The sequence below is a fragment of the Chromobacterium sp. FG22 genome (genome assembly GCF_057809415.1).
The window spans coordinates 1-109253 of sequence record NZ_JBMDJX010000009.1; the positions used below are offsets into that span (position 1 = coordinate 1).

The window sequence follows — 109253 nt, forward strand, 5'->3', positions numbered from 1 at the left end:
CGCCAGACGCCCCATTGCAAAGCCCAGCTCACACGAGCTGGGCTTTATGCATTGCGCTGACCGCCAGACGGCGTGATCGAACTCTCCTTCCTGTCTTCCCCATTCTTTAGCTTTCTCCTTGATTATTAAGCCATTGTTCTTTTTGTGGCTGTATTTTCACTTATTTTTACTGAAATTTCGGCTAATTACTCAGCAGAACCTATTGGTTATGAATAGAATTCCAGCATCAAGATCGGGAATCGAGGCGGGAATTTTGAGAAATTTCAGGCGGGATGGTGTGCATTTATTTGTATTGGCCTGGGCTCTCTGCGCCTTGTTGGTGACGGTGCTGTGGGGGATGGGGGAGCTGCAGCGTTTGAGGGACGAGTTCGAATCAGTGGCGCAGCGGGCGCATGCAATGGTGGCGCGCAAGCTGGACCAAAATGAGTCGGTGCTGTCTTCCGTGGATGCGCTGATGGCGGCAAGCCGGCCATTTGAGGCATCTGAGCTGTCCACCTTTGCGCGCGAGCTATTGCCCCATTATCCGCAGCTTCATTCCTTTATCTTTTTTCAAAGCGTGCCCTTGGCGGAGAGGCCGCTCTTCTTGCGCCAGATGAGCGGCAAGTTTGGCGCGACCTTTTACATTCGCGATTTCGACGTGGCGGGCAATCGGGCATGGCGGCCGGCCGCCGTGCGTCCGCAGTCATTGGTGATTTCCATGCTGGAGCCGGATCGGCCGGAAGCCGGTCCGATGTTTGGCTACGATATTTTGGGCGATGCTTATTTCCGGCCGGCCTTGAGCAGGGCCTTGGAGACTGGGCAGCGAGTGGCCAGCGGCGCGTTCGAGTTGCACGAGGGCGGTGGACGCGCTTATTTCTTGTTCCAGCCCTTGTTCGAAGATAGGGAGAAGGCGCCGGGCAAATTGGTGGGCGTGGTGGGGCTGGTGGTGTTTTGCGATCGCCTATTGCAGGCGCCGGCTCTGGAGCGCTTGTTGCCTGGATTGGACTTGACCCTGTACCAGGACGGCGTCCTTGCGCCGGGCGCGCCCTTGTTTCAGCGCCTGCATACTTCGTCCGAGCGTGATTGGTGGCCGGTGTTGCGTAGGCTGGAGGCTCGGCTTCCGCTGTCCAGCGTGGCCCAGCCTTTTGTGCTGGGCGTGGCTCGGGATGTCAGAGTGACGGACTTGGCGTTGTTGCCTTGGCTGTGGCAGCAGTCTTTGTTGCTCGCTTTCTTCGTGTTCGCCGGCCTGGTTCACTTGCAAAGAATGGCTTTGCGGCATGAGCGTCAGCAATCGGACGAGGCGATCTTCCTGCAGAGCGAACGGGCGTCCGTCACGCTGAGCGCGATTCATGACGGGGTGATCATTCTGCGCCAGGACCATGCGATCGAGCTGGCAAACCCGATGGCCTTGGAGTTGATGGGCATGGCGGCGGAGGAGGTGGTTGGCCGCGTCTGCCACGAGGTGTTCCACTTGCAGGCCGAGCTGGCCGCGGAGCTGGCGGAGGATCCGATCCGAGAGTGTTTCCGGACCGCGCAGCCGGTGGTATTGGCTGAGAGGATGCAGCTGACGTCGGCGCGAGGTCAGATTCGTTCGGTGGAGGGTGGGGTATCGCCGTTGTTCTCGCGGGAAGGGGGGCTGATCGGCGTGGTGTGCGCCTTGCGCGACCTGGGGCCTTTGCGGCAACGCACGGTGGCGGCGTTGGAGGCCAGCGAGAGCAAAGTCAAAGAGCATTTGGAGAAATTGTCCCATGTGGCCCGGTTGCATACGATGGGCGAAATGGCGTCCGGCATCGCGCATGAGCTGAATCAGCCTCTGACGGCGATCGCTAATTATTGCCAGGCCAGCATTCAGTTGCTGGAGGGGGTTGAGGAGGCGCCGGCCCAGGTGAACGCGGCGCTGCGTCTGGCGGTGGCGCAGGCAGAGAGGGCGGGGGAGATCATCAAGCGCTTGCGCGCCTTGGTCAGCAAGCGCGCGATCGAGACGCGGCTGATCGATTTGAACCAGGTGGTGGGCAATTGCATGTTCCTGGCCGAGTACGATCTGAAGGAGCGCGGCATCGAGGTGGTTCAGCTGTTGTCGGGTTATCCGGTGGCGGTGCTGGCCGACAGCATTCAGCTGGAGCAGGTGGTGCTGAATCTGCTGTCAAACGCGATGGACGCCTTGCGCGACGAGCCGATGATGAAGCGTCATGTGATCGTGCATACCCGGCGAGAAGGCAAGAAAGCGATTCTGGAGGTGCGGGACACCGGTCGCGGCATTACGCCGAGTTCATTGGAGGTGCTGTTCCATCCATTCTTTTCAACCAAGCCAAACGGAATGGGGCTGGGTTTGTCCATCTGCCAGACGATTGTGGAGCAGTACGGCGGCCTGATCTCGGCGGAAAACATCCCGGCCAGCGGCGCTTGCTTCCGGATCGAGTTGCCATTGTCGCGCCAAGGCGAGCCGGAGCGTGCTCCGGTGCCCTCGCCTGACGGCTGCGGCGCCGGTGTTTGACGGTGCTAGCTCTTGGGGGCCGGAGCCGGCGACGCGGTCTGCGTGCGATGCGAGCGTTCTTCGCGCGGGGTGATGCCGAAATGGTTGCGGTAGGTGCTGGAGAAATGGGGGCCGCTGGAGAAGCCGCAGGCCAGGCCGATCTGGACGATGGATTTGCTGGTTTGCTGCAATAGCTGGCGCGCTCGGCTCAGGCGCAACTCCAGGTAGTATTTGGACGGCACCGTGCTCAGGTATTGCTTGAACAGCCGTTCCAGCTGGCGTCGGGAGACGCCGACATAGTAGGCGATGTCGTCGGTGCTCAGCGGCTCTTCGATATTGGCCTCCATCAGACTGACCGCTTCCGTCAACTTGGGCTGGCTGCCGCCGATGCGGGTGGCCAGGGGGATGCGTTGGCGTTCATTGCCGGGACGGATGCGTTCCATGCTGAACAGTTCCGACAGCTGAGCGACAAATTCGTGGCCGTGCTGATTGCCAACCTGGGTCAGCATGAAATCAAAGGTGGCCGCTCCGCCTGCGCAGCTGAGGCGTTTGCCGTCGATTTCAAATAGATTGGACGAGGTGATGATGTCCGGAAACTCTTCGGTGAAACGGCTGATCTCGCGCCAGTGTATCGTTGCGCGCAGGCCGTTGAAGTGTCCGGTGCGGGCCAGCCAATAGCTGCCGCAGCCGATGCCGCCCAGTTGGATTTTATCCGGACCGCAGGCGGTGAGCCCCTTGCTCAGGACGTCCAGGCTGAAGTCGGGATTGATGTCGTCGGCCAGGATCAGCAGGCAATCCAGCTTGGGGGCGCCGTCCAGCGGCAGATCCACCGCCAGCCGCGTGCCGTTGGAAAGCGGCACCGCTTGTCCGTCCAGGGAAAGCAGCAGGGTTTCGTAGAGTTTTTTCTCCGCCAGCCAATTGGCGTGCAGCAGAACCTCGGAGGCGATGGCGTAATCCGCCATCGAGGCATGGGGCAAGAGCAGGAAGCCGTAGCGCAGAGGCTTGGCGGGGTGGGACGGATGCTGACCCATTGGTTTTCGCGGCGAAGGGTGGAGATTACAAAAACACACCATGCCGGGCATGAGGCCGGCATGGTGTGCGACATTTTCCTATTGTACGATTTATTTCAGGCTGCCGGAGAGGAATTGTACCAATCGCTCGCTTTGCGGGCGGATCAGCACTTCCTTGGGGTGGCCTTGCTCCTCTATCCGGCCCTGGTGCAGGAAGATGACGTGGTTGGACACTTCGCGGGCGAAGCCCATTTCGTGGGTGACCACCACCATGGTGCGGCCTTCGCCGGCCAGGTCTTTCATCACGCGCAGCACTTCGCCGACCAGTTCCGGGTCCAGCGCCGAGGTGGGTTCGTCGAACAGCATCACTTCCGGTTCCATCGCCAGTGCGCGGGCGATGGCGACCCGCTGCTGCTGTCCGCCGGACATATGGGCCGGATACTTGTCTTCGACGCCGCGCAGGCCGACCTTGTCCAGATATTTGCGGGCGCGGGCGCAGGCTTCATCCCGGCTGAGTCCCAGCACGTGAATGGGCGCTTCGACGATGTTTTCCAGCACCGTCATGTGCGCCCATAGATTGAAGTGCTGGAACACCATGGCCAGCTTGGTGCGGATGCGCGCCAGCTGATTGGCGTCGGCGGCCTTGAGCGCGCCGGTCTTGCGATCGGATACCAGCTTGAGTTCTTCGCCGGCGGCGAGAATGCGGCCGCTATTGGGCTGCTCCAGCATGTTGATGCAGCGTAGAAAGGTGCTTTTGCCTGAGCCGGAGGAGCCGATAATGCTGATGACGTCGCCGGCGTGAGCGGTCAGCGACACGCCCTTCAGCACTTCGTGCGAGCCGTAGCTCTTATGCAGATCGCTGACTTGCAGCTTCAGATTCTTATCGGTGGGGGTGTGCATGATGGTGTTCCTGTATCGCTATCCGCATTAGTGCTTGCGTGGCGCCAAATAGGCCAGCCAGCGTTTTTCCGCCTGCTTCATCAACCAGACCAGCAGGAAGGTGAGCGCAAGGTAAATGGCGCCTGCGGTGAGGAAGGGCTCGAAAGCCATGTAACTGTCCGCGTAGATGCGGCGAGCCACGCCGGTAATGTCCGCCAGAGTGACCAGGCCGGCGATGGCGGTGCTTTGCAGCATCATGATGACTTCATTGCTGTAGGCGGGCAAAGCGCGGCGCAGCGCCGAGGGCAGCACAATGCGGCGCATCATCAGCCATTTGCTCATGCCCATGGCCTGGGCGGCTTCGATCTCGCCCCAGTGGGTGTTGCGGATCTGGCCGGCGATGATTTCGGTGGTGTAGGCCGCCGTGTTCAGGGTGAAGGCGAGGATGGCGCAGAAATAGGCTTCCTGCAGGTAGTGCCAGGCCCAGCTGTCGCGGATCCAGCCAAACTGGGCCAGACCGTAATAAATGATGAACAGCTGGACCAAGAGCGGCGTGCCGCGGAAGACATAGCCGTAAACGCGGACCGCACCGGAGGCCAGCCGGTTTTTGGAGACTTGCATCAGCGCCATCGGGACGGCCATCGCCATGCCCAGAATAAGGGAGATGAACAGCAGTTCCAGCGTCATCACCAAGCCGTCGCGGCTGCTCATGACGGCGTTACCGTCTCCGCCGCCGAAGAAGGCGGGCAGTTTGTCCAGAATCAGTTGGAAGTCGATCACAGTCCGCTCTCCTTGACGCCCAGCGAATAGCGTTTTTCCAGTTTGCCCAACAGCAGATTGGACACCCCGGTGATCGCCAGGAACAGCAGGCCCACGATCAGATAGACGGTGAAGGGTTCCTGGGTGGTGGATTTGGCCGCGTCGGCGCGATACATCACGTCGTTCAGGCCGATGACCGAAACCAGGGCGGTGGATTTGACCAGCACCAGCCAGTTATTGGAGAAACTGGGCAGGGCGAAGCGAATCATCTGTGGAACGGTGATGCGGAAGAACACGCGCAGCGGCGTCATGCCGTAGGCCATGCCAGCCTCCATCTGTCCTTTGGGCACCGCCATCATCGCGCCGCGGAAGGTTTCCGTCATATAAGCGCCGAAGATGAAGCCCAGGGTCAGCACGCCGGCGACGAAGGGATCGATATTGGGACTTTCCCAGCCCATGCGGCCGCAGAGGTCGTTGATCATCATCTGGACGCCGAAGAACAGCAGAAACATCCAGACCAAATCGGGCACGCCCCGGACCACGGTGGAATAGAGCTCCGCCAGCCAGACCAGCGGTTTGGAGTGAGCGGATTTGAACAGCGCGCCAATCAGGCCCAGCACGATGGATACGAGCAGTGCTGAGCCGGCCAGCTGCAATGTGAGCACTGCTCCTTGCAATATGCTGGGAAGGTAACCTTGCAAAAACATGGTGTTACTGCCTCATTCATCAGCCTTGCGCGCAAGGCCGGTCCTTGCTCGGCCGCTGGGGGAACGGCCGAACAAAAAAGTCCCGGCGAGGCGCGCGGTGCGGGCGGCAGCAAGCCGCCCAGCGCCTGGGGCGCTTGGCCGGGACGGATGCGATTACGAGGGGTTTAGCCGCCGTAGACGTCGAAGCTGAAGTACTTGTCTTGGACTTTCTTGTAGCTGCCGTCCTTGCGCACCTGATCAATCGCCTTGTTCAGGCGTTCGGCCAGCGCCTTATTGCCTTTCTTGACGGCGATGCCCGCGCCCAGGCCGAAGTATTTGACGTCGGCGTAGTTCGGGCCGACAAAGGCGTAGCCTTTGCCGTTGGCGGTTTTCAGGAACTCTTGATCGCCGACGGCGCCATCGACGAAGACGGCGTCAACACGGCCGGACTTCAGGTCCAGGAAGGACTCGGGCGACTTGGCGTACGGCACGATGGTGGCGCCGGATTTGCCCCAGTAGTCCTTGGCGAACTTTTCCTGAGTGGAGGCGCGCAGCACGCCGATCTTTTTGCCCTTGAAGCTGTTCTGGTCAACGGCGGTGCCGGATTTGGCGACGATGCGGCTGGCGATGTTGTAGTACTTGCGGCTGAAGTCGACGGCTTTCTTGCGCTCCTCGGTGATTTGCATCGAGGACAGGATGGCGTCGAACTTGTTGGCGTTGAGGGCGGGAATCAGGCCGTCCCAGTCTTGCGGAACGATTTGACAGCTGACTTTCATGGCGGCGCAAAGGGCATTGGCCATGTCGATGTCGAAGCCTTGCGGCTTGCCATCGGCGCCTTGTTTGGAGAACGGCGGGTAGTTGAGGTCAACCCCAAAACGCAGAGTCTCTGCTTGGACGGAAAAACCGGACAGCAGAGCTGCCGCTGCGGAGGCGATCAGGACTTTTTTCATGGCGTGGATTTCTACTTCTCTATCGGGTGTTCGCGTCGTTGCGACGAACGCAAACCCAAGCTTGTAAACCCGGCGCTTGGAACGAGGCTGCTCACGGTGTCTCGCCCAAGCCGGAACCATTGTAGTTTTTTCTACTTTTGCCAGTAGTTGGCCGCAGCTTGCAACGGTTATCCGCCGTGCGCAAGATGGGGCCATTGTCTGGCAATCGGTGTGAGCAAGTGTTCGTATTTTAACCGATATTCTTGCTTCATGTGAAATGTATGAAAAATCAATGACTTATATTTCTTTTTTGGACTTGTGTACAATGTGGGGCTGGGAGAGAAACTTGTAAGCCGCCGTCGCATTGCTATAAGGCTAAAAGTGGCGTTCGCCACGATTTATCCCTGCGGCATTCGATGGGGGCGAACAGGCTTTTCCATGAAAATGTACGTCCACGTCGCATTAAGGAAATCCCGGCATGAAGGGGGTATCTACAATGCCTCGACACACTCCGTGCACACAACAAGAGAAGCAACATGTCGCTTACCAATAAGACCGAACTCGCGAGCCTGATCGCCGATATTCAGGCTGTAGCAGAGACCAAGCTTTCCGAAAAGGAGAAACACCAGCTCGAACCCTTCTTCCCGATCTACTTCGAGGAAGCCGAGCATGCCGATCTTAGACAGTTTTCGTCGCTGGATTTGTTCGGCGCCGCGTCGGCGCATTACGCGTTCGGCGCCAAGCGCGCGGCCGGTCAGCACAAGGCACGCATTTACAACCCGGATTTCGAGCGCGACGGTTGGCAAAGCACCCATACCGTGATTGAAGTGGTCAACGACGATATGCCGTTCCTGATCGACTCCATCACCATGCTGCTGTCGCGCCATAGCCTGAACCTGCACCTGCTGGTGCACCCGGTGCTGTCGGTGGGCCGCGACAAGAACGGTGCGATCCAGGCGGTCAAGCGCACCGAGGACCGCAGCCTGCCGCTGGAGTCCTTTATCCACGTGCAGATTGACCGAGTCACCGATCCGGCGGTGCTGAAGCAGCTGGAAGCGGATTTGAACCGCGTGATCGTAGACATCCGTCTGGTGGTGAGCGACGAACCCAAGATGCGCGAAGTGTTGGCCGACATCAGCAAGGACCTGTCCCTGGTCAAGGGCAAACGCGCGGCGGAAGCCAAGGAGGCGGTGGACTTCCTGGCCTGGATGTCCAAGCGCAACTTCCTGTTCATGGGTTATTGCGATTACGACCTGGTGCGCCGCAACGGCAAGGACAGCCTGAAGATCGTCAAAACCTCCGGTCTGGGCATCTTGAAGGACCAGGGCGACAAGGAATACTCCGCCAGCTTCGAACAGCTGCCGCAGGAGCTGCGTGAACTGGCTCATCTGCCGCAACTGATCATTCTGAACAAATCGCAGACCCGCTCCATCATTCACCGCCCGGCCTACATCGATTTTGTCGGCATCAAGCGTTTCAACGACAAGGGCGAAGTGATAGGCGAGCGCCGCTTCCTGGGCCTGTACACCGCCAGCGCCTACCAGGACTCCCCCAAGGACGTGCCCATCCTGCGCCAGAAAGTGGCGACCGTGGTCAGCAACTGCGACTACGTGGACGACAGCTATAAATCCAAGACCTTGAGCTTTGTGCTGGAGGCCTATCCGCGCGACGAGCTGTTCGAAATCCCGGCCGAGGTGTTGGGACCGATCTCCGAGGGCATCGTCAGCCTGCAGGAACGCCCGCGCGTGCGCCTGTTCGTGCGCAAAGACCGCTACCACCGCTACGTCAGCTGCCTGGTCTACGTGCCGCGCGACAGCTTCAACACCGAAGTGCGCCTGAAGATAGAGAAGGTGTTGATGAACGCCTTCAACGGCACCAGCGCCGAGTTCAGCGTGCAGATCAGCGACGGCTCGCTGGCACGCGTGCATTACATCATCCGCACCAACGCCGCCAAATTGCCGGAATTCCACGAGGCCGACATCGAGGCCGAAATCGCCCGCCTGGTGCGCGGCTGGGTGGAAGAGCTGCATCAACTGCTGGTGGAAACCCACGGCGAAGAACTGGGCAACGCGCTGTTCAACCGTTACAAGGGCGCTTTCCCGGTGGCTTACCGCGAAGAGTTCGCGGTGCGCAACGCGGTGCTGGACATCCAGCATATCGAATCGGTCAACGCCGACTCCCCGCTGGCGATGAAGTTGTACCGGCCCTTCCATCGCGGCGCCTCGGCTTTCAATCTGAAGCTGTTCCGCGAAGGCGAGGCGTTGGGCCTGTCCGCCAGCCTGCCGATTTTGGAAAACATGGGCGTCAAGGTCCGCGACGAGCATCCGTACTGCGTGCAGCGCGCGGACGGCCGTCAGGTGTGGATCAGCGACTTCGGCCTGGACGTGGGCTCCGCGGAAGAGCAGATCGCCAGCGAAGAAGTGCAGCAGGACTTCCAGGAGCTGCTGACCCAGGTGTTCGCCAAACGTTGCGAGAACGACGGCTTCAACCGCCTGGCGCTGGTGGCCGGGTTGGACTGGCGTGAAATTTCGCTGGTGCGCGCCTTGGCCAAGTACCTGCGCCAGGGCGGCCTGACCTTCAGCCAGGCTTACATCGAGCAGTGCGTGGCCAATTACCCGGCCATCACCCGCTTGCTGGTTGAACTGTTCGCCGTGCGTCTGGACCCGGCGCATGCCGACGACGCGCGCGCCGACGCCTTGCTGGCCAAGCTGCGCGAGCAGCTGGACGGCGTGGCCAATCTGGACGAAGACCGCATTCTGAACGGTTTCCTGTCGGTGATCCTGGCCACCCGCCGCACCAACTTCTGGCAGAAGGGCGCCGACGGCGAGTTCAAGTCCTATATCTCGTTCAAGCTGGAATCCAATCTGCTTCCCTTCCTGCCGCAGCCGCGCCCGATGTTCGAAATCTGGGTGTACAGCCCGCGCGTGGAGGGCGTGCATCTGCGCGGCTCTAAAGTGGCGCGCGGCGGCTTGCGCTGGTCCGATCGCATGGAAGATTTCCGCACCGAAGTGCTGGGCCTGGTGAAGGCGCAGATGGTGAAGAACTCGGTGATCGTGCCCATGGGCTCCAAAGGCGGCTTCGTCGGCAAGCAACTGCCGGCGCCTAGCGACCGCGAGGCGTTCCTGGCGGAAGGCGTCGCCTGCTACAAGATCTTCATCTCCGCGCTGCTGGACGTCACCGACAATCTGGTGAACGGCCAGATCGTGCCGCCGGCGGATGTGCGCCGCCTGGATCCGGACGATCCGTACCTGGTGGTGGCGGCCGATAAGGGCACGGCCACTTTCTCCGACATCGCCAACGGCATTTCCGCCGATTACGGCTTCTGGCTGGGCGACGCCTTCGCCTCCGGCGGTTCCGCGGGTTACGACCACAAGGGCATGGGCATTACCGCCCGCGGCGCTTGGGAATCGGTCAAGCGCCATTTCCGCCACCTGGGCGTCAACACCCAGGAGCAGGATTTCAGCGTGATCGGCATCGGCGATATGGCCGGCGACGTGTTCGGCAACGGCATGCTGCTGTCCGAGCACATCTGCCTGAAAGCGGCGTTCAATCACCTGCACATCTTCCTGGATCCGACGCCGGACGCAGCCAAGAGCTACGCCGAGCGCGCGCGTCTGTTCAAACTGCCGCGTTCCAGCTGGACCGATTACAAGCGCGAGCTGATCTCCAAGGGCGGCGGCATCTTCGAACGCTCGGCCAAGTCCATCCCGCTGTCGCCGGAAGTGAAGGCCTGGCTGGAAACCGACAAGGACAGCATGGCGCCGAACGAGCTGATCCACGAGATCCTCAAGGCCAAGATCGACCTGCTGTACAACGGCGGCATCGGCACCTACGTCAAGGCGTCCAGCCAAAGCCACGCCGACGCGCGCGACCGCGCCAACGATCCGGTGCGCGTCGACGGCCGCGATTTGCAAGCCCGGGTGGTGGCCGAAGGCGGCAACCTGACGTGCACTCAGCTGGGACGCGTCGAGTTCGCGCTGAACGGCGGCCGCATTGCCACCGACGCCATCGACAACTCCGCCGGCGTGGACTGCTCCGACCACGAGGTCAACATCAAGATTCTGCTGGGCGGTGTAATGCAGGCCGGTGACATGACCTTGAAGCAGCGCAATCAACTGCTGGCGGAAATGACCGACGAGGTGGCGCAGCTGGTGTTACGCAACAATATCCAGCAGACCCAGATCCTGGCGATCAAACGCCAGGAGGCCGCTGCGATGCTGACCACCCATGCGCGCATGATCGCGCACATGGAGAAAACCGGCGAACTGAACCGCGAAATCGAGTACCTGCCGTCCGAAACCCAGATCAATGAGCGCCGTCTGGCGCGTCAGGGTCTGACCGTGCCGGAAATCGCGGTGCTGCTGTCCTACAGCAAGATTTCGCTGGATCAGGCGATTCTGGCGACCGATGTGCCGGACGACGCGGACTTCCTGTCCATCCTGACCCATTACTTCCCGAAACCGCTGCAGCAGCGCTTTGGCGCGCAGATGCAGCAGCATCAGCTGAAGCGGGAGATCATCGCCAACCAGTTGGCCAACCAGATCATCAACCGCATGGGCACCACCTTCGTGTTCCGCATGCAGGAAGAGTCTCCGTTCTCCGCCGGCGACATCGCCCGCGCCTGGTGGATTGCCAGCCGCGTGTTCGACGCCGAGCGCCTGTGGAGCGAGATCGAAGCGCTGGACAACAAGGTGTCGGCGGATCATCAGGTGGAAATGATGGTGCTGGTGCGCACGCTGGTGGAGCGCGTGACGCGTTGGGTGCTGCGCAACAAGCGTCCGTTCTCCTCGGTGAACGCCGTGATCGAGCAGTACGCCGCCAAGGTGAAGGCGCTGTTGGCGCAACTGCCTCAGCTGATCGCTTCCGGCAGCTACCCGGCAGTGGAGGCGCTGGAAGCGCGCCTGAGCCAGCCGGGCATGCCGCAGCCGCTGGCGCAGGTGCTGGCGCGTCTGGAGTTCGCCGTGCCGTTGATGGACATCATCGAAATCAGCGAAGGCAGCACATTGCCGCTGGAGCAGCTGGCCAAGAATTACTACCAGTTGGGCCACGCGATGCAGCTGGATTGGCTGCGCGACGCGATCACCAGCCTGCCGCGCGACAACCGCTGGCAGTCGCTGGCGCGCTCCGCGCTGCGCGACGATCTGTACCGCGTGCATCGCAATCTGGCGGGGCAGGCCTTGCAGGACGCCGCCGGCGCGGAAGCGTTTGCGCAGCAGTGGATGGAGAAGCGCCATCACGAAGTGGAGGTGTGCGCGCAGATGTTCGCCGAGCTGCAGTCGTTCAGCGTGTTGGATCTGGCCATGCTGTCGGCCGGCATGCGCGAACTGAGCAACCACCTGCTGGCCTGATCGCCCGCTAGGGATCGCGTCAATTGAAAACCGGCTCCTAGGAGCCGGTTTTTTTTGCGTCCGGAGGGCCTGCTTGGGACGCGGGGCAGGGCAAATTTGGAATCTGTTTACGATGGGCCGCGCGTCGGCAGGATGGAGGACGAAGGGCGCTGCAACCGTCTTCGAAAGGCTTGGATGGTTTGAGCGGGTTCCGCTTGCCTGCTTTGAACGGGCGCTTAGAACAAATCGATCTCGCCAAAGCGTTGAGCATTGTCCAGTTGGCCGCCGGCGACCAGCTCTTCGTAACCGCATACCAGGTTGCGGCCATGCGTTTTGGCGTAATACAGCGCTCGGTCCGCCTGTTCCACCAGCTGGCCCGGCAAGAGCTGCGGCAGGATGCGGGTGAAGCCCAGGCTGACGGTCAGGCGGCCCACCTGGGGAAACGAGTATTGTTCGACGCGCTGGCGGAAGCGCTCCAGCGCCACCGCGGCTTCGTTTGGAGGCAAGCCCTGGAAGATGATGGCGAACTCCTCGCCGCCGTAGCGGAACAAGCTGTCGTCTTCGCGAAACGACTGTTGCATCAGCTGGGCCAGCAAGAGCAGCACCTCGTCGCCCACCATGTGGCCGAACTGGTCGTTGACCTGCTTGAAATGGTCGACGTCCAGCAACGCCAAGGTGCAGGCGTGGTTTTCGCCGGGGGATTGCAATTGCGCCGCCATCAGGTTGAACAGGCGCAAATCGAATTTACGGCGATTGTTCAGCGCGGTGAGCATGTCGCGGTCCGCCTCGAACAGCAGGCGCAGGAAGTTTTCGTGAATCCTGGCCATGGCTTTCAGCATGGCCTTGTTGACCTTTTGCTCCGCCGTCACGTGGATGACCAGCAGGGACACGATGCTGCCCATGCAACGCAAGGGCAGGCATAGGCCGTGGGGAATGCGGAAAATGCCCTCGTCTCTGTCCAGCGAGTTGAGCAGGTCGTAAAGGAAGATGGGCGGTGGCAGCCAACTGTCGTTGGCGGTTTCCGTAATCTGGGTCTTGCCGTCCACGGAGGAGGCGCTCAGGCGCCGGCGGGTGTAGGGCACGCCGTTGACCCAGCGACAGGCGAACAACTCCACCTTGTCCACCCGCATCACCTCGACCAAGGTGGAGGCCAGGCTGCTTTCCAGCATGTCCTGTTCGCGCTGGGAGGTGAGTTCGACCAGATTGTCGAGAATCCGCTTGCTGTCGTCCTCTTGAGGGGCTTGCGTCATGCCTGGACATCCTTTGCCGGCGATTGAGGGCGGTGGTCGCGTGCGCGGCGCAAGCCGGCCGTGCGTGGACGGCTGCGCTACGGTGTGAGTATAGGCAATCGCGCGGCGGCCGGCCTCAGTTGCGTCCGGTGCTGCCGAAGCCGCCGTCGCCGCGTTCCGAGCTGTCGAAGTCGTCGACGATATTGAAGCCCACCTGGACGATGGGCACGATGATCATCTGCGCGATGCGTTCCAGCGGCGTCAGCCGGAACGGCTCGTGTCCGCGGTTCCAGACCGATACGAACAACTGCCCTTGGTAGTCGGAGTCGATCAGGCCCACCAGATTGCCCAGCACGATGCCGTGCTTGTGACCCAGGCCGGAGCGCGGCAGCAGCATGGCGGCCAGGTTGGGGTTGGCGATATGGATGGCCATGCCGGTGGGGATCAACTGGGTTTCGCCCGGAGCGATGGTGATGTCTTGCTCGATGGCGGCGCGCAGGTCGAGCCCGGCGGAGCCCGGCGTCGCGTAGTTGGGCAGATTCTGCTTCAGACGCGGATCCAAGATCTTGACGTCGATGACGGGTTTTTTCATGAGAGTCCTTTCTTGTCGGCTGCGCGGGGCAGCCGCGGTGTTGATGGCTTATTGCTTGTGCGGCAACAGCTGGGCCAGATGTTCGACAATGGCCTTGGCCACGTCCGGCTTGGGCATGCCGGGCAAGGGGTGGGGGCCGTTCTGGTCCAGCAGCACCACCTGATTGTCGTCGGCGCCCATGGCTTGCTGCGCCAGGTTGGCCACCAGCAGCGGCAGCTTTTTGCGCAGGCGTTTGGCTTCGGCGAACTCCAGCAGGTTCTGACTTTCCGCCGCGAAGCCGACGCAGAACGGAGCGGCGGGCAAGGAGGCGACGGCGGCGAGAATGTCCGGGTTTTCCTCCAGTTCCAGGCTGGGCGGCGCCGCGCCTTTCTTGATCTTGTGGACGGACGGGTTCTTGACCCGGTAATCGGCCACCGCCGCGACGGAAATGAAAATATCGCTGCGTCCCACCTCGGTCATCACCGCGTCGTGCATTTGCCGGGCGCTGGCCGCGTCGATGCGGCGCATGCCCAGCGGGGCCTCCATGCCGGTGGGGCCGGAGATCAGCGTGACTTCGGCGCCGGCGTCGCGGCAGGCGCGCGCCAGCGCGTAGCCCATCTTGCCCGAGCTGATATTGGTGATGCCGCGCACGGCGTCTATGGCCTCGTAACTGGGGCCGGCGGTGAGCAGCACCTTCTTGCCGGCCAGCACTTTGGCCCGGAAAAACCCTTCCAGCAGCTCTGCGATCTCCTCCGGCTCCAGCATGCGGCCCTCGCCGGTTTCGCCGCAGGCCTGGGCGCCGTTGGCCGGTCCGAAGACGGCGACGCCGTCGGCGCGCAGCTGCGCCACATTGCGCTGGTTGGGCGGATTGTCCCACATCTGCCGGTTCATCGCCGGCGCCACGATCAGCGGACAGGCGCGGGCGGCGGCCAGCGTGGACAGCAGATCGTCGCAGGCGCCGTGGGCCAGCTTGAACAGCGTGTTGGCGGTGGCCGGCGCGATCAGGAAAACATCGGCGCGGCGCGACAGGTCGATATGGGCCATTGCGTTGCTGGGGCGCTCGTCCCACAGATCGGTGTACACCGCATGGCCGGACAAGGCCTGGAAGGTGGCGGGAGTCACGAAGCGCGTGGCCGCTTCCGTCATCACCACTTCCACGCTGTGGCCGGCTTTGACGAGAAGGCGGGTCAACTCCGCCGCCTTGTAGGCGGCGACGCCGCCGGTAATGCCTAGCAGAATTTTCTTGCTTGTCATGGACTTGTCGCAACAGGCGGTAAATGTCCAATTTTAGCGGATTTCCACGGACTGGGCGCGCTGGCGGGCATATTGCTTCGATGATATGGTGAGCCATGCCTCATCGCGTTTGGTCTGACCTTGAAAACAGTGCTATAGCCAGAGGAGGAGCGTGCAGATGTCTATCGCCCATTGGCCGGAGGCCGAGCGTCCCCGTGAAAAGCTGTTGGCCCAGGGAGCGGCGGCGTTGTCGGACTCCGAGTTGCTCGCCATCTTTCTGCGCACCGGCATGCAAGGCTTGAGCGCGGTGGAGATGGCCAGGCAGTTGATGTTGGACTTCGGTTCGCTGTCCGGCTTGCTCAACGCCAGTTTTGAAGAGTTCCGGGCGCGCAGGGGCCTGGGCGCCGCCAAATACGCGCAGCTGATGGCCTGCAAGGAGTTGGCGCAGCGGGCCTTGGCGGAGAATATGAGTCTGACGGACGCCTTGCGCGATCCGGGGCAGGTGCGCGATTTTCTGAGACTGGCGATTGCGGGCAAGGATGTGGAAGTGTTCGTCGCCGTGTTTTTGACCGTGCAGAATCGAGTGATAGCGGTAGAAGAGTTGTTTCGAGGCACCCTGACCGAAACCCGGGTCTATCCGCGCGAACTGGTGCGGCGGGCCCTGGCCAACAACGCGGCGGGGGTGATCATTGCCCATAACCATCCATCCGGCGTGTGCGAACCATCCGCCGCCGATCATTCTCTAACCAATACATTAAAAGCTGCGCTGCAGTTGGTCGATATAAGGTTGCTGGATCACTTCGTCGTGACCGGCGCGCGGGCGGAATCCTTTGCCGAGCGAGGCTGGTTGTAGGCGTTGAGCCGTTGCGGGGAGCGCTCGCGACGCTTGGAACCGGCGCCGCCTTTGCTGTCTTGTTGGACCTTGTCTCTCACCGCATCATTAGGAGGTCGCCATGAACATCCTGCGTCTGCTGAATGAGTCCGACTATATTCAGGTTAACAATCAGTTCGTGAAGCCGGATTTCCATACGGCTTCCGAAGAGTTTTCCGATGACGACGATGTGGTGCTGGAGGCCAATCTGGATGGTCAGGAGTTGGTGTTGACCGTGGCGGATCTGGAGGAGGCGACGCCGTTGGCCGATGGCGGTTTCTGGTTGGAGGGCGTTGGCTATCTACGCTTTTTGTCGCAGCAAAATCTGCATTGAACCCCTTCTAGGCTTTACGCTCGCAGGCCCGGCGATGTCCGGGCCTGCTGCATTGTGGGGCCTTCCCGCAGTTCCGCTTGATTTGGCTCAAATAGCGACCCGGGCTAAAGCTGTTACAGTGCTGTGTTTATTTGATAGTCATATTCAGGTGGCCGCATGGAACAGATCAAAGTAGGCATGATAGGCGCGGGTGAAACCGGAACGCCGCTGTTGCGGCAGCTGTTGGACGCGCCCTTCGTCGGGATGGTGGGGGTGGCGGACTTGAATCTGGATTCGCCGGGCATTTTGCTGGCTCAGCAGCGCGGCATTTCCGTCACCGATAATTTTATCGAGCTGGCCGAGCAGGGCAGCAGCATCGACATCATCATCGATGTGACCGGCTCGCGCAAAGTGCGTGAGGACTTGCGGCGTTACATGCAGTTTTCCGGCAATACCCATACCGTGATCGTCCATGAACGCGTCGCCCTGCTGATGCTGTCCTTGGGCGCGGGCAAGCTGGTGACGACCCGGCATGACGATTCGCTGGCGTATTGATGGAGAAATCCAGGATTTGACTGGCGGGCAGCTGGTCGAATTTTGAGGACGCTGGGGGGCTTTCGCCCCCCTTTTTTTATGATCTACGTTTCTTCCCTTCCGTTCGATCGGGCAGCCGTTTCATGCTGAGGTGCTATATTTTGATGGCGGCGTCGACGCCGCGCATATTCAGAAGTCCCGGGCAAAGCATCTGGGGCGGCGGTCGTTTCCATTCGACGGGGGTATTCATGCAGACGTCTTTTCTGGCGAGGCGCGCCTTGCTGCTCTGCCTCAGCTTCAGCCTGTTCTCCAGTCCTGCCTTGGCCACCTTGGGGCAGCCCTTGCCGGCGGGCCGCGCGGCCGCTGCTCCGCAAGCGCTGGCTTTGAAGGCCGCGCCGCCCGCGGTCTATTCCGTGGCGCAGAGCCGGGACGAGGCCGGCCGCCTCATCCGCGAGTTTGTCCGGCAGACGGACGGCGTTGTGTTCGCGGTGGCATGGCAGGGCGCGTCGCTGCCGGATATGAGGCAGCTGCTTGGCGATTACTTTCCCACTTATGTTTCCTCGCAGCAGTCCAATCGGGCCGGTCTGAATCGCTTGGAAGGCCGAGGGCCTGGGCTGACGGTGATCTCCGCCGGGCGCGCGCGCGCTTTCTTCGGCCTGGCCTATGTGCCCGCGCTGGTGCCGGCGGGCCTCGACATCGATCAACTCAAATAATCAGGGCGGGGACGAGATGAAACAGGCTATCTTTGGGCTGGTGTTGAGCTGCGCCTTATTGTTGACGGCGTGCGGAGGAGGGGGCGGCGGGGTCGGCAGCGTCGCGCCGCCGGACAATGGTGGATCGACGGCCAATTCGGTGACGCTGACGGTAGACAGCGGGCCGGTGGCTAATGTTTATCAGATCAATATGCCCTATGTGTCGGTGACGGTGTGCGCGCCGGGCGGCAGCCAATGCCAGACGATCAGCCGGGTGCTGGTGGATACCGGCTCCAGCGGTTTGCGCCTGTTGGCCAGCGCCGTGAGCGGATCGACGCTGGGCAGCCTGCCCGGCGTGACGTCGAATAGCCGGCAACTGGCGGAGTGCATGCAGTTCGCCAGCGGCTTCACCTGGGGCAGCGTCCGCTACGCCGATGTCAAAATGGCCGGCAAGACGGCGTCCTCCCTGCCCATCCAGATTATCAGCGACCCGGCCTACGGCTTCATCCCGGGCGCGTGCAGCGGGACGGGGAGTAATTTGGGCAGCGTGTCGGTCCTGGGGGCCAACGGCATTCTGGGCGTCGGCCTGCGGCAGCAGGATTGCGGCAGCAACTGCGTCAACTTTAGCAATAACGGCTTTTACTACACCTGCCCCACCGCCTTGACCTGCCAGCAGGCGCCGGCGGCCGCGGCCTTGCAGGTGTCCAACCCCGTGGCGGCCTTCGCCGGCGACAATAACGGGGTGATGCTGCAATTGCCGGCGGTGGCGATCAGCGGCGCGCCCAGCGCCACCGGAACGCTGTACTTCGGTGTGGGCACGCAGAGCAACAACGCTTTGGGTTCGGCCAAGGCTTTTCCCACTACGCTGGACGGCAATGGCGTGGACGCGATCACGACCAGCTATAAATCGCTCAACTACAGCAGCTTTCTGGATAGTGGTTCCAATGGGCTGTTTTTCGCCGATGCCACGATCGCCACCTGCGTGGTGGGCAGCAGCACCTGGTTCTGCCCCGGCGGCACCGTGAATCTCAACGCCACCTTGAGCGGCGGCGGTAACAGCAGCGCGGTGGGCTTCAATCTGGGCAATGCTGGAACACTGTTGTCGCAAGGTTACTCCGCTCTGCCTGCGGTGGGCGGGCCGGCCAGCGGCTTTCTTAGCAGCTACTTTGACTGGGGCTTGCCCTTCTTTTACGGCCGCAAGGTGTATATCGGCCTGGAAGGGAAGGGCAATCCGTTAGGCAGCGGGCCGATGTTCCTGTTTTGAGAAGGCTTTGCGGGGTTCTTGCAACGCAATATAAAGCGTCCTATATCTGGATAGTCATCTCGATGACTTCTCCTTTGTTGAAATTAGCAATCTGTACGCCCGGCGAGCGCCGGGCTTTTTTTTATTCGCGCCGGCGGGGCCTCCGAGTCTCCGGCTAGAATAGCCGCTTCATGCTTTCTCGAGTTTGCTTATGTCCCGTTTGCTCGCAGTCGATCTGGCGAAATCCTATCGTTTATTGAATCATGGCCCCACGGTGCTGGTGTCCAGCGCGGCCGGGGAGCGCAGCAATGTGATGGCGGCGGCCTGGGCGATGCCGCTGGATTTCGATCCGCCCAAGGTGGCGGTGGTCATCGACAAGGCGACCCATACCCGGGAGTTGATCGAGGCTTCGGGCGAGTTTGTGCTCAATCTGCCTTGCCGTGCCCAGGCCGCCGCGGTGTTGCGGGCCGGCGGCGCCGACGGCAGGCAGGTGGACAAGTTCGCGCATAGCGGCCTGAGCCGGATCCCGGCGCAAGAGGTGGCCGCGCCGCGCGTGGACGGCTGCATCGCCTATCTGGAGTGCAAGGTGATCAGCGAGCCGCTGAACCAGCAGCGCTATGATCTTTTCATCGGGGAAGTGGTGGCGGCGGAGGCTGACGCGGAGGTGTTCGCCGACGGCCATTGGCTTTTCGACGACGAGGCCAAGCGCAGCTTGCACTATATTGCCGGCGGCGCTTTTTTCGCGACCGGGGAGGCTTTTGAAGTGGGAAAGTGAGGCGAGGGCGATAAAAAAGCGGCCGTGACGGCCGCTTGGTCTTATGCGCGCGTTGCGCTCAGCGCCATTCCACCAGCGCGTAATTCTTCTTGCCGCGCTTGAGCAGGGTGTAGCGGCCAAACAGGCGTTCGGCGTCGCCGAAGCGCTGCTCCAGGCTGTCGGCCTTGTCGCCGTTGACGCTGACCGCGCCGCTCTGGATGAAGGTGCGCGCCTCGCTCTTGGATTTGGCCAGGCCGCCGGCGGCCAGCGCGTCGATCAGGCTGTCGGCGTCGCGTTCCAGCTGGATGCTGGGCAGGCCGTCTTGCGCCAGTTGGGCGAAGTCGTCGGCGGTGAGGCTGCTCAGATCGTTGTTGAACAGGCTTTGGGTGATGCGCTGCGCCGCCTCCAGGGCGGCCGCGCCGTGCACCATGGTTGTCATCTGCTCGCCCAGGATGCGCTGGGCTTCCGGCTTGCCGTCGCGCGCCTGGTCGGCGGCCTCGAGCGCGGCGATTTCTTCCAGCGACAGGAAGGTGAAGTAGCGCAGGAATTTGTACACGTCGGCGTCGGCGGTGCCCAGCCAGAACTGGTAGAAGGCGTAAGGTGAGGTCTTCTTGGCGTCCAGCCAGATGGCGCCGGATTCGGTCTTGCCGAACTTGGTGCCGTCGGACTTGGTCACCAGGGGCACGGTCAAGCCGAAGACCTGTTGCTGTTGCAGGCGGCGGGTGAGGTCGATGCCGGCGGTGATGTTGCCCCACTGGTCGGAGCCGCCGATCTGCAGCTTGCAGCCGAAGCGACGGTTCAGCTCGGAGAAGTCATAGCCTTGCAACAGGCTGTAGGAGAACTCGGTGAAGGAAATGCCCTGGTCTTCGCGGTTGAGGCGCTGCTGCACCGATTCCTTCTTGATCATCGCGTTGACCGAGAAATGCTTGCCGATGTCGCGCAGGAAATCCAGCGTGTTCATTTGGCCGAACCAGTCGTAGTTATTGGCCATCAGCGCCGCGTTGTCGCCTTCGAAGCTGAGGAAGGGTTCGACTTGGCCGCGGATCTTCTCCACCCAGCTCTGGATCACGTCCGGGGTGTTCAGCTTGCGCTCGGCGGCCTTGAAGCTGGGATCGCCTATCATGCCGGTGGCGCCGCCCACCAGCGCCACCGGGCGATGGCCGGCCTGTTGGAAGCGACGCAACATCAGCACCGGCACCAGGTGGCCCAGGTGCAGGCTGTCGGCGGTGGGATCGAAGCCGCAATAAAGGGTTACCTGCTCCTTGCTCAGAAGTTCTTCCAGCGCAACGGCGTCCGTGGTTTGCGCAATCAGGCCGCGGGCCTGCAGATCCTGAATCAGGGGGGCATGGTTCATTTATCGGGTCTCCAACAACAGGGTGATGCGCGGCAATGGCGGAATGAACGCGCCGCCGCAAAAAGTTAGGCCGCCCGTTGGCGGGCGGCGTAGCCGGACTCGCCAGGCGAGCCCAATCAAGGATATTAACCGAAAACCGGTGGTTTTTGCCCCCTTTTTGTCGGTAGAATCCGGACAAAACCCCATTTGGCTTAGGGTTTGTCCCGCCGGCACGGTATCATCATGTTGCAATGCATTAATTCGGGTGCGCCTGAGCGGGCGAGTTTTGGATTCAAGGAGTGAAAGCGCAATGACGCAAATGGTAAAAGTGTGGGATGTTCCCACTCGCTTGTTTCACTGGACGCTGGTGATTCTGTTCGGCTGCATGTGGTATAGCGGCGAGCAGGGCGGCGATTGGCTGCAATACCATATCTGGTTCGGCTCCTGTCTTGCCAGCCTGTTGCTGTTTCGTTTGATCTGGGGCGTGATCGGCAGCCAGACCGCGCGTTTCAGCAATTTCATCAAGGGGCCGCGCAGCATTGTCCGCTATCTGCGCGGCGAGCTGAGCGAGAACGAGCAGCCGGGTCACAATCCGCTGGGCGGCTTGATGGTGCTGGCGATGTTGCTGGCCTTGCTGGCCCAGGTGAGCACCGGCCTGTTCGCCGCCGACGTCGACAGCTATCTGTACGACGGCCCATTGGCCAAGCTGCTGAGCGGCGACATGGCCGAAGCCGCGACCTCGTTTCACAAGAGCTTTTTCAATGTGATTCTGGGCCTGGTCGGTCTGCACTTGCTGGCCATCATCGCTTACCGGGTGTTCAAGAAGAACAATCTGGTCAAGGCGATGATCACCGGCAACAAGGCCATCGCCGGCGATGTGCCGCGTTTGGCGTTCGCGCCCGCCATCATCGCGCTGGTGGCCCTGCTGGTGTCCAGCGGCGGCGTCTATGTGCTGTTGACGCGTTTGTAAGCGGCGGACCGCGGCGTCAGCGGGGCGAAAAGGGCGGGCATCCGCCCTTTTTTCATGGGCGTCGCTTATTTCTCCGGGCCGCGGAAAGCGTCGTGACAGGCTTTGCAGCTTTGCGCCACCGCGCCGTAGCTTTTCTTGATGGCGGCGAGCTCGCCGCCGCGGGCGCTCTGTCCCAGATCGGCGACCGATTTCAGGAACACGTCCTTGTCGGCCTGAAACTTGGCGGGCTGGCTCCAGATTTCCGGTTTGGCGCGGCTCTTGCCGCTGATGCTGTTGGCGGGGAAGTGATTGAAGGGCTCGGCGGCGATCTGTTGCAAGGCGTCGGCCTGACGGATGAAGGCGTCCTTCCGGTACGGATCCCGGCCGCGCACCACCGCGCCCATGGGCTCGAAGGCCAGCAATATTTTCTTGAAGGACTTGGTGCGGGTTTCGGCCGGCGTGTCGGCCAGCGCCAGCGGCGCCGCGACGGCGCTCAACAGCAATACGGTCAGCAGTTTTTTCATTCCGGGGTCTTCGGGGGTGGGGTCTGGCTGGGGGCGGGTAAGCAAACAGCCCGCTGGCGGGCGGGCTGCTGGGGTCGCGACGCGACGGGGCTCAGTCCTTGCGGAAGGCGTCGTGACAGGCCTTACAGGTTTTCTGGGTGGCGCCGAACTGCACCTTGATCGCGCCCAGATCGCCGGCGGCGGCCACTTGCTTCAGTTTGGCGGTGGCGGCTTTGTGGTTGTCGATGGCTTTTTGCCATTCGGCGGGCTTGCTCCAGATTTCCGGCTTGGCGTCGGTCTTGCCGGCGGTGCTGCCGGCCGGGAAGTGCTGCCACGGTTTTTGGGACAGGGCTTCCAGTTCGCCGGCGAGTTTGGCGAACTCGTCTTTGTTGTAAGGGGTTTCACCCTTCACCATCTTGCCCATGCCGCCTACAACCGGCTTGTATTGCTTGAAAACATCCTGGCGCTGCGCGATGGGATCGGCGGCGAAAGCCTGCCCGGCGAATACGGCGGCCACCACGGCCATCATCAGTGTTTTCATGTTATTTCCTTATATGAGCGATGAGGGATAAGCCATAAGCCTATCATGGACATTCTGGAGCACAAAGCTACCACGACCGACGGCCATGATAAACCGATGAATGATTAATCCTTGTGAATTCGATATGTTATACAGTAACATTGCGTCCTGATTAAACAAGCGGGTGTCCTGCATGGACCATCAAGCCTATCTGGCCGCGGCGGAGCGGCATTGCGAACGGCGCGGCAGCAAACTGACCGCATTGCGCCGTCAGGTGCTGGAGCTGGTGCTGCGTTACAGCGGGGTGGTCAAGGCTTACCAGGTTCTGGCGGACTTGCAGCAAGAGCGCGGCGCCGCCGCGCCGCCCACCGTCTACCGCGCGCTGGATTTCCTGGTGGAGCACGGTCTGCTGCACAAGGTGGACGCCTTGAACGGCTTCATCGTCTGCGATCATTTCGAATGCCAACACGAAGGGCTGATCCTGGTCTGCGGCGATTGCGGCCAGGTGCAGGAGATCGACGCCGCGCCGGCCTTGAGCGCGCTGCGCCAGGCCGCGCAAGCGGTGGCTTTTTCCCTGTGTCCGCAAAACCTGGTGCTGACCGGCCGTTGCCAGTCTTGCAGCGCCTGAATCCAAGAATTCCCTGATCCATGAAAAAAACCATAGTCAATTTGTTCACCGGCTTTCTCGGGGTGGGCAAGACCACGGCGTTGCGCCATTTGATCGATCGTCGTCCCGCGCATGAAAAGTGGGCGATCATCGTCAACGAGTTCGGCGAGGTCGGCATCGACGGCGCGGCGCTGAGCCAGGACGAGCTGGCGGTGGCGGAAATCGCCGGCGGCTGCCTGTGCTGCGTGGCCGGACCGCAGATGACCGCCACGGTGGCGACCTTGCTGCGCCGCGAACGCCCGGACCGTCTGCTGATCGAGGCCAGCGGCCTGGCGCACGCGGCCGGCGTCATCGACGAGCTGCGCGCCAAGCCCTTGGGCGAGGCGCTGGAGGTGGGCGCGGTGCTCACCCTGGTGGACCCGCGCCAGTTCATTCAGCCGGACTATCATCGCCAGCCGCTGTACCGCGACCAGATTTCCATCGCCGACGTGCTGGTGGCCAACAAGATAGACACCGCCGACGTGCCGACGATGGAGGCTTTCCGTCGGCAGGCGGCGGCCTTGTTCCCGCCCAAGTCCTTGGTGGGCGAGGTGCGCAACGGCGAGCTGGATCCGGCCTGGCTGGACGCCGCCGCCGCGCCCAAGCCGCGTTACCGGCCGGCGGTGCCGGACGACGCCGCTGCGCAATGGCGTTCCATGGGCTGGACTTTCGAGCCGGAGCAGGCTTTCGACGGCGAGCGGCTGACCCGTTTCTTCGATGAGCTGCCCGCCTTGGTGCCGGGCCTGGTGCGCGCCAAGGGCGTGTTCAAAGTGCTGGACAGCTGGGTGTGGCTGAACTGGGCGGCCGGACAGTGGGGCGCGGCTCAGGTGTCCTGGAGACGCGATAGCCGCTTCGAACTGATCGCCGAGGATTTCGACGCCGCCGCGATCGAGAACACCTTGCGGAGGTGCTTCGAATGACGCCCAAACATCAACACACACACGCGCACCGGCATCTGACGCCGGACAATTTCAAGGCGCCGTTCAGCCTGCTGGCGCTGTCGGCCTGGCAGCGGCTGGGCCTGGCCGGCGCCGCGTTGGCGGTGCTCTGGCTCTTGGTGATCTGGGCTTTGCGGGAGGCGGCATGAGCGTCAGCCTGCAGAACCTGACGGTTTCCTATCAGCGCCATCCGGCGGTGCACCATGTCAGCGGTTGTTTCGCCGCCGGCGACGCCACCGCCATCTTCGGCCCCAACGGCGCTGGCAAGAGCACCTTGCTCAAGGCCATGATAGGCGCGTTGAAGCCGGACTCAGGCTCGGTGCAGCTGGGCGGCTTCCGGCGGCGGGACATCGCCTATCTGCCGCAGCAATCGGAGATCGACCGCTCCTTGCCGGTCAGCGTGCTGGATCTGGTGTGCACCGGGCTGTGGCACGACACCGGCGTGTTCGGCGGTGTCAGCCGCCGCGGCCGCGACCAGGCCTTGCTGGCCTTGGAGCAGGTGGGGCTGGCCGACTTCGCGCTGAGGCCGATCTCGGCGCTGTCCAGCGGCCAGTTCCAGCGCGTGCTGTTCGCCCGCATCCTGGTGCAGGACGCGCGGCTGATCCTGTTGGACGAACCGTTCAACGCGGTGGACGCCAAGACCACTTACGATCTGTTGGAGCTGGTGCGCCATTGGCGCGAGGAAGGCCGTACCGTGGTGGCGGTATTGCATGATTATGAGCAGGTGCGCGCGTATTTCCCGCACACCTTGTTATTGGCGCGCGAAGTGGTGGCCTGGGGCGATACCGCCGAGGTGCTGTGCGACGCTAATCTGAAACGCGCGGTGGACACCGCCGCGCATTGGCAATCTCAGGCCGCGGTCTGCGAAGTGGATGGAGCGCAAGCCTGATGCTGCACTTATACGATTTACTGGTGGCGCCGTTCGCCGAATTCGCCTTCATGCGCCGGGCGCTGGTGGGCTGCCTGGCCCTGGCCTTGGGCAGCGGCCCCATCGGCCTGTTCCTGGTGATGCGGCGCATGAGCCTGATGGGCGACGCAATGAGCCACGCGGTGCTGCCCGGCGCCGCGGTGGGTTTTATGATGGCCGGTCTCAGCCTGCCGGCGATGAGCTTGGGCGGTTTCTTCGCCGGCGTGCTGGTGGCCTTGCTGGCCGGCCTGGCCACGCGTTTCACCAGCATCAAGGAAGACGCCAGCTTCGCCGCCTTCTACCTGCTGTCTTTGTCCATCGGCGTCTTGCTGGTGTCGCGCGGCGGCAGCAATGTGGACTTGATGCACATCCTGTTCGGCTCGGTGCTGGCGGTGGACGACGCGGCGCTGTACCTGGTGGCCGGCGTCGCTTCCTTCACCCTGTTGGCGCTGGCTTTGATCTACCGCCCCTTGCTGCTGGAAAGCCTGGATCCGGTCTATCTGCGCGCCGTGGGCGCGCGCGGCGGCCTGTGGCACATGCTGTTCCTGATGCTGGTGGTGCTGAACCTGGTGGCCGGTTTCCAGGCGCTGGGCACCCTGATGGCGGTGGGCCTGATGATGTTGCCGGCGATCACCGCCCGCTTGTGGACCGAGCGCATCGAGGCCCTGCTCGGGCTGTCGGTGGCCATCGCCTTCCTGGCCGGCCTGGGCGGCCTCTTGCTGTCCTATCACTTCGAACTGCCTTCCGGGCCGGCCATCATTCTGCTGGCGGGCCTGGTCTATCTGCTGTCGCTGCTGTTGGCGCCGGTGGGCGGGGCTTTGCCGCGCTACATCCGCGCCCGGCATCTGGAATCCTGAACCCTTGATAAGGAAGTCGCCGATGAAGAAATCAATCATGGCCCTGCTGTTGCTGGGCCTGCCCTTGTCCGCCTGGGCCAAGCTGCCGGTGGTCGCCAGCTTCAGCATCGTCGCCGATATGACGCGCGAGATCGGCGGCGATCGCGTCGAAGTCTCCTCGCTGGTGGGGCCGGATCAGGATGCCCACGTGTTCCAGCCGTCGCCGGCCGACGTCAAGAAAGTGGCCGCCGCCAAGCTGCTGGTCACCAATGGCCTGGGCATGGAAGGCTGGATGGTGCGGCTGAGCAAGGCCGCTCATTTCAAGGGCGTGCAAGTGGAGGCGGGCAAGGGCATCAAGACCCGCGAAGCGGACGACGAGGATCACCACGGGCACGACCACGGCCATGCCGGGCATGACCACGGGGCTGTCGATCCGCACGCCTGGCACGACCCCAAGCGCGTGCTGACCTATATCCGCAATATCGAGGCCGGCCTGAGCCAGGCGGACCCGGCCGGCAAGCCGGAGTACGCGCGCCGCGCCGCCGACTACGCGGCCAAGGTGAAGGAGATGGACGCCTGGGCGGCCAAGGCCTTCGCCGCCGTGCCCGCGGCCAAGCGCAAGATGCTGACCTCGCACGACGCCTTCGCTTATCTGGGCGAGCGTTACCAGCTGCAAGTGCTGGCCATCCAGGGCGTCAGCACCGAGTCCGAGGCGTCGGCCAAGGCGGTGGCGCGGCTGGTGCGCCAAGTGCGGCAGGAAAAAGTGGCGGCGGTATTCATGGAGAACATGACCGACAAGCGTCTGTTGGAGCAGCTGGCGCGCGAGGCCAAGGTGGCGATAGGCGGCAAGTTGTACGCCGACGCGCTGTCCGGCCCGTCCGGTCCGGCGCCCAGCTATTTGGCGATGTTCCGTTACAATGTGGACACCATTTTGAAATCGTTCAAATAAGCGTCCGCAGCAACTGCCAGGCGCCGATGCCCGCAACGACCAGTCCCGCCGTCAGGCGGACTGGTCGTTGTTGCATCCAGCGGCGCAAGCTGTCGGCGAAAGCGCCCATCAGCAGGAGATTGGGCAAGGTGCCGAGCCCGAAGGCGAGCATGGCCAGCGCGCCGCCGGACGCGCTGCCGGTGGCCAGCGCCGACAGCGAGGCGCTGTAAACCAGGCCACAGGGCAGCCAGCCCCAGACCATGCCGGCCAGCAGCGCGGCTTGCGGCGAGCGGACCGGCAGCAGGGGGCCCAGCAGCGGCTGCAAGCGCCGCCAGATCGGCGCGCCCAGCCGTTCGATCAGATTGACCGCGCCGGACAGGCCGGCCAGGTACAGGCCCATGGCCACCAGCATCAGGTTGGCCAACAGCGCCAGCGCCAGTTGCAGGCCGCGGATGTCCAGCAGGGCGAGGCCGGTGGCGGCCAGGCCGCCCAGCAGCGCGCCTATCAGCGCGTAGCTGCCGACGCGTCCCAGATTGTAGGCCAGCATGATGCGCCAGCGGCTGGTTTCGGGGGGCAGATTCAGCGTCAGCGCGGCGACGATGCCGCCGCACATGCCCATGCAGTGGCCGCCGCCCAGCAAGCCCGCCAGAAACAATATCCACCCGCTCGTTTCAATCATGCCGCAACCTGTCTCAGAAAGCTCTATGGTAACAGAGTGGCGGCTCGCGCTTGCGCGCGCGGCGGTCATATTTGCTTTTGGCATTTATTGCCTTTATCAAAATTTTACTTGGCATCTCCTTAAAGAAAGTTATAAAAAAAATGATGGTCTAGCTGGCCGACTACTGGTCAAAAGGTCAGTTTGCAATGAGAATGCTGCTTTGGCTTCGGACCTATGCGCAATGGGTCCCCCGCTGAGGATCCAGGCGCTCGACCTGGTCAAAACATATGCATTAGCGATGTAATCCATGGGGATAGAGTGAGGAAAATATGGCCAAGTATCTGACACTTGAGCGGCTGGGCCAGTCAGCGATCGTGACTCTCAAAAACGCGCCGGCGAATTTGCTGACTACGGAGAGCCTGAATGAGCTGGCTACGACGATGCGGTCGCTGGATGCGGATCCGGCTGTGCGTTCGGTGGTGTTGACCGGGGCGGGCGACGCGTTTTTTTCCGCCGGCGCCGATTTGAAGCAATTCGCGTCCGGCGACGCGGCCGAGGCGGACAAGGTGTTCGACGCCTTCGCCGGCGCTTTGCGCAGTTTGCAGCAGTACCGCGGCGTCACGGTGGCCGCGATCAACGGCTACGCCCTGGGCGGCGGTCTGGAATTGGCGTTGGGCTGTGATTACATGGTGGCCGAGCGCGGCGCCAAGCTTGGGCTGCCGGAAGCCAAGGTGGGCATCATCCCGGCGGCGGGCGGCACCAAGACGCTGGCGGACAAGGTGGGCGTTTCCTGGGCCAAGCGCATTATTCTGGGCGGCGAAGTGGTGACGGCGGAGAAGGCCCTGACCATCGGGCTGATCGAGGAAGTGGTGGACCAGGGCTTCGCCAAGATCGTGGCGATCAGCCTGGCCAACAAAGTGGCGAACCAAGCGCCGGGCGCGGTGGCCGCCGCGCGTCGGCTGATCGAGGAGAGCGGCAATCTGACGCTGGCTCAGCATCTGGAGCGCGAGCGCGCCGCGGTGCGCCAGCTGATGGGCAGCGCGGAGCAGATCGAGGGCGTCAGCGCCTTCATCGCCAAGCGCAGCCCCAGCTGGGTCGAGTCCGGCGATGATTGAACGGTCCGCGTCCCATACAAAACCGCCTGCCGCCGTTTCGGCCGCAGGCGGTTTGTTTTGATGCCCGCATCTGTTCCGCCGGGCCGGGCGGGTCAGCGCAGTTGGCGCAACAGGAAGGCGTATTCCATGGCCGCGATATCGGCTTCCTGCTGATGGTTGGCGGCGGCGCCGTGCCCGCCCTCGGTGCGCTCGAAATACTGCACCGGGGCGCCCATCGCCTGCATGGCCGCGAACATTTTGCGGGCGTGGCCGGGATGAACCCTGTCGTCCAGCGTCGAGGTCATGAACAGGGTGGCCGGGTAACGCGCGTCCGCTTTCAGGTTCTGATAGGGCGAGTAACGGCGGATATAAGCCCAGTCTTCCGGTAAATCGGGGTTGCCGTACTCGTCCATCCAGCTGGCGCCGGCCAATAAGCGGTTGAAGCGGCGCATATCCAGCAGCGGCACCTGGCAGACCACGGCGTTGAACAGCTCCGGACGCTGGGTCAGCATCACCCCCATCAACAGGCCGCCGTTGCTGCCGCCCTTGATGCCCAGATGACGGGCGTCGGCCACGCCGCGTTTGGCCAGGTCTTCCGCGATGGCGGCGAAGTCGTCGTAGGCGTTCTGGCGCAGCTGTTTGCGCGCCGCCTCGTGCCAGGCCGGACCGTACTCGCCGCCGCCGCGGATATTGGCCAGCGCGTAGACGCCGCCGCGTTCCAGCCAGGCCTTGCCCAGCGCGCCGTTGTAGCGCGGGGTCAGCGACACTTCGAAGCCGCCGTAACCGTACAAGAGCGTGGGGTTGGAGCCGTCCAGCTTGATGTCTTTGCGGCTGACCAGGAAATAGGGCACGCGGGTGCCGTCGCGAGAGGCGGCGAACCACTGTTGGATGCGGTAGGGGCCGGCGTCGAAAAAGCCGGGCTGCTGTTTCAGCGTCCGGCGCTCGTCGCTGCCGGTCTCGGCCAGGGCCAGCGTCGGCGGCGTCAGAAAATCGGTGAAGCTGTAGAAGTAGCGGTTGTCGCGGTCGGGATCGACCGCGCGCACGCTGATGCTGCCGAAGCTGGGCGTGGCCACCGGGCGCGACCGCCATTGGCCGTCCACGACCTTCCATTCCATTAAGCGGCTGCCGACATTGTCCAGCATGGTCAGCAGCAAGCTGTCGCGAGTGGACGTCTGCTCCGCCAGCGAGACGGCGGCGCTGGGCTCGAATAGAGGGCTGAAGCCGCGTTCGCCGGCCAGGTAGGCGTCGGCCTTGATGGCTAGCAAGGAGCCGCCGCGCCAGGTCTTGCCGCCGGCGGTCCAGTCCTGTTTGGGTGTCAACAGCAGCCAGTCGCCGAAGAAATCGACGCCGACATGGTCGGGCTTGTCCAGCTTGCGCCATTTTCCATCCACCAGCAGCCGCGCCTCGGTGCTGAAGAAAGTGGGCGCGCGCGTGATCAGGTCGTAGCGGCGGCCTTGGGCGTCTATCCTGGCCGCGTGCACGGCGACGTCGGCCTGCTGGCCTTCGAACACGGTTTGCGCTTCGGCCAGCGGCTGGCCGCGGCGCCAGGTCTTGACGACGCGGGGATAGCCGGAGTCGGTCAGCGACCCGGGGCCGAAGTCGCTCATCACATAAAGGGTGTCGCGGTCCTGCCAGCTGACTTCGTTCTTGGCTTCGGGCAGTTGGAAGCCGTCCTTGACGAAGGCCTTGGCGGCCGGGTCGAATTCACGCACCACCGCGGCGTCGCCGCCGCCGCGGCTTAAGCGCAGCAGGCAGCGTTCCTGATCGGGGCGCAGGCAGTCGGCCCCTTGCCACACCCAGTTTTCCCCCTCGTCCTTGGCCAAGCGGTCCAGGTCCAGCACGGTTTCCCATTGCGGCGCGGTCTTGCGGTATTCGTCCAGCGTCGCGCGTCGCCACAGTCCGCGCGGGTGGTCTTTGTCGCGCCAGAAGTTGTAGTAGAGCCCGCCTATCTTCTCCACGGAGGGGATGCGGTCGTTGGAGTCCAGGATAGTCAGCAGTTCGCGGCGCAGCGCGGGGTAGTCGGTTTGCCGGCCGAGGTCCTGGCGCGTGTTTTCGTTTTGGCGGCCGACCCAGGCCAGCGCTTCCTTGCCTTGAATCTCCTCCAGCCATAGATAGGGGTCTTGCGCGGCGTTCGCCGCGGCGCAGAGCGCGAGCAGGGCGAAGGACAGTGGGGTGCCTAAGGTTTTCATCCGGACGGGTTTCCCTTAATTCAGCCAATGGCTGTAGACAGTGGATTTGTTTTGATGTGTCCGAATACTGTAACGTCCGAGAATTTGTTTGTCATCAAGCGCCGCGCGAGCGGAGAAGACGAACGGCGGCCATGTCCAGACGTGGCCGCCGTTGGCGGGGAGGGCGAGGGGCGGGGCCTTGGCAGCCGTTCACGGTAGGCTGCGCGGCCTAGGGCGCGACTCGGGGCGTGCCGCATTCGGAATGCTCATGCGTCCCATGAGCAAGGCCGCTTTTTCAGCGCTGGCTTTCAGCAGGTCGCGCCCCTGCGCGCGGCTTTGAACAGGCGCTTAGCAGCCGTCCAGCCCGCACATCGGCGGCAGCTCGGCCGAGCCTGAGAGGGGGGCGGCGCCGAGTTGCGCCAGGTGCTGGCTGAACATGTCCGGCTTGCCCAGATAGGAGCCCAGATCCAGGGCTTGGAAGCGGCCGTCCACTTCCAGCGCCGCGGACGGGAAGCCGCGCAAGCCCAGGCGGGTCATCAGCCGGCGGCTGTGGTCTATATGCTCGACGCTGCGCGCCAGACCGCCGGCGTAGGCGTCGGCGAAGCGGTCGGCGGACACGCCCAATTCGGCCGCTAGCCGGGCGAGCACCGCGACGTCGGCGATCTCAAGCCCGTGCAGGTAATGAGCGGCTTGCACGCGGGCCAGCATGGTCTGCGGCGCAATGCCCAGTTCCGGCGCGGCCAGGACTGCGGCGATGGGCGGCGTCGAGTCCAAACGCGCCTCGCTGCGCAGCAAGCCGTCGAAGTAGGCGTCGCCGAAGGGCTGGCCGCTGAGGGCGGCGATGCGGTGATCGTGCGGCATCACGTAGCCGCGCCACTCCAGGTTCACGCGGCGGTTGTGCGGCGCGCTGAGCATGCCGCCGCCGTGCAGCGCCAGTTCGACTTCCGGCCGCGCCGCGGCCGCCAGCAGCAGCGGCGAAGCGCCGTAGCACCAGCCGCACAGCGGATCGTAAAAGTAGTGCAGCCGGATCGTGGAGGCGCTTACCATTTCATCTCGCCCTTATTGACCTTGGCGCCGATCTCCAGCGACATGTCTTCGCCCGCTTGCGGGAAGGCTTGCTTCATCGCCTGGATCAACTGGGCGCTATTGGCCGATTTGGCCAGATTCAGTTCGAACTGCTGCAAGTACCGGCGGGTGAAGCGCACGGCGCTCAGATCGGTTTTGTCGCCCGCCTGCATGTGGCCGGGGACTACGATTTCCGGTTGCAGCGCTTCCATTTCATCCAGCTGCTTGATCCAGGCCTGGCGTTCGGCCGGACTCTGGGTGTCCGCGGTCCAGACGTGCATGCTGGGCGCGGTGACGCCGACATTGCCGACAATCGCGCGCAGGGACGGAATCCACACATAGCCGCGGTGCGCCAGCACGCCGCGCGCGCCCTTGATTTCCAGCGCCTTGCCTTCCAGTTCCAGACGTTCGCCTTTCAGCGCTTCGGGCAGCAGCGGCGCGCTGGGCGCGTTGACGCCCATTTGCGGGCTCCAGTAAGCGAGCTTGCCCTGGATATTGGCCTTGATCTTGGCCAGGGTCGGGCCGTTGCTGAGCACTTGGGCCTGCGGGAAGATCTTCTTCAGTTCGGCGGCGCCGAAGTAGTAGTCGGGATCGGCCTGGCTGATATAGATGGTTTTCAGTTGCTTGCCGCTGTCCAGCACCTTGGCGGCGATGCGGTGGGCGTCGGCTCGGGTGAAGCCGGTGTCGATCAGGATGGCGTCTTTCTCGCCGCTGACCAGGACCGAGCTGACATTGAAGCTATTGCCGTCGGCGTTGTAGATGGACAGTTTCAGCGGCGCGGCGACGGCGGCCGTTGCCGCCAGGGTCAGGGCGCCGGCGATCAGGGTTTGGCGGAACATCGATTCATTCTCCATATGGCCCGGCTTCTATCGCCGGCGGTGAGTAGGCTGGATTTCGACGCTCACTATAAAACGCGCGCTTAATGGGAATAAACCATCTAAATCGCAATAAATTGTTGCTTGTTTCGATCTAATTGGTCGGAGCCTCAGGGGCTTTCCATCGTCTACTCAGGCGCTGGGCCACGACGGGGGAGGGGATGGACGCTTGTTCAGACCGGCTCCAGGGATCGCGAGCAAGGGCGAGAGCTTGGGCGGCGTCTTAGACAGTTGCAGCCAAGACGGACTGAATGGGCTATGTTTCAGCCATAAAAGCGCGGAGGCCGGAATGTCGGATGGGCGCTGTAGGCGATGGCCCTGTTCTTGCTTGATGTTTGATGCGCCGCGGCATGCAATTTTTGTCGACTTGGGGCGCTATTTTGGGAGATTGTATCCATTCGAATCGCGAAAGCGAGCGAATGTTGTAATGCGAATTCTTTGATGGGCGTCTTTTCGAAAGCGAACATATTTTGCGCCAAAGCATGATCAAAATCTGAAAAACGACCTGCTGGCCCAGGGTTTTCCTTTATCCGGAGAAATTCAAAATTTCTTTGGCCGGTTTCGTCTTGTTTTTTTAAAAAATGCATAAAAAACAATGTATTATATTGTTTTTAAATGGGCTTGATTTGGTGCCGTTTTAACCAATCTTTAAGATTGACAGTCGCTGGAATCCGCCTACATAATCCGTTCGCCTGTCTGACAGAATCCAAATAATCAAGGCTCGTCCGGGCACTCAAGAACAGGCAGCAGCCAATAAGAGGGGAAACCCCGCAAGCTGCCGGTCGTCAATACAAAGGAGATCTCCCAACGTGGACATTTTTCTGCAACAAATCCTGAACGGTCTCGTTCTGGGTAGCATTTATGCGTTGATCGCATTGGGCTACACCATGGTGTACGGGATCATGGGGCTCATCAACTTCGCCCACGGCGAAGTGGTGATGTTCGGCGCCATGGTCACCATCTCCGTCGTCAACGCCTTGTCCGGTTCCGGCCTGCCCGGTCCCGCCCTGGTGCTGATTGGATTGCTGGTGGCGATTGCGGCCTGCATGCTGCTGGGCTTCACCGTAGAGCGCATCGCTTACCGTCCGCTGCGCGGCAAGCAAAGACTGGCGCCGCTGATCACCGCGATCGGCCTGTCCATCGTGCTGCAGCAGGTGGCCATCCTGATCTGGGGCCGCAACTACATTCCCTTCCCGCAAATCCTGGACCACGACGTGGTGTCCTTCTTCGGCGCCAGCATCACCAAGCTGCAGATCACCATCATCGTGCTGTGTCTGGTGATCATGGCAGGCCTGCTGCTGATGGTGGAGCGCACCAAGCTAGGCCGCGCGATGCGCGCCACCAGTCAGAACCCGGCGGTGGCCGGCCTGATGGGCGTCAACGTCAACACCATCATTTCCGCTACCTTCGTCATCGGCTCCAGCCTGGGCGCGGTGGCCGGCGTGATGGTGGCCACCAACTACGAGCAAGCTCATTACTATATGGGCTTCATGATTGGTCTGAAGGCCTTCACCGCCGCGGTGCTGGGCGGCATCGGCAATCTGGGCGGCGCGGTGGCCGGCGGCTTGCTGCTGGGCATCATCGAAAGCCTGGGCGCCGGCTATATCGGCACGCTGACCGGCGGCTTCCTCGGCTCCAACTATCAGGACATCATCGCCTTCATGGTGTTGATCATGGTGCTGATTTTCCGTCCGTCCGGCCTGCTGGGCGAAAAGATGGCCGACCGTGCCTGATCCTGGAGACGACATATCATGACCATGGCACTCAATATCAACAAGATGGACACCGGCAAGAAAGTCGGCCTGTTCGTGCTGTCCGCGGTGGCGATGGCGGTACTGCCTTTCCTGGTGGGCGGCCTGCTGGGCAACTCCTGGGTCCGCATCGTCGACTTCGCCTTGCTCTACGTGATGCTGGCGTTGGGCCTCAACATCGTGGTGGGCTTCGCCGGCTTGCTGGACTTGGGCTTCATCGCCTTCTACGCAGTGGGCGCCTACACCTTCGCCTTGCTGGGCTCGCCGCATTTCGGCCTGCATCTGCCGTTCTACATCACCATCCCCTTGGGCGCGGTGCTGGCGGCTTTCTGCGGCATCTTGCTGGGCACGCCGGTATTGCGGCTCAAGGGCGACTATCTGGCCATCGTGACGCTGGGCTTCGGGGAGATCGTGCGCATCTTCATGAACAACCTGAACACCCCGGTCAACATCACCAACGGTCCGCAGGGCATCAACCTGATCGATCCGATCAAGGTGGGCGGCGTATCGCTGGGCGAGACGATGGAGCTGTTCGGTCTGAGCTTCCACAGCGTTTATCTCTACTACTATCTGTTCCTGGCCCTGACCGTGGGCGTGGTGATCATGGCCTGGCGCTTGCAGCATTCGCGCATCGGCCGCGCCTGGGTGGCTCTGCGCGAAGACGACATCGCCGCCGCGGCGATGGGCATCAACATCCGCAACATCAAGTTGCTGGCCTTCGCCTTGGGCGCCTTGTCCGGCGGCGTGGCCGGCGGCCTGTTCGCGTCCTTCCAGGGCTTCGTGTCGCCGGAATCGTTCAGCTTGCTGGAATCCATCATGATTCTGGCGATGATCGTGCTGGGCGGCATGGGTCACATCCCGGGCGTGATTCTCGGCGCCGTGGTGCTGACCATCGCGCCGGAGATCCTGCGCGAAGTGATAGGCCCGCTGCAGATGAAAACCTTCGGCAAAATGCTGATCGATCCGGAGAACGCCCGCATGCTGTTGTTCGGCTTGGCGATGGTGGTGATGATGCTGGTGCGGCCGGAGGGCATGTGGCCGTCCAAGCGCCGTAAAGCCGAGTTCCGTGACGATAGAGAAGCCGCAGGGCAGAAAGGCTGAGCCATGGCTGAAGTTTTGCTGAAGATAGAAGGCATCCATAAACGCTTTGGCGGCCTGCACGCGCTCAACAACGTGGCGCTGACCATCAACAAGGGCGAGATTTACGGCCTGATCGGCCCCAACGGCGCGGGCAAGACCACGCTGTTCAACGTGTTGACCGGCTTGTACGTGCCGGACGAAGGCGCGTTCGAGTTCGACGGCCACAATCTGTTCCAACAGAAGCCGCACGTGGTGGTGGCCGCCGGCATCGCCCGCACCTTTCAGAACATCCGTCTGTTCGCCGAAATGACGGCCTTGGAAAACGTGATGGTGGGGCGTCACATTCGCTCCAAGGCCGGCGCCTTGGGCGCGGTGCTGCGCGACAGACGCACCATGGCTGAAGAAAAGGCGATCACCGACAAGGCCTGGGAACTGCTGGAATACGTGGGCATCGCCGATGTGGCGCATGAGCGCGCCCGCAACCTGTCCTACGGCCATCAGCGCCGGCTGGAAATCGCGCGCGCGCTGGCCACCGAGCCCAAGCTGCTGGCGCTGGACGAGCCGGCCGCCGGCATGAACCCGCGCGAGACCGAGGAACTGAAGACCCTGATGTCCAAAATCCGCGCCGGAGGCGTGACCGTGCTGCTGATCGAGCACGACGTCAAACTGATGATGGGTTTGTGCGACCGCATTGCGGTGCTGGACTACGGCAAGAAGATTGCCGAAGGCGTTCCCGAAGAGGTGCGCAAGAACCCGAAAGTGATTGAGGCCTACCTGGGAGCGGCACACGCATGAGCATTTTGGAAGTCAAAGACCTGCAAGTGGCCTATGGCGGCATTCAGGCGGTCAAGGGCGTCGATTTTCACATCGAGCAGGGCGAGTTGGTGACCCTGATCGGCGCCAACGGCGCCGGCAAGACCACCACGCTGAAAACCCTGGTGGGCATGGTGAAAAAATCCGGCGGCAGCATTCACTATGACGGCAAGGACATCTCCACCATCGCGCCGCACAACTTCGTGCGCCACGGCCTGGCCATGGTGCCGGAGGGCCGCGGGGTGTTCGCCAAGCTGACGGTGGAAGAGAACCTGTTGATGGGCGCTTATTATCGCGACGACAAGGCCGCGATCCTGAGCGAAGCCGAGCGGGTGTACGAGTTGTTCCCGCGCCTGAAGGAGCGGCAGAAGCAACTGGCCGGCACCTTGTCCGGCGGCGAACAGCAGATGGTGGCCATGGGCCGCGCCATGCTGTCCAAGCCCAAGCTGCTGTTGCTGGACGAACCGTCCATGGGCCTGGCGCCCATCATCGTGGAGAAGATCTTCGAGATCATCCAGATGGTGGCCAAGGAAGGCGTGACCATGCTGCTGGTGGAGCAGAACGCCAAGCTGGCGCTGGAGGTGTCGCAGCGCGGCTATGTGATGGAAAGCGGCCGCATCACCATGAGCGGCCAGGCCAAGGATCTGCTCAACGACGAGCGCGTGCGCAACGCCTATCTGGGCGAGTGAGTTCGCCGCGCGTCGCCAAACCCCGGACTTGTCCGGGGTTTTTTGTTTTCAGAGCGCGGCGTCGATGGCGGCTTGCAACATGGCCTGCACGCCCGGATGCTGCAGCCGGCGGCGGTTGGCGATGGCGTAATAATGCTCCCAGACCCCGTCGACCTCGCCCAGCGCCTGCGGCGCGTTCGCGTCGCCGGCGCTGGGCGCCGTGCTGGGAAACAGGCCGAAGCCTTGGCGGCCGAAGGCGTCCAGCAAGGCGCCGTCGTCGAACTCCGCGACGATGTCCGGCTTGATCCGGCGCTCCTCGAACCACTGGTCCAACTGGCTGCGCAGCACATGATGGCGGCTGGGCAAGAGCATGGGCGCCTGGTTCAGGCTGGCGGGGAAGCCTTCGGCGTAGCGCCGCCACAGTTCGGCCGCGCCGGCTATCATCACCGGGCAGCGCATCAGCAGCCAGGATTGAAAAGGCTGCGATCCGCCGGCCGCCATCGGCCGATCCGCCAGCACCACGTCCAGCCGGTGGCGGGTCAGGTCGGCCAGCAACTCGTCGAAATCGCCTTCGCCGCATTGCAGCCTGACCTTGGCGTCCAGCCGCAGCGCCGGTTCCAGCAGCTTGAGCGCGATGGCCTTGGGCAGCACGTCCGAGATGCCCGCCGCCAGGCGGATGGTCTTGTCCAACTGCGCGTCTTCCAGCGTTTCCTGCAATTCCTCGCCCAGCATGAAGATCTGATCGGCGTAGCGCAGCGTCACATGGCCGGCCTCGGTCAGAACCAGCTGGCGTCCCTGTTGTCGGAACAAGGTTCGCTCCAGGCTCTGTTCCAGCCGCGAAATCTGGCCGCTGACGGTTTGAGCGCTGACGCCCAATTGTTCCGCCGCGCGGGTGACGCCGCCGGCGTGGGCGACCGCCCAGAAGTAATGCAGATGCTTGAAGTTGATCCGTTCGGACATAATGGTTCGAAAAAACTTGATGTATTTTCTGATTATATTTGATTTTTTCCGAGGGACGCAGCGTCTAGAATGCACTGTGTCGGGCGTTCCTCGGAATGTCGTCGAATTCAACGCAAGGGCCAACACCATGAAACGAGTCATCCTATTAATCGCCACCAACATCGCCGTGATGGTGGTGCTGAGCATTGTGGCCAGCTTGTTGGGGCTGAACCGCTTCATGACGGGCAACAGCCTGAACCTGGGCACGCTGCTGGGCTTCGCCGCGGTGATGGGTTTCGGCGGCGCCTTCATCTCGCTGATGCTGTCCAAGACCATGGCCAAGTGGAGCACCGGCGCGCGCGTGATCGAAACCCCGAGCAACGACACCGAACGCTGGCTGGTGCACACCGTGCAGAAGCTGGCCAGCCGCGCCAACCTGCCGATGCCGGAAGTGGCGGTGTACGAGGGCGAGCCCAACGCCTTCGCCACCGGCCCGAGCAAATCCAACTCGCTGGTGGCGGTGTCCACCGGTCTGCTGGCCTCGATGACGGAAGAAGAAGTGGAAGCGGTGCTGGCGCACGAAGTCGCCCACATCCAGAACGGCGACATGGTGACGCTGACGCTGATCCAGGGCGTGGTCAACACCTTCGTGTTCTTCCTGGCGCGCGTGGTCGGCTATCTGGTGGACAACTTTTTGCGCCGCAACGACGAAGAATCCAGCGGCCCGGGCATTGGCTATATGGTCACTGTGATCGTCTGTGAGATCGTGTTCGGCATCCTGGCCTCCGCCATCGTGATGTATTTCTCGCGTCAGCGCGAATTCCGCGCCGACGCCGGCGCGGCCACTCTGCTGGGCGGCGCGCGTCCCATGGTCAACGCCTTGCGCCGTCTCGGCGGCGTCGCCGCCGGCGACCTGCCGCAGAATATGGCGGCCTCCGGCATCTCCGGCGGGCGCGGCGGCCTGATGGCGCTGTTCTCCAGCCATCCCAGCATTGAGGAGCGCATCGGCGCGCTGGAACACGGTCGTTAAGCTTTGATCCGCCTCCGCGGCAGCGGAGGCGGCTGATGTGAATTCAGGCCCCGGGGCGGCTCGCTCGGCCCGGGGCCTTTCTATTGCCTAAAGGAATGCTTATGGAATGGTTGAGCGCCGGCTTCGCCGGCTACCCCTTGTGGGTGTGGTTGATGTTCATGGCGATTGTGCTGGCTCTGCTGGCTTTCGATCTGGGCGTGCTGCACAAAGAGGAAAAGGAGATCGGGGTCAAGGAAAGCCTGATGCTGTCGGCTTTCTACATCGGCGTCGGCCTGGCCTTCGGCGGCTGGATCTGGTGGTATCAGGGCGCGGACGCCGGCATGCAGTACCTGACCGGCTATGTGGTGGAGAAGTCGCTGTCCATGGACAACGTCTTCGTGATGTCGCTGATCTTCTCCAGCCTGGCGGTGCCGCGCTTGTACCAGCACCGGGTGCTGTTCTGGGGCATTCTCGGCGTGATCGTGATGCGGGCCTTGATGATAGGCCTGGGTGCGGCGCTGGTGGCGCAGTTCCAGTGGGTGCTGGTTTTGTTCGGCCTGTTCCTGATCGCCACCGGGATCAAGATGCTGTTTTCCGACGACGAGCACGCGCCCATCCAGGAAAACCGCATGTACCAATGGCTGCGCGGCCACCTGCGGCTGACGCCGGACTTGCACGGCAAACAGTTTCTGGTGCGCGGCGAGGCGCATGGCTTGGCTCGCGGCTGGTGGGCGACGCCGCTGCTGTTGGCGCTGATCATGGTGGAGAGCGCCGACCTGGTGTTCGCGGTGGACAGCATCCCGGCCATCTTCGCCATCACCCAGGACCCGTTCCTGGTCTACACCTCCAACATCTTCGCGATCCTGGGCCTGCGCGCGCTGTACTTCGCGTTGGCGGCGATGGTGCATCGCTTCCATTATCTGAAGTACGCCTTGTCGCTGGTATTGGTGATGATAGGCGTCAAAGTGGGTCTGGTGTTCTTCAACGACGTGGGCTGGGTGACGTTCAAGATCCCCACTGCCTGGTCCTTGGCGGCGACGCTGGGTCTGTTGCTGGCGGGCGTGCTGTATTCGCTGCACAAGACGCGCGATCAGAACCCCAACGATTGAGGCGGACGCATAGTTCGCGCCGGAGCAGGGCTCCGGCGGGCAAGGGAAACCGGCCATGCGCGATGCGCGTGGCCGGTTTTTTGTAAACCTTCTGTAAACCTCTCTCATTTGGCCACGATTTCTCCCTCAGCCCGGCGGGCGGGCGCGGTATCCTTAGAGCCGCTAACCAAACCTCGCAGAGAAGCTGAGCCTAGGCGCGCCGACGCAGGCAGTACAAGTCGTACGGCCAGGAGGCGCAAGGCAGGATCAGGGCTTGGGTTAGCGGGTCTTATAATAAAGCCGCAATGGAGGTGAGCTGTTATGACTGTCGAAGTGCCAAGATTGCTGGTGGTGGATGACGACCCCGACCTGCGCGACCTGCTGCGCGACTACCTGGGCAAGCAGGGTTTCGCCGTCGACGCCGTCGGCGACGGCCAGGCCATGCATCAGGCGATTGCCGCGCAGAACTACAATATGTTGATTCTGGACCTGATGTTGCCGGGCGAGGATGGCCTGACCCTGTGCCGCAATCTGCGCGAGCGCTCCTGCATGCCCATCCTGATGCTGACCGCGCGCGGCGACGAGCTGGACCGCATCATCGGCCTGGAAATGGGGGCCGACGATTATCTGACCAAGCCGTTCAGCCCGCGCGAGCTGCTGGCGCGGATCAAGAGCATTCTGCGCCGGGTGTCGGATCAGCCGGCGAACGCGGCCAGCGTGCGCCGGCTGCGTTTCGCCGGCTGGACGCTGGACCTGAACGCCCAGCATCTGCTGGACGAGGCCGGAGTGGTCACTCCGCTGTCCGGCGGCGAATTCAAACTGCTGCAGGCCTTGGCGGAAAACGCCAACGCGGTGATGTCGCGGGATCAACTGATGGAGGCGATGAACGGCAAGGAGGCCGGACCGTTCGACCGCACCGTCGACGTGATGATAGGGCGGGTGCGCCGCCGGCTGGGCGAGGACGCGCGCGAACCCGTGCTGCTCAAGACCATACGCAGCGGCGGCTATATGCTGGCCTGCGAGGTGGAAGCCTTGCGATGAGGTGGTTGCCGCGCACATTGTATGGCCAGATTTCGCTGACGCTGGTGGGGGGCTTGCTGCTGGCCAACGCCTTGGGCATTTATTTCATTCTCAGCGACCGCGACCGCTTGAGCAATTCCTTGCGCGTGCAATACACCGCGCAGCACATCGCCGACATCGTCAATCTGTTGGACGAGTGTCCAAGCAAATATCGGGAACAGGTGATTTCCGCCCTGAACCAGCCCACGCTGCTGGTGCGCATGGACCGGTTCTGGGAGCAGCCAGAAAATACGCTGAGCCGGCATGGCCGCTCGTTTCAGCAATTGATCAAGCGCGATCTGATCAAGCCTTATCAGCTGCAGGTGTTGTCCAAGCAGCAGGACTCGTCGGCAGGCGGCCGCGCGGCCTTGATCGATAGGGTGGGCGGGTTGGGGATGAAAAATTTCACGCCCACGCGGGACGCCGGCCTTGCCGGCTCCATCGTCGGCGAAGAACTGACCGCTCTGGGTCCGCTGGCCGAATTCAAGACCCATCTGGCCACGGTGCAGGCCAGGCTGAGCGACGGCACGGTATTGACCTTCAACGCCTCGCGGCCCATTTCGCTGGCCGATCAGCCCATCCGCATCCTGGCCTGGCTGCTGCTGGTGGCCTTGACCGCCGCTATTCTGGGCGCCTGGGCGGTGCGGCAGCTGATCCGGCCGCTGGGCCTGTTCGCGCAGGCGGCCCGAGGCCTGGCCAGCAATCTTAATCAGGCGCCCTTGCCGGAAACCGGCTCCGAAGAAGTGGCGGAAGCCGCCCGAACCTTCAACCGGATGCAGACCGAGCTGCAGCGCCTGCTGAAAACCCGCAATCAGATGCTGGCCGGCGTGTCGCACGATCTGCGTTTACCCATCACCCGCATCCGTCTGCGCCTGGAAGGGCTGGCCGAGTCGTCGGAAAAGCAGGCGATAGAGCGCGACCTGCTGGAAATGGACCAATTGATCAACGACTCGCTGACCTATCTGCGCGGCGGCTGCGGCAGCGAGCAGGTGGTGAAGCTGAATCTCAACGCTTTGCTGGAAAGCGTGGTGGAGGATATGGAGGCTTTCGGCGCCGACATCCAACTGCACAGCGAAGCGGTGGCGCCGGTCGCCGGCAAGGTCGGCGCCTTGCGCCGTTGCCTGGGCAATCTGCTGGAGAACGCGCGCCGTTACGGCGGCGCGGGGATCGAGGTCAGCCTGCGGCAGCGGGGAGACTGGGTGGAAGTGCGGATTCAGGACCAGGGGCCGGGCATCGCCGAGGCGGAGCTGGAACGGGTGATGGAGCCTTATGTCCGCTTGGAGGACTCCAGGGCGCGCCATACCGGGGGCAGCGGCCTGGGCCTGGCCATCGCGCGGGCGATTGCGCGCGACCATGGCGGCGATCTCAAACTGAACAACCGGCCTCAGGGCGGTTTGTGCGTGAAACTGAGTTTGCCGGCCGGACATTGAACGCATTGATCTTGTGGCGAGCCGCACTAGCGCGGCTTTTTTCTTGTCTTATCGCCGGGGTGTGATGAGAGAGGGGGCGGGTGAGCGGTTTTGTATCTGCCGAATTCTCAAAATTTACGATGTGTTCACACTCTATTTACATTAAAGCCGTATTGTAAATGGACATTTACAAAGTGATTGATTACAATCAGTGTCAGAATTCACTGATACAGATTCTTTTTCGCTTCTTTGAATTCGAGTCAAGTCTATCCAATCTTCAGCCCGCCGCGTGCGGGCATTTTTTTGCTCAAATGCTTGTAGTTAATGAATTTTAACAAGTTGAGAGTGAAACTTCGCCTGAGTGTTCCAGTCTGATTGCCTGAAGTCTGATGTTGTTTTTTTGACACTACTGTTGTTTAATGACCACAAGTTTGCATGGCTAGTTGCAAATGTGAAACACAGCAACTAGTATTCGCTCACTTCCTAAGTAAACAAGAAGGATAGCCACATCATGAAAAAAAGTCTGATCGCTCTGATGGTTGCCACTCTGCCGGCAGCCGCTTTCGCCGACGTAACCGTGTTCGGTACCATCAAAGGCGGCGTTGAATACGTCGACAGCAGCAAGGGCACCAAGCAAACCAATATCGACGACCTGGGTTCCCGTATTGGTTTCAAAGGCAATGAAGATCTGGGCAATGGCCTGAAAGCCATCTGGCAAGTTGAAACCGGCTTCGGCATCGACGGCCAGAGCCGCACCGGCGAAAGCAGCGGTTCCTTCGCCAGCCGCGAATCCTTCGTGGGTCTGTCCTCCAACTTCGGTACCTTCCGTCTGGGTCACCTGGCCAACTACGGCGAGTCCGACATGGCTCAAGTTAACCCGTGGGAAAGCAGCAGCAACGCGCTGCAACTGAATGCCTTCACCCGCGGCGACGGCTATGTTAAGAACGCCGTGCGTTTCGACACCCCGGAATTCGCCGGCTTCAAGGCTGCCTTCCTGTACGGTACCAAGGAAGACAAGCGCGGTTTCGATAGCAACGCTAACGCTGTTCAGAACAACGATCGCGAAACCTACAACCTGGGCCTGTCCTACGAGAACAGCGGCTTCTTCGGCAAGTACCAGTACATCCACGAAAGCCCGGTTACCGTTGCTCAGAGCGGTGGCAGCAAGGCCAACAACAAGCACCGCATCGAAGCCGGCTACAACGCCAACAACATCTTCGTGGCGCTGGGCTATCGCAATGACAAGGGCGACGCCACCGTGACGCCGGAGTACTTCTTGGCTGACTTGGGCACCGCTACTGACGGTCGCAAGTACGAATCGCAAGAATACGCGCTGACCGCCGGCTACCAAATCGGCGCCTTCATGCCCAAGTTCACCTACGCTCAGTCCAAAGACGCGAAGATTGACGGCGTGAAGAAAGATAACAGCGGCTACAAGCAGTACCTGCTGGGCGTTGACTACAGCCTGTCCAAGCGCACCACCGTGGGCGCTCAGTACGGCGAAATCAAGGCTGACAGCGCTTACCTGAAGAGCAATGGTCAGTCCACCGACAAGATCAAGGCCTTCGGTCTGAACGTCGTACACAAGTTCTAAGCGTTACGGGCTAGACGTAAAGCTGCGAACAGTTTGGAATGCCGCCCCTGGCAACAGGGGCGGCATTTTTCATGTCCGGCGCTCGGCAAGCGGCTCGCCGTGGGCGGCGACGAGGTCGGCGACGAAGGCCTGCAGCGTCGGATTGGGATGGCCGCGTTTGCGGGTGACCAGTTGGAATTCGGCCAGATAGCGCCAGCGCGCCGGGTCCAGCGCTCGCAGCAAGTCCCGCTCCGCCAGCGGCGTGGCATAGTGTTCCGGCAAAAAGCCCAGATGATGGCCGGACAGAATCAGGGCGGCGATCGCCTCCATATTGTCGGCGCGGGCGCTGATGCGCCAATCCGCCACCGGCAGCCCGGTATCCGGCAGCGGATAGCTGCGCCAGGCCCAGTCATGGGCGGCCAGCTCGGCGGGGCCAAGCGCGCCGGCCTGCGGGAACAGCGGATGGTCGCGGCCGCAGTAGGCCAGCTGCCGTTCGACGAATAGCGGCCGGTACTCCAGTTGGGGCGCACGATGCCAGCAATAGCCGATGCCCAGATGAATCCCGCCCGACAGCAGCGCCTCCTCCAGGCCGCCCGGCGGCAACATAGACAGAATCAACTCCACTGCTTGCGGCCGCGCGCGAAAGCGCCGGATCGCCGCCGACAGCCGCGTATTGGCGCCCAGGGCGGTATGGCCGATCACGCCGATGCGCAATTGCCCGACCAACTGCCGGTCCAGTTGGCGGGCTTCCCGACAGAATAATTCCATCGATTCGGACAGCTGCCGGCTGGCGGCCAGCAGGCGCTCGCCCTTGGCGGTCAGCGCGAAGCCGCCGCGGCCGCGCTCGCACAGCCTATAGCCCAGCCGGGTTTCCAGCGCCGCCAGTTGATTGCTGATGGTGGACTGGCTGATGTTCAGCGTGCCCTGCGCGGCGGAGACGCCGCCAGCCTCGACCACGGCCTGAAACACGCGGATCAGCCGCAAATCCATATTGCTTAAGGTATTGAGCATGGGCCTCCGCGCCGGCGGCGCAATGAGTGGGCACCCGCTGATTAATACATTCATTTTTATCCATGTAAACCGTGGCGTTTGGTGATGTTAGCCGGAGAGGCGGCCGCATAGACTGCGTGATCCCATCCATCAAGACGCAGGAGGTCTTATGTCCGCCCCTTTGCTCAACCAGCCGCTGAGCGGCAATGCGATGCCGCGTTTCGGCGGCGTCGCCAGCATGATGCGCCTGCCTCTGCGCGACAGCGCCGCCGGCCTGGACGCCGCCTTCATCGGCCTGCCGCTGGATATCGGCACCTCAAACCGCAGCGGCACCCGCTTTGGCCCGCGTGAAATCCGCAGCCAGTCGGCGCTGCTGCGCCCCTACAACCTGGGCAGCGGCGCCGCGCCGTTCGAACGGCTGCAAGTGGCGGACCTCGGCGATGTCGCCACCAATCCCTATAACCTGGCGGACAGCGTGGCGCGGATCGAGGCCGCCTACGATCTGGCGTTGCGGCACCCGGTACGTTTGCTGGGCATGGGCGGAGACCACACCGTCACCTTGCCGGCGCTGCGCGCGCTGGCGCGCAAGCATGGCCCGCTGGGCTTGGTGCACGTGGACGCTCATGCCGACGTCAACGACGAGATGTTCGGCGAGAAGATCGCGCACGGCACCACCTTCCGCCGCGCCTGGGAGGAGGGGCTGCTGGCCGAGGGGCGGGTGGTCCAGATTGGTCTGCGCGGCAGCGGCTACGGGGCGGCGGATTTCGACTGGTCGCGCCAGCGCGGTTTTCGGGTGGAGACGGCGGAGCAATGCTGGCATCGCTCGCTGGCGCCGTTGATGGCCGAGGTGCGCGCGCAGCTGGGAGCGGCGCCGGCGTATCTGAGTTTCGATATCGACGGCATCGACCCGGCGTTCGCGCCCGGCACCGGCACGCCGGAAGTGGGCGGCCTGAGTTCGGCGCAGGCCTTGGAAATCGTGCGCGGCTGCCGGGGCCTGGATCTGGTGGGCGGCGATCTGGTCGAGGTGTCGCCGCCGTATGACGCCAGCGGCAACACCGCTTTGCTGGGCGCCAATCTGCTGTTCGAAATGCTGTGCGTTTTGCCCGCGCCGGCGCGCTAAGCCGCGCTGATTCCATGCCCGCGAGCGCCGGAGAATGCGCCGCGGTCCCGAGAACAAGAGGAGAACGAGATGAGTCTGGATCTATTGACGGTGGCCGCCTATATCGGCGCCATGTTGTGGCTGGGTTGGCTGGGCATGCGGCGGGCCAGCGACCGGGAGCAGTACCTGGTGGCGGGGCGCAATCTGGGGCCGATGATGTATATGGGCACCATGGCGGCGACAGTGCTGGGCGGCGCCTCCACCGTGGGCACGGTCCGGCTGGGCTATGTTTACGGCATTTCCGGCTTTTGGTTGTGCGCGGCGCTGGGCAGCGGCATCGTGGTGCTCAATCTGTTTCTGGCCAAGCCGTTGCTGCGCTTGCGGGTTTTCACGGTCACCCAGGTGCTGGAGCGCCGCTATCATCCGCTGGCGCGCAAGGCCAGCGCGCTGGTGATGTTGTCGTACGCGCTGATGATCTGCGTGACTTCGGTGTTGGCGATAGGCACGGTGATGCAGGTGCTGTTCGAGCTGCCGTTCTGGCTGGCCGTCGTCATCGGCGGCGGCGTTGTGGTGATTTACTCGGCGATTGGCGGCATGTGGTCGCTGACCTTGACCGACATCGTGCAATTCGTCATCAAGACGGTTGGCCTGATGCTGGTGCTGCTGCCCATCTGTCTGTGGCGGGCGGGCGGTTGGGAGCAACTGGCCGTCCGGCTGCCGGCGTCCGCGTTCAGCTTCGAGGGCCTGGGCTGGGGCACGGTGCTGACGTATTTCCTGATCTATTTTTTCGGCATCCTCATCGGTCAGGACGTATGGCAGCGGGTGTTCACCGCGCGCGACGACAAGGTGGCGCGCTATGCCGGCAGCGCCGCCGGCCTGTATTGCCTGTTGTACGGTTTGGTCTGCGCGCTGATAGGCATGGCGGCCGGAGCTGGAGAACCCTAACAACGCTTTCGCCGCCGTCGTCAAAGGGGTGTTGCCGGACGGCGTGCGCGGCTTGGTGATCGCGGCGGCGCTGGCGGCGATGATGTCCACCGCCAGCGCCGCCTTGCTGGCCGCATCGACCACCTTGACGGAGGACTTGTTGCCGGGAGGGCGCGCCGGTTTACGCCGCAACCGGGTGGCCACCTTGCTGGCCGGGGCCTTGGTCCTGCTGCTGGCGATGCGGGTGAATGACGTGATCCAGGCGCTGACCCTGGCCTACAACCTGCTGGTGGGCAGCATGCTGGTGCCGTTGTTGGCGGCGATCTGCTGGCCGCGGGCGACGACCGCCGGCGCGGTGAGCGCCATGATGGGCGGTTTGGGCGCGGCGGTGTTCTTCATGCTGCGGGACGGTCTGGACGCCAATACGCCGATTTATTTCAGCTTGCTGACCAGCGCCGGCCTGATGCTGGCGTTCAGCCTGGCGGACGGACGTGCGCGGCCGCGCCCGGCGCGGGAGTAGCCGCCCGTCGTCGGCCGTTCAGGCCAGCAGCTTGGCCACCGCGCCGATGGCTTTGGCGGTCAGCTTGATGGTGTCGCCCACGCGTTGCAGCTGCCGCCCGGCGTGATCGGCCGCCTCGGTCGCCGCTTGCAGCGCGGCGATCGCGTTGCGGAAGTCGTCGGTGTCGGCGTTCAGATCCCGCGCGATCAGCGCCAGGGTCTGGTTGGCCAATTCATCCTGTTGCGCCAGCAAGGCGCGGCTGTCCGCGCCCAGGCTGGCGACGGCCAGATTGTTGATGCGGGATGCCAGGCCGCTGACAAGCTCGGTGACTCGGTGGCTGTCCATATGCTGCCTCCTTTATTTGGCGGGCAGGTCGCGATAAAAATTGCGCAGCCGCCTGGCTTCGGCGGCGAAGTCGCGCAGCGCTTGCAGCTTGGACTGGGGCGCGTCCAGGCTTTGCAGCAACTGGCGGTTGGTGTCGGGAAAACCCTGAATCGCCTTGTCGCTGGCTTGCAGCGCGGCCTCGATCTGCTCGAATTCGCGTAGCCGGTCGGAGATGGCGAGGTCGAATTGGTAGCGCTCCCAGCTGCCGTAGGGCGGTCGGCTGAAATTGGCGTGACGCAGCAGGCTGTCCCTGAGCACGCTCAGATAGCCGGGCAGCGCGCTCAAGACGCGGTGGCTGCTGACGGCCAGCCGGTCCAGTCCGGGCTGGGCGGTGGCCATGGTGTCGCGCAGCGCGTTCTTGCGTTGCGCGGTGGTGAGCTGGCGGCCCAGCGCATCGGCCGCGGTGGCCAGAATCTTGGCGGCGGCCTCGTCGCCGCCGCGCAGTTTGAGATCCTGAACGCTGTCGGCCAAGTCCTGGGCGGCGGCGTCGACCCGGGCCTCGGCCTCCCGGTCTCCAGCCAGGCTGCGCAGAGTTCGGGCGTATTTTTCCAGCGCGTCCAACGTCGCCTGCAACTGCGCCAGAGCGGGGGCAAGATCGTAGCTGGCGCCGTTGCCGGCTTGCGGGCGGAAGGTGTCCGCGCGCAGCGGCGCGTTGGGCGCGGTGAGCACCGCGTTGAGCCGCGCATTCTGCTGGATGCGCGCAAAGGTGCCGGCGGAGCTTTGCGTGACGCTGCGGGCGGCGTTGTCGAAATCGGCGAATGGCGTGTCCGGGGCGTTGGCGCAGGCGGCCAGCAGCAGCGGCAGCAAAGGCAGCAGGCGGAAGAAAGGGCTGGCGGACATGGCGCTGCTCCATCGGCAGGCGGGCGCTGACGCGACCGCGCGGTTTGCGGGATGAAACGTGCGCGGACGCTATGGCGGGCGCATGTCGTGGTATAGACGATCCGTTGTTGCAGCGAGCCTGTACCAATGATATGGCAATGAAAAGGGCGCTCCGGTACTCCCTTTGGTTTGGCCGTTTTCATCGTTCTATCGAGGTCGGCTAGGGTGGTTCCTTCACGCGTGAGCGCATCTAAGCGGGTTTCGAGCTTTATCATTAGCGCCGTGGTGGCGAATGACGAGCATATCGACATCTGAGCGCAGGCTTGGCAACAAGCTGCACAGGCCAGTCGATTGCCGGCGGCCCGCCAGAACTTCGGCGATGCTGAGTTCGGTCGCCCGGTGCGTTGCGGAAATGTCACCGGCAGCTATGCCGCAACTGGCTTGGCCGGAGGCGGTTTTGGGCGACGGAGGCGCGACTTGATAGCGGGTAAAATATTGGTCTTACTGGTAATGCCAGTTAGACCAGTGTAGTTTGCCGTTTATGACTAATCATGTTTTTGATCGCCTGGCCGCCATGTTCACTTCTTCCAAACTGGGCGATGTCGCCGCCCGCAATATTCTTGATGCCATCAAGCGCGGCGTCTGGTTGCCTGGAGAGATGCTGCCGTCGCAGCGCGATCTGGCAGAGCAGTTTGGCATAAGCCGCCCGCCGCTGCGCGAGGCGATTTCGGTGCTTGAGGCCTTGGGCTTTGTCCGCTCCCATCCCGGCAAGGGGGTGTTTGTGCTTAGCACCGATCCCCAGGGTGAGCCGTTGGCGCAGCCGACGGTGCGTCCGGAGGACGTGTTTCAACTGCGCTTGGCGCTGGAGCCATTCGTGGTGGGCTTGGTCGCGCAGTCGATAACTTCCGAAGAACTGATGCAGTTGCGGCTAACGCTGCTGGATATGCGTGAGGCGCTGGCTGCGGGCGAAATGGCTGCGGTGGTGGAGGCGGATATTTTGTTCCACCGGCAGTTGGTGGGATTTAGCCGCAACCCAGTGTTCAAGCAGTCGATGGAGCAGGCCAGCGAGGCCATTGGTCACGCCCGCGCCATCATGCTGGCGCGACCGCAGGAGTTACAGGCGGCGTTGATTGAGAAAGAGGCCATTTTGCGGGCCATCAAGGCGCATAACAGCGCGGCGGCCAGCGCCGCCATGCAACAGCACATCATTCATGCTTGCGAACGCTTGGGGATTCCGGTTCGTGGCACGTCTGTCGTCTGGTCACAACAAGGGGAGGGTGGTACCTAAGCCAGTTGGATGTTGGAAGCCGTTTCCGGAAGGCCGCCGCGTCAACCGTCTTGGCCTGGATGACTTGTCTGGGCGGCTTCTCGCCATACCTCCTCATTAGGAGAAAGGGAAGCCATGCTGCGTTTGACTAAGAAGTCGTTGTTTGTACGAGTCATGATCGGACTTGTCCTCGGCATCTGCGCCGGCTTGTTGTGGCCGGAACAGGCTCTACAGTTGAAACCGTTGGGAGATGGTTTTATCAAGCTGATCAAGATGCTGATCGTGCCGATTGTATTCTGTGTGGTGGTGAGCGGTATTACCGGTGCCGGTGACTTGAAAAAAGTGGGCCGGGTGGGTTTGAAGGCCATTGTGTATTTTGAGCTGGTCACGACTCTGGCTCTGGCTTTGGGCTTGCTGTTGGCCCTGCATAGCAGCATCGGTCTGGGGATGAACGTGGATGTCGGCTCCTTGGATACCCAAGCGATGGCCGCCTACACCGATAGAGCCCAGGCTTTGCAGCATGGCAGCACCTGGTCGTTTTTCATGAACTTGATTCCCGGCACGGTGTTTGGCGCGTTGGCCTCGGGCGATATCTTGCAGGTGTTGGTGTTTGCCTTATTGTTTGGTTGCGCCTTGAATCTAGTGCGCGATTCCGCTGGCGGAGTGATTCGGCTGGTGCATGAGGCGGGCCATGTGTTTTTCAAGCTGATCGGTCTGGTGGTGCAATTGGCGCCGCTGGGAGTGTTCGGCTCCATTGCCTTTACCACCGCCAGTTACGGGGTATCGTCCTTGCAGCAGTTGGGTGGTCTGGTGCTGATGTTTTATCTCACTTGCGCTTTGTTTGTTCTGGTGGTGCTGGGGACTATTTTGCAATTGGCGGGTCTTAACATCGTAGCATTTTTACGCTATCTGAAAGACGAGTTATCGATCGTGGTGGGGACGGCCTCGTCCGACGCGGTGTTGCCGCAAGTCATGCAAAAGCTTGAACATCTGGGCATCGGCAATGCCACCGTGGGCCTGGTGATTCCCACCGGTTATTCGTTCAATCTCGATGGTTTTTCCATTTATCTTACCCTGGCGGCGGTGTTTATCGCCCATGCCACCAATACGCCGCTGTCCAATTACGATTTGTTGACCATTCTCGCGGTGTCGTTGGTGACCTCCAAGGGCGCGCATGGAATTCCTGGCTCTGCCTTGGTGATTCTGTCGGCGACTCTGTCGGCAATACCCGCCATTCCGGTGATCGGGCTGGTGTTGGTGTTGTCGGTGGACTGGTTCATGGGCATTGCTCGGGCGTTGACCAATTTAATCGGCAATTGCGTGGCCGCGGTGGTGGTGGCGCGCTGGGAGCGGGATATGGACTTGGAGCGGGCGCGCAATGTGCTGAGACGCAAGCAGGGTTATGAATATGTGGCGGAGCCGGCTGTCAGCGTCGGTTCCTTGGTGGATCGTTGAAGCAGGTTTTAGCGGTGGTGGCTTTAGCGCGTCTCCATTTTGGCGGGGCGCCATAGGCGTTGCGGATAGTTCGAACGGGGCAGCAATATCTGGGAGCCTTCCCCGGTTGATGTGCTGGAGAAGTCATAAAAAATGCCTGATCATGAATTTGATCAGGCATTTTTTTAGTTTGACGTTCAGCGCACGTCAGCGTTGTTTAGCCGCATTAAAAGGTTACTCACACACCGGCCTCGTGCGCCTGCACGTCGGCGTGGTAGCTGGAGCGCACCATCGCGCCCACGGCGGCGTGAACGAAGCCCATTTCATAGGCTTTGGTCTCGAACATCTTGAACACATCCGGATGCACGTAGCGCAGCACCGGCAGATGGCCGTCGGACGGTTGCAGATACTGGCCTATGGTCAGCATGTCCACATTGTGGGCGCGCAGATCGCGCATCACTTCCAGGATCTCTTCGTCAGTCTCGCCCAGGCCCACCATCAGGCCGGACTTGGTGCGGACGTCGGGGTTCTTGGCCTTGTAGTCCTTCAGCAATTGCAGCGAGTGCGCGTAATCCGAACCCGGACGCGCCTGCTTGTACAGCCGCGGCACGGTTTCCAGATTGTGGTTCATCACGTCCGGCGGGGTCTGGCTCAGGATGTCGACGGCCACGTCCAGGCGGCCGCGGAAGTCCGGCACCAGGGTTTCGATCTGGGTGTTGGGCGACATTTCACGCACCGAGTTGATGCAGTCGGCGAAGTGCTGGGCGCCGCCGTCGCGCAGATCGTCGCGGTCCACCGAGGTCACCACCACGTACTTCAGCTTCATCGCGGCCACGCTCTCCGCCAGGTGGCGAGGTTCGTCCGGATCCAGCGGATTGGGGCGGCCGTGGCCCACGTCGCAGAACGGGCAGCGACGGGTGCAGATATCGCCCATGATCATGAAGGTGGCGGTGCCTTTGCTGAAACATTCGCCGATGTTCGGGCAGGTGGCTTCCTCGCACACCGTGTGCAGCTTTTGTTCGCGCAGAATCTGCTTGATCTCGTGGAAGCGCTGGCCGTTGGGCAGCTTGGCGCGGATCCATTCCGGTTTTTTCAGTTTTTCGTCCAGCGGGACGATCTTGATGGGGATGCGGGCGGTTTTGGCCGCGCCCTTGTGTTTGACCCCAGCCTGGTTTTCCGGCTTCATGTCAGTTCCTTGGTGCTGTTCAGGAGGCGCTCCAGATGCGGCAGCAGCGTATCGGCGGCGGCGGCAAGGCTCAGCTCCACTCCCAGTTGTTTCAGGTCGGTCACCTTGAGGTTGGCGTAACCGCAAGGATTGATGGAATCGAAAGGCGCCAGGTCCATGTCCACATTGAAGCTGAGGCCATGGTAGACCGCGTGGTTCTTGATGCGCAGGCCCAGCGAGGCGATCTTGGCGCCGGCCACGTAAACGCCGGGCGCGTCCACATCGCCGTTGCCGTGTATGCCCAGTTCCGCCAGCGTGTCTATCACCGCCTGTTCGATGCGGCGCACCAGCTCGCGCACGCCTATGCCCATGCGCTTGAAATCCACCAGCAGATAAACCACCAACTGGCCCGGCCCGTGATAGGTGATCTGGCCGCCGCGGTCGGTTTTCACCACCGGAATGGCGGTGGCGTGCAGCAGGTGCTCCGGCTTGCCGGCCAGGCCCTGGGTATAGACGGGCGGATGTTCGACCACCCACAGTTCATCGGGGGTGTCGGCGTTGCGGGCGTCGGTGAACGCCTGCATGGCGCGCCAGGTTGGTTCGTAATCCACCCGGCCCAGATGTTTGACGATGCGCGACACGGCAATCTCCAGGCGCTTAAAGCACCATTTTCACCATCGGATGGCCGGTCAGCGACAGATAGATGTTGTCCAGCTGTTGACGCGAGGTGGCGGTGACGGTGACGGTCAGCGCGTAAAAGCGGCCGTTGGCGCTTTCGCGCAGCGTCACGTCGTGATCGGCCAGGTCGGGCGCGTTGACGCGGACGACCTCGGTGATGGTGAGGACGAAATCCTCGTGACGCTCGCCCATCACCTTGATGGGGAAGCGACAGGGGAATTCCATGAGTTCCTGTTTTTCAGACATATGCAATCAAATCCGCTAAGAACGTGTTTACGATTGCGCGAGCAAGAGCGAGACAAGGCGAAAACAGTTGAGAAAGCGGAGTGTACACACGGTACATGAGCATTTCGAAGCGGTTTTCAACGCGGTATCGCCGGCGCGCAGCAGATCGTAAACAGGTTCTAAAGACGCCGAACCCGAAACGGGCAAAGGCGCAGCAGCCAGTTGTACTGCAAACCGGGCCGCCCGCGCCAATACATTTTACGGTCGTCTTTATTACTAAAACGTCACATCATAATACAGCCGCGGCGTCCGGGCGATGCCCGGCGCAGCGATTAACGGCGGACGCCGTTTATTTCCAGCCCAGCATCAGCTTGATGCTGTCCCACAGCCGGCTGAAGAAGCCGCCTTCTTCCACCGCCTTCAAGGCCACCACCGGGCGCTCGAACAGCGGCTTGCCGTCCAGCGACACCACCAGCTTGCCCACCACCTGGCCGGCTTTCACCGGGGCGATCAAGGGTTGCATGGTGGTCAGATCGGCCTTGAGCTTGGCGGCCTGGCCCTTGGCCACGGTGGCGTAGACGTCGCTGGCGAAGCCGACGGACACGGTTTTGGCCGCGCCCTTGTAGATGGGCAGCTCGGACACCGGCTTGGCGCCGCTATACAGTTTGGGCGTATCGTAAAACTGCAAGCCGTAGTTGAGCAGCTTGGAGCTTTCCACCGCGCGCGCCTCCGGGCTGGCGGTGCCCACCACCACCGAAATCACGCGACGGCCGTCGCGGTGGCTGGTGGTGATCATATTGTAGCCGGCGCTGTCGGTGTAGCCGGTCTTCATGCCGTCGACGTTGGGGTCGCGGTAGAGCAGCAGGTTGCGGTTGGGCTGCTTGATGTTGTTGTAGGTGAAGGACTTGATCGAGTAGATCGGGTAGAACTCCGGGAAGTCGCGGATCAGCGCGCCGGCCAGGATGCCCAGATCGTGCACGGTGGTGTAGTGCTCGGGATTGGGCAGGCCGGTGGCGTTGCGGAACTGGGTGTTCTTCATGCCCAGTTTCTGCGCCTGCTGGGTCATCACCTGGGCGAAGACTTCCTCGCTGCCGGCGATGGCTTCAGCCAGCGTCACGCAGGCGTCGTTGCCGGATTGCACGATCATGCCCTTGATCAGGTCGTCGACCTTGGCCGGCACCTTGGGATCCAGGAACATGCGCGAGCCTTCGGTTTTCCAGCCTTTTTGCGACACCGTCAGCGTCTGTTCCAGAGTCAGCCGTTTTTCCTTCAGCGCCTTGAAGGTGAGGTAGGCGGTCATCAGTTTGGTCAGCGAGGCCGGCTCCACGCGGGAGTCCGGGTCGCGCTCGGCCAGCACTTGTCCGCTGTTGAAGTCGGTCAGGTAATAAGCCTTGCCGGCGATTTCGGGCGCGGGCGGCAGAAAGGCGGCGGAGGCGAAAGAGACGGACGGCAGCGCGATCGCCGCTGCCGTGAGAATGCTGGTGAATGTTTTCATTGTTCCTATGGGCAACGCTGGGGGTTGAGGTCCAAATAGTAGCCGTTGATTATACACGCGGATTGCCGTCCGGTTGCCGCGAAGTGGGGATTTTCTGCGGGCGGGGCGGACGGAGCCGTTGCGATACCGCAATGCAACAATCCAATATTATCAAGGCTTCCCGTCTGCTTGGAGTTCCTGCTACTCTGGCAGTTCAAGCAAAATAATGATCGGGACAAAGGCTTTGCCATGCAAGAGAAGCAAGACTATCTGGAACGCATCCTGACGTCGCGGGTTTACGACGTCGCCATCGAAACGCCGCTGGAGCTGGCGCCCAATCTGTCGCGCCGCTATCGCAACACGATTCTGCTCAAGCGCGAGGATCTGCAGCCGGTGTTCTCCTTCAAGCTGCGCGGCGCTTACAACAAGATGGCCAAGCTCAGCGCGGAACAGCGCGCGCGCGGCGTGATCACCGCCAGCGCCGGCAACCACGCGCAGGGCGTGGCCTTGTCCGCCAGCCGGCTGGGCTGCGCGGCCACCATCGTGATGCCGGTGACCACGCCGCAGATCAAGATAGACGCGGTCAAGCAATACGGCGGCCAGGTGGTGCTGCATGGCGATTCCTTCAACGAAGCCTTCCACCACGCGACTGAATTGGCCGCTCAAAACGGCATGACTTATATTCCGCCGTTCGATGACCCGGACGTGATCGCCGGCCAGGGCACCATAGGCATGGAGATTCTGCGCCAGCACCCGGACGGCTTGAACGCCGTCTTCGTCGCCATCGGCGGCGGCGGCCTGGCCGCCGGCATCTCCAGCTTCATCAAGCGGCTAAAGCCGGAGATTAAGGTGATAGGCGTGCAGCCGGTGGATTCCGACGCCATGCGCCAATCCATCGCCAAGGGCGAGCGCGTGGAGTTGAAGGACGTGGGCCTGTTCGCCGACGGGGTGGCGGTCAAGCTGGTGGGGGAGGAGACTTTCCGCATTTGCCGCGAGCTGCTGGACGAGATCATCCTGGTGGACACCGACGCCATCTGCGCGGCGATCAAGGACATCTTCGAAGACACCCGCTCCATCGTGGAGCCGGCGGGCGCCTTGGCGGTGGCCGGCGCCAAGGCTTACGTGGAGCGCGAAGGCTGCGTGGACCAGACCCTGGTGGCGATCTCCTGCGGCGCCAATATGAATTTCGACCGCCTGCGCCATGTGTCCGAGCGTTCCGAACTGGGCGAGCGGCGCGAGGCCGTGATCGCGGTGACCATTCCGGAAAAGCCGGGCAGCTTCAAGCGCTTCTGTACCGTGATAGGCGGCCGCAACATCACCGAATTCAATTACCGCTTCGCCGATCCCGGCACCGCGCATGTCTTCGTCGGCGTGCAGATCAGCGGCAAACAGGACCTGGAGAACATACTCTCCAGCCTGAACGCGCATGAGCTGGACAGCATCGATCTGACCGACAACGAATTGGCCAAGTTGCATATCCGTCATCTGGTGGGCGGTCACGCGCCGCAGCTCAAGGACGAGCGAGTGCTGCGCTTCGAGTTTCCGGACCGTCCGGGCGCGCTGATGCGTTTCCTGGAGGCGATGAGCGTGGACTGGAACATCAGCCTGTTCCATTATCGCAATCACGGCGCCGATTACGGCCGCGTGCTGGTGGGCATACAGGTGCCGGCCAGCGACGACGCGGAGTTCCAGCGCTTCCTCGACAATCTGGGCTATCCCTATGTCGAGGAAACCCAGAACCCGGCCTACAAGCTGTTCCTGGGCAAGACCATACGTTGAACCGGGCCGGCGGGCTGCTCGTGGTCGGCAGCCTGACGCCGCGCTCCTTCTTTGAAGCGAATCATGATCAAGGCAGTTCTATTCGATCTGGACGGCACCTTGGCCGACACCGCGCGCGATCTGGGCGCCGCGCTCAACCGTTTGCTGGCCGAGGAAGGCCTGCCGCCGCAGCCCTATGCGGCGGTGCGGCCCATCGCCAGTCACGGCGCGCGCGGGCTGGTCAGCCTGGGTTTCGGCATCGACCGCGAGCATCCGCGTTTCGAGGAGTACCGCCTGCGTTTCCTGGATCACTACGAGCACAGCTTCGCCGACGAGACCGTCCTGTTCGACGGCGTCAACGGCCTGATCCAGGGCTTGATGGACAAGGGCTTGCTGTGGGGCATCATCACCAATAAGCCGATGCGCTTCACCGACCGTCTGGTGCCTTCGCTGCCTTTCATCGCGGCGCCGGCGGTGACGGTCAGCGGCGACACCGTGGGCGTGCCCAAACCGGATCCGCGGCCGATGCGCTTCGCCGCCGAACGGATCGGCATCGCGCCCGAGCATTGCCTGTACGTGGGCGACGCCGAGCGCGACATCGCCGCCGGCCGCAGCGTGGGCATGAAGACGGTGTTGGCCAATTGGGGTTACATCGCCGACAGCGACCGGCCGGCGGAATGGGGCGCCGACATCGCCATCGATCATCCGCTGCAATTGCTGGATCACGTTTAAGCGGCAATGGAAATGAAAAAAGCCACGGTTCTCCGTGGCTTTTTTGGTTTCAGCCTGATTGGTTCTCAGGCGCGCAGGTTCTGCGCAATCGCATAGATGGGCGACAAGGCCGCCTCGCCCAGGCGCAGGCTGCGCTGGCCGCTCCAGCCGAAGTCGTCGTCCGGCAGATTAGCGTTGTCCTTGAACGGCATCTCCAGCGTGAAGGCGAGACAGCCGAAGTGTTCGCACACCCAGTTGGTGGCGATGGTCATATTGGCCTTGCCCGGGGCGTTGCGCGGGTAGCCGTGTTCGGTCTGGTAGTCCGGGCTGGCCAGCAGCAGGTGGTGGCGGAACTGATCGGCCAGGGTTTCCAGGCGCTCGTTCCACGACGGCACGCCTTCGGTGCCGGCCAGGAACACATAGGGAATGTTCTCGTCGCCGTGGATGTCCAGGAACAGGTCCACGCCGGTTTCCTGCATCTTGTTGCGCACCGCCAGCACTTCCGGGCTGGTCTCCGCGCTGGGGGCCGCCCATTCGCGGTTCAGGTTGGCGCCGGCGGCGTTGGTGCGCAGATTGCCCAGCACCGAGCCGTCCGGGTTCATATTGGGCACCACGTAGAAAGTGGCGCGGTCCAGCAGCGCGCGGCTGGTGGGGTCCTGCGGGTCCAGCAGGCGGTTGAGCAGGCCTTCGATGAACCATTCGGCCATGGTTTCGCCCGGATGCTGACGGGCGATGATCCAGATCTTGAGATCCGATTCCACCTCGTGGCCTATGGTCAGCAGATTGATGTCGCGCTGCTGCACGGTAAAGCCCAGGTCGCTGACCTGGCACAGGCCGGAGCCCTGCGCCTGACCGATCAGGTTCAGATGCTGATCGTAGGAATAGGGTTCGAAATAGGCGTAATAGATGCTGCCGGACAAGGGCACGTGATCTATCGTCATCACGCCGTTTTCATAATGAGTGGGCACGCGGAACCAGTTGATGCGGTCGTAGGAGGCCACCGCCTGGTAGTCGACCCAGCCGTCCGGATAGGCGCTTTCGCCGGCGTTCAGGAAATTGAAGGTGCAGTGCTGATAAGCGGCGCCTTGCACGCGGAAGTAGAACCACTGGGCGAAATCGGCCGCATTGTCGCGGCGGATGCGCAGTTGGATGTCTTCGTAGTTGTCGGCGGAGACGATCTCGATGCTGCCGGCGTCAAAATTGCTGCTGATTTTCATGCGCTGAACCTATTGGTTTCCTGAAACGTGCTTAAGGCGGAGATTGTAAACCTGTCGCCGCTCACATGCCATCCTCAGGCGCAAGGCAAAGAAAAACCCCGTCGGCTGGACGGGGTTGTGCTTTAGCCTGAAACTGGACTTAAGCGGTGGGTGCGCGCTTGCTGGCGGTCTTCACCGCGTCGGCGGTGGCGCTGGTGGCGGCCTTGACGCTGCTGTCGGTGAACTCCACCACTTGCTGGGCGGCTTTGCTGAAGGTGTTGACCGCGGCGGCGGCGGCGGCTACCGAGCTTTTCACCGCGTTCAGCGCGGCGTCGGAGCCGGCCGGAGCGTTTTTGGCTGCGGACTCGATCGCGCCGATCAGCGACTTGTTGAAGCTGCCCAGGTTTTCTTCGGCCAGCTTGGTCAGTTCGCTTTGAGCGGAGGAAACGATGTCGTACAGATTGCGGGAATTGGCCAGAGCGGTGTCGATGTTCTGGGTGGCCAGCTTGTTCAGGTGGCTAACCGCTTCTTGCGGGTCGGTCACGCCGCTCAGTTGCTTGGCGATTTTGACGTTTTCTTCCAGCGACTGCTTGGAGATCTCCAGGTTCAGCTTGACCAGGCGCTCGGCGCTATCCAGAGTGATTTGCGAAAAGCGGAAAATGGTTTCCAGACCGTTCAGGGACAGCTTGTTCAGTTGCTCATTGCTGATGGACATAATGTATTCCTCCGCTGTGGGGTGAGACCTTAAAAGGAGATAGTCTGAATCAAAAATTTTGCACTGCACAATGACGAGTAAATGTATCATGCATTGCAGCAAAATTGGGAGCACTGACTGAAGATTTACTCTAGCGTGTTGTATTTATGATAAATTGCCGGCACACGGCACACCGTACCAAAATAAACCGGGAGCGTTACATGAGTGTTGAAAAGCGGGTCATCAAAAAGTACCCGAACCGCCGGCTGTACGATACCGCCACCAGTTCCTACATCACCTTGGGGGATGTGAAGCAATTGGTGCTTGATAATGTGGATATTCAAGTCGTCGACGCCAAGAGCCAAGAGGACATCACCCGCAGTGTGCTGTTGCAGATCATCCTGGAGGAGGAGAACGGCGGCATGCCGATGTTCAGCTACGAGGTGCTGACCCAGTTCATCCGCTCCTACGGCCAGGCCATGCAGGGCATGATGGGGCCCTTCCTGGAGAACAATCTGCAACTGTTCGCCCAGCTGCAGCAGAAAATGCAGGAACAAACCCGCGCGATTTACGGCGACAACACCATGTTGAACGCCAATCTGTGGGGCGAGTTCATGAAATTTCAGGGGCCGGCGGTGCAGAACATGATGGCCAACTACATGGAACAGAGCACCAGCATGTTTCTGGACATGCAGAACCGGATGCAGGAACAGACCAAGCAACTGTTCGGCGGTTTCGCCTTCCCGGCTTACAAGCAGGGCGAGGACGACAAGGACCCGTCCTAAAGAGCGCGTGTACGATCTCGCGAGCCAGCGAGACAAGGCGTTTTCAACGCCGTATCGTGCGCAGCGCAGCAGATCATAAACAGACTCTAAGGCGTAGGCGACCGGCTGGAACGGCCGCCTGTCCGTTTCCATCCGCCGCTTGCCCCCGGAGGGCTTGCCATGCCGATTCCCGCATGTTGGATGCCGGGCGCCGTTAGCGGCGCCCGCTACTCTTGCACGGCGTCCGCCGTGTTTCGATTTTCCCCATTTCCCATTGACGACTCTAGCCGGCCAGGCCGGCAAGGCGCCGCGCCATGTCCGCCGAAGCGCTGAGCGCCTGCCTGCGCGCGGCGCAGCGCAGCCATCTGGACGGCGACTGGGCCGAGGCGGAGCGGGCTTATCGCGCCTGCCTGCGCGATTGGCCCGCGTGCGCCGCGGCCAAATCCTTTCTGGCTTTCCTCTTGCTGCAGACGCAGCGCCCGGCCGAGGCCGAAGTCTGGCTGAGCGAGGCGATCGCCGCGGAGGCGGGCCATGCGGACTGGCATTTCAGCCTGGGCATGGCGCAGGCGCGGCAGGGCCGTTCGGGCGACGCGCGGCGGGCTTTCGCCGCGGCCGCGGCGCTGGACGGCGGCCAGCCCATGTATTGGACCAATCTGGCCGCCGCCTGCGAGCAGGACGGCGATTTCGCCGCCGCGGAACAGGCGTGCCGGCAAGCGCTGAGCGCGGACGCCGGCTGCGCCGACGCGCACTTCCTGCTGGCCGGCCTGTGTTTGCGACAGGAGCGCCATGCCGAGGCGCGGCGCCACAATGCGTTGGGCATCGTGGCCCAGCCGGCCGCGCATGGGCCGATCGCGCGCATCGAGGCGCATTGCGAGCTGGATCAGCGCGACGCGGCCCTGGCCTTGTTGCATGACTGGCTGGCGCAAGCGCCGGACGATCCGGTGGCCTTGCATCTGTTGGCCGCCTGCGGCGGCGCGGAGCCGCCGCCGCAGTGCAGCCCGGAATTCATCCGGCGGACTTTCGACGCCAACGCCGAGGCGTTTGACGCCACCCTGACCAACCTGCATTACCAGGGGCCGCAGTGGCTGGCGCAATGTCTGGAACGATTGGCGCCGCCGCCGGCCGCTCTGGACGCGCTGGATCTGGGCTGCGGCACCGGCCTGGCCGGCGGGGTCTTGCGGCCGTATGCGCGCCGCTTGCAGGGGGTGGATCTCAGCGGCGAAATGCTGGCGCGCGCCGCGGACAAGGGCGTGTACGACGTCTTGACCCAGGGCGACATCATCGAATTCCTGGCGACGGCTCCATTGCCGGTCGATCTGATCTGCTGCCTGGACACCCTCAGCTATTTTGGCGATCTGGAGCCGGCCCTGAACTGGATGACGCGCGCGCTCAAACCGGGCGGCTTGCTGCTGTTCAGCATAGAGCGCGCGCCGCGGGCTTTGCCGGGCGGCCACCGGCTGCAGCCCTGCGGGCGCTATCTGCACGATCCGGACTGGGTGGAGGGGCTGCTGGCGGCGTGCGGGTTGGCGTTGCGGGAGCGCCGGGACATGATGTTGCGGGAGGAGGCGGGGTGTCCGGTGCCCGGCGCTTTCTATTGCGCCGAGCGCATGCCTTAGCCAAGGCCTCTGCGGGCGCCGGCGCTCAGTGCTTGCTTTGCATCAGCTTGTCGGTCCAGGCCATCACCAGCGCGGACAGCAGGAAGGTGCAATGGATCACCACCTGCCACATCACGCCCTGTTCGGTGAGCGGATTGCCGGGGCTGCCCAGATTGGACGCGCTGATGAAGGTTTTCAGCAGATGGATGGAGGAGATGCTGATCAGCGCCAGCGACAGCTTGGTCTTCAGCACGCCGGCGTTGACATGGGACAGCCATTCCGGCCGGTCCTCGTGGCTGTTCAGACTGTCGATCTTGGAGACGAAGGTTTCGTAGCCGCCCACCACCACCATGATCAGCAGATTGGCGATCATCACCACGTCGATCAGGCCCAGCACGATCAGCATGATCTGGGTTTCCGTCATGCTGGAGGCGTCGGCGACCAAGTGGATCAGTTCGAGCAGAAACTTATAGACGTACACCCCCTGGGCGACGATGAGGCCAAGATAGAGCGGAGCCTGCAGCCAGCGGCTGGCGAAAATCAGGGACTCCATGCGTGAAACGAGAGTTTTCATATCGGTATCGTGTGAGGGGTTGACGGCTCAGAAGCTGTTCAAAGTCTGCGGCGCGGCGGCGGGATTTTAGACCAGGGCGTTGAAACCGGCTTCGAAATGCTCATGCATCACTGCCACATTCCGCTTTACAGCCGTTGTCGCCTTGTCTCGCCCCAGCTCGAGAGACTTTGAACCGGCTCTCAGGCCTATATGGAGGCGTCGGATTTTACTATCAAGTGAGGTCTGAAAGGAGAGCGTCGCTCGGCGGCGTCCGCATCCGGCCCTGCGCCGGCGGGGTGAAAACGAATCGGCGAGCCCGCGGCGCAAACCCCTCCGAACGCTGCGCATCGCCTGTCAAATCGTTGTATACTCTCGCGTTTTTCTTCAGCAAGGCCATCATCATGGCAGACAAGATTCCAAGCATCGGCTTCGTGTCGCTGGGCTGTCCTAATGATGGTATTTATACATCAGCTGCGCTTGAAATAAAAAAGCCCTGGCAGGGGGGGCCAGGGCTTTGTGTTATGCGGCTTTGCGGGGTCTGCTTGGGCGTAGACCTGGCGGCGTTGTGTGTACTTTCAGGTGCCCCTCCCCTTTCAGAAAGTTCTTGTAGCTAGCGATGGATACGTTCCACGCTTCACGGGCGACTTGCTCGCCGGACTCAATAATGTTGTTGTGTTCGTCTACGATGGCTAGCCGGGCTGTCCTGCCGTCCGGGGTGGTGATGGTGAGTCCTTCAAAAATCACGGCACTCAGTTCACAGTGCTCAAGGGTGCCGAGTTCGATTTGTCCGATACACATTTTATTCTCCAGCGTTTTCATGTGGCATTGCCCCGGTTCAGATCGGCGGCGCAGTCATGGGTCAGGGGTTAACGCCATCAAGGCGGAGGTGTGTGCAGTATATTCCCGATATTGGGTATACGAGCACGCAACCATCAAGGCTGCGAAGGGTGTTCATATTGCGGCGGGCGGCTAGTTGAGTGATTTGCCGCTGGCTGATGCCGCCGACGACTGCGCATGTTACTGCGCTGGTAGTGCCTAGAACGCCGCTGCTGTTTATTTGGCGGGCGCTGTTTAGTTGCGTTGTAATGGAGGCAATTCCCGCGCCGGGTTGATTTCGTATGTCGAGGAGCAGTTCCTCTAACTGGAAACTTTCGGCCTTAAGGGCTTGGATTTGCTTGGTGACTTGCAGGGCGGTTTGGTCAAGCTGCTGTTGTAAATCAAACGTCAATTCCATTGCTTTTGCTCCTGATTCGCCGGCAGCGGCTCCGCCGCTTCGGCGGGTGTTTTGGTGCGAAGATCAGCGCCGCAGCAGTGGCGGCGCTGGCAAGCATTAAGAGGATTGGCATGTTGCTTCAAGAGTTTTTCTGATTTGGTCCAGATGGGCCGGACTGCTCTCGATGATTACAGCGTCGAGAGGGTCGTTGAATTCCCACCATTCTTCTAAAACTTTAATGATGCGGCCATCGCCCAAGTCTATGGCGTCGTAGTCGTATTTAAGGTCTTGTTGGCGAGCCTTATCAAGCGCATTGTCGAGTTGACTAAGGGTTTGGGCGATGTGTTTTCGCGCGTCTGCTTGGGCGTCTATAAATTGCTTGTAGGCAATCTTGACGTCCGTTTTGAGGTCCGCAATTCGGATGATGTTGGCGGTGAGTTGTGCGGCGGTCGTCATGCGGTAAGCCCCCCGTGAATGGCAGCGATCTGGCCAAAGATGTTGCTCCAAGCTTTCTGCAGGCGGCGGCGTGGCATAGTGCCGAATATGTCGCTGCCAATGGCTTCGGCGTATGTCATGCCAGCGCTGGCCATCATTGCGTAATCAGTTCCTAGCATTTGGTCGCGGTTTGGGGGTAGCGTGACAATGCCGGCGAAGCGGTGACGCTGCTCGTGGAATGTTTCTGATTCGGCCAGCCGCTTGCCGTCTCGCTCTACCGGCCCAAAATGTTCATTCTCCCAAACTATGATTGGTGCGGTTGTGGTGCTGAGTATTGCTTTCAGGCCGGTCAAGGTTTCTTTCATGTCCTTGCCGCCCACTAAAATTGTGTGGATGAAAACCTGCCGTCCTTCATCTTCCAGTGCTTCGATTGCGCCGGTTTCTGCCATATAGCTGTTAATCGGAATAAATGATGACGCGCCGTTATCAATGACTACCGGGCCGGGGTGTTCGAGTATCCAGTCAATCATGGTGTCAAAGCGCCGGGGGTTAATCTGGTTGTCGTTCTCCATGATTTCGAGGTCGCGCACGTAGAGCGCGGAGTATTGACTTAAAGAGTTGTTAACCGGGTCCGTGTTGATGCACATCACCTGCGCGCCTGTCATCGCTTGTAGCGCCTGGGCTTGGTGCGAGGCTGTGGTGGACTTGCCGCAGCCGCCTTTGCCTTGAACAACAATGTGGACGGTGCGGTCAATGTGGTTCTGCATTTGGTTTTCCTTACCATTTGATTTCTGAGTTTTGGTACTTCCGGTAATCGAAGCCTTCGCTTTTTGAGCTTGGGGCTTCTCCTCGATGCTGCGGGGGCGGCGAGGCCGGCGGCTTGGGGTGTTGCGCTGGGTGTCTGGCATGGCCTTCCTTTTCTTTCTGTTGGGCCTGTTTGATCCGGTGCAGGGTTACGCGGAACTCGTTAGCCGACATATGGATGCCGGCAGCGGCTAGGGTGGCGCGGATGCTGGCGTAAGACGCGCCGCGTCTCTTGGCCTCCTCTATGGCTGGGAGGGCGGCGCGAAATTTGGCGATCTTGCTTTCAGCGCCCAGCTGCTCCAGCGCCTCGCTGGGCGTCTGTTTGCTCATGTTTTGCTAATGCCTTGCTAACGCGGTGTTAGCGCTTTGCTAATGCTGCGCTAATGAAGGGTGCGAACGGGTGTCAGGTTTAGCGCGGGCGGATGATGCGGCGGGCTGGGCAGCTGGGCGTGGCGTCCCAGCCGTTGGCGGTGTCTGCGCGGCGCTGGAGGCGTTCCGCGCGGTTTTCCTGACGGCGGCGTGTCTCGCGCGCTTTGGCCGTATGGTTGGGGTCTTGCTCCGGCTTGGCGTGGAAATAAAGCGCGCTGGAGCGGGCTTCTATCATTTGCGCCGCGATAAAGCGAATGGAGACGGCTGTCATTGTTTTGTCCTTTATTGTTGTGAGAGTGCGGCTTGCTTTGCCTGGCCAGCCAGACCATTGCGCAGCTGTGCGGCTTTGCCGGCCTGCCAGCCATCAGAGCGGGCGGAGTAATCACCCTTAAGCATTGCTCGCTCTCCCTGCCGGTTGCGTGGGGTGAAGTCGCCAAGGTCTGGGTAGTGTTTTGCCATGTAGGCGGCGATGGCGGTTTTTGCCTGGGTGGTAGTGGCGAGGTCGGCAACCAGCTGCCGCACCGCGGCAACCCATCCTTCACAAAAAAGGTCCGCACGGCGTGTTTTTGATGCGCGGATCAGGCGCTTGCACTTGGTTGTGATGAATTCAGAGCGGGCTTTTCGTAGCTGCCGCGCCAGCACGCTGAAAGCGTAGGCGGCTACCTCAGGCGCGGAGCCTGGGCCAATGAATCTCCACCGCCCGCCGCTTGAGTTGGTGCTTAGCAGGTGGTCGCAGTTGAAGGCTTTGGCGGTCAGGTGCGCAAGCGATGCCTCCCAGCGGATGGGGGTTTTCTTTGTCCCTGCGGGCGTGTTGGCTTCGCTCACTTCCGCTATCAGAATGTCGCTGTCTGTGATGTCGTGTTTGCGCATAAGCGCTTGGGCCTGGCGCAGTGCGGTGGCGGCTTCGTGTTCGTTGCTGCTCGCGCTGAGCGCAAGGCATTTTTTGATCTTGGCCAGAATGGCGGCGTTGTCGCTCATGCCGTTTGCTCCTCGCTGCGGGCCTGGGCTACGGCTTGGGTCTTCACCGCCTTGGCCAGGCTCTTGTACAAGTCCGGGTGGGTTGTCTTGAGGTAGTCCGCAATCTGGACATCCTCGCCGCGCAGCGTGGTCAAGTCGATTTGCTCGATGTAGACCAGACGGAGCAATTCGCGGGTCGGCTTGGGCATGTCGCGGCCGCTTTCGTAGCGGGAGCCGCCGGATTGCGTGACGCCGATACGGGACCAGAACGCCTGTTGATTCAGGCCGGAGGATTTACGGATTTCGCGCGGGTTTTGGATTTTGCTGAACATGACGTGTCCTTGCTGGGTTGTTGATGGTGCTGGAGTTGCTGGCCGTCCACGCATGCCGCCGGCTGGCGGCATGAATAGAGGGCCGGTGGTTAGCTCTTTGCGTTTTCAATGCCGTTAATGGCGTTCTCAATGTCGCTCAGGGCGTCGTCCATATTGCTGATGGCTTCGTCCATCTTTTGGCCGTTGTCCCCGTCTTGGAGGCTGGATGGCAGGTTCTCGAATGCCTCTTGTTCTTCTCCGTTAGTGGACTCAATGATTTCCCTGGCTTCCTCAAGGAGTTGCTGGGCTTTTTCCAGTTGCTTGCGGCGTGCGTCGTTCATGTCGGGTTTCCTTGCTTAGTGAATGTGCGGATTTCTTGGATGCAGAATCTGTCCATGACTAATCCTTTGCTAATGCGTGGTTAATGCCGCGCTAATGCGCAGCTAATGAATTGCTAATGCTGCGGGTCCAAAAAAAGGCCTCACGGCCTGGGGTTCGGTGCATCCCTTTGCTCTCTCGTGTGAAAGCGCAAAGGGATGCCGGCGGAGCTGGTCAGAGGAGAGCGCGCGTTGGTTGAACGTGCGTTGCGCCGCCGGCGTGGGTGCGCGCCACTGGCGCGCTGTTGGATGTCCCGGCCGGAATGGGTCGGTGCATATTCGCGGGTTGTTAAAGATCGATTACTAAAAAACTTGTATCGAACTCTAGCAAGTAGAAAATTACAAGTCAACAGGTAATTGAATTGCAAGCCCGCTTGTTGCTTTTTTGTTGCCTGTGGTGGTTGGCTTGTAGGACTAGTTAGAATTTTTCCTCTTTGCTATGACTAAGGGAGGGGAGGTGTGGAAATGAGGCTGACGCCAGATGTGGAACAGTTGATGGGAAGCTTGTCGTCAATCGGTCTTGGACATCTCGCGGCGTTGCAACAGTCATTGATAAAGCTGAACGATGAGGACGACATCCGAGCGTTTCTGCTTGCGTTGCAGCACGCATTGCCGGGCGCGCCGCCGCTGATTCTTGCTCGGATCGACGCAGAGGCAGAGGCGCGGGATGCGGTGATAGAGATAAACCTAGGTTGGGACGAGCGGTGGTTGAGGATGTACAAAGAACACGCTTTCCACCGGGTGGACCCTGTTATTCAGGCTGTTCCGGGCGCGGCTGTGATCTGGTCGCGGCTGATTCTGGGCGGGGTGAGGCCGTCCCCTGGCCTACGACGATTTCAGAATGCATGCAGGGAGCACGGCATGACGCATGGTCTGTCTTATGTTTCGTTGGTTCGCGGTGGCCACAAGATCGTGATTTCGCTGGTAGGGCGTGAGCTTGAGGACTCGGTAAGTGTCCGTCAGCTGTTGGGTAGGCTGCTGCCGTCCATTGCGGATGCGGCGGCTAGAGCGCTGGCTCCAAGTGTCTCGCTAGCTAAATTATCGCAGCGAGAACGAGATATATTCCGATTAGTAATCGCGGAGGGGATGACATATCACGAGGCTGGTGATGCGTTGTCTCTAAGCTACAGCACTGTAAAGCACCACATGCAGAGGGTGTTGAAACGTAGTGGATACAATACTTACGCGCAATTGGCCTGGCGGTGGCGAGAGCAATTTATTTAGATGGATTTTTGAGCTGGGCTGCTTGTAAATAATTTTTGGAGTTTAGCTAGCTGGCTAATGTTAACGATAATGCAATAGGGGTATAGTTTGCCTGGTTGTTGTGTCACTAGGCGTCGGGTAATGCATAATAAAACTAATGGAAACAGCACTTTCGAAACTAATCGTGATGCAGCCGTGGTGCAAATCCGGCTGACTGAGGAGGGCGAATTAAAAATAGACGAGTGGGGCGATGCGGAGGCGGCTTGGCGTTTCCTGCGGCAGTCTGATTTCTGGGTGCAGTTTGTGAGCAAGTAGTCTGCGGCGGCCATCATGGCCGCTTTTTTGTTGCCTGACATTCCATGATAAGGCCGATGAGTTGTGCTATCTCCGCGATGCCTTTGTCTGCAATCTGTTGAGCAAGTTCTTCTATGTTGTCCGCTTGGGCGTAAGCTCCAGAGCTAACGTGTCCTGCCTTTGGGTCGCCTTTGCCGGTACTGAGCCAGCTAGGATTGACGCTCAGAGCTTTGGCGATAGGGATTAGCAGGGTAGTGGAGTTGCTGCGGCCGCACTCAAGGGAGCCGATTGTAGATGTGCCCACGCCAGCCCGACGGGCTAGTGCCTTCTGTGACAGCTTCGCTTGTTGGCGTGCGTGTCGGATTCTGTCGCCTACGGTTTTCATGTGCCCCATTTTCTGGGAACACTCTGTTACTAGGGCGATTGATTTTTGTTACTAGTGCGATTGGTTTGGTCAAATAAAAATAAGCGGCTTAGCCGCTTATTTTTTATCTAGCTTGTCCGCTAGGTTGCTGACTAGATGTCTAAGAAACTCGGCGATTGCTTCCGGGCTTTCTGCGGCGAGGTGGCGGGCCATCTCTTCAGGGTTTTTGAAGCTTAGCGAGCGTGCGGGGGATGTGCTTGGCGGCTCCGGAGGGGTGGCTACTTTTGTGACGGTTACTTTGGGTTGTTGTGGTGTGCCGTAGTCAAGCTCTAAAGGGGTTGTTTCAAGTAGCTCCGCTAGAACTGCAAGTTTGTCCTGCCGTGGACGTGCCGTGGCCAGGGTGTAGCGCCGGGCCATTTCGTATGTGATGCCTAAGTGATCCGCAATGTCTTGAACGCTTTTCCCCGTCTGTTCCATCTTTTTTCTGATGTTTTGGGCGAGCGGAGAATCCGCATCATTGCTAACAGGGGTTGGGTTTGTGGGCGGGGTGGCCGGCTCGGGGCTGCCTTTGCCTGTGCTTAGCCAGATCGGGTCAAGCCCCGTGGCCTCGGCAATAAAAATGGTGAGGCTAGAGCTTCTGGCTGGTTTTGCTGAATTGCAGAGGTATTGAATGGCTTGAGGGCGTACTTCTTTCCCCATCAAGTCAGTGACTTTTCGGGCGAGTTTCGTCTGTCCGCCGGCTATTTCAACTGCATGCCGAATGCGTTCTGGGAATGAGTTCATTTGAATGATTTTACAAAAAACTTGTTTTTTGCGTTTGCAAGGATACTTGTAATCTTGTAACCTTCGAAATACTTGTGAACTTGTAATGGTGATGCCCATGTCTCGGGAAGCTCTCATCGAAGCGGTTAAGAAGGCTGGCACTCAAACGGCGTTGGCGGAGGCCATTGGCAAGCGCCAAGCTCACGTCCACTACTGGCTGACAAAGGCTGTTGGCGAGGTTCCGCCAGCTGAATTTGTTTTGAAGATTGAAGCGGCTACAGGGGTTTCCCGTCACCGTCTTCGCCCTGATTTGTATGGCCCATGCCCTGCTTAGGGTGTGGGCATTATGGTTTTCCCTCTCGGCGGCCACTGACCGGGCCGGCGAGCTTTGCCGGCTGATTCCGGCTTTTTTATTCCGTGTGTGGCTGTGACCAGCAGCCGCAGTAACTATAGCGACCCGAAAATTGAAAATCATGCAACGTGTGCCACACAAGACGCCCATTCGCATTTTGCGTGATGCGTTCACGACGTATCGCCAGCGTTCGGATAAGTCGTGGGAAGCGGTGGCCGCAGAGTTTATTGAGCGATTCGATGCGATGGGCCTGGCTCATGTGCTGCCGTTTGAGTTTCAGCGGCCTGGAGCGGGGAAAGACACGGCTCGGGTGATGCGGACAAATGGGCAGCGCCTCAATCGTTGGCTGGAAGTGGAAACCAAGGCAACAAGCCAGCTGCCCGTTGAGCTCATGCAAGTGGCTTTGCAGGCGCTGCCGGCGGATTTGCGGCTGTTGGCGATGACGGAAATTGCGCGTCCGGTTGGTTTGGATGTGGCGCTGGCCAAAACGCAGGAGGCAAGCGCCTCCCACGTTGAGCTATTGACGTCGCTTATCAAAGAAACGGGGGAGGGCTTGACGGCATTTTCGATGACGGTTGAGCGGCCGACGCTGGAGCGCCTGGAGTCTGCGCTCATCGAGTTGAGGGAGTCGGAAGCAGCGCATCAAGAGGCTATTGCCGCAGTGCTGGGCTGCATTGCCGAGGAAACCGAAAAATGTCGGCCCGCGAGTTTCAAAAGCGCCGGTTGATGCAGCAGCGCGCCCGCTTCCGGCACGCGCCGTCCCGTCTCAAGGAAGACGAGCGCCGGCGGATGTTGGATGACGCCCTGGCGTTGCTGGATGGCCTGGCGCGGGATCGGGCCGAGGAGGCGCGGCGACGTGGCGGATAGCGGGCTGGTTGAATGGGTGCTGGAGAGCGGCGACCCGGACAAGGACGCCGCGTATCTGAACGCCCTACGCGGCAGCCACGGCGGCACAGCGCACCGGCTGCGCGAGATTAGACGCCTGGCGCTGGTTCATGGCGATGGCTACCGGATGAATGTTGAACGCGCGCTGAGTGGGGATGTGCCCCAGTTGGCGGCGGAGATGAGGAACGGCGGGCGCAATGAGGCGCTGGCGATGCTGAACAAGTGACAAGCGATAGAAGGTGAATGTATGCATATTTTGCTATCCGAGGATGAGCAAGGGGCTCTTGCATCTTGCAGTTTGGAGGCTTTCCGGCTGTATGTGCTGGGGCTGCGGCCGGTGGTGGATATCCGCACCGGCCTGGTGGGTCGAGGTTTTCCGGTTAGCCGCGCGCAACTGGCTATCAATATCCAGTTTGCGCCGCCGCGTGGGAGCCAGCGCGCGCCCTGGAAGCCATCCCTCAAACAACTGGATACATTGGTGGACGAGTTGACCCGCGAGGGTTTGGCTAAGCGGGTTTCTACTGTGCATGAAGTCAAAAAGATGGTTTTGAAATTGCCCATGGTCTTATTGCGTCCGCAGGAGGAGGGGGGTATGAGCGGGAATAATGAGCCGGACATGATTGGGAGTCCAAGCAGCAAGCCCCCGCAAGGGTTTGGCGGTGTTGCTAGGTCTGATGAATTGAATGCATCGGCCACGCCTGAGGCGGACATATCAGAGATATCTGTAGATATAGATATACCCCGCGCGTGCGCTCGCGTGAGCGAGCTTGCGGCGGTTGCCAGTAAGTTGGGGGTATCCGGGGCTATTTCCGACTGGGCGGCAGCAGGAGTGACCCCGGCCATCTTGAAGCTGGCTGTGTTGCGTGCTAGGGAGCATATCCAGCCTCCTCGGCGGATTCCCGTCAATTACTTGGCGCGTGTGCTCGAAACGGCGCTGGAAGGGCAGGAAAGGCCCGTCCGTCCGACTGCGAAGCCAAAGGCCAGTACCGGCAAGCCGGCCAGGTCGGGGAATCGCTGGGTGAAGGTGGCTCCGGACTGTGCGTTTGATGGGCTGCCGCCAGTGTCCGGCAATGTGCCGCCAGAGGCGACTGGGGGCGGGGATGACTGGATTGAGTGAGTTTGTGGAGTATTTTCCGCGCGCTGCCGCGCGGCGTGGCCTGGCTGTTGTTTCTGAGCATTGTGACGCTCATGGGCCGTTTGAGGCGCTGGTGCCCGCTGGTCGCCGCCCGGTTTGCCCGCGGTGCACCGAGGAAAAAGAGCGTCTTCAGGAGGTTGAGCGACGGCGGGCGAGCCTGCTCCGACAGGCGGGCGTCCCTGGCCGGTTCTCGGTGGCGACGTTCAGCCAGTTGGAAAGGGTCTGCGACGAACAGGCCGCCGTCATCACAAATTTCCGGCGGTGGGTGGCCGGTGTTGGCCGCGGGGAGGTCCGCTCAAACGCGGTGTTGCTGGGCAGAACGGGGACGGGCAAAACGCATATGTCCTGCGCGGCGGTGCTGGCGCTGATCCGGGGTTGCGGCATCCGGGCGCGCTATGTGACGTCTGAGCAGATCAAGCGGGAGGTGTGCGAAAGCTGGGGCGGCGGCGAATCGGAATCGCGGGTTCTGGAGCGCTACGGGGCTTACCCCGTGCTGGTGCTGGACGAGGTGGACATTCTGGACGAGAAGGGGCCGGGGCTGCGGGTGCTGAACTCGGTGATTGACAAGCGTAGCGGGGAGCAGCGGCCGACGGTGTTTATCTCGAATCAGGATCAAGCGTCGTTGCACGAGTTGTTGGGGCGGCGGGCGGTAAGCCGGATGTTTGAAAGCGCGTTGATCATGCATTGCCCATGGGATGACTACCGCGCCCGCAAGGCGTGATAAAATCGCAGCACAAATAAAGCCCGGCAAGACCGGGCTAGGGATTCCCTCGGTCAATAGGGGAATTGTTATGTCGTTTGAAGTTGTGAATGTTGTGCGCTGGGCTATCGAGTTTTTGCAGTCTGGTGGCGTGGGTGCCGTGCAATATGGCGGCGGTGCTGCTGGGTGGCGGGATGGTTGCCGCGCTTCTGGTCGTATTGAAGCGCTGCGGGTGAATGATGCCTTGGTGGCGTTACCGCCTGCTCAGCTGCTGGCAATGTTGGCCAAGGTCCACGCGGACGACATCCGCCAGGGGCCGCCGGTGTGGAAGGACTTGTGTTCGTTCGTAAGGGTGAGTTGTCCGGAAGCGTTCGAGCGGTTCGGGCCTGAGGCTGGAGCCTGGTTGGTGCGCAAGTGGATGCGGCGCGATGACGGCAGCTGGCGCGAGTTTGCGCGGTTGTTCGGCGGATCGCCGCCCACTGCGAGAAAGTTCTTTGAAGTGCTGGTTGCGCCCGTGCTGGATGGCTGGTTCATTGCAGCCAAGGGCGAATTGGAAGTGGTGATTGAGCAAGTATTTGCTGGAGAGCTTCCAATTGCCGCTTGACAGGCCGCTGAATTTTTCAAATAATCCGTCCTGTCACCAGCCATAGGTGCGTCCAAAGCCCGAGTTGACCGCTCGGGCTTTTTGCATTCTTGGCGGTTGTACTGTTGGTTTTCTTTCTGTGTTTAGCGCCCTGGCGATTCGCCGGGGCGTTGCTTTTTGTGAGGTGGAATATGGCGGTATCGGCTCCGACGCCTTGCCGGGCGAGGGGGTGCGCGGCGCTGGTGCGCGATGGCTCGGGCTATTGCGAGCGACACCGGAAAGAGCGACACAAAGAAGTGGATGGCCGGCGAGAGTCGGCGAGTAAGCGAGGCTATGGCTATCGCTGGCAGCAGTACCGGTTGAAATACCTTCGGGCGAATCCGTTGTGTGTTGTGTGCCGAAAGTTGGGCTATGTCGTTGAGGCCTCGGTGGTAGACCACATCACGCCGCACTGCGGGGACCATCGTTTGTTCTGGAAGCCTGACAATCATCAGGCTTTATGCGCTCCGTGCCATTCGCGGAAGACGGCGAGTGAGGACGGAGGGTTTGGCAACCGCCGCGCGGGTTGATTCGGCGAGGCCGGGCCGGCGAGTGGCCGGGGGCGAGATGGCCCCCGGCCAGGGGTGGGGGTGGGTTGAAAGTCTGGCGGCATTCGGTCCTGACCGCGTGCCTAGCCGCGCATTTTTATGGCCTCCTGTTTTTGGAGAGGGGGGGGTTAAGAATAGAGAGCCTCTGAAGCGTTTTAGAACGCTTCGGGGGCTTTTTTCATGGGCCGAGGCCCTGGAGGGGCGCAATGAGCGATACAAGGCCGCCGTTTACGGTGGTTCAGGGGGGCGCGGGGGGCGGCGGCAAATTGCCGGTTGGTAAGCAAGATTTGAAAAGCCCGCCGCCGCCGCCGGGTGCGCAGCTGACGCCGCGCGAGCGGAAGGTGTGGGATTACATCTGTTCGAATCTGCGAGAGGCGGGCTTGGAGCATCTGACGGCGGGGCTTGCGGTAAGCGTGATCTCCAAAACCTATGTGCGCTGGCTGGACGCGGAAATCAAGCTGTCCGAAGTCGAGCAGAAAAACGGGACGTACTTTGTCACATCGCCGAACGGCCACCAGCAGCCGCATGCGGCTTTCTATGTAGCGAAGCAGCTTAAGGGGGATTTGCTTAAATGGCTGCCGGAGTCATGTCTAACGATTCCATCCGTGGCGGCGGTCAAGGCGAAGATGGGGGACAAAGCGCCGCAAGACGATCTGTTCGACGAAATGCTAAACCACGGAAGAAGCCACCCGTCAGCCGGTTACGGCTGATACCGCCGGAGGAGGAATGGCACGAGTGGGACCGGGTGTATGGGGTGCCAGTCCTACGGGGTGAAATAGTGGTTGGCCAGCTGACTATGCTGGCAGTCGAGCGACATTATCGGGATTTGCAGCAGGCCGCGAAACGCGGTCTTTTTTTTAGCCCGGCGCATGCCTGGCACTGCGTCGATTTTGTACAAAATCGTTTCGTTCACATCAAGGGGCCGTTGGCCGGCAAGCCCTTGTTGCTGGATGGCTGGCAGTTGTTTTGGACTGCGGTACTTATCGGCTGGCGGCGTGAGGCGGACGGGCTGCGGCGCTTTCGCACCGGGTACGAAGAAGTCGCGCGGAAGAATGGTAAGTCAACGTGGATGTCTCCCATTGCTGCATACCTCTGGATGATGGACGGCGAGGGCGGCGCGGAGGTGTACACGATTGCGACGACGCGCGAACAGGCGATGTCGGTTTTCAAGCCTGCATTCGACAACGTGAAGCGTTGGCGCAAGCGCTCGCCAGGCCTGGCCCGGTCGATCCGGGTGTTTGACGGCGCGAATCAAGAAAAGATGATGTTAGGCGAATCGGTCTGCAAGCCCTTGCCGGCCAATGCCGAGAGTCTGGACGGCTTGAACCCGTATGCCTGCTTTGTCGATGAGCTGCACGCGCATAAAACCCGTGAAGTGTGGGACGTGATGGTGTCGGCCCTGGGGGCGCGCGCGCAGCCGCTTATCAACGCGATTACTACGGCGGGTTTCATTCTGACCGGTATTTGCGTGGAGATTCGGACGTACCTAGTCAAAGTTCTACGCGGCGACGTGGCGGATGACTCGTTTTTCGGGGTTGTTTACACGATAGACGAAGGAGACGACCCGTTTGATTCCGCTGTATGGATCAAGGCCAATCCCTCCTTAGGCTCCGCCAAGCGGCATGAATACATGCATTCAAACGCCAGCATGGCCAAGGTCTTGCCCAGCGCCCGCGCCAACTTCTTGACCAAGGATCTGAATGTCTTTGTTGGCGATGCGCTCAGCTGGTTTGACATGGAGGTATGGCGCAAGGGCGGCAAGAAGTTTGACCCGGAAATGCTCAAGGGTCGGCGCTGTTTTGGCGGGCTGGACCTGGCGTCCACGCGCGACATAACCGCGTTCGTGTTGCTGTTCCCGCCGGAGGATGGGGACGAGGACGGCGATTGGTATGTGCTGGCCTGGTGCTGGGTGCCACAAGCCAAGGTGGACGCGGCGGAGCAGGACGGCGGCAGCGATTACAAGGCCTGGGCGAAGCGTGGCTTTCTGACCGTGACGCCAGGGGATGTCACGGATTACGACCCGGTGATGGAAGTCATTGAGCAGGCGGCGCTTGATTACGACTTGCAAGAAGTGGCGTTCGACGGCTGGAACGCGCAGCAGGTTTCTAACAAGTTGCTGGAGAAGGAAATACCGATGGTCAAAATCCCGCAAACCTTTGGCGGTTTGTCCCCTGGCGCAAAGCAGCTTGAGCGCTTGGTGTATAGCCGGTGTTTGCGGCATGGAGGCAATCCGGTTTTGCAGTGGTGCGCCGGCAATGTGACGTTGCTGTTGGATAGCAATGAAAACTGTAAGCCGGACAAAAAGCGCTCACAAGGTCGCATTGATCCGATTGTGGCCTTAACGATGGCGGCAAGCCGGGCGGTGGCGCATATCGAGGATGAGGCCTCTGTCTACGAAGAAGGGGGATTGAGAACGCTATGAGCCTGAGTTTCAAAAGCATGTGGCCGTTCGGAAGAAAGAGCGCCGTTGCGGATGCTAACGCCGCCTTGGTGGCGGAGTTCTTGAAGGGGTGCGTATCTAAAACTGGCGCGGTGGTTACGCCGTCCACGGTGATGCGGGTTAGCACTTGCTTTGCATGTGTCCGCAACATCAGCGAGGACATGGCAAAGCTGCCCTTGCACTTGTACAAGCGCTTGCCGCGCGGGAAAGAGCGCGCAGTAAAGCATCCGCTGTATCCCTTGCTTCGGTCCACGCCCAACAGCTGGCAAACCTCGTTTGAGTTTGTCCAGATGCTGACCGCGCATATGTTGCTGCGCGGCAATGGCTACGCCCGAATCGTGCGCGGCTATGGCGGCAGGGTGCTGGAGCTGTTGCCCTTGCAAACTGGCCGAATGCGGGTGAAGCAGCTGGAAAACTTCGAACTGAGCTATGGCTATGCCGATAGCCGCGGTCGGGTGGTCCAGTTGGACCCGCCGGACGTGTTGCACTTGCGAGGCCTGACGCTGGACGGGGTTGTGGGGGTGACGCCGATAGAGTACGCCCGTGAAGCCTTCGGCCTGGCCCTGGCGGCTGAGGAACACGGCTCCCGCATGTTCGGCGGCAGGGTGACGGGGCCGGGTGTGTTGAAGCATCCGGGCAAGTTGTCGGACCCGGCGTTTAAGCGGCTGCAAGAGTCCTGGCGTGAAAACGGCGGGCTGGAGAATGCCGACGCCCCCGTCATTCTGGAGGAGGGGCTAGCGTGGGAATCCCTGGGTCTGAAGCTGAGCGACTTGCAGTTTCTTGAGACGCGCAAGTATCAGGGGGAGGAGGTGGCCAGGCTCTACCGCATGCCGCCGCACAAGGTCGGCATCATGGACAAGGCCACGTTCTCCAATATCGAAAACCAGTCCCAAGAATATGTGACGGATACCTTGCTCCCTTGGGCGTTGCGCTGGGAGCAGGCGCTTGCGCGCGACGTGCTGACGGAGCAAGAGCGCCAGGACTTCTATGCATCCTTCCTGTTTAACAACCTGCTGCGCGGCGACACCAAGACGCGGGGCGAGTTTTACCGGAGCCTGCATGGCGTGGGGGCGCTGTCGGCAAACGACATTTTGGAGATGGAGGACATGGACACGTATGAGGGCGGAGATATGCGTTTTGTGCCGCTGAATATGGTGCCGGTCGATATGGCGCGTGAAGCGGCAATCAGGAAAGGGGGAGGTAGTGGCGCTGGATCATAAAAGCTTCAGCCTTGAAATCAAAGCCGTCAACGATGACGGCTTTTTTTCTGGCTATGCAAGCGTGTTCGGGGTGGTGGACAACCACGGCGACATTGTCGCCAAGGGTGCGTTTTCCGCTTCGCTGGCGGCGTGGGCGGCAAAGAAGCGGCTGCCCTCGCTGCTGTGGCATCACAAGCTTGATGAGCCTATCGGCGTTTGGACGGTGATGCGCGAGGACGATGTGGGCTTGTACGTAGAGGGGCGGCTGTCTCAAAAAGTCCAGCGTGGGGCGGAGGTGTACGAGCTGATGAAAATCGACGCGGTGTCCGGCCTGTCCATCGGCTATGTGACGCGAGAGGACAGCTACGACCGGGTAACGGACGTGCGAACCCTGAAGCAAGTGGATCTGTGGGAAGTCTCCCCCGTCACCATGCCGGCGAACGATCAGGCCCGGCTGACGGGTATCAAGAGCCGCGACAACGCGGAAACCAAAAACGCCATTCAGGCGCTCATTAACAGTATGCGGAGTTAACAATATGGAAGTGAAAGAACTGGTTCAAAACCTGGGCGGCGCGTTTGAAGAATTCAAAAAGACCAATGACGAGCGCCTGAAGCGTGTTGAGAAGGGGCTGACGACTGGCGACCTTGAGGCCAAGCTGGCTAATGTGGACAAGGCAATCACCGAGCTGGAGAACGTCAAGCGTTCCATAGACGACTTGAGCAAGAAGGCTGCGCGCGGCGGCTTGGGCGGCAATGGCGAGCTGAGCGGCGATCAAGTCGAGCACAAGCAGGCCTTTGGCCGCTTCATGCGCAAGGGTGTTGACGATGGCCTGGCCGAGCTGGAGGCCAAGGCCTTGAGCCTGGGGTCTGACCCGGACGGCGGTTATGCGGTGCCGGAAGAACTGGACCGCAACATCATTCAGTTGGAACGCCGCGACGTGCCGATGCGCGACATTTGCAATGTCATCCCGGTTGGCAATGAGGAGTACAAGCGCCTCATCAATACCGGCAAGTCAAGGGGCGGCTGGGTTGGTGAGACGGACCCGCGCACGGCCACCGGCACGCCGCAACTGGCTCAGGTAGCTCCGTTCTTTGGCGAGTTGTACGCCAATCCTGAAGCCACGCAAAAAATGCTGGATGACGTGTTTTTTGATGCTGAGGCCTGGCTGGCGGGTGAGGTGGCTATTGATTTTTCCGAACAGGAAAACGCCGCCTTTACGGGTGGCGATGGCGTGAAAAAAGCCAAGGGTTTTCTGGCCTATGGTGCCAGCGATGAGACGGACGACAAACGTAAGCTGGGGACGCTGCAATACGTGAGTTCCGGCGCAGCGGCGGCGCTGACGGCGGACGCCCTGCTTGATCTGATTTACAGCCTCAAGCGCGGCTATCGCCGCAACGGCACGTTTGTTCTGAACGGCCTGACGCTGCCGGCGATTCGTAAGCTGAAGGACAGTGAGGGCAACTATCTGTGGAAGCCGGGCCTCGATGCGGGCGAGGTGTCCACGCTGCTGAACAAGCCCATTTCCGAAAACGACGATATGCCCTTGGTGGTTGCGGATGCGCTGGCTATCGCCTTCGGCGATTTCAAGCGCGGCTACACCATCGCCGACGTTCGCGGCGTTCGCGTCTTGCGCGATCCGTTCAGCAATAAGCCCTATGTCGGCTTCTACACCACCAAGCGCGTGGGCGGCGGCGTGATGGACTCCAACGCCATCAAGCTGATGAAGATCGGCGCGGCAAAGAAGTAAGCGAAAGGGGCGTCATGGATGAAGTCTTGATAACGCCCCCGCCGCCGCTGTTTGATGATCTGGCCTTGATTCGTCAGCAATGCAAGATCGACGACGACTTAACCGAGGAGGACGCGCTTTTGCGCGTCTACCTGGGCGCGGCGACGGCGTTGGCCGAGTTGGAAATAGGGCGGCCGATTCTGCCGCAAGTGTGGGAACGCACGGTCTACGGCGCGGACGGCGTGGTCAAACTGCGGCCGGACGTGATCGGCGTTGAAAGCGTGGTGGCGTTGGGGCGGCGTGGCGAAGAAATGCCGATTGCTGAGGACTGGTGGTTAGAGCGCGGGCGGCGCGTGATCTGCGCCAGGCCGGCCGGCGCGGCAGCGGTGCGCGTGCGCTATCGCTGCGGCGCGTGGCGCACGCCGGAGCAAGTCCCGCAAGGCGTGCAAAACTGGCTGCTGTTGAGGGTGGCGACCGCCTACGCAAACCGCGAGGCGGTGCTTACGCAAGGGCGGGAACAGCTGGCCGCACTGCCGCGCGGCTTTGTTGATGGCTTGCTGGACCCGTACCGTTCCGGAGAGCGGCTATGACGACCGTCCCCCGTTCCGGGCAGTTGGATAAGCGGGTGACGTTTCGGCGCTGCATAGATGCCGCAGCCGGGGCGTTTGGCATTGAGCGCAGTCATGCGGACGAGCTGCGGACCTGGGCACGCAAACAAAACACCTCCCCGTCTGTTTACTCCAGTTCGGTGCAGACGGGGGACGCGCTCACTCACGAATTCACCATTCGTCGCCGCAGGAGTTTGCGGATAGGAGACGGCTGGGAGGTGGTCCATGGTATGACGGTTTATCGGGTAAAGCGGGTGCTTGAGTTGGCGGGGGGCGATTACATGCTGTACCAGTGCGAGGAGTTGGGCCATGGCAAATGACGGCTTCTATTTGCATATAGAAGGCTTTGACCAGTTTGACCGCATCGACTTTGACAAGGGCAAGGTTCGGGCTGGCATGAGGCGGGTGGGCAAGCTGGTGACGAGCAAAGCGCAGATGAATGTCGCGTTGGCGCGTGGACAAGGAGCCTATCCACGCAATCGGACTGGCCGCCTGGTGCATGCAATTCAATACCGCGTCAGCCGCTCCGGCTTCATGACTAAAGTCATGCCCAATATGCCCTCTGGCAGTTCCGAGTATTACCCCGCATTTCTGCATTACGGTGTCCGCCGTGCCGCGAAGCGGGGCAAGGGGCATAAAAAGCAAGCCGCGTCCGGCCCCTGGCGCATTGCGCCGCGAGCAAACTATATCGTCGATGCGCTGGAGGATAGCGCCCCCAAGATCAAGCAAATTCTGGCGGCGGCTTTGCAAAGATCATTGCGGCCAAAGTAAGATTATCCGTTTTCAATATAACGTAAGGGGTGTTGGGTGAAGTCGCTAGTGAAGTGGTTTGTAATTCTGTCTGTGGTTCCTGTGCTGTTGTTCCTCGTCTTTGGGGATAAAACTGCTAAGCCAATACCGATGGGTCAGGCAAGCGCCCCGGCGCAGGCCGTTCCTCCCTCTGAGGCCCCGGCCATTTCCAAGGCGTCTATGGAGGAAGTCGATAAGCTGACCTTGGCGTATCTGAATGGCAAGGTCTTCCCTTCTGGTGCGGTGGTGTGCAAATCCGAAGTGTTGAATGGGTATGTCTTTATCGGTTGTAAAAACCGACAGCTGGGCGGCGAGTCGGCGGTTCGTCTGTGGGTGTTGAAAGAGGGCGAGTACCTGGCCGTTAATGGCTCTGCGCGCCAGGATTTGGAGCGCTTGCCGTCAGCGGGCCACTTGAAGGAGATGCCCTTGCCGTTGCCTGCATCAATCAATATTGAGGAGGCCATCAAGGCCACAGCATAAATTAGGCTGTTGTTAATCAAACCCCGCTTCGGCGGGGTTTTTTTATGGGTGCTGGAAATGGATATCAACGCGGTTGTTGCGCATCTGCGGGAGCACTGCCCTTTGTTTGCTCGCCGTGTTGGGGCGGGGCTTGATCTTGATGCGGTGTTGGAGGGGCTGGAGCTTCCCGTCCCGTCCGCGTCGGCCATCTTTGCCGGTGATGACGCCGAGCCTAACCGGTTGCAAACCGGGGTGATGCAGGACGTGGTGGACGAGCTTCACATCCTCGCCATCGTTGCGAATGTTGACGAGCCGGGGCAGGCAGCGGCCGCGACGGTTAGCCAGGTGCGCGCCGAGCTTTTGCGCGCGCTGGCGGGGTGGTGTCCGGGGGAGCGTTACGAGCCGCTGGAATATCGAGGTTCCGACGTGGTGAAGGTGGACCGGGCTCGCGCCTACTACCTGTTTCGTTTTGTGACGGTCTGGCAACTGGGTGGCCCGGTGCTATCCGCTGGGGAGGAGGCGAGGCCTGAGCCGGAGACGTGGCCGGAGGTGGAGTTGCCCCGCCTGGTTGAATTTGGGGGCATGAGTGGTGGCGTCGATTTCATCAATCCGGGCAATGGGCCGGATGGTCGAATTGAGCATGAATTCAGGGTGGAGTTTCCGCCCGAAGGGAGGGAGTGAAATGTTTGTAAAACCCGTAGAAGGGCGCGAGATAGCGGACCCGGAACGCGGCGATTTGTTGTCGCTGGAGGGGCGCGACGTGCCGGAAAACCAATATTGGCTGCGGCGTGAAGCGGAGGGCGTGATAGAGCGCGCGGCTCCGCCCGAGGCCAAGCCTAAAGGAAAAGGCTAATGATTTCGTTTAATCAGATACCGCAAAACCAGCGGGTGCCGCTGTTCTTCGCGGAAATGGACAATAGCGCGGCCAATCTGTTCAGCCAAAATCAGCGCAATCTGTTGATTGGTCACAAGTTGTCGGCCGGCGGCGCGCTGCTGGGTGTGGCCGCGATGGTGAATAGCGTGGCGCAGGCCTGGGAGATGTACGGTCGCGGTTCGATGTTGGCGGCCATGGTTGAGGCGACGCTGGCTAATGATCCCTCCGCCGAGGTGTGGGCGGTGCCAGTGGAGGAGCCGGCCGGCGCGGCGGCAACGGCGACTGTCACGCTATCGGGCGTTGCGCAAGCCGCCGGAGTGATTTGCCTGTATGTGGCTGGGCAGCGGGTGCAGGCGGTCGCCGGTATGAACGATAGCGCGGCAGTTGTAGCCGGGGCGCTGGTGGCGGCGATAAACGCCGCGCCGGGTCTGCCGGTGACGGCGGAGGTTTCGGGCGCGGCGGTCAAGCTGGCTTGCCGTTGGAAAGGGGTTGGCGGCAACGATATCCCGCTGAGCCTGAACTATAGGGGAACGCTGGGCGGCGAGGCTTTGCCGCCGGGCGTGGCGGTGGAGTTGGCGGCGTTTGCCGGCGGTGCCGGCCTGCCGTCCCTGGTGGGGGCTGTACTGGCGATGGGGGATGAAGAATACGACTTTATCGCCAGCGGCTTCAGCGATACCGGCGCGCTTGATCTGCTCAAGATCGAGATGGCGGACAACGGCGGGCGCTGGAGCTATTCGCGACAGCTGTACGGCCATGTCTATGCGGCGCTGCGCGGCACTGTGTCGATGTTGCAAGTCTTTGGCAAGAGTCGGAACGATCAGCATGCGACGGTGGCCGGCTTTGAAGTGGATGTGCAGGCCCCGGCCTGGAGCTACGCCGCCGCCTACGCCGCGCGCAATGGCGCATTTTTGAAGCTGGACCCGGCGCGGCCGACGCAAACGGGCGAATTGGTCGGCATTCTGCCGGCACGGCCTGGCCGTCGCTTTGTGGCGTCTGAGCGCAATGTGTTGCTTCAATACGGCATAGCCACCAGCTCAACCGGGCCGGATGGAACGGTACGGGTGGAGCGCGCGGTAACGACGTTTCAAAAGAACGCCTATGGACAGCCGGACGTGTCCTACCTGGACAGTGAAACGCTGTTTACCAGCGCTTACGTGTTGCGGCGGCTGCGGCAGTTGGTGACGAGCAAGTACGGGCGTCACAAGCTGGCGCGCGATGGCACGCGTTTTGGAGCCGGCCAGGCCATCGTTACGCCCAATATGATCCGGGCGGAACTGGTGGCCGAGTACATCAAGATGGAGGCCTTGGGCGTTGTCGAAAATACGGACGCCTTCGTCGAGGCCTTGATTGTGGAAATCAACGCGTTGAACCCTAACCGGTTGGACGTGTTATTCCCGCCGGATTACGTCAACCAATTGCGCGTATTCGCGGTGTTAAATCAGTTCCAATTGCAGTATTAAACCAGCGCCCGGCAACGGGCGTTCGGCATTTTAGGGGGTGTTTATGGCGGGGCGCAGAGTCGGCGGAACCAGCTTTGTAAAAGTGGATGGGGTTCAGTTGTCCGTGACGGGCGGTCATGAGGTGCCGCTGACGGATAAGGAGCGCGAGGGCGTGGCAACGTCCGCGGGCAATTATTACACCGAAAAGGACGGATTGCCTTACGTCAATGTCGAGGCGGTTTTGCCGCCGGGCTTCCCGATAAAAAAAATCGTAGAGGGTGACTCCATGACGATTACGTCGGAGTTGGCTAATGGCATGACTTATGTGTTGTCTGGCGCTTGGCTGAAAAACCGGGCGGCGTACAACGCGGAGGATGGTAAGGTGAAATTTGAATTTGAAGGAGCGAATGGAAAATGGCTTTGAACAAAGTGTTGCATAAATCAATTCAGGCGCATGGCGATGAAATCGCTAATTTGGAATATAGGGAGCCTGCATCCGAGGATGCGATTGATATCGGTGAAATGCCGTATGTTGTTTTGGCCAATGGCCGCGTCAAGCCGTTGCCGGATGTGGCGGCGCAATACCTGGTCAAGATGGCGGGCATACCGATGTCGTCGGTTAAGCAACTGGACTTGCGGGACTTTAACGATTTGGTATGGGAGGTGGTTAATTTTTTCTGGCAGCCCGTTGCGCCCATGTCGAGCAACTGATAGATCTGGCGTATTCCGTTGCTAAGTATTGGCAAGCGCAGCCTGACGAAATGTTGCGCTGTCCTTTGCCTCGTTTGCTGATGCACTACCAGCAGGCTAGGCGGTTGATAGAGGAGTCGGCTCGTGAGTGATGGTTTTCAATTAAAGGCGGTTATTACGGGGGTGGATAAGCTCTCGCCAACATTGAAGGGGATTCAAGGGGCCGCTGCTCGCTTGCGAAAGAGTCTGAAATCATCTGGACAAGGGATGACGATACTGGAGGGGGCCGCGATTGCGGCCCCGGTCCTTTTGGCCACCCGCTCGGCAATCGAGTTTGAGTCCGCGATGGCGGATGTTCGAAAGGTGGTGGATTTTGAGGCTCCACAGCAGTTTCAAAGGATGTCTGACCAGATTGAAAAAATGTCAGAGCGTTTGCCGATGGCGGCTAAGGATATTGCGGCGATTGTGGCGGCGGGTGGGCAAAGCGGTATTGAGAAATCGGCATTAACCCAATTTGCCGAGGATGCGGTCAAGATGGGGGTCGCGTTTGACCTGACTGCCACCGAGTCCGGTGAAATGATGGCCAAGTGGCGCACCGCCTTCAAGATGGGGCAGCAAGATGTGGTCGGCCTGGCCGATAAGATCAACTATTTGGGGAATACCGGCCCGGCCAGCGCTAAAAAGATTAGCGATGTGGTGACGAAGATTGGGCCACTGGGCGAGGTGGCCGGCGTGGCCTCTGCGGAAATCGCAGCCCTGGGCGCGACAATGGTCGGAACTGGCGTTGAGCAGGATGTCGCTGCGACGGGCATTAAAAACTTCATGCTGGCCCTGACCTCGGGAAAGAGTGCGACTGCCGCGCAAAAGAAAATGTTCAAGGCGCTGCGTCTGGACGCAAAGCAGTTTGCGGTGGATATGCAAACTGACGCCAAGGGCGCGATTACGCGGGTGTTGACGGCTATCGGGAAGGTGGATAAATCCAAGCAGTCCGCCGTGTTGGCTGAATTGTTCGGCAAAGAGTCCATTTCGGCTATTGCGCCATTGCTGACAAACTTGGATTTGCTCAAAACCAATTTCGAGCGGGTGGCGGATAGTCAGCAATATGCGGGCAGTATGGAAAAGGAGTATGCGTCAAGGGCGGCGACAACGGCCAATAATTTGCAGCTGATGCAAAATAAGGTCGTGGGCATTGCTATTGCTATTGGTGCGATGCTGTTGCCGCCATTGAATTCCTTGCTAGATGTGATTGGGCCGGTTGTGTCTGGTTTCGCTGATTTTGCCAAGACGCACCCCGCAGTGATTAAAACGGTGTTGGTCGCGGCAGGGGCTTATGTCACGTATCGTATTGCCGTTTCGCTGGCAATTGGGGCAACCAATCAATTTATTGCGGTGTTTCGCAATAACCCTCTTGGCTTGGCCATAACGGCAATTGCCATGGTGGCGGCTAATTGGGATAGGGTGGCCGCTGCGGCAGGCAATGCGGCGGCTAAAAATAGGCTCGCTATCGCATCGGCGGATCAGGCGGCGGCAGAGGGAGACCCCAACTCAATTCGCAAAAGCATAGAGGAGGTTGAAGATCGTAGGGCGTCACTAGAGAAAGAGCGGCGTCAATTCCAGATCAAGAATGCGGGAAATGTTGGTGTGGACATGGAGGGCGCGTTGCGTAAGTTTGATGAAAAGATCGACGATGCGAGCAAGACCTTGGTCAAACTCCGCAAGAGCAAAAAGAACGCCGAAATTATTCAAGCCGAGGAGGCGCTAGATTGGGAGCCTAGAGTAGGTGGGCGAGCTGGTTTGACGCAACCGGTTAAGCCGGAGGCGGAAGTAAATGTCACGGTCAACAATGCCTTGCCGGGTACGCGGGTCGATGTTCAGAGCGCTGAAAATGCGAAATTGAACGTCAAGCAAAACGCCGGGGTGCGCAGCCTGGCGGCGGCCAAGGGGTAATCATGTCTGAGCTTGAAAAAATGCATGTCGCCAGCTTCCGGGGCGTTCCGTTTCTGTGGCGAGAAACGGGCGGGAAGACTGGGCGAAGAATGGCGGAGTTCGAATACCCGCAGCGGGATAAGCCGTATATCGAAGACCTGGGCCGGATCATCCGGCCCTTTTCTTTTGATGCGCTGTTGGTGGGTGAGGACTGGCAGGCGCAGTTAAACAAGCTGCTGGACGCGTTGGAGCAGCCGGGCGCGGGTGAGCTGGTACATCCCTTGTTCGGCGTGGTCAACGTGTATCCCCGTCCGTCTGAGTGGCATTACTCGATTGACCGGCAGCGTTCTGTAACGGTGGGGCTTGAGTTTATCGAAGCCGGGGAGTTGGCCTTCCCTGTGGCTTCGGTTAATACCGCGTCAAAGTTGATTGAGCAAGCGGACGGCTTCGCGGGACTGGTGCCCGAGCTGCCCCGGCTGGAGTTGCCGGCGCTTGACGATTTGCGCGGCCTGGCCGGGGCGGCGGGTCAAGTCGTGGATCAAGTGAGGTCCGCTTACGCGCGGGTGGACTCGTTGATTGGCGGCGTAATGCAGTCGGTAGGCGATATCACTTCTTTTGTCGATGCGGCCATTCATTCCCCCGGCACGTTCATGGACAAGCTGAGCCAGCAGTTTAGCCAGCTGCGCGCCCCCTTCATGGGTTTTGCGGAGTCAACGCGACGCGGAGGTGCACTGACAGTAGCGGCGGCGACACTGGCCAGCTCTCCGACAACGCGCCCGGCTGAGGCGGCTGTGGCGCATGTGCTGGGGCTGACGCAGGCCGCTGTTTTGTGGGACGCGGCGCATGTGCTGGCGCAAATGCCCGTTCAGCCTGGTGCTGTGGTGCCTGTCACATATCCCTCTGTGGATCAGCAGGCGGCAAGGCCGCACGAGGGGGCGGATGCTCCGGTGGTGGATGATATCGATACCTTGGGTGGCGAGTTGGGGGAGGTGTTGTGGCAGCGTGGTTTGGAGGCGTCCCCATTTGAGTATCGCGTCTTGCAGGCATTGCGCCATGCGCAGGCTCAGCATTTGGCCGCAGTGGCGCAGCAGGGGGTCAAGGTGATGCGCGTAGCGCCCGGCATGGTGACGCCTGCCTTGGTGATGGCCCATCGCTTATATGGCGATGCGGGGCGCGCTGGCGAGATTGTCGAGCGCAATAGGGTGCGCCATCCCTTGTTTATGCCGGCGCAAGAAATGAGGGTCTTGAGCAAATGAACGACAGAACGGCATTAGACCCGGCTAGCGCGGTCACGTTGACGGTGAACGGGCACGATTACGGCGGCTGGCTGGACGTGTCGATTACTGCCGGCGTGGAGCGTCAAGCACGGGAGTTCACTGTGGCCATTACTCGCGGCTACCCCGATGCGCCGCAGCAACTGCGCGCGATTGCGGAGGGCGACAGCGTGGTTGTGAGAATCGGCCCGGATAAGGTGTTGAGCGGCTATGTGTTCGTGACACCGCGCAGTCATGATGGGCAGAGCATCACGTTCGGCATAGCGGGACGCAGCCGTACCGCTGACATCGTGGACTGCGGCGCGTTGAATCAGCCAGGGCACTGGAAAGGGCAAACGGTGTTGTCCATTGTGCGCGCTTTGGTTGAGCCGTATGGCGTACCGGTCGTTAGCGAGGTGGGACCTGGGCCGGTTATTACGGATCATGCCATCGAGCCGGGAGAGACGGTGTTTAACTCGATAGACAAGCTGCTCAAGTTGTCGCGGCTGCTTTCCACCGATGACGCCGAGGGCCGTTTGGTGCTGGCGGCGCCAGGTGGCGGCGGGCGGGCTGCGGATGCGCTGGTCTTGGGACAAAACATTTTGTCCGCCAATGGGCAGTTTGATTTCTCTGGGGTGTTTAGTGAGTACGTGGTGAAAGGCCAGTCGCGCGGGAAGGATGGGCATAGCGGCGCGGCCGCCAGCGAAGTCAACGCCACCGCCAAAGACGACAGGACAGGGCGCAAAAGGGTGATGGTGATGCACGAGTCCGGCAATCTTTCGCGGCAACTGGCGCAAGAACGCGCCAACTACGAGCGTGGCAGCAGGATGGCCAAGGCGTTGGCGGTATCGGTGGAGGTGGCGGGCTGGCGGCAGAGCAATGGCCAGCTTTGGCGGCATAACCAGATTGTGCGGTTTCGCGATGAAGTGTTGGGGCTGGACCGGGACATGATGATTGGAGAAATCACCTACAAGCTGAGCAGCGGCGGCACTGTCGCGGTTCTGTCGATTGCGCCCCCGGACGCTTATATGCCGGAGCCGGCGGACCCCAAGGGGCTGAAGGGCAAGAAGCGCAAGAAGAAGGGAAGCAAGGACGAGTTCGAATATCTGCTGGATGCGGATTGGGAGAAAAAAGCATGAGCTTGAGCGGCATGATAGCGCGGGGGCGGGTGCTGCTGGCGAACTCCGCCAGCAAGTTGCAGGCGCTGCAAATCCGGCTCTTGGCCGGAGAGACGCAGGATGATGTGGAGCACTTCGAGCCGTTTGGTTTGACCGCGGTTCCGATGGCCGACGCCGAGGCCATCGCCTTGTTCCTGGGCGGGGATCGTAGTCACGGTGTGGTGATCGCGGTGGGGGATCGCCGCTATCGAGTGACGGATCTGACGCCAGGGGAGACGGCGGTTTACAACGCGCACGGTCATAAGCTGGTGCTGTATCGGGATCGGGCGGAGTTGCTTACGCCTCGTTTTGATGTGACGGCGGATAGCGGCGTTTTTATCAAAGCTCCGATTTTGGATGTGTCCGGCCAGATTCGCGCCGGAGGCGAGATAACGGACCATGCCGAAGGCAGCGGCATGAGCATGGCCGCGATGCGTGGGGCGTACAACGGCCACGACCACAACGAAAACAACCAAGCCGGTGGGCCTACCGGCAAGCCAAATCAGGGGATGCGATGACGCCGATTGCTACACGAAATCGCGAGCCGGTTCCGGCGGATAGTCCGCTTGCGCGCGCGGTGGTCATCAGCTTGTTTACCTGGCGGCGGGCGGGAGAGTCCGACGTGGTGGACGGCTTGGAGCGGATGGGATGGTGGGGAGATGCCTTCCCCTCGGTGCCTAACGACAAGATCGGCTCCCGGCTTTGGTTGTTGCAGCGCGAGAAGCTGACGCCGCAAACATTATTGCGGGCGGAGTCCTACGCCGCCGAGGCGTTGGAGTGGCTGCGCGAGGATGGCCACGCCAGCGCCGTTACCGTCAAGGCCCGGCGGGTTGGCCTGGACTGTCTAGGGCTTTTCGTGTCGGTCACGGAAGACGGCGGCGCGGACTGGACTTTTGATTTTGAAAACCTATGGGGGGTGAGTCATGCCAATGGACGCGCCTAATTTGCCGCAGCTGGTGGACGCCGCGCGGCGCGACCTGCTGGCGATGGGGCTGGATGGGTTGCGCCGGGCGGATGCCGAAGTGTATTCGCGGATGGTGGCCGGCGGGGTGCATGGCCTGTATGGATATCTTGATTGGCACGCGCGGCAGTTGTTTGCGGAGTCGTGCGACGACGAGGCGCTATTAGGCCATCACGGCCCGTTCTGGCTGGGGCAGGGGCGCACGCCGGCCGCAGCGGCGGCGGGTTGGGTGCGCGTGCGCGGTGCGCCAGACGCGCCGATTCCGGCGGAGAGTCGTTTTCAAAGCGAGTCCGGGGTGTTGCTGGTCGTGCCTGTCGGTGCGGTTTTGCCGGCGGCGGGCGTGCTGGATGTGCGGATGGTGGCGGTTGAGCCGGGCGCGGCGGGTAATTTGAAGCCAGGGGCGCGTGTTGACTCGGTACAGCCGTTGCCAAGGGTCGAGTCCTCCGCCCTAGTGGTGGGCGATGGGGTGGTGGGCGGGGCGGACATTGAGCCGATAGAGGCCTACCGCGCTCGCGTGCTGGCGGTGAAACGCCGTGATGGCGAAACCGGACGGCCGGAGGATTTCGAGGCCTGGGCCAAGGAGGTGCCGGGGGTAACGCGCGCGTGGTGCGCGCCGCGTTGGCCGGGGCCGGGGCAGGTGGCGGTGTTCTTTGTTCGCGAGGGCGATGCAGACGGGCCGTTGCCGTCCCCGTCCGAGGTGGCGGCGGTGACTACGCACTTGGAGGAAACCGGGACGGCTTACGGCGAGCCGAGCGGCGCGGCTCCGGTGGATAAGCCGGTAGCGGTACGGCTGAGCATTTCACCGGACACGCCGGAGATGCGCGTTGCGGTGTTGGCGCGGCTGGATGCACTGTTCGCGGCACGGGCCGCGCCGCTTGACCGCGAACGCCTGGCGGCGGGGTTGACGCGGGGCGTGACGTTGCGGCGCAGCTGGTTTGCCGATGCGGTGAGCGCCGCCGGGGTTGAGTTTTACACCGTGACGGAGCCGGCGGCGGACGTGGCTTGCAGGGTGGGTGAGCTGGCCAGGCGCGGGGAGGTGGTATGGAGTTGATTGCGCAATATCGCCAGCAGCTGCAAATGCTGCTGCCGCCGGGGCCGGCCTGGTCGGACGAATGGGCCAGCGCCGGCATGGCCGGCGGGTCTGCGCCCAGCCTTGCGCGGGTGCATGGCGCGGTGGACTCGCTGCCGGTGGAGGCGGACCCGCGCAGAACGGCGCAGCTGTTGCCGGAGTGGGAGCGTGAGTTCGGGTTGCCTGACGGTTGCCTGGGCCTGGGCGGCTTGCCGGAGCGGCGGGCGGCCTTGGTGGCGCGCATGTTCGCCACCGGCAGTCAGCGCCGCGCCGCGTATCTGCGCCTGGCGCAGGCGCTGGGCTACAACATCGAAATTCGCCGCCATCGTTGCCTGGTCGCGGGGTTTCAGGCCGGCAGCGAGTGCGCGCCCCCTGCTGCACGTTTTTGTTTCTCGGTGGTGTTCAAGGGGGTTCGCATCAATCAATTTGCGGCGGGCGGCTCCGTGTCAGGGGAGTCGCTGGGGCGAGTGATCGGCGGCGGCCCGTTGGAGTGCCAAATACGCAAGATGGCGCACGCGGAAAGCGTGGTGTTTTTTAGATACGAGGTTTGAGTATGAAGCGAATTGATACGCCGCATTCAGTGCCGGATTTGAACGGTCCCGGCAGGTCGGGGTTTGTGGATCTGAATGTGGTAACAGGGGTGCAGGGGACGGAGGTGTCCGCCGCGTGGCTTAACGTGCTGCAAGAAGAAATCGCCGGGGTGGTGGAGGCGGCCGGCCTGGCGCTCAATGGCGCGGATAGCGCCCAGCTGCGGCGCGCTATTCAGTTGCTGACGGTGCCGGCGGGGGCTGTTCAATATTTTGCAATGAAGGAGCCGCCGCAAGGGTGGGTGAAGTGTGATGGTGCGCAGCTGTTAAAAGCATCATATCCGGGGCTATACGCTGCTATTGGCACAACGTTTGGGGAAAGTGGCGACAAAACAAAATTCGTAGCGCCAGACCTGCGTGGTGAGTTTATTCGTTGTTGGGACAATGGGGGTGGGGTGGATAGTAGTACAGGTGTTCGGTCATTGGGTTCGTTTCAGGAAGCCACGGCAATAGCTAATTACGCACACTCCGACTCCACGATCGTGGGGGCCACAACTGGCATTCAGGCCCCGATTGCCTGGCCGGATGGTGCTGGACCAGTGCTTGCAACGGCTAACGCGGCTTATTACCTCAGCGCTGTCAGCTCGTCTAATGGAGGGGTTGGGTATTCGGGCATGTCAAAAGTGAGGCCGCGCAACGTTGCATTGCTCGCCTGCATTAAAGTTTGACGGAGAAGGTCATGGCTGAAATAGAACTAAAAACGGTTTATTGCTACAGCGCCGCAACAGGCGAGTATGTCGGCGAAACGACGGCGATGCGTTCGCCGTTGGATGAAGACGAGGTGTATCTAATCCCCGCGTGGGCGTCGGATGAAGCGCCGCCACCAGCTGGCCAGCGAGCGGCGGCGGTATTTCGCGCAGAGGACGGTAGTGTGCCAAGTCACTGCGCTAATGGTGGTCAATGGCAGGTCGTTGCCAATTGGCGTGGTGTGCCGTTGTGGTGCAAGGCGGCGGCGCAGTCCGTGACGGCTAAGCTGGGCGATACGCCGGAGAGTCTAGGCGCGACTGAGTTGGAACCGCCACCTTTTGGTATTTGGGATGGAAAGGGCTGGGTGGTGGACTCTGCCGCCTTGTTGGCCGCTCAAGTTGCTGCCGCTGATGCTGAGCAGTCCACTCGTCGCGCGCAGGCTGATGCGGCTATCGTGCCGCTGCTGGATGCCGTAGAGCTTGGAATTGCGATGGACTCTGAGGTCGAGCAACTGGCGGCATGGCGGCGCTATCGTATTGAACTCTCGCGCGTCGCTCGGCAGCCGGGCTACCCGAAGACCGTTGAATGGCCGGCAATGCCGGCGGCAATCGAAAACAAATAAGGGCCGGCAAAACCGGCCCTAATCTTTTGGGGAATCTATGTCTGAACCTGTTTCGAGTGTGGGCGCGGTCGGTGGGGCTGTGGCGTTGTGGCTGGCCTCGCTGCTGCCGTATTTCAGCGACGGCGTTGTGTTCGCGGCGTTTGCGGGCGGCGGGGTGTTTGTGGTGGGAGTGCGCGATTGCAGCGTGGTCGAACGTGTGACTTACCTTGTAGCCTCGGTTGCCGGGGGCACCTTCGGCGGACATCTGACGGCGGGCATTATCGACGTCATCGTCGATGCGCTGACGCAACGCGATTTGACCGTCCCGGATACCGTGGGCGCGCTGGCCGCTGGCGCGTGTTCTGTCAAGTTGCTGCAATTCGTGATTCGACGCGCAGAGGCTGGCGCGTTGTCCGTGCCATTGGGGGTTAAAAAATGACCGCAATCGCAGTTGTAAATGCTCTTGTCTGCGCGGCGATCTGCTGGCGGCTGCTGATGTTCCGCCGTGACGGCGCGCGTCACCGTCCCTGGGCTTGTTGGCTTGCCTACGCGCTCATTGTGGCCAGCGCCTGGGCCGGCTTTGAGGGCGTAGTGGGGCGCGCGCACGTTGGCCCTGCTGGGCTGGTAATCAACCTGTTTCTCTGCGTGGCGGTGTTCCGTTCGCGCGGCAATGTGTGCGATGTGCTGCGCCGGCCGCAGCCGTACCGCTAACCGCTTTCCATCCATTCAATCCAAGCCCCGCACTGCGGGGCTTTGTCATTTCTAGAGGGCAATAACATGAAAATTCTCGTATCTGCCGGCCACAGCAATGTTGATCCTGGCGCAGTAGCAAACGGCTTTCGTGAGGCCGATATCGCAGCCGAGTTTCGTAATCTGGTCGCGCATGAGCTTCGCCAGGCCGGCGTGGAGGTGCTGACGGACGGCGAGGGCAGCGACAACAAGCCGTTGTCCGAGGCCGTGAAGCTGGCAGGCGGTGTTGGCCTGGCGGTGGAATTCCATTGCAATGCTGCGGTAAACCCGCGAGCAGGCGGCGTGGAGTCCATCTCGCTGCCGGCGCGGCGCAGTCTGAGCCAGCGCATCAGCGCCGCTATAGCTGTCGTGCTGGACAGTAAGCTGCGGGGTGATCGCGGGTGGATAGATCAAGCCGCGACTCCGCGTCAACGGCTTGCATTCGTAAATGCCGGCGGCGTGATTGTGGAACTGTTTTTCATCAGCAATCCGGCTGAGCTTGCGGCGTATCAAGCCAAAAAAATGGATCTGGCGCGGGCGGTGGCGGCGGTGCTGAGGGAGGCCCGCTAATGCGCGCACTAGTGCTCAAGGTGCTGGCCATCCTGGCGGCGCTGGGCCTAGCGTGGTGGCTGGGCTGGGACGTGCGCGGCGATGCCGAGCAGCGCCGGCAGTCTGGCCGCGAACTGGCTGAAGCGCGCCAGGCGCTGGCCAGCTTCGCCGCCGAGGCCGCGCGCCTGGATGGCCTGGCCGGCCGCGTACAAGAGCAGGCCGACGCGCTGGCCGGCAAAACTCAAACTCGAATCGTGGAGTATCGAACGCATGAAAAACTGGTTCCCCTTCCCGCTGATTGTCGTATTGACGCTGAGCGGTTGCGCCAGCTCGCCGCCGGCGTCGCCGATGTCAACGCGGCCATCGTTGCCGCACAATCTGACCGTCCCAGCGCCGCAGATAAGCCCGCCGGCAACTGATAGCTGGGATGACCTGGCAGTGGGTTACTTGCAGTTGGCGCGGCAGTATGGGCAATGCGTGGTAGAACGAGCGGGTTTGCTGAAATCTAGATAGTATTGAGTGTTGGGTCTAGATTGTGAATTTAACATTTGGGAGAAGGTGATGGGGCAAGGGGATACTGCTTTGCATCTTGCTGCCGCTTCTGGTGACATTAACAGGATGCGACACGAGATAGATAATGACTGCGATGTGAATATTTTAAATGTGGATGGCCGGACTCCGGCTCATTTTGCTGCAATTAAATACAAAGAGCAAAGCGATGTTGATGAGAGGTTAAAAATCTTGGAGGGGCTTGGTTTTTTGCTGAAGCGCGGAGCAAATGTTGATCTTGTAGATAATTATGGAAAAACACCTAGAGATTATCTCCCCGATTGATAACTTTCTTGCGGTGAATTTTTGTTGTCAGATGGCTGTGAGGATGGTAAAGATAAACGGGCAGGCCTTGGATTGCTTGCCCGCTGTGTTTGTGGTCGTTTATGCGGCTTTTAATGGTTTGATTTTTTCGAGCATGCTGCTAATTTCCTGGCGTGCATTTTCTAAATCATAATGGGCTTGAAGGTTTAGCCAGAATTGCGGGTCAATATCAAAATAACGCCCAAGGCGTAAAGCGGTGTCTGGCGTAATGCTGCGTTCGCCATGAATGATTTTGGATATGCGCGTGGCCGGTACATCAATGGCTTTCGCTAGCGCATACGGCGTAATGCCGTTTTCATTTAAAAATTCTAACTCCAATATCTCGCCAGGGTGGGAGAGGGGGATTTGCCGTTCCATGTGATTCCTCGCAAGTTTATAGCCGGGGCGCAAGCCCCGGCCCTTCATTCGATCAATGGTAATCAACAATTTCAACGTCTATTGCGTTCCCGCCGTCAAATCTAAAACATACGCGCCATTGATCATTGATACGTATGCTGTATTGCCCGGCTCTGTCTCCTTTGAGTGCTTCCAGTCTATTGCCTGGTGGAACTCTTAGAGTTTCTACAGTGTTGGCTGCGTGTAGCATTTGCAGCTTTCGGATTGCGACGCTTTCGATGTTGACGAATCGCTTAACTCGTTTACCGGTGAAAAGTGATTCAGTGTCGGTGCATCTGAAATTAAAGATCATGCAAACATAGTAGCGCTATGCGCTATTAACGTCAAGCGTTACTATTGGGCGGTAGCATCCTTCACGTTCTATGCTGGATCAGGAAAACAACAATCTCGGACTATGGACGATCTTGAGACCTTGCTAGACGCGATCAACATTGCGCTTGACCAGCTGATGCATAGTAAGCGGCTGACGCTTGGCCAGGCCATGCGCCTGACAGCGCATTTCCGCAATGCGCAAGTGCCGGTGTCTGACCTGTTCCCGCTTGATCCGGGGCGGTTGGAGATGGCGGAGATTGCGGTGGCGTTTTTGGGGGAGGTTAACCGGCTGCTGGTGCGCTATCGCCCGTTGATGGTAGGGGAGGTGAGAATGGCTGAGGTGCCCTTGTTGCAAGCGGCTATTGAGTCCGCTTGGAAGGAGGCGCGGGCGGGGCATATCTATCTGTTTGGTTGAGGTGGGCGGGCCACCTCACAGATTGCTAGGCTTGCAAATCCTCCGCAGCTAGCCAGTTGCCGGTTTTGTGTTCAATGCGCAATGTTCGCACTTTTCCCCCTTTGGGTATCAAAACTAGGTCAATGCAACGGCGAGCCCCTTTTTCTGAGTGGTTTGGGGAGATGCCGCTCATGTAAATAATTATGCTCTGGAAGGTGCGCATTATCATTTGTCTGGCCATTTTTCTTGAGTCTTCATCAAAGTTTTTGACGCCTTCTCTTAGGTCTGCCCATTTCTCGGCGATATCTATTTGCTCGCTGCTTTGGCTTGTCTGAATTAGTGCGCCTTCTAGTTGTCTAATTTTCTTTTCAATAGCATCTAGGGCGCTTTCTAGTTCGCTTGCTTTCTTGATGAAAGTTTTAGGTGTGGCTTCAAGTGGTGACTCTATAAGCGCTAGAGTAATTTTCTCCAGTTGTAGCTTTATTTTTTCTCTGCTTGTTTTTTCGTTTTTTAGCTCTTGTCTTAATGGGGCTGTTCTGTCGCTTGTGTCAAAAAGGGTTTCTAGGTTTATTTTATCGCTACAGAATTCCATAACCGCATTTTCTATAGGGCTGGCCTTGGTTGATCCTGGGTGTGGGCATTCTTTTATTTTGATGTTTCCTGAGTTGTTGCAAAGGAGGCGGCGAAGCTCTTTGTTATAAGTGCCGTCTTTTTTGATTTTGCTAGTTTGTGCTTGCCCCGCAATTGCCGCGCCACAGTATCCGCATCGTAGTATTGCCATACCTGTTAGGATGTTTGTGATGCCGCTTGGACGGCCTTTTTTTGTGCGGTCATTAACTAGGGACTGTAGTTTTAAAAATTCAGCTTTTTCAATAAGGGCGGGGTAGTATTTCTCTAGCGTGTATGAGTTCCCGTTTAGGGAAATGACGCGGTCGCCGTATACTGCTGGATTGTGCAGTGTTCTGTAAAAATTTGCGGGGTCTGGCAAGCCTTTGTTGTTTAGCTCCATCCCTTCTTTTGAGAGTTGTTGCAATATTGGCCTAGCGCCAAGGCCTTGCCCATATAGCTTGAATGCAAGGTGGTATGCGGCTGCGCGATCTTCTCTCATTTCCCAATTTTGGCCGTTCCATTTAAGCCATTGGGGGTCTTGCCCTGTGACAATTCGGCCTCTGAATGTTCCATTTATCCATCCGTCTATTTGTCGTTGGATGGCAGCTTTGACCCGCTTAGATTTTGTGTCGCTTTCTTCGTGTGCGCGTATCATAACAAGTAGGCTATAAACTAAATCCATGGGGTTGGACTTGAGTTTTTCGCGGTTGTACTCTTTCCCGTCGCTGGCGGTTACAACGGTGATGCCGGCGTTGATGATTTGAGTCAATTGCGCTTGGGCAAGGATGGGTTCCGCCCGGCTGAGGCGGTCCAGTCCTTCAACGATCAGCACCGAGCCGTGCGGGATGTGTCCCTGGTCTATGGCGGCAAGGAATGCGCCTAGCGCGCCGCGTGAGACGTGGCGCTGATGGTATGCGCTCAAGCCTTCGTCTCGCAGCGTGAGGGAGCCGTCTAGCTCTAGCTGTCGTTCTGCTGCCCAGCGTTCAGCGTATTGGATTTGCCTGTCCGCGCTTGATCCTGCCGCCTGTTTGGGGTCGCTGAACCGTAAATAGCTGTATACTTTCGCGTTTTTCATATTCTTGAATATTACTATGAGCAAAACGCCGCGTATAGGAATGGTTTCGTTAGGGTGTCCCAAAGCCTCCAGCGACTCCGAGCAGATCCTGACCCGCCTTCGCGCCGAAGGCTACGATATTTCCGGCAGTTACGCCGGCGCCGACCTGGTGGTGGTCAACACCTGCGGCTTCATCGATTCCGCCGTGGCCGAGTCCCTGGACGCGATCGGCGAAGCCCTGAACGAGAACGGCAAGGTCATCGTCACCGGCTGTCTGGGGGCCAAGGGCGATGTGGTGCGCGACGCGCATCCGTCGGTCTTGGCCGTGACCGGCCCGCACGCCACCGACGAGGTGATGAGCGCGGTGCACGCGCATCTGCCCAAGCCTCACGATCCCTTCGTCGATCTGGTGCCGGACATCGGCGTGCGGCTGACGCCCAAGCATTACGCCTATCTGAAGATTTCCGAAGGCTGCAACCATCGCTGCACCTTCTGCATCATCCCGTCCATGCGCGGGGATCTGGAAAGCCGGCCGATTCACGATGTGCTGCGCGAAGCGGAGAACCTGGCCAAGGCCGGGGTCAAGGAAATCCTGGTGATCTCGCAGGACACCTCGGCCTACGGCGTGGACACCAAGTACAAGCTGGGCTTCCACAACGGCCGTCCGGTGAAGACCCGGATGACCGAGCTGTGCGAGGAACTGGGCCGCCACGGCATTTGGGTGCGTCTGCATTACGTCTATCCGTATCCGCATGTGGACGAGGTGATTCCGCTGATGCGCGACGGCAAGATCCTGCCCTATCTGGATATCCCGTTCCAGCACGCCAGCCAGAAGGTGCTGAAGCTGATGAAGCGTCCGGCCAATAGCGACAATGTGCTGGCGCGCATCAAGAAATGGCGCGAGATCTGTCCGGAACTGGTGATCCGCTCCACCTTCATCGTCGGTTTCCCCGGCGAGACCGAGGAAGACTTCGAAGAATTGCTGAGCTTTATCCGCGAGGCGGAACTGGACCGCGTAGGCTGTTTCACCTATTCGCCGGTGGAAGGCGCCACGGCCAACGATTTGCCGAACCCGGTGCCGGAAGCGGTGAAGGAGGCGCGCAAAGAGCGTTTCATGGCGGTGCAGGAAGAGATCAGCGCCCGTCGCCTGGAGCGCCGCGTCGGCCAGACCATGCAGGTGCTGGTGGACGAGATCGACGACGAAGGCACGGCGATTTGCCGCAGCTACGCGGACGCGCCGGAGATCGATGGCCTGGTGTTCGTCGAGGACGCCGCCGGCATGCGCGCGGGCGAGTTCTATTCGGTGAAGATCGTCGATTGCAGCGAGCACGATCTGTGGGGCGAGCGCCTGTCGTCCTGATTCGCCGACAAGAGCCGATCCACACGGCGCGTCGCTTTCGGGCGACGCGCCGTTTTCATTTCAGCTCCGGCGCAGCAGGCGCTGGCGCGCCACCCAGGCCTGGCCCAGGCTCAGGCCGCCGTCGTTGGGCGGCAGCTGCTCCGCGGTCAGCGGACGCAGGCCGGCCTGCTCCAGCAGCGGCAGCAGTTGCGCCATCAACTGGCGATTGCCGCAGCAGCCGCCGGCCAGCGCCACGATGCGGGTGCCGGTGGTGCGCGCCGCCTTGATCGCCCAGTCCGCCAGCGCGGCGGCCAGCGTGGCGTGCCACAGGCTGGCGATGGCCTGGTCGTCGTCCAGCCCGCAAAGATGGCGCGCCAGCGGCGTCAGGTCCAGCAGATTGGCGCGGGTGCGCCAGCCGCCGGCCAGCGGCTCGGCCGGTCCGGCCTGAGCCTCCAGTCTTTGCGCGGCTTCGCTTTCGAAGGTTTCCACCCCGCATTGGCGGGTCAGGCCGGCGATGGCGCCGAACCAGCGGCCCAGGCTGGTGCTGTCCTGGCAGTCGCGGCGGATGGCGAGCTGCTTCTCCAATTGCTGGGCGCCGGGCTGGGCCGCCAGCCGCGGCGGCAGCGGTCCCAGTTCCAGGGTTTGCCACAAGGCCACGGCCAGCTTCCACGGCGGCAGCCGGCTGCGTCCCACGCCGGGCAGCGGCAGCGGCGAGATGTGGCCGATGCGCTCGCAGCTGTCGCCGTCCACCAGCATCATTTCACCGCCCCAGGCGCCGTTGTTGTGGCCCAGGCCGTAGCCGTCCAGCGCCAGGCCCAGCGCCGGCTCGGTCACGCCGTGTTCGGCCAGCACCGCGCCCAAGTGGGCGTGATGGTGCTGAACCCTGATCAGCGGCACCTCCCATTGCTTGGACAGGTGTTCGGCCAACAGGCTGGAGTAGGTGCCGGTTTCCAGATCGCAGGCCACCGCCTGCGGGGCGACGCCGGTGAGGTCGAGCAGATGGTCGGCCGCCTGCTGCAGCGCCTCGCAGGTCAGCGGATGGTTGAGCGCGCCGATGTATTGCGACACGAAGGCGTCCTTGCCGCGCAGCACGGTGGCGGTGGCCTTCATATAGGCGCCCAGCGCCAGCACCGGCGGGCCGTCCAGCGCCAGCGGCACCGGGTCCGGCACGAAGCCGCGCGCGCGGCGGAACAGCAGCGGCCGCCGCCGTTCCAGCGACACCACGCTGTCGTCGCAACGGGTGACGATGGCGCGGTTGTGCAGCAGGAAGACGTCGGCGACCTGGTTCAGCCGTTCGCGCGCTTCCTGGTTGCCGGTGACGATGGGCTCGCCGGACAGATTGGCGCTGCTCATCACCCACAGCCGCGAGCAGGGCTGGCGCAGCCAGCTGGCGCCGCCCGGGCGGCCCAGCGCTTCGTGGAACAGCAGCCATTGCAGCGGGGTGTAGGGCAGCATCACGCCCAGCGCGGACAGGCCGGGGGCGATGTCCGGCAGCAGCTGGTCGGCTTCGGGCTTCTTGTTCAACAGCACGATGGGGCGTTCCGGCCGCTGCAGCCAGGCGGCTTCTTCCTCGCTGACGTGGCAGAGCGCGCGGATGGATTCCACGTTCAAGGCCATGATGGCCAGCGGCTTGCCGGGGCGATGCTTGAGTTGGCGCAGCCGCGACACCGCCGCCGGGCTGGCCGCGTCGCAGACCAGATGGAAGCCGCCCAGGCCTTTCATCGCGATGCTGCGGCCCATATTGAGGATTTGCACCGCGCCGACGATGGGGTCGCCGTTCAGGCTTTGGCCGAAGCGGTCGGTCAGTTGCAGCTTGGGGCCGCACACCGGGCAGGCGGTGGGCTCGGCGTGAAAGCGGCGGCTGTTCGGGTCCAGGTATTCCTGGCGGCAGACCGGGCACAGCGGAAAGGCCAGCATGCTGGTGTTGGCGCGGTCGTAAGGCAGCCGGTGGGTGACGGTGTAGCGCGGCCCGCAATCGGTGCAGTTGATGAAGGGAAAGCGGTAGCGGCGGTCGCCGGGGGTGAACAACTCCTCCACGCAGCGCGGACAGGTGGCCACGTCGGCCGGCAGCCGGGCGTGGGTGACCGCGCCGCTGCTTTCTTCTATTTGAAAGCGTTGTTCGGCGTCGCGCAGCGGGATGTCGCGTTCTTGCAGCGCGTCGATGTGCGCCAGCGGCGGCAGCCGGGTTCGCAGCGCTTGCCGGAAGGCGCTCAGCGCCTGCGGTTCGCCCTGCAGTTCCAGCGTCACGCCTTCGCCGCTGTTGCGGACAAAGCCGGTGAGGCCGCATTCGCTGGCCGTGCGCCAGATGAAGGGACGGAAGCCGACGCCTTGAACCCGGCCCTGAACCGATAGGTGGATGCGTTGTTGGCTCATGGTGCTTGTGTCGCTGTGTGGGTGGTAGGGCAGGTCATGCGCAATGCCGCCAGTCCGAGAGGCCGTTCACGATCCGCTGCGCGGTGAGTGCTGCGTTGGGAATGCCGATGTGCTAAGCATGCATTCCGCTGTCTCCGCCGCAACGCCTGGTCCCGCTCCGGCTTGAGGGATCGTCAACAGGCTCTTAGAGGTTTTGCTGCGATGCGCAATACCTTTGTCATTTCCTTGGCGAATTTAAATTCGCCGATTCTGTTGCCAGCCTAGCAGCGCTCCCCGGTCTCGCGCTTTGTCCTAGATCATGTATATGAGTATTTGACGATTTACTGAATGCAAAGGGAATGCGCTGCGGGAGGGCGGGGCGGGAGCGGAGCGGAGATCTCGGGTCTCGACGCCGCTGCGGGGCGGGGCTGTTGCAATCCGACTACATGACGGCGGTTTGCATCGTTATAATGCCATTTGGAATTTTTACGTGAACAGCCCGGCTTGGATTGTTAATGTATTACTTAAAACAGTGTATAAAAGAAATCTCTAGCCCTGACATCCTGGCGTGCGCGGCGGATACGCCGCTGGCGGAAGCGGCGCGGCGCATGTTGCTGGCGGGCTGCGGCTCCATTGTGGTGCAGGACGAAGCGGGACGGCCGCTGGGGATTTGGACCGAGGCCGACGCGCTGGCGCTGGACCGGCTGGACGGCGCGGCCGGCATGCGGCCGGTGGGCGGCGCGATGAGCGCGCCCTTGGTGGTGCTGCCGCATGATCTGCCGGTGAGCGAGGCGGTGGCGCTATTCCGCGAGCGCGGCATCCGGCATGCGCTGGTGGAACAGGCCGGCAAGCCGTGCGGCGTGGTGTCGCTGACCGATATCGTATTGAGTCAGGGCAGCGAATCCTTTCTGGGCGTGCGGCGGGTGGCGGCGGACCGCGCGGCGCCCTTGTGCCAGCTGGGGGCGGCGGACTCGCCGGAGCAGGCGCTGGCCCTGATGCGGCTGCAGGGCGCCACCGCCTTGGCGGTGCGCTTCGATAACGGCGACTACGGCATCCTGACCCTGCGCGACCTATTGCGGCTGCTGGCCGAGGGGCGCGCGCCGGCGACCTTGGCCGAAGCCTGCTCCTGGCCGCTGTTGGGCGTGCGCGACGGCAGCAGCCTGTTGCAGGCCAGGCAGTTGATCCTGCAGCACAAGATCCGTCATCTGGCGGTGTACGACGCCGACGGCGTTCTGCTGCAGCTGCTGGGTTTTCGCGACATCATCCAGATGGTGGAGCAGGAGTTTCTGCAGGAATTGCACTCCGCCTTGCGCGAGCGAGACGACGCGCTGCTGCATTCGCGGCGCAGCTTGTTGCTGGCGGACAAGGTGTTCGAATCGACGCTGGAAGGCATCCTGATCACCGACGGCAACGGGGTGATCCAGATGGTGAACCCGGCGTTCAGCCGCATCACCGGCTACAGCAGCCAGGAGGCGCTGGGCCGCACGCCCGCCTTGCTCAAGTCCGGCCGACAGCCGGCGGATTTCTACCAGAAGCTGTGGCAAAGCCTGAAAGAGAGCGGAGTCTGGCAAGGCGAGGTGGTCAACCGCCGCAAGGGCGGCTTGCTGTATACCGAGCACCTTAGCATTACCGCCATCCGCGACGCGGACGGCGAATGCCTGCATTACGTGGCGGTGTTCTCCGACATCACCCAGCGCAAGCAGTCCGAGGAGCGGCTGCATTTTCTGGCCAATCACGACGCGCTGACCGGCTTGCCGAACCGGACGCTGTTTCTGGAGCGCTTGCAGGAGGCGATAGAGCGGGCGCCGCCGACCCAGCTCCAGTTCGCCTTGTTGTTCGTCGATCTGGACCGCTTCAAGCTGGTCAACGACACCCTGGGCCATCACGCCGGCGACGAATTGCTGGTGCGCATCGCCTCGGTGCTGTTGCAGCACGCGCCGCCGCATTCCACCGTGGCCAGGCTGTCCGGCGACGAGTTCATCCTCTTGCTGCCGACGGTGGAACGGGTCACCCAGGTGGCGGCGCTGGCGCAGCAACTGCTGGACGGCGTCACCGAGCAGTCCGGCCTGACCGGCCACGAACTGTTCATCTCGGCCAGCATAGGCATCAGCATGTATCCGGAGGACGGGGTCAGCGCGGACGCCCTGTTGGTGAACGCGGACTCGGCGATGTACCAGGCCAAGGAGCGCGGCAAGAACAATTTCCAGTTCTACACCTCGGACATGAACGCGCGGGCGATGGAAAGGCTGAAGCTGGAGTACAGCCTGCACCGCGCCTTGGCCCAAGAGGAACTGGAAGTGTGGTATCAGCCCAAGGTGGAGTTGGCCACGCGGCGGGTGGTGGGGGCCGAGGCCTTGCTGCGTTGGCGTCATCCTGAGCTGGGCCTGATGGCGCCGGCCAAGTTCATCCCCATCGCCGAGGACGGCTCGCTGATGGTGCCGATGGGCGAATGGGTGCTGGACACCGCTTGCCGCGACTGGGCGCTGTGGCGGAGACAGGGCCTGACCCCGGGGCGGATCGCGGTCAATGTGTCCGGCCGCCAGCTCAAGTACGGCAGCTTCGCCGACACGGTGGCGCACACGCTGCGCCGACATGGCCTGGATAGCGGCGAACTGGAGCTGGAAATCACCGAGAGCGTGGCGATGGACGAGGACTGCGGCATGGTGGAAGCCTTGCAGCGGCTGCGCGAGCTGGGCGTCTATCTGTCCATCGACGATTTCGGCACCGGCTATTCCTCGCTGTCCTATTTGAAGCGGCTGCCGGTCAAGGGCTTGAAGATAGACCGCTCCTTCATCATGGACTTGCACCATGACGGCGACGACGCCGCCATCACCCGCGCCATCATTTCCATCGGCCGCAGCCTGGGCCTGGAGTTGGTGGCCGAGGGGGTGGAGCTGGAGTCGCAGCGGGACTTCCTGTTGCAGCAGGGCTGCCGTTTGGGCCAGGGTTATCTGTTCAGCAAGCCGCTGCCGCGAGCCGAATTCGAGGCGTTGTTGGCGGCGCGGGCATGAAAAACGGCGCCCATGGCGGGCGCCGTTGTCTTCCTGCGGCGGAGGGTAAACCGGGGCTTAGCCGCCGATCTTGTCGCGGCCGCCGAAGTAAGGCCGCAGCACGGCCGGAATGGTCACGCTGCCGTCGGCGTTCTGGTAGTTTTCCAGCACCGCCACCAGGGTGCGTCCCACCGCCAGGCCGGAGCCGTTCAGCGTGTGCACCAGCTGGTTCTTGCCGTTTTCGTCCTTGTAGCGCGCCATCATGCGGCGGGACTGGAAGGCCTCGCAGTTGGAGCAGCTGGAGATTTCGCGATAGGTGTTCTGCGCCGGCAGCCAGACTTCCAGATCGTAAGTCTTGGCGGCGCCGAAGCCCATGTCGCCGGTGCACAGCGTGATCACGCGGTAGGGCAGTTCCAGCGCCTTGAGGATGTTCTCGGCGTGGCCGACCATGTCTTCCAGCGCGGCGTAGGAGTCTTCCGGCTTCTCGATGCGCACCATCTCCACCTTGTCGAACTGGTGCTGGCGGATCATGCCGCGGGTGTCGCGGCCGTAGCTGCCGGCTTCCGAGCGGAAGCAGGGCGAGTGCGCGGTCAGTTTCAGCGGCAGCTCCTCGGCCTTGAGGATGCTGTTGCTGACGGTGTTGGTCAGGGTGATTTCCGAGGTGGAGATCAGGTACTGGTCCACATTGCCTTCTTCGCCGCCCTTGGTCACCTTGAACATGTCTTCGGCGAACTTGGGCAGTTGGCCGGTGCCCAGCAGCGCGCTGTCGTTGACGATGTAGGGGGTGTAGTGCTCGACGTAGCCGTGATCGCCGGTATGGGTGTTCAGCATGAACTGGGCGATGGCGCGGTGCAGCCGGGCGATGTCGCCCTTGAGCACGGTGAAGCGCGCGCCGGACAGCTTGGCGCCGGTGTCGAAATCCAGGCCCAGCGGCGCGCCCACGTCGACATGGTCTTTCACTTCGAAGTCGAACTGGCGCGGCGCGCCCACGCGGCGCACTTCCACATTGTCGTTTTCGTCCTTGCCCGCCGGCACCGATTCGTGCGGCAGGTTGGGGATGGACATCAGCCAGGCGTCCAGCTGTTTTTGCACCGCGTCGAAACCTTGTTCGGCGGCTTTCAATTCGTCGCCCAGCGTCGCCACTTCGGCCAGGATGGCTGACACGTCTTCGCCCTTGCCCTTGGCCACGCCGATCTGCTTGGAGGAGGCGTTGCGCTTGGCTTGCAGTTCCTGCATGCGGGTTTGCAGGGATTTGCGTTCGGACTCCAGCTGGTTGAAGGCTGCGGTGTCCAGGGTATAGCCGCGGCCGGCCAGACGGGCGGCGACGGCTTCGATGTCGTTGCGAAGCAGATTGATGTCGAGCATGGTTAGGTTGGTCCTGTTTCTTTCACTTATTCGGAGTCTTGCCGGGCGTCGTCGTCGAGCTGACGCAGGAAATCCAGCTTGTCCCTTATTTTGCTTTCCAGTCCGCGCGGAGTCGGCTGATACCAGCGCATGTCTTCCAATCCTTCCGGCAGATAGGTCTCGCCGGCGGCGTAGGCATGGGGTTCGTCATGGGCGTAACGGTATTCGTGGCCGTAGCCCAACTCCTTCATCAGCCGAGTGGGCGCATTGCGCAAGTGTACCGGCACCGGCCGGGATTTGTCCTGCTTGATGAAGGCGCGGGCCTCATTATACGCCTTGTAGCCGGCGTTGCTCTTGGCGGCCACGGCCAAATATAGCGCGGCTTGAGCCAGCGCAAGTTCGCCTTCCGGGCTGCCCAGGCGCTCGTAGGTGGCGGCGGCGTCGTTGGCGATCTGCATCGCGCGCGGATCGGCCAGGCCGATGTCCTCCCAGGCCATGCGCACCAGCCGGCGCGCGAGATAGCGCGCGTCGGCGCCGCCGTCCAGCATCCGCGTCAGCCAGTACAGCGCCGCGTCCGGATTGGAGCCGCGCACCGATTTGTGCAGCGCGGAGATCTGGTCGTAGAAGTCGTCGCCGCCCTTGTCGAAGCGGCGCGCGTTGACGGTCAGCACTTCGGACAGGAAGTCGCGGTCTATCTGACCGGTCTTGCGCGCGTAGGCGGCGGTGCGGGTCTGTTCCAGCAGGTTGAGGAAGCGGCGGGCGTCGCCGTCGGCGTAGCCGGTCAGGGTGTCGATGGCGGCGTCGTCGAAGCTCAGCCCCTCCAGCGCGCCGTTGGCGGCGGCGCGTTCGAACAACTGGCGCAGCTCTTCTTCGTCCAGGCTGTTGAGCACATAGACCTGGGCGCGGGACAAGAGCGCGGAATTGACCTCGAAAGAGGGGTTTTCCGTCGTGGCGCCGATGAAGGTCAGCAGGCCGGATTCGACGAAGGGCAGGAAGGCGTCCTGCTGGCTCTTGTTGAAGCGGTGCACCTCGTCGACGAACAAGATGGTGTGGCGGCCGGAGCGCTGCAGCGCGGCGTGCGCGCGCTCCACCGCCTCGCGGATGTCCTTGACGCCGGAGAACACCGCCGACAGCGGGATGAATTCAGCGTCGAAGCTGGCGGCGAGTATGCGCGCCAGCGTGGTTTTGCCTACGCCGGGCGGGCCCCACAGAATCATCGAGTGCGGGGTGCTCGCTTCCACCGCCAGCCGCAGCGGCTTGCCGGGGCCGATCAGGTGCCGCTGGCCGATCACCTCGTCGAGGCGGCCGGGACGCAGCGCTTCAGCCAGCGGTTTTTTCGGTTCATTGGCAAACAGATCGTTCATGGCGGGGTTCTGCGGCGGGGAAAATCAAAGCGACAGTATATCAGTTGATCCGTCGGGCGCGGCTGCCGCGCGGATTTGTTGCGGTGCAAAAAATCTGGCGAGGACGGGGGATTGCTGGCAAATTGTTTCCATCGTCATGAGACGGGGAACAAGGGGGATAAACAATGCAAGCCATGGATACCGGCCGCCTGATTCTGCGGCCCTTCGACGAAAACGACCTGGACGCTTTTTACCGGCTCGGCACTGTGGCCGAGGCCATCCGCTATGTCGGCAATACGCCCTTCGGCTCGCGCGAACAGGCTTTGCAAGCGATGCGCGACGGCCCGCTGGCGGACTACGAAAAACACGGTTTCGGCCGAGTGGCCTGCGTGTGGAAGGACAGCGGCGAGGTGATCGGCTTCAGCGGCCTGAAATACATGGCGGCGGTGGACGCGGTGGAGCTGGGCTATCGCTTTCTGCCCGAGTACTGGGGCCTGGGCCTCGCCACCGAGTCCGGCCGCGCCTGTCTGCGTCTGGCGCGGGACGTCTACGCGCTGGATAGGCTGGTGGGCTTGGTGCACCCCGACAACGCCGGGTCCGCGCGCGTGCTGGGCAAACTGGGTTTCGCGGTGGAGGGTAGGGTGAGTTTGGACTTCATTCCGGACACGCCGGTGGAGGTATTCGCCAGGCGCTTGCTGGCCGACGAGGCCTTGTGAAGCGAGCGCTCGAAGATCTGACCCGAATTCTGCAACCCGCCGCGCCGGCGGGTTTTTTCATTGGGCGCCGCCAGGGTGGAGTCTGGCGGTTTTGCCGAATTTGACGCGCGTCAAATGCGCTCGTGGTTGCGCATGACATGGGTGAAATCTGATGCATAGAATCTCGCCGTGATAATTTTTTTGTCATCGCCATGAAACTGCATCTAGACGCCGAAGTGCTCGCCGACTTCGTATCCGCCCTGTTGGGGCCGGACAGCGAGGTGGCGGTGCACGATCTGTCCAATCCCAGCGCTTCGCTCAAAATCATCCGCAACGGGCATGTGTCCGGCCGCAGCGTCGGCGCGCCGGCCACCGATCTCGCCTTGAGCATGGCGCGGGAGTGTTCCGGCAAGGGCGGCGAGGATTACCGGCTGAACTACCGCAGCAAGACCAGGAGCGGCGTATCGCTGCGCTCGTCCACCCTGGTGATCAAGGACGACGCCGGCCGCGCGCAGGCCATGCTCTGCGTCAACTCCGACGACAGCCGCTATAAGCGCGCGCTGGAGGCGGTGCAGGCGCTGCTGCCGGCGGAACTGTCTCACGATCCGCACCAGGAAACGCTGTCGCAGGGTATCGACGATGTGGGCGTGGGCATCATGCAAAGCGTGTTGGAGCAATACGCGATCGATCCGGCGCGCTTGTCCGGCGATGAAAAATTGGAGGCGATCCGGGAATTGAATCAGCGCGGCTTGTTTTCCGTCCGCGGATTTGTCGGCAAGGCCGCGCAGGCGCTGGAGATTTCCGAGCCCACGCTTTACCGCTATCTGAAGCAGTGTCGTGACTGAGGGCTTCTGATTCGCGTCCGTCGTCCCTTCCCGCGCTGTTGGCGCAGCGCGGCGGGGACATCCAAGCATCCGGTTGGCGCCGGAGCGCTTGGGACAGCAATGAAACCACTAAAGGATCAACGAGTATGGACATCACCCAGGTGGGCGTCAAGCCCAGGGCAAGCGCTGCCGAGCGCGCGGGAATGAGCGAGGCGGAGTGGCGGGAGGCGGTGCGTTTCGACGGCATCGACCGCGGTTGGGTCGTGATGAGCATAGGCATGGCGATAGGCGCCGGCATTGTGTTCCTGCCGGTGCAGGTGGGGCTGATGGGCTTGTGGGTTTTCCTGTTGTCGTCCGTCATCGGCTATCCGGCGATGTATCTGTTTCAGCGCCTGTTCATCAATACCCTGGCGGAGTCCCCCGAGTGCAAGGACTACCCCAGCGTGATCAGCGGCTACCTGGGCAAGAACTGGGGCATTTTGCTGGGCGCGCTGTACTTCATCATGTTGGTGATCTGGGTCTTTGTGTATTCGACCGCCATCACCAACGACAGCGCCTCCTTTCTGCACAGCTTCGGCGTCACTGAGACCTTGTTGTCCGCCAACCCCTTCTACGGCCTGGGCCTGATCTGTCTCTTGGTGGCGCTGGCCTCCCGCGGCGAGCAACTGCTGTTCAAGATTTCCACCGGCATGGTGTTGACCAAGCTGGGCGTGGTGGCGGTGCTGGGCCTGGCCATGGTGTCGGAATGGAAGCTGGTCAATGTGGGCGCTTTCCCGTCCGTGGGCAGCCTGATCAAGGACGCCATCATCATGCTGCCGTTCACGCTGACCTCCATTCTGTTCATCCAGAGCCTGAGCCCGATGGTGATTTCCTACCGCGCGCGGGAAAAGTCGCGCAAGGTGGCGCAATACAAGGCGATGCGGGCGATGAACATCGCCTTTGGCATCCTCTTCGTCACCGTCTTTTTCTATGCGGTGTCCTTCACTCTGGCGATGGGGCATGAGCAGGCGGTCAAGGCCTCGCATGAAAACATCTCGGCCCTGGCCATGGTGGCCAGCAGCATGCCGGGCGATATGGTCAAGCTGTTCAGCCTGATCCTGAATATTTTCGCGGTGATGACCGCGTACTTCGGC

Annotated in this window: 121 protein-coding genes (1 of these 121 running past the window's edge); 77 read left to right on the forward strand and 44 right to left on the reverse strand. The window is 61.4% G+C overall.

Translation table 11 applies throughout. The features are described 5' to 3' along the window. Positions 1-118: 118 nt before the first annotated feature. Entirely contained in the window at positions 119-2473 is a 2355-nt protein-coding gene (locus ACODSD_RS10635) for an ATP-binding protein (RefSeq protein WP_488877345.1), read from the forward strand. Positions 2474-2478: 5 nt separating this feature from the next. On the opposite strand, the gene ACODSD_RS10640 is transcribed toward ACODSD_RS10635, so the two are convergent. The 5 genes from ACODSD_RS10640 to ACODSD_RS10660 form a co-directional block, all read right to left on the reverse strand. Then, positions 2479-3483, reverse strand: coding sequence for a GlxA family transcriptional regulator (locus ACODSD_RS10640; RefSeq protein WP_107798587.1), 1005 nt, complete (start codon positions 3481-3483; stop codon positions 2479-2481). Between the two features lie 90 nt (positions 3484-3573). After that, complete coding sequence (locus ACODSD_RS10645) at positions 3574-4362, reverse strand: ABC transporter ATP-binding protein (RefSeq protein WP_107798588.1); 789 nt, start codon at positions 4360-4362, stop codon at positions 3574-3576. Positions 4363-4389: 27 nt separating this feature from the next. Further along, on the reverse strand, positions 4390-5121 hold the full coding sequence (locus tag ACODSD_RS10650; protein WP_107798589.1) for an ABC transporter permease: 732 nt from the start codon (positions 5119-5121) through the stop codon (positions 4390-4392). Further along, a complete protein-coding gene (locus ACODSD_RS10655) occupies positions 5118-5807 on the reverse strand; it encodes an ABC transporter permease (RefSeq protein WP_107798590.1) in 690 nt (229 codons plus the stop codon). Before ACODSD_RS10655 ends, ACODSD_RS10650 begins: the two co-directional genes overlap by 4 nt. Positions 5808-5971: 164 nt before the next feature. Further along, positions 5972-6736, reverse strand: coding sequence for an ABC transporter substrate-binding protein (locus ACODSD_RS10660; protein WP_048407703.1), 765 nt, complete (start codon positions 6734-6736; stop codon positions 5972-5974). A gap of 515 nt (positions 6737-7251) precedes the next feature. Between ACODSD_RS10660 and ACODSD_RS10665 the strand changes: the two genes are divergently transcribed. Further along, entirely contained in the window at positions 7252-12063 is a 4812-nt protein-coding gene (locus tag ACODSD_RS10665) for an NAD-glutamate dehydrogenase (RefSeq protein ID WP_107798591.1), read from the forward strand. A 215-nt stretch (positions 12064-12278) separates the two neighbouring features. Here the strand turns inward: ACODSD_RS10665 and ACODSD_RS10670 are convergent, their stop codons facing one another. The 3 genes from ACODSD_RS10670 to coaBC form a co-directional block, all read right to left on the reverse strand. Next, a complete protein-coding gene (locus ACODSD_RS10670) occupies positions 12279-13292 on the reverse strand; it encodes a GGDEF domain-containing protein (RefSeq protein ID WP_227104347.1) in 1014 nt (337 codons plus the stop codon). A gap of 115 nt (positions 13293-13407) precedes the next feature. Further along, entirely contained in the window at positions 13408-13863 is a 456-nt protein-coding gene (gene dut / locus ACODSD_RS10675; RefSeq protein WP_107798593.1) for a dUTP diphosphatase, read from the reverse strand. Between the two features lie 48 nt (positions 13864-13911). Beyond that, on the reverse strand, positions 13912-15096 hold the full coding sequence (coaBC, locus tag ACODSD_RS10680) for a bifunctional phosphopantothenoylcysteine decarboxylase/phosphopantothenate--cysteine ligase CoaBC (RefSeq protein WP_227104345.1): 1185 nt from the start codon (positions 15094-15096) through the stop codon (positions 13912-13914). Positions 15097-15253: 157 nt separating this feature from the next. Between coaBC and radC the strand changes: the two genes are divergently transcribed. From radC to ACODSD_RS10710, 6 genes are all read left to right on the forward strand, one after another. Continuing rightward, positions 15254-15928: a RadC family protein gene (radC, locus tag ACODSD_RS10685; protein WP_107798595.1), complete on the forward strand. Its 675-nt coding sequence runs from the start codon at positions 15254-15256 to the stop codon at positions 15926-15928. Between the two features lie 100 nt (positions 15929-16028). Next, the gene (locus tag ACODSD_RS10690) at positions 16029-16280 is read left to right on the forward strand and encodes a hypothetical protein (RefSeq protein WP_019101157.1); all 252 of its coding nucleotides are present in this window, start codon (positions 16029-16031) and stop codon (positions 16278-16280) included. A gap of 156 nt (positions 16281-16436) precedes the next feature. Then, a complete protein-coding gene (locus ACODSD_RS10695) occupies positions 16437-16814 on the forward strand; it encodes an oxidoreductase (protein ID WP_019101158.1) in 378 nt (125 codons plus the stop codon). 227 nt (positions 16815-17041) lie between these two features. Beyond that, positions 17042-17506, forward strand: coding sequence for a DUF2844 domain-containing protein (locus tag ACODSD_RS10700; protein WP_488877346.1), 465 nt, complete (start codon positions 17042-17044; stop codon positions 17504-17506). Between the two features lie 16 nt (positions 17507-17522). Then, positions 17523-18749, forward strand: coding sequence for a DUF3443 domain-containing protein (locus ACODSD_RS10705; protein ID WP_488877347.1), 1227 nt, complete (start codon positions 17523-17525; stop codon positions 18747-18749). A 190-nt stretch (positions 18750-18939) separates the two neighbouring features. Further along, the gene (locus ACODSD_RS10710; protein ID WP_488877348.1) at positions 18940-19503 is read left to right on the forward strand and encodes a flavin reductase family protein; all 564 of its coding nucleotides are present in this window, start codon (positions 18940-18942) and stop codon (positions 19501-19503) included. Between the two features lie 58 nt (positions 19504-19561). Here ACODSD_RS10710 and tyrS read toward each other — a convergent pair whose 3' ends face one another. Next, entirely contained in the window at positions 19562-20836 is a 1275-nt protein-coding gene (gene tyrS, locus ACODSD_RS10715) for a tyrosine--tRNA ligase (protein WP_107798599.1), read from the reverse strand. Positions 20837-21125: 289 nt separating this feature from the next. Between tyrS and ACODSD_RS10720 the strand changes: the two genes are divergently transcribed. Then, positions 21126-21785, forward strand: a complete 660-nt coding sequence (locus tag ACODSD_RS10720; protein WP_488877349.1) for a cytochrome b/b6 domain-containing protein — start codon at positions 21126-21128, stop codon at positions 21783-21785. Between the two features lie 65 nt (positions 21786-21850). On the opposite strand, the gene ACODSD_RS10725 is transcribed toward ACODSD_RS10720, so the two are convergent. Beyond that, positions 21851-22288, reverse strand: coding sequence for a c-type cytochrome (locus ACODSD_RS10725; protein WP_488877350.1), 438 nt, complete (start codon positions 22286-22288; stop codon positions 21851-21853). A gap of 91 nt (positions 22289-22379) precedes the next feature. After that, positions 22380-22808 carry a c-type cytochrome gene (locus tag ACODSD_RS10730; protein ID WP_107798602.1) on the reverse strand — a complete coding sequence of 143 codons (429 nt, stop codon included), beginning with the start codon at positions 22806-22808 and terminating at the stop codon, positions 22380-22382. Between the two features lie 172 nt (positions 22809-22980). Here ACODSD_RS10730 and ACODSD_RS10735 point away from each other — a divergent pair, with 172 nt between their 5' ends. From ACODSD_RS10735 to ACODSD_RS10760, 6 genes are read left to right on the forward strand one after another with little or no spacing between them, the layout of a single operon-like run. Continuing rightward, positions 22981-23415: a Fur family transcriptional regulator gene (locus tag ACODSD_RS10735; RefSeq protein WP_019101166.1), complete on the forward strand. Its 435-nt coding sequence runs from the start codon at positions 22981-22983 to the stop codon at positions 23413-23415. Between the two features lie 20 nt (positions 23416-23435). After that, positions 23436-24353 (forward strand): CobW family GTP-binding protein, encoded by a 918-nt coding sequence (locus tag ACODSD_RS10740; RefSeq protein ID WP_235087398.1) that lies wholly within the window; start codon positions 23436-23438, stop codon positions 24351-24353. Beyond that, entirely contained in the window at positions 24350-24520 is a 171-nt protein-coding gene (locus tag ACODSD_RS10745) for a hypothetical protein (RefSeq protein WP_488877351.1), read from the forward strand. The genes ACODSD_RS10740 and ACODSD_RS10745 overlap by 4 nt, the downstream gene beginning before the upstream one ends. Beyond that, entirely contained in the window at positions 24517-25260 is a 744-nt protein-coding gene (locus ACODSD_RS10750) for a metal ABC transporter ATP-binding protein (RefSeq protein WP_227104332.1), read from the forward strand. The genes ACODSD_RS10745 and ACODSD_RS10750 overlap by 4 nt, the downstream gene beginning before the upstream one ends. Before the next feature lie 2 nt (positions 25261-25262). After that, on the forward strand, positions 25263-26135 hold the full coding sequence (locus ACODSD_RS10755) for a metal ABC transporter permease (RefSeq protein WP_199225997.1): 873 nt from the start codon (positions 25263-25265) through the stop codon (positions 26133-26135). Positions 26136-26157: 22 nt separating this feature from the next. Further along, the gene (locus ACODSD_RS10760; RefSeq protein ID WP_488877352.1) at positions 26158-27063 is read left to right on the forward strand and encodes a metal ABC transporter solute-binding protein, Zn/Mn family; all 906 of its coding nucleotides are present in this window, start codon (positions 26158-26160) and stop codon (positions 27061-27063) included. Here the strand turns inward: ACODSD_RS10760 and ACODSD_RS10765 are convergent. Next, complete coding sequence (locus ACODSD_RS10765) at positions 27056-27721, reverse strand: sulfite exporter TauE/SafE family protein (RefSeq protein ID WP_107798607.1); 666 nt, start codon at positions 27719-27721, stop codon at positions 27056-27058. The two genes, ACODSD_RS10760 and ACODSD_RS10765, sit on opposite strands and share 8 nt — an antisense overlap. A 308-nt stretch (positions 27722-28029) precedes the next feature. Here ACODSD_RS10765 and ACODSD_RS10770 point away from each other — a divergent pair, with 308 nt between their 5' ends. Then, positions 28030-28815, forward strand: a complete 786-nt coding sequence (locus ACODSD_RS10770) for an enoyl-CoA hydratase (RefSeq protein WP_107798608.1) — start codon at positions 28030-28032, stop codon at positions 28813-28815. Between the two features lie 92 nt (positions 28816-28907). Here the strand turns inward: ACODSD_RS10770 and ACODSD_RS10775 are convergent, their stop codons facing one another. The 4 genes from ACODSD_RS10775 to ACODSD_RS10790 form a co-directional block, all read right to left on the reverse strand. Beyond that, positions 28908-30983 carry a prolyl oligopeptidase family serine peptidase gene (locus ACODSD_RS10775; RefSeq protein ID WP_488877353.1) on the reverse strand — a complete coding sequence of 692 codons (2076 nt, stop codon included), beginning with the start codon at positions 30981-30983 and terminating at the stop codon, positions 28908-28910. Between the two features lie 327 nt (positions 30984-31310). Continuing rightward, a complete protein-coding gene (locus tag ACODSD_RS10780) occupies positions 31311-32009 on the reverse strand; it encodes a DsbA family protein (protein WP_488877354.1) in 699 nt (232 codons plus the stop codon). Continuing rightward, complete coding sequence (locus tag ACODSD_RS10785; RefSeq protein ID WP_488877355.1) at positions 32003-32866, reverse strand: MBL fold metallo-hydrolase; 864 nt, start codon at positions 32864-32866, stop codon at positions 32003-32005. The genes ACODSD_RS10780 and ACODSD_RS10785 overlap by 7 nt, the downstream gene beginning before the upstream one ends. Positions 32867-33165: 299 nt before the next feature. Further along, positions 33166-33489, reverse strand: a complete 324-nt coding sequence (locus ACODSD_RS10790; protein WP_488877356.1) for a hypothetical protein — start codon at positions 33487-33489, stop codon at positions 33166-33168. Positions 33490-33711: 222 nt separating this feature from the next. Between ACODSD_RS10790 and ACODSD_RS10795 the strand changes: the two genes are divergently transcribed. From ACODSD_RS10795 to ACODSD_RS10810, 4 genes are read left to right on the forward strand one after another with little or no spacing between them, the layout of a single operon-like run. Then, a complete protein-coding gene (locus tag ACODSD_RS10795; protein WP_107798612.1) occupies positions 33712-34635 on the forward strand; it encodes a branched-chain amino acid ABC transporter permease in 924 nt (307 codons plus the stop codon). A gap of 18 nt (positions 34636-34653) precedes the next feature. Then, on the forward strand, positions 34654-35754 hold the full coding sequence (locus ACODSD_RS10800; RefSeq protein ID WP_107798613.1) for an ABC transporter permease subunit: 1101 nt from the start codon (positions 34654-34656) through the stop codon (positions 35752-35754). Between the two features lie 3 nt (positions 35755-35757). Continuing rightward, positions 35758-36528 carry an ABC transporter ATP-binding protein gene (locus ACODSD_RS10805; protein ID WP_107798614.1) on the forward strand — a complete coding sequence of 257 codons (771 nt, stop codon included), beginning with the start codon at positions 35758-35760 and terminating at the stop codon, positions 36526-36528. Next, positions 36525-37235, forward strand: a complete 711-nt coding sequence (locus ACODSD_RS10810; RefSeq protein ID WP_227104321.1) for an ABC transporter ATP-binding protein — start codon at positions 36525-36527, stop codon at positions 37233-37235. The genes ACODSD_RS10805 and ACODSD_RS10810 overlap by 4 nt, the downstream gene beginning before the upstream one ends. A gap of 48 nt (positions 37236-37283) precedes the next feature. On the opposite strand, the gene ACODSD_RS10815 is transcribed toward ACODSD_RS10810, so the two are convergent. Next, a complete protein-coding gene (locus ACODSD_RS10815) occupies positions 37284-38174 on the reverse strand; it encodes a LysR family transcriptional regulator (RefSeq protein ID WP_107798616.1) in 891 nt (296 codons plus the stop codon). Between the two features lie 127 nt (positions 38175-38301). Here ACODSD_RS10815 and htpX point away from each other — a divergent pair, with 127 nt between their 5' ends. The 5 genes from htpX to ACODSD_RS10840 all read left to right on the forward strand — a co-directional run bounded on the left by htpX (position 38302) and on the right by ACODSD_RS10840 (position 44312). Continuing rightward, positions 38302-39183 carry a protease HtpX gene (gene htpX / locus ACODSD_RS10820; protein WP_227104316.1) on the forward strand — a complete coding sequence of 294 codons (882 nt, stop codon included), beginning with the start codon at positions 38302-38304 and terminating at the stop codon, positions 39181-39183. A 101-nt stretch (positions 39184-39284) separates the two neighbouring features. Further along, positions 39285-40271 (forward strand): TerC family protein, encoded by a 987-nt coding sequence (locus ACODSD_RS10825; RefSeq protein WP_107732454.1) that lies wholly within the window; start codon positions 39285-39287, stop codon positions 40269-40271. A 300-nt stretch (positions 40272-40571) separates the two neighbouring features. Further along, complete coding sequence (locus tag ACODSD_RS10830; protein ID WP_107798618.1) at positions 40572-41291, forward strand: response regulator; 720 nt, start codon at positions 40572-40574, stop codon at positions 41289-41291. Further along, positions 41288-42739 (forward strand): ATP-binding protein, encoded by a 1452-nt coding sequence (locus ACODSD_RS10835; RefSeq protein WP_107798619.1) that lies wholly within the window; start codon positions 41288-41290, stop codon positions 42737-42739. The genes ACODSD_RS10830 and ACODSD_RS10835 overlap by 4 nt, the downstream gene beginning before the upstream one ends. A 490-nt stretch (positions 42740-43229) precedes the next feature. After that, the gene (locus ACODSD_RS10840; RefSeq protein WP_488877357.1) at positions 43230-44312 is read left to right on the forward strand and encodes a porin; all 1083 of its coding nucleotides are present in this window, start codon (positions 43230-43232) and stop codon (positions 44310-44312) included. Between the two features lie 69 nt (positions 44313-44381). On the opposite strand, the gene ACODSD_RS10845 is transcribed toward ACODSD_RS10840, so the two are convergent. Beyond that, on the reverse strand, positions 44382-45302 hold the full coding sequence (locus ACODSD_RS10845) for a LysR family transcriptional regulator (RefSeq protein WP_488877358.1): 921 nt from the start codon (positions 45300-45302) through the stop codon (positions 44382-44384). Between the two features lie 148 nt (positions 45303-45450). Between ACODSD_RS10845 and speB the strand changes: the two genes are divergently transcribed. The 3 genes from speB (at position 45451) to ACODSD_RS10860 (ending at position 47824) form a co-directional block, all read left to right on the forward strand. After that, entirely contained in the window at positions 45451-46401 is a 951-nt protein-coding gene (speB, locus tag ACODSD_RS10850) for an agmatinase (RefSeq protein ID WP_107798622.1), read from the forward strand. Between the two features lie 69 nt (positions 46402-46470). Beyond that, entirely contained in the window at positions 46471-47325 is an 855-nt protein-coding gene (locus tag ACODSD_RS10855) for a sodium:solute symporter family transporter (protein ID WP_488877359.1), read from the forward strand. Between the two features lie 28 nt (positions 47326-47353). Further along, the gene (locus ACODSD_RS10860; RefSeq protein WP_488877360.1) at positions 47354-47824 is read left to right on the forward strand and encodes a sodium:solute symporter family transporter; all 471 of its coding nucleotides are present in this window, start codon (positions 47354-47356) and stop codon (positions 47822-47824) included. An 18-nt stretch (positions 47825-47842) separates the two neighbouring features. Here the strand turns inward: ACODSD_RS10860 and ACODSD_RS10865 are convergent, their stop codons facing one another. Beyond that, on the reverse strand, positions 47843-48148 hold the full coding sequence (locus ACODSD_RS10865; RefSeq protein ID WP_107798624.1) for a hypothetical protein: 306 nt from the start codon (positions 48146-48148) through the stop codon (positions 47843-47845). A 12-nt stretch (positions 48149-48160) separates the two neighbouring features. After that, positions 48161-49027: a hypothetical protein gene (locus ACODSD_RS10870; protein WP_486635602.1), complete on the reverse strand. Its 867-nt coding sequence runs from the start codon at positions 49025-49027 to the stop codon at positions 48161-48163. Between the two features lie 520 nt (positions 49028-49547). Between ACODSD_RS10870 and ACODSD_RS10875 the strand changes: the two genes are divergently transcribed. Further along, the gene (locus ACODSD_RS10875; protein ID WP_486635601.1) at positions 49548-50294 is read left to right on the forward strand and encodes a FadR/GntR family transcriptional regulator; all 747 of its coding nucleotides are present in this window, start codon (positions 49548-49550) and stop codon (positions 50292-50294) included. Positions 50295-50408: 114 nt separating this feature from the next. Then, positions 50409-51728 (forward strand): C4-dicarboxylate transporter DctA, encoded by a 1320-nt coding sequence (gene dctA / locus ACODSD_RS10880; protein ID WP_488877361.1) that lies wholly within the window; start codon positions 50409-50411, stop codon positions 51726-51728. Between the two features lie 217 nt (positions 51729-51945). Here dctA and lipA read toward each other — a convergent pair whose 3' ends face one another. The 4 genes from lipA to ACODSD_RS10900 all read right to left on the reverse strand — a co-directional run bounded on the left by lipA (position 51946) and on the right by ACODSD_RS10900 (position 55270). Then, positions 51946-52893, reverse strand: a complete 948-nt coding sequence (gene lipA / locus ACODSD_RS10885) for a lipoyl synthase (RefSeq protein WP_488877362.1) — start codon at positions 52891-52893, stop codon at positions 51946-51948. Then, positions 52890-53513 (reverse strand): lipoyl(octanoyl) transferase LipB, encoded by a 624-nt coding sequence (lipB, locus tag ACODSD_RS10890; protein ID WP_107798627.1) that lies wholly within the window; start codon positions 53511-53513, stop codon positions 52890-52892. The genes lipA and lipB overlap by 4 nt, the downstream gene beginning before the upstream one ends. 16 nt (positions 53514-53529) lie before the next feature. After that, the gene (locus ACODSD_RS10895) at positions 53530-53775 is read right to left on the reverse strand and encodes a YbeD family protein (protein WP_370445189.1); all 246 of its coding nucleotides are present in this window, start codon (positions 53773-53775) and stop codon (positions 53530-53532) included. A gap of 349 nt (positions 53776-54124) precedes the next feature. Continuing rightward, the gene (locus ACODSD_RS10900; RefSeq protein ID WP_107798629.1) at positions 54125-55270 is read right to left on the reverse strand and encodes a D-alanyl-D-alanine carboxypeptidase family protein; all 1146 of its coding nucleotides are present in this window, start codon (positions 55268-55270) and stop codon (positions 54125-54127) included. Positions 55271-55498: 228 nt separating this feature from the next. Between ACODSD_RS10900 and ilvA the strand changes: the two genes are divergently transcribed. Next, positions 55499-57028 (forward strand): threonine ammonia-lyase, biosynthetic, encoded by a 1530-nt coding sequence (gene ilvA, locus ACODSD_RS10905; protein WP_227104302.1) that lies wholly within the window; start codon positions 55499-55501, stop codon positions 57026-57028. A gap of 63 nt (positions 57029-57091) precedes the next feature. Next, positions 57092-57739 carry an HAD family hydrolase gene (locus ACODSD_RS10910; protein ID WP_107798630.1) on the forward strand — a complete coding sequence of 216 codons (648 nt, stop codon included), beginning with the start codon at positions 57092-57094 and terminating at the stop codon, positions 57737-57739. Positions 57740-57804: 65 nt separating this feature from the next. On the opposite strand, the gene ACODSD_RS10915 is transcribed toward ACODSD_RS10910, so the two are convergent. Together ACODSD_RS10915 and ACODSD_RS10920 are read right to left on the reverse strand one after the other, a co-directional pair. After that, positions 57805-58935 (reverse strand): M14 family metallopeptidase, encoded by a 1131-nt coding sequence (locus ACODSD_RS10915; protein ID WP_235087429.1) that lies wholly within the window; start codon positions 58933-58935, stop codon positions 57805-57807. Between the two features lie 139 nt (positions 58936-59074). Beyond that, a complete protein-coding gene (locus ACODSD_RS10920; protein ID WP_019101299.1) occupies positions 59075-59629 on the reverse strand; it encodes a phasin family protein in 555 nt (184 codons plus the stop codon). 200 nt (positions 59630-59829) lie between these two features. Here ACODSD_RS10920 and phaR point away from each other — a divergent pair, with 200 nt between their 5' ends. Both phaR and ACODSD_RS10930 read left to right on the forward strand, forming a co-directional pair. Continuing rightward, complete coding sequence (gene phaR / locus ACODSD_RS10925; protein ID WP_107798632.1) at positions 59830-60393, forward strand: polyhydroxyalkanoate synthesis repressor PhaR; 564 nt, start codon at positions 59830-59832, stop codon at positions 60391-60393. 293 nt (positions 60394-60686) lie between these two features. After that, a complete protein-coding gene (locus tag ACODSD_RS10930) occupies positions 60687-61988 on the forward strand; it encodes a tetratricopeptide repeat protein (RefSeq protein WP_488877363.1) in 1302 nt (433 codons plus the stop codon). A gap of 25 nt (positions 61989-62013) precedes the next feature. Here ACODSD_RS10930 and ACODSD_RS10935 read toward each other — a convergent pair whose 3' ends face one another. The 10 genes from ACODSD_RS10935 to ACODSD_RS10980 form a co-directional block, all read right to left on the reverse strand. Further along, entirely contained in the window at positions 62014-62541 is a 528-nt protein-coding gene (locus ACODSD_RS10935) for a TIGR00645 family protein (RefSeq protein WP_107798634.1), read from the reverse strand. Between the two features lie 498 nt (positions 62542-63039). Continuing rightward, complete coding sequence (locus ACODSD_RS10940; RefSeq protein WP_488877364.1) at positions 63040-63339, reverse strand: hypothetical protein; 300 nt, start codon at positions 63337-63339, stop codon at positions 63040-63042. Between the two features lie 40 nt (positions 63340-63379). Further along, positions 63380-63754, reverse strand: a complete 375-nt coding sequence (locus tag ACODSD_RS10945; RefSeq protein WP_488877365.1) for a hypothetical protein — start codon at positions 63752-63754, stop codon at positions 63380-63382. A gap of 96 nt (positions 63755-63850) precedes the next feature. Further along, positions 63851-64189, reverse strand: coding sequence for a hypothetical protein (locus ACODSD_RS10950; RefSeq protein ID WP_488877366.1), 339 nt, complete (start codon positions 64187-64189; stop codon positions 63851-63853). Continuing rightward, entirely contained in the window at positions 64186-64935 is a 750-nt protein-coding gene (locus tag ACODSD_RS10955; protein WP_488877367.1) for a nucleotide-binding protein, read from the reverse strand. The genes ACODSD_RS10950 and ACODSD_RS10955 overlap by 4 nt, the downstream gene beginning before the upstream one ends. Positions 64936-64945: 10 nt before the next feature. Further along, positions 64946-65302 carry a hypothetical protein gene (locus ACODSD_RS10960; RefSeq protein WP_488877368.1) on the reverse strand — a complete coding sequence of 119 codons (357 nt, stop codon included), beginning with the start codon at positions 65300-65302 and terminating at the stop codon, positions 64946-64948. 79 nt (positions 65303-65381) lie between these two features. Further along, entirely contained in the window at positions 65382-65612 is a 231-nt protein-coding gene (locus ACODSD_RS10965; protein ID WP_488877369.1) for a hypothetical protein, read from the reverse strand. A gap of 11 nt (positions 65613-65623) precedes the next feature. Beyond that, positions 65624-66319 carry a DUF2786 domain-containing protein gene (locus tag ACODSD_RS10970; protein ID WP_488877370.1) on the reverse strand — a complete coding sequence of 232 codons (696 nt, stop codon included), beginning with the start codon at positions 66317-66319 and terminating at the stop codon, positions 65624-65626. Further along, the gene (locus ACODSD_RS10975) at positions 66316-66630 is read right to left on the reverse strand and encodes a helix-turn-helix domain-containing protein (protein ID WP_488877371.1); all 315 of its coding nucleotides are present in this window, start codon (positions 66628-66630) and stop codon (positions 66316-66318) included. Before ACODSD_RS10975 ends, ACODSD_RS10970 begins: the two co-directional genes overlap by 4 nt. Positions 66631-66719: 89 nt before the next feature. Next, complete coding sequence (locus ACODSD_RS10980) at positions 66720-66950, reverse strand: hypothetical protein (RefSeq protein ID WP_488877372.1); 231 nt, start codon at positions 66948-66950, stop codon at positions 66720-66722. A gap of 501 nt (positions 66951-67451) precedes the next feature. Between ACODSD_RS10980 and ACODSD_RS10985 the strand changes: the two genes are divergently transcribed. After that, the gene (locus ACODSD_RS10985) at positions 67452-68210 is read left to right on the forward strand and encodes a helix-turn-helix transcriptional regulator (protein WP_488877373.1); all 759 of its coding nucleotides are present in this window, start codon (positions 67452-67454) and stop codon (positions 68208-68210) included. A 120-nt stretch (positions 68211-68330) separates the two neighbouring features. Beyond that, positions 68331-68504: a hypothetical protein gene (locus ACODSD_RS10990; RefSeq protein ID WP_488877374.1), complete on the forward strand. Its 174-nt coding sequence runs from the start codon at positions 68331-68333 to the stop codon at positions 68502-68504. A gap of 13 nt (positions 68505-68517) precedes the next feature. Here the strand turns inward: ACODSD_RS10990 and ACODSD_RS10995 are convergent, their stop codons facing one another. Then, positions 68518-68877 carry a helix-turn-helix domain-containing protein gene (locus ACODSD_RS10995; RefSeq protein ID WP_346774582.1) on the reverse strand — a complete coding sequence of 120 codons (360 nt, stop codon included), beginning with the start codon at positions 68875-68877 and terminating at the stop codon, positions 68518-68520. A gap of 87 nt (positions 68878-68964) precedes the next feature. Beyond that, positions 68965-69729 carry a helix-turn-helix domain-containing protein gene (locus ACODSD_RS11000; protein ID WP_488877375.1) on the reverse strand — a complete coding sequence of 255 codons (765 nt, stop codon included), beginning with the start codon at positions 69727-69729 and terminating at the stop codon, positions 68965-68967. Here ACODSD_RS11000 and ACODSD_RS11005 point away from each other — a divergent pair. The 35 genes from ACODSD_RS11005 to ACODSD_RS11175 all read left to right on the forward strand — a co-directional run bounded on the left by ACODSD_RS11005 (position 69728) and on the right by ACODSD_RS11175 (position 94429). After that, positions 69728-69943: a YdaS family helix-turn-helix protein gene (locus tag ACODSD_RS11005; protein ID WP_166453681.1), complete on the forward strand. Its 216-nt coding sequence runs from the start codon at positions 69728-69730 to the stop codon at positions 69941-69943. The genes ACODSD_RS11000 and ACODSD_RS11005 overlap by 2 nt on opposite strands. A gap of 139 nt (positions 69944-70082) precedes the next feature. Then, a complete protein-coding gene (locus tag ACODSD_RS11010) occupies positions 70083-70688 on the forward strand; it encodes a toxin YdaT family protein (RefSeq protein ID WP_488877437.1) in 606 nt (201 codons plus the stop codon). A gap of 69 nt (positions 70689-70757) precedes the next feature. Beyond that, entirely contained in the window at positions 70758-71072 is a 315-nt protein-coding gene (locus ACODSD_RS11015; protein WP_488877376.1) for a hypothetical protein, read from the forward strand. A 21-nt stretch (positions 71073-71093) separates the two neighbouring features. Continuing rightward, on the forward strand, positions 71094-71963 hold the full coding sequence (locus ACODSD_RS11020; RefSeq protein WP_488877377.1) for a hypothetical protein: 870 nt from the start codon (positions 71094-71096) through the stop codon (positions 71961-71963). Next, the gene (locus ACODSD_RS11025; protein ID WP_488877378.1) at positions 71947-72702 is read left to right on the forward strand and encodes an ATP-binding protein; all 756 of its coding nucleotides are present in this window, start codon (positions 71947-71949) and stop codon (positions 72700-72702) included. The genes ACODSD_RS11020 and ACODSD_RS11025 overlap by 17 nt, the downstream gene beginning before the upstream one ends. Further along, positions 72677-73285, forward strand: a complete 609-nt coding sequence (locus ACODSD_RS11030; RefSeq protein WP_488877379.1) for a hypothetical protein — start codon at positions 72677-72679, stop codon at positions 73283-73285. Before ACODSD_RS11025 ends, ACODSD_RS11030 begins: the two co-directional genes overlap by 26 nt. Before the next feature lie 170 nt (positions 73286-73455). Continuing rightward, the gene (locus ACODSD_RS11035; RefSeq protein WP_166453688.1) at positions 73456-73833 is read left to right on the forward strand and encodes an HNH endonuclease signature motif containing protein; all 378 of its coding nucleotides are present in this window, start codon (positions 73456-73458) and stop codon (positions 73831-73833) included. A 224-nt stretch (positions 73834-74057) separates the two neighbouring features. Continuing rightward, complete coding sequence (locus ACODSD_RS11040; RefSeq protein ID WP_488877380.1) at positions 74058-74561, forward strand: hypothetical protein; 504 nt, start codon at positions 74058-74060, stop codon at positions 74559-74561. A gap of 86 nt (positions 74562-74647) precedes the next feature. After that, the gene (locus ACODSD_RS11045; protein ID WP_488877381.1) at positions 74648-76273 is read left to right on the forward strand and encodes a terminase large subunit; all 1626 of its coding nucleotides are present in this window, start codon (positions 74648-74650) and stop codon (positions 76271-76273) included. Beyond that, positions 76270-77511 carry a phage portal protein gene (locus ACODSD_RS11050; protein WP_488877382.1) on the forward strand — a complete coding sequence of 414 codons (1242 nt, stop codon included), beginning with the start codon at positions 76270-76272 and terminating at the stop codon, positions 77509-77511. The genes ACODSD_RS11045 and ACODSD_RS11050 overlap by 4 nt, the downstream gene beginning before the upstream one ends. Beyond that, entirely contained in the window at positions 77495-78022 is a 528-nt protein-coding gene (locus ACODSD_RS11055) for an HK97 family phage prohead protease (protein WP_488877383.1), read from the forward strand. The genes ACODSD_RS11050 and ACODSD_RS11055 overlap by 17 nt, the downstream gene beginning before the upstream one ends. Before the next feature lie 4 nt (positions 78023-78026). After that, positions 78027-79238, forward strand: coding sequence for a phage major capsid protein (locus tag ACODSD_RS11060; protein WP_488877384.1), 1212 nt, complete (start codon positions 78027-78029; stop codon positions 79236-79238). A 26-nt stretch (positions 79239-79264) separates the two neighbouring features. Then, on the forward strand, positions 79265-79807 hold the full coding sequence (locus ACODSD_RS11065) for a head-tail connector protein (RefSeq protein WP_488877385.1): 543 nt from the start codon (positions 79265-79267) through the stop codon (positions 79805-79807). Beyond that, positions 79804-80145 (forward strand): head-tail adaptor protein, encoded by a 342-nt coding sequence (locus ACODSD_RS11070; protein WP_488877386.1) that lies wholly within the window; start codon positions 79804-79806, stop codon positions 80143-80145. Before ACODSD_RS11065 ends, ACODSD_RS11070 begins: the two co-directional genes overlap by 4 nt. After that, on the forward strand, positions 80135-80596 hold the full coding sequence (locus ACODSD_RS11075; protein ID WP_488877387.1) for a hypothetical protein: 462 nt from the start codon (positions 80135-80137) through the stop codon (positions 80594-80596). Before ACODSD_RS11070 ends, ACODSD_RS11075 begins: the two co-directional genes overlap by 11 nt. A gap of 36 nt (positions 80597-80632) precedes the next feature. Further along, a complete protein-coding gene (locus tag ACODSD_RS11080) occupies positions 80633-81094 on the forward strand; it encodes a hypothetical protein (RefSeq protein WP_488877388.1) in 462 nt (153 codons plus the stop codon). Positions 81095-81103: 9 nt separating this feature from the next. Further along, positions 81104-81754: a phage tail terminator protein gene (locus ACODSD_RS11085; RefSeq protein WP_488877389.1), complete on the forward strand. Its 651-nt coding sequence runs from the start codon at positions 81104-81106 to the stop codon at positions 81752-81754. A 1-nt stretch (position 81755) separates the two neighbouring features. Then, the gene (locus ACODSD_RS11090; protein WP_488877390.1) at positions 81756-81926 is read left to right on the forward strand and encodes a DUF2635 domain-containing protein; all 171 of its coding nucleotides are present in this window, start codon (positions 81756-81758) and stop codon (positions 81924-81926) included. A gap of 35 nt (positions 81927-81961) precedes the next feature. After that, entirely contained in the window at positions 81962-83407 is a 1446-nt protein-coding gene (locus ACODSD_RS11095) for a phage tail sheath subtilisin-like domain-containing protein (RefSeq protein ID WP_488877391.1), read from the forward strand. A 43-nt stretch (positions 83408-83450) separates the two neighbouring features. Beyond that, positions 83451-83810, forward strand: coding sequence for a phage tail tube protein (locus ACODSD_RS11100; RefSeq protein WP_488877392.1), 360 nt, complete (start codon positions 83451-83453; stop codon positions 83808-83810). Further along, positions 83801-84097, forward strand: a complete 297-nt coding sequence (locus tag ACODSD_RS11105) for a phage tail assembly protein (protein ID WP_488877393.1) — start codon at positions 83801-83803, stop codon at positions 84095-84097. Before ACODSD_RS11100 ends, ACODSD_RS11105 begins: the two co-directional genes overlap by 10 nt. A 123-nt stretch (positions 84098-84220) precedes the next feature. Further along, complete coding sequence (locus ACODSD_RS11110) at positions 84221-86023, forward strand: phage tail tape measure protein (RefSeq protein WP_488877394.1); 1803 nt, start codon at positions 84221-84223, stop codon at positions 86021-86023. A 2-nt stretch (positions 86024-86025) separates the two neighbouring features. Next, entirely contained in the window at positions 86026-87258 is a 1233-nt protein-coding gene (locus ACODSD_RS11115) for a DNA circularization protein (protein ID WP_488877395.1), read from the forward strand. After that, a complete protein-coding gene (locus tag ACODSD_RS11120; protein WP_488877396.1) occupies positions 87255-88394 on the forward strand; it encodes a phage baseplate assembly protein in 1140 nt (379 codons plus the stop codon). Before ACODSD_RS11115 ends, ACODSD_RS11120 begins: the two co-directional genes overlap by 4 nt. Continuing rightward, complete coding sequence (locus ACODSD_RS11125; protein WP_488877397.1) at positions 88391-88930, forward strand: phage baseplate assembly protein V; 540 nt, start codon at positions 88391-88393, stop codon at positions 88928-88930. The genes ACODSD_RS11120 and ACODSD_RS11125 overlap by 4 nt, the downstream gene beginning before the upstream one ends. After that, positions 88927-89355 carry a phage GP46 family protein gene (locus ACODSD_RS11130; RefSeq protein WP_488877398.1) on the forward strand — a complete coding sequence of 143 codons (429 nt, stop codon included), beginning with the start codon at positions 88927-88929 and terminating at the stop codon, positions 89353-89355. The genes ACODSD_RS11125 and ACODSD_RS11130 overlap by 4 nt, the downstream gene beginning before the upstream one ends. Continuing rightward, positions 89336-90424 (forward strand): baseplate J/gp47 family protein, encoded by a 1089-nt coding sequence (locus tag ACODSD_RS11135; protein WP_488877399.1) that lies wholly within the window; start codon positions 89336-89338, stop codon positions 90422-90424. The genes ACODSD_RS11130 and ACODSD_RS11135 overlap by 20 nt, the downstream gene beginning before the upstream one ends. Beyond that, positions 90415-90993 (forward strand): YmfQ family protein, encoded by a 579-nt coding sequence (locus ACODSD_RS11140; protein ID WP_488877400.1) that lies wholly within the window; start codon positions 90415-90417, stop codon positions 90991-90993. The genes ACODSD_RS11135 and ACODSD_RS11140 overlap by 10 nt, the downstream gene beginning before the upstream one ends. Before the next feature lie 2 nt (positions 90994-90995). Continuing rightward, a complete protein-coding gene (locus ACODSD_RS11145; RefSeq protein ID WP_488877401.1) occupies positions 90996-91697 on the forward strand; it encodes a phage tail protein in 702 nt (233 codons plus the stop codon). Positions 91698-91708: 11 nt separating this feature from the next. Next, on the forward strand, positions 91709-92338 hold the full coding sequence (locus tag ACODSD_RS11150; protein ID WP_488877402.1) for a tail fiber assembly protein: 630 nt from the start codon (positions 91709-91711) through the stop codon (positions 92336-92338). Between the two features lie 37 nt (positions 92339-92375). Then, complete coding sequence (locus tag ACODSD_RS11155) at positions 92376-92756, forward strand: putative holin (RefSeq protein ID WP_488877403.1); 381 nt, start codon at positions 92376-92378, stop codon at positions 92754-92756. Next, positions 92753-93028 carry a phage holin family protein gene (locus ACODSD_RS11160; protein WP_488877404.1) on the forward strand — a complete coding sequence of 92 codons (276 nt, stop codon included), beginning with the start codon at positions 92753-92755 and terminating at the stop codon, positions 93026-93028. Before ACODSD_RS11155 ends, ACODSD_RS11160 begins: the two co-directional genes overlap by 4 nt. Positions 93029-93094: 66 nt before the next feature. After that, complete coding sequence (locus ACODSD_RS11165; RefSeq protein WP_488877405.1) at positions 93095-93616, forward strand: N-acetylmuramoyl-L-alanine amidase; 522 nt, start codon at positions 93095-93097, stop codon at positions 93614-93616. Then, positions 93616-94014: a hypothetical protein gene (locus tag ACODSD_RS11170; protein ID WP_488877406.1), complete on the forward strand. Its 399-nt coding sequence runs from the start codon at positions 93616-93618 to the stop codon at positions 94012-94014. The genes ACODSD_RS11165 and ACODSD_RS11170 overlap by 1 nt, the downstream gene beginning before the upstream one ends. Before the next feature lie 142 nt (positions 94015-94156). Further along, a complete protein-coding gene (locus ACODSD_RS11175; RefSeq protein WP_488877407.1) occupies positions 94157-94429 on the forward strand; it encodes a hypothetical protein in 273 nt (90 codons plus the stop codon). A gap of 99 nt (positions 94430-94528) precedes the next feature. Here the strand turns inward: ACODSD_RS11175 and ACODSD_RS11180 are convergent, their stop codons facing one another. Together ACODSD_RS11180 and ACODSD_RS11185 are read right to left on the reverse strand one after the other, a co-directional pair. After that, a complete protein-coding gene (locus ACODSD_RS11180) occupies positions 94529-94825 on the reverse strand; it encodes a HigA family addiction module antitoxin (protein ID WP_488877408.1) in 297 nt (98 codons plus the stop codon). Positions 94826-94877: 52 nt separating this feature from the next. Further along, complete coding sequence (locus ACODSD_RS11185; protein WP_488877409.1) at positions 94878-95156, reverse strand: type II toxin-antitoxin system RelE/ParE family toxin; 279 nt, start codon at positions 95154-95156, stop codon at positions 94878-94880. Between the two features lie 102 nt (positions 95157-95258). Between ACODSD_RS11185 and ACODSD_RS11190 the strand changes: the two genes are divergently transcribed. Continuing rightward, entirely contained in the window at positions 95259-95591 is a 333-nt protein-coding gene (locus ACODSD_RS11190; RefSeq protein WP_488877410.1) for a hypothetical protein, read from the forward strand. 25 nt (positions 95592-95616) lie between these two features. On the opposite strand, the gene ACODSD_RS11195 is transcribed toward ACODSD_RS11190, so the two are convergent. Further along, positions 95617-97254 carry a recombinase family protein gene (locus ACODSD_RS11195; protein ID WP_488877411.1) on the reverse strand — a complete coding sequence of 546 codons (1638 nt, stop codon included), beginning with the start codon at positions 97252-97254 and terminating at the stop codon, positions 95617-95619. 40 nt (positions 97255-97294) lie between these two features. On the opposite strand from ACODSD_RS11195, the gene rimO reads away from it, so the two are divergent. Next, on the forward strand, positions 97295-98593 hold the full coding sequence (gene rimO, locus ACODSD_RS11200; protein WP_488877412.1) for a 30S ribosomal protein S12 methylthiotransferase RimO: 1299 nt from the start codon (positions 97295-97297) through the stop codon (positions 98591-98593). A 60-nt stretch (positions 98594-98653) separates the two neighbouring features. Here the strand turns inward: rimO and hypF are convergent, their stop codons facing one another. Then, a complete protein-coding gene (gene hypF, locus ACODSD_RS11205) occupies positions 98654-100945 on the reverse strand; it encodes a carbamoyltransferase HypF (protein ID WP_107798635.1) in 2292 nt (763 codons plus the stop codon). Between the two features lie 494 nt (positions 100946-101439). On the opposite strand from hypF, the gene ACODSD_RS11210 reads away from it, so the two are divergent. After that, positions 101440-103935 (forward strand): EAL domain-containing protein, encoded by a 2496-nt coding sequence (locus ACODSD_RS11210; RefSeq protein WP_488877413.1) that lies wholly within the window; start codon positions 101440-101442, stop codon positions 103933-103935. A 57-nt stretch (positions 103936-103992) separates the two neighbouring features. Here the strand turns inward: ACODSD_RS11210 and serS are convergent, their stop codons facing one another. Both serS and ACODSD_RS11220 read right to left on the reverse strand, forming a co-directional pair. Further along, the gene (gene serS / locus ACODSD_RS11215; protein WP_107798636.1) at positions 103993-105279 is read right to left on the reverse strand and encodes a serine--tRNA ligase; all 1287 of its coding nucleotides are present in this window, start codon (positions 105277-105279) and stop codon (positions 103993-103995) included. Between the two features lie 26 nt (positions 105280-105305). Continuing rightward, positions 105306-106622 carry a replication-associated recombination protein A gene (locus tag ACODSD_RS11220; RefSeq protein WP_227104292.1) on the reverse strand — a complete coding sequence of 439 codons (1317 nt, stop codon included), beginning with the start codon at positions 106620-106622 and terminating at the stop codon, positions 105306-105308. A 164-nt stretch (positions 106623-106786) separates the two neighbouring features. On the opposite strand from ACODSD_RS11220, the gene ACODSD_RS11225 reads away from it, so the two are divergent. From ACODSD_RS11225 to ACODSD_RS11235, 3 genes are all read left to right on the forward strand, one after another. Further along, positions 106787-107317, forward strand: a complete 531-nt coding sequence (locus ACODSD_RS11225; protein ID WP_107798638.1) for a GNAT family N-acetyltransferase — start codon at positions 106787-106789, stop codon at positions 107315-107317. A gap of 191 nt (positions 107318-107508) precedes the next feature. Continuing rightward, positions 107509-108141: a helix-turn-helix transcriptional regulator gene (locus tag ACODSD_RS11230; protein ID WP_235087437.1), complete on the forward strand. Its 633-nt coding sequence runs from the start codon at positions 107509-107511 to the stop codon at positions 108139-108141. Positions 108142-108266: 125 nt separating this feature from the next. Further along, positions 108267-109253: the 5' portion of an SLC5/6 family protein gene (locus ACODSD_RS11235; RefSeq protein ID WP_488877414.1), read on the forward strand. The gene runs 330 nt beyond the window's last position; 987 of the gene's 1317 nt are visible here — the first part of the coding sequence; the start codon lies at positions 108267-108269; the stop codon falls past the right edge of the window.

Coding starts and splice junctions, on each gene's coding strand:
- ACODSD_RS10640 (WP_107798587.1), bottom strand. CDS start 3,483: ATGGGTCAGCATCCGTCCCACCCCGCCAAGCCTCTGCGCTACGGCTTC.
- ACODSD_RS10645 (WP_107798588.1), bottom strand. CDS start 4,362: ATGCACACCCCCACCGATAAGAATCTGAAGCTGCAAGTCAGCGATCTG.
- ACODSD_RS10655 (WP_107798590.1), bottom strand. CDS start 5,807: ATGTTTTTGCAAGGTTACCTTCCCAGCATATTGCAAGGAGCAGTGCTC.
- ACODSD_RS10660 (WP_048407703.1), bottom strand. CDS start 6,736: ATGAAAAAAGTCCTGATCGCCTCCGCAGCGGCAGCTCTGCTGTCCGGT.
- ACODSD_RS10665 (WP_107798591.1), top strand. CDS start 7,252: ATGTCGCTTACCAATAAGACCGAACTCGCGAGCCTGATCGCCGATATT.
- ACODSD_RS10670 (WP_227104347.1), bottom strand. CDS start 13,292: ATGACGCAAGCCCCTCAAGAGGACGACAGCAAGCGGATTCTCGACAAT.
- dut (WP_107798593.1), bottom strand. CDS start 13,863: ATGAAAAAACCCGTCATCGACGTCAAGATCTTGGATCCGCGTCTGAAG.
- coaBC (WP_227104345.1), bottom strand. CDS start 15,096: ATGACAAGCAAGAAAATTCTGCTAGGCATTACCGGCGGCGTCGCCGCC.
- radC (WP_107798595.1), top strand. CDS start 15,254: ATGTCTATCGCCCATTGGCCGGAGGCCGAGCGTCCCCGTGAAAAGCTG.
- ACODSD_RS10690 (WP_019101157.1), top strand. CDS start 16,029: ATGAACATCCTGCGTCTGCTGAATGAGTCCGACTATATTCAGGTTAAC.
- ACODSD_RS10695 (WP_019101158.1), top strand. CDS start 16,437: ATGGAACAGATCAAAGTAGGCATGATAGGCGCGGGTGAAACCGGAACG.
- ACODSD_RS10700 (WP_488877346.1), top strand. CDS start 17,042: ATGCAGACGTCTTTTCTGGCGAGGCGCGCCTTGCTGCTCTGCCTCAGC.
- ACODSD_RS10705 (WP_488877347.1), top strand. CDS start 17,523: ATGAAACAGGCTATCTTTGGGCTGGTGTTGAGCTGCGCCTTATTGTTG.
- ACODSD_RS10710 (WP_488877348.1), top strand. CDS start 18,940: ATGTCCCGTTTGCTCGCAGTCGATCTGGCGAAATCCTATCGTTTATTG.
- tyrS (WP_107798599.1), bottom strand. CDS start 20,836: ATGAACCATGCCCCCCTGATTCAGGATCTGCAGGCCCGCGGCCTGATT.
- ACODSD_RS10720 (WP_488877349.1), top strand. CDS start 21,126: ATGACGCAAATGGTAAAAGTGTGGGATGTTCCCACTCGCTTGTTTCAC.
- ACODSD_RS10725 (WP_488877350.1), bottom strand. CDS start 22,288: ATGAAAAAACTGCTGACCGTATTGCTGTTGAGCGCCGTCGCGGCGCCG.
- ACODSD_RS10730 (WP_107798602.1), bottom strand. CDS start 22,808: ATGAAAACACTGATGATGGCCGTGGTGGCCGCCGTATTCGCCGGGCAG.
- ACODSD_RS10735 (WP_019101166.1), top strand. CDS start 22,981: ATGGACCATCAAGCCTATCTGGCCGCGGCGGAGCGGCATTGCGAACGG.
- ACODSD_RS10740 (WP_235087398.1), top strand. CDS start 23,436: ATGAAAAAAACCATAGTCAATTTGTTCACCGGCTTTCTCGGGGTGGGC.
- ACODSD_RS10745 (WP_488877351.1), top strand. CDS start 24,350: ATGACGCCCAAACATCAACACACACACGCGCACCGGCATCTGACGCCG.
- ACODSD_RS10750 (WP_227104332.1), top strand. CDS start 24,517: ATGAGCGTCAGCCTGCAGAACCTGACGGTTTCCTATCAGCGCCATCCG.
- ACODSD_RS10760 (WP_488877352.1), top strand. CDS start 26,158: ATGAAGAAATCAATCATGGCCCTGCTGTTGCTGGGCCTGCCCTTGTCC.
- ACODSD_RS10765 (WP_107798607.1), bottom strand. CDS start 27,721: ATGATTGAAACGAGCGGGTGGATATTGTTTCTGGCGGGCTTGCTGGGC.
- ACODSD_RS10770 (WP_107798608.1), top strand. CDS start 28,030: ATGGCCAAGTATCTGACACTTGAGCGGCTGGGCCAGTCAGCGATCGTG.
- ACODSD_RS10775 (WP_488877353.1), bottom strand. CDS start 30,983: ATGAAAACCTTAGGCACCCCACTGTCCTTCGCCCTGCTCGCGCTCTGC.
- ACODSD_RS10780 (WP_488877354.1), bottom strand. CDS start 32,009: ATGGTAAGCGCCTCCACGATCCGGCTGCACTACTTTTACGATCCGCTG.
- ACODSD_RS10785 (WP_488877355.1), bottom strand. CDS start 32,866: ATGTTCCGCCAAACCCTGATCGCCGGCGCCCTGACCCTGGCGGCAACG.
- ACODSD_RS10790 (WP_488877356.1), bottom strand. CDS start 33,489: ATGCATTTTTTAAAAAAACAAGACGAAACCGGCCAAAGAAATTTTGAA.
- ACODSD_RS10800 (WP_107798613.1), top strand. CDS start 34,654: ATGACCATGGCACTCAATATCAACAAGATGGACACCGGCAAGAAAGTC.
- ACODSD_RS10805 (WP_107798614.1), top strand. CDS start 35,758: ATGGCTGAAGTTTTGCTGAAGATAGAAGGCATCCATAAACGCTTTGGC.
- ACODSD_RS10810 (WP_227104321.1), top strand. CDS start 36,525: ATGAGCATTTTGGAAGTCAAAGACCTGCAAGTGGCCTATGGCGGCATT.
- ACODSD_RS10815 (WP_107798616.1), bottom strand. CDS start 38,174: ATGTCCGAACGGATCAACTTCAAGCATCTGCATTACTTCTGGGCGGTC.
- htpX (WP_227104316.1), top strand. CDS start 38,302: ATGAAACGAGTCATCCTATTAATCGCCACCAACATCGCCGTGATGGTG.
- ACODSD_RS10825 (WP_107732454.1), top strand. CDS start 39,285: ATGGAATGGTTGAGCGCCGGCTTCGCCGGCTACCCCTTGTGGGTGTGG.
- ACODSD_RS10830 (WP_107798618.1), top strand. CDS start 40,572: ATGACTGTCGAAGTGCCAAGATTGCTGGTGGTGGATGACGACCCCGAC.
- ACODSD_RS10835 (WP_107798619.1), top strand. CDS start 41,288: ATGAGGTGGTTGCCGCGCACATTGTATGGCCAGATTTCGCTGACGCTG.
- ACODSD_RS10840 (WP_488877357.1), top strand. CDS start 43,230: ATGAAAAAAAGTCTGATCGCTCTGATGGTTGCCACTCTGCCGGCAGCC.
- ACODSD_RS10845 (WP_488877358.1), bottom strand. CDS start 45,302: ATGCTCAATACCTTAAGCAATATGGATTTGCGGCTGATCCGCGTGTTT.
- speB (WP_107798622.1), top strand. CDS start 45,451: ATGTCCGCCCCTTTGCTCAACCAGCCGCTGAGCGGCAATGCGATGCCG.
- ACODSD_RS10855 (WP_488877359.1), top strand. CDS start 46,471: ATGAGTCTGGATCTATTGACGGTGGCCGCCTATATCGGCGCCATGTTG.
- ACODSD_RS10865 (WP_107798624.1), bottom strand. CDS start 48,148: ATGGACAGCCACCGAGTCACCGAGCTTGTCAGCGGCCTGGCATCCCGC.
- ACODSD_RS10870 (WP_486635602.1), bottom strand. CDS start 49,027: ATGTCCGCCAGCCCTTTCTTCCGCCTGCTGCCTTTGCTGCCGCTGCTG.
- ACODSD_RS10875 (WP_486635601.1), top strand. CDS start 49,548: ATGACTAATCATGTTTTTGATCGCCTGGCCGCCATGTTCACTTCTTCC.
- dctA (WP_488877361.1), top strand. CDS start 50,409: ATGCTGCGTTTGACTAAGAAGTCGTTGTTTGTACGAGTCATGATCGGA.
- lipA (WP_488877362.1), bottom strand. CDS start 52,893: ATGAAGCCGGAAAACCAGGCTGGGGTCAAACACAAGGGCGCGGCCAAA.
- ACODSD_RS10895 (WP_370445189.1), bottom strand. CDS start 53,775: ATGGAATTCCCCTGTCGCTTCCCCATCAAGGTGATGGGCGAGCGTCAC.
- ACODSD_RS10900 (WP_107798629.1), bottom strand. CDS start 55,270: ATGAAAACATTCACCAGCATTCTCACGGCAGCGGCGATCGCGCTGCCG.
- ilvA (WP_227104302.1), top strand. CDS start 55,499: ATGCAAGAGAAGCAAGACTATCTGGAACGCATCCTGACGTCGCGGGTT.
- ACODSD_RS10910 (WP_107798630.1), top strand. CDS start 57,092: ATGATCAAGGCAGTTCTATTCGATCTGGACGGCACCTTGGCCGACACC.
- ACODSD_RS10915 (WP_235087429.1), bottom strand. CDS start 58,935: ATGAAAATCAGCAGCAATTTTGACGCCGGCAGCATCGAGATCGTCTCC.
- ACODSD_RS10920 (WP_019101299.1), bottom strand. CDS start 59,629: ATGTCCATCAGCAATGAGCAACTGAACAAGCTGTCCCTGAACGGTCTG.
- phaR (WP_107798632.1), top strand. CDS start 59,830: ATGAGTGTTGAAAAGCGGGTCATCAAAAAGTACCCGAACCGCCGGCTG.
- ACODSD_RS10930 (WP_488877363.1), top strand. CDS start 60,687: ATGTCCGCCGAAGCGCTGAGCGCCTGCCTGCGCGCGGCGCAGCGCAGC.
- ACODSD_RS10935 (WP_107798634.1), bottom strand. CDS start 62,541: ATGAAAACTCTCGTTTCACGCATGGAGTCCCTGATTTTCGCCAGCCGC.
- ACODSD_RS10940 (WP_488877364.1), bottom strand. CDS start 63,339: ATGAAAACGCTGGAGAATAAAATGTGTATCGGACAAATCGAACTCGGC.
- ACODSD_RS10945 (WP_488877365.1), bottom strand. CDS start 63,754: ATGGAATTGACGTTTGATTTACAACAGCAGCTTGACCAAACCGCCCTG.
- ACODSD_RS10950 (WP_488877366.1), bottom strand. CDS start 64,189: ATGACGACCGCCGCACAACTCACCGCCAACATCATCCGAATTGCGGAC.
- ACODSD_RS10955 (WP_488877367.1), bottom strand. CDS start 64,935: ATGCAGAACCACATTGACCGCACCGTCCACATTGTTGTTCAAGGCAAA.
- ACODSD_RS10960 (WP_488877368.1), bottom strand. CDS start 65,302: ATGAGCAAACAGACGCCCAGCGAGGCGCTGGAGCAGCTGGGCGCTGAA.
- ACODSD_RS10965 (WP_488877369.1), bottom strand. CDS start 65,612: ATGACAGCCGTCTCCATTCGCTTTATCGCGGCGCAAATGATAGAAGCC.
- ACODSD_RS10970 (WP_488877370.1), bottom strand. CDS start 66,319: ATGAGCGACAACGCCGCCATTCTGGCCAAGATCAAAAAATGCCTTGCG.
- ACODSD_RS10975 (WP_488877371.1), bottom strand. CDS start 66,630: ATGTTCAGCAAAATCCAAAACCCGCGCGAAATCCGTAAATCCTCCGGC.
- ACODSD_RS10980 (WP_488877372.1), bottom strand. CDS start 66,950: ATGAACGACGCACGCCGCAAGCAACTGGAAAAAGCCCAGCAACTCCTT.
- ACODSD_RS10985 (WP_488877373.1), top strand. CDS start 67,452: ATGAGGCTGACGCCAGATGTGGAACAGTTGATGGGAAGCTTGTCGTCA.
- ACODSD_RS10990 (WP_488877374.1), top strand. CDS start 68,331: ATGCATAATAAAACTAATGGAAACAGCACTTTCGAAACTAATCGTGAT.
- ACODSD_RS10995 (WP_346774582.1), bottom strand. CDS start 68,877: ATGGGGCACATGAAAACCGTAGGCGACAGAATCCGACACGCACGCCAA.
- ACODSD_RS11005 (WP_166453681.1), top strand. CDS start 69,728: ATGTCTCGGGAAGCTCTCATCGAAGCGGTTAAGAAGGCTGGCACTCAA.
- ACODSD_RS11000 (WP_488877375.1), bottom strand. CDS start 69,729: ATGGGCATCACCATTACAAGTTCACAAGTATTTCGAAGGTTACAAGAT.
- ACODSD_RS11010 (WP_488877437.1), top strand. CDS start 70,083: ATGCAACGTGTGCCACACAAGACGCCCATTCGCATTTTGCGTGATGCG.
- ACODSD_RS11015 (WP_488877376.1), top strand. CDS start 70,758: ATGACGCCCTGGCGTTGCTGGATGGCCTGGCGCGGGATCGGGCCGAGG.
- ACODSD_RS11020 (WP_488877377.1), top strand. CDS start 71,094: ATGCATATTTTGCTATCCGAGGATGAGCAAGGGGCTCTTGCATCTTGC.
- ACODSD_RS11025 (WP_488877378.1), top strand. CDS start 71,947: ATGACTGGATTGAGTGAGTTTGTGGAGTATTTTCCGCGCGCTGCCGCG.
- ACODSD_RS11030 (WP_488877379.1), top strand. CDS start 72,677: ATGACTACCGCGCCCGCAAGGCGTGATAAAATCGCAGCACAAATAAAG.
- ACODSD_RS11035 (WP_166453688.1), top strand. CDS start 73,456: ATGGCGGTATCGGCTCCGACGCCTTGCCGGGCGAGGGGGTGCGCGGCG.
- ACODSD_RS11040 (WP_488877380.1), top strand. CDS start 74,058: ATGAGCGATACAAGGCCGCCGTTTACGGTGGTTCAGGGGGGCGCGGGG.
- ACODSD_RS11045 (WP_488877381.1), top strand. CDS start 74,648: ATGCTGGCAGTCGAGCGACATTATCGGGATTTGCAGCAGGCCGCGAAA.
- ACODSD_RS11050 (WP_488877382.1), top strand. CDS start 76,270: ATGAGCCTGAGTTTCAAAAGCATGTGGCCGTTCGGAAGAAAGAGCGCC.
- ACODSD_RS11060 (WP_488877384.1), top strand. CDS start 78,027: ATGGAAGTGAAAGAACTGGTTCAAAACCTGGGCGGCGCGTTTGAAGAA.
- ACODSD_RS11070 (WP_488877386.1), top strand. CDS start 79,804: ATGACGACCGTCCCCCGTTCCGGGCAGTTGGATAAGCGGGTGACGTTT.
- ACODSD_RS11075 (WP_488877387.1), top strand. CDS start 80,135: ATGGCAAATGACGGCTTCTATTTGCATATAGAAGGCTTTGACCAGTTT.
- ACODSD_RS11090 (WP_488877390.1), top strand. CDS start 81,756: ATGTTTGTAAAACCCGTAGAAGGGCGCGAGATAGCGGACCCGGAACGC.
- ACODSD_RS11100 (WP_488877392.1), top strand. CDS start 83,451: ATGGCGGGGCGCAGAGTCGGCGGAACCAGCTTTGTAAAAGTGGATGGG.
- ACODSD_RS11105 (WP_488877393.1), top strand. CDS start 83,801: ATGGCTTTGAACAAAGTGTTGCATAAATCAATTCAGGCGCATGGCGAT.
- ACODSD_RS11115 (WP_488877395.1), top strand. CDS start 86,026: ATGTCTGAGCTTGAAAAAATGCATGTCGCCAGCTTCCGGGGCGTTCCG.
- ACODSD_RS11120 (WP_488877396.1), top strand. CDS start 87,255: ATGAACGACAGAACGGCATTAGACCCGGCTAGCGCGGTCACGTTGACG.
- ACODSD_RS11125 (WP_488877397.1), top strand. CDS start 88,391: ATGAGCTTGAGCGGCATGATAGCGCGGGGGCGGGTGCTGCTGGCGAAC.
- ACODSD_RS11130 (WP_488877398.1), top strand. CDS start 88,927: ATGACGCCGATTGCTACACGAAATCGCGAGCCGGTTCCGGCGGATAGT.
- ACODSD_RS11135 (WP_488877399.1), top strand. CDS start 89,336: ATGCCAATGGACGCGCCTAATTTGCCGCAGCTGGTGGACGCCGCGCGG.
- ACODSD_RS11140 (WP_488877400.1), top strand. CDS start 90,415: ATGGAGTTGATTGCGCAATATCGCCAGCAGCTGCAAATGCTGCTGCCG.
- ACODSD_RS11145 (WP_488877401.1), top strand. CDS start 90,996: ATGAAGCGAATTGATACGCCGCATTCAGTGCCGGATTTGAACGGTCCC.
- ACODSD_RS11150 (WP_488877402.1), top strand. CDS start 91,709: ATGGCTGAAATAGAACTAAAAACGGTTTATTGCTACAGCGCCGCAACA.
- ACODSD_RS11155 (WP_488877403.1), top strand. CDS start 92,376: ATGTCTGAACCTGTTTCGAGTGTGGGCGCGGTCGGTGGGGCTGTGGCG.
- ACODSD_RS11160 (WP_488877404.1), top strand. CDS start 92,753: ATGACCGCAATCGCAGTTGTAAATGCTCTTGTCTGCGCGGCGATCTGC.
- ACODSD_RS11165 (WP_488877405.1), top strand. CDS start 93,095: ATGAAAATTCTCGTATCTGCCGGCCACAGCAATGTTGATCCTGGCGCA.
- ACODSD_RS11170 (WP_488877406.1), top strand. CDS start 93,616: ATGCGCGCACTAGTGCTCAAGGTGCTGGCCATCCTGGCGGCGCTGGGC.
- ACODSD_RS11175 (WP_488877407.1), top strand. CDS start 94,157: ATGGGGCAAGGGGATACTGCTTTGCATCTTGCTGCCGCTTCTGGTGAC.
- ACODSD_RS11180 (WP_488877408.1), bottom strand. CDS start 94,825: ATGGAACGGCAAATCCCCCTCTCCCACCCTGGCGAGATATTGGAGTTA.
- ACODSD_RS11185 (WP_488877409.1), bottom strand. CDS start 95,156: ATGATCTTTAATTTCAGATGCACCGACACTGAATCACTTTTCACCGGT.
- ACODSD_RS11190 (WP_488877410.1), top strand. CDS start 95,259: ATGGACGATCTTGAGACCTTGCTAGACGCGATCAACATTGCGCTTGAC.
- ACODSD_RS11195 (WP_488877411.1), bottom strand. CDS start 97,254: ATGAAAAACGCGAAAGTATACAGCTATTTACGGTTCAGCGACCCCAAA.
- rimO (WP_488877412.1), top strand. CDS start 97,295: ATGGTTTCGTTAGGGTGTCCCAAAGCCTCCAGCGACTCCGAGCAGATC.
- hypF (WP_107798635.1), bottom strand. CDS start 100,945: ATGAGCCAACAACGCATCCACCTATCGGTTCAGGGCCGGGTTCAAGGC.
- ACODSD_RS11210 (WP_488877413.1), top strand. CDS start 101,440: ATGTATTACTTAAAACAGTGTATAAAAGAAATCTCTAGCCCTGACATC.
- serS (WP_107798636.1), bottom strand. CDS start 105,279: ATGCTCGACATCAATCTGCTTCGCAACGACATCGAAGCCGTCGCCGCC.
- ACODSD_RS11220 (WP_227104292.1), bottom strand. CDS start 106,622: ATGAACGATCTGTTTGCCAATGAACCGAAAAAACCGCTGGCTGAAGCG.
- ACODSD_RS11225 (WP_107798638.1), top strand. CDS start 106,787: ATGCAAGCCATGGATACCGGCCGCCTGATTCTGCGGCCCTTCGACGAA.
- ACODSD_RS11230 (WP_235087437.1), top strand. CDS start 107,509: ATGAAACTGCATCTAGACGCCGAAGTGCTCGCCGACTTCGTATCCGCC.